This window comes from Burkholderia sp. AU30198 (genome assembly GCF_020419825.1).
Lineage (GTDB): Bacteria > Pseudomonadota > Gammaproteobacteria > Burkholderiales > Burkholderiaceae > Burkholderia.
Genome location: NZ_JAIZSA010000023.1, coordinates 1 through 110,799, shown reverse-complemented (window position 1 = coordinate 110,799; position 110,799 = coordinate 1). Strand labels below are relative to the sequence as shown.

Genomic DNA, 110,799 nt, shown 5'->3' with positions numbered 1-110,799 from the left:
GTCGGTGACGACGGCTGGTACGGGCGGTGCGGCGAGCCGGTCGTCGATATGATCGAGACGCAGGATGCGCGATACGGCGGATATATAGAGTGCGCCGCCACGGTAGGCGACGCCGACGGGCATGTCGAGCCCGGACGCGATCACGTAGCGGGCGCTGATCCGGCCCTCGTGCATCACGAACGCATGTACGCGGCCTTCCCGCGTGCCGACATACAGGATGCCGCGCGGCGACCATGCCATTTCGCGGGCGGTCGGTACTGCGTCGGTCAGTACTTCTACGTGGAAACCGGGTGGCACGACGAGTTGATCCACCGGCAACGGCGCGGCAAACGCCAGTGCGGACGCGAGGCAGGCAAGGCCGGCAAGCAGCGCCACGAAACGGTGCTGCGCGCGGCGCGTCGAGGCGGCGCGAAGGGGCGGCATGACGGTGTGGAACGTCCCGGACACGACGATTGTATGCCTGGCGGACAGGCGGCCCACGGATTTTTTACGCGTAAGTGTTTGTTGTACCTCTGGTTTCCGGCTATAATCGCGTGTTTCAGTAGTTTCGAACCCGGTTTTCCGAAGGACATCATATGGTTATCATCCGTCTGGCTCGTGGCGGCTCGAAGAAGCGCCCGTTCTACAACATCGTTGCTACCGATTCGCGTAACCGTCGTGACGGCCGCTTCATCGAGCGCGTCGGCTTCTACAACCCGGTCGCTACGAAGGGCGAATCGCTGCGTATCGCTCAGGATCGCCTGACGTACTGGCAAGGTGTTGGCGCGCAACTGTCGCCGACCGTCCAGCGTCTCGTGAAGGAAGCGCAAAAGGCGCAACCGGCTGCCTAACATGGCACGGTGTGCCGGTCGTGCCGGCTGTGAGGTGCATTGATGGCGGGTCACGATTCCGGTAATGCAAGGCGCGGGCGTGCGTCGTTTGGCGCATTCGTCCGCAAACCGGTCGAGCGCGACGCTGTCGCGAGCACCGGTCAGGCTGCCGAGCAGGGCAGTGATGAAGTGGCGCAAGCCTGGCCCGACGATGCCGTCGAGGTCGGGGCGGTGGTCGACGCCTATGGCCTGAAGGGTTGGGTCAAGGTGGCGACGCATGCCGACGCCGGTCGCGGCGGCGATGCGCTGCTCAACGCGCGCCGCTGGTGGCTGGAACGCGGTGCGGAGCGGCTTTCCGTCCGCATCATGCAGTCGAAGACGCACAGCGACACCGTCGTTGCGCAACCCGCGGGCGTCAGCGACCGCGATGCCGCGCTGGCTATGCGCGGCTTTCGCGTGTTCGTGCGTCGGGAAGATTTCCCGGCATTGGCCGCGGACGAATTCTATTGGGTCGACCTGATCGGTCTCGACGTCGTCAACGAGCAATCGGTGGCACTCGGGAAGGTGAGCGGGATGATCGACAATGGCGTGCATTCGATCATGCGTGTCGAGTATCCGGCGACCGGCAAAGACGGTCAGCCGACCACCGACGAGCGGTTGATACCGTTCGTCGGCGTATACGTCAAAACGGTGGATCAGGCGGCGCGTCGCATCGTCGTCGACTGGGAAGCCGATTACTGAAATGAACCAGGTTACCGAGAGCGCGGTGCAGTTCGACGTCGTCACGCTCTTCCCCGAGATGTTCCGTGCACTGACCGACTGGGGGATCACCAGCCGGGCCGTCAAGCAAGGGCGCTTCGGGCTGCGCACCTGGAACCCGCGTGATTTCACGACGGACAACTACCGCACGGTCGACGATCGTCCGTACGGCGGCGGTCCGGGCATGGTGATGCTGGCCAGGCCGCTCGAAGCCGCGATCGATGCCGCGAAAGCGGCACAGGCGGAACAGGGCATCGCCAGCACGCGTGTCGTGATGATGTCGCCGCAAGGTGCACCGCTCACGCACGATCGTGCAGTTCGGATGGCGCAGGAACCGGGTGTCGTCGTGCTGTGCGGCCGCTATGAAGCGATCGACCAGCGCCTGCTCGATCGTTGCGTCGACGAGGAAATCAGCCTCGGCGATTTCGTACTGTCCGGCGGCGAACTGCCGGCGATGGCGATGATGGATGCCGTCGTGCGGTTGTTGCCCGGCGTGCTGAACGATTCGCTGTCGGCCGTGCAGGACAGCTTCGCCGATGGCCTGCTCGATTGTCCGCACTACACGCGCCCCGAGGAATACGACGGCGTGCGCGTGCCGGACGTGCTGCTCGGCGGGCATCATGCCGAGATCGAGCGGTGGCGGCGGCAGGAAGCATTGCGGAATACGTTGCGGAAGCGGCCGGACCTGATCGTTCGGGCGCGCCGCGAGAAGTTGTTGAGCCGTGCCGACGAGGCATGGCTTGCGAACCTCGCACGCGAAGCGAAGAACGCCTCCTGAGGCGGCGTCGCGGGCGGGAATTGGCGGTGCCGTGCATGCGTGCGCGGTGCCTGATGTGAATCCATCCTCTATCGGGGCCAGGCCTGGAAGCAGGCGGGTGCCAACGCCGACACGATGGCATAAGGAGTCAGTAATGAATCTGATCGAAAAACTTGAGCAGGAAGAAATCGAGCGCGCGCTCGCCGGCAAGACGATCCCCGACTTCGCCCCGGGCGATACGGTGATCGTGAACGTGAACGTGGTTGAAGGTACCCGCAAGCGCGTTCAGGCTTACGAAGGCGTCGTGATCGCGATTCGCAGCCGTGGTCTGAACTCGAACTTCATCGTCCGCAAGATCTCGTCGGGCGAAGGCGTCGAGCGTACGTTCCAGACGTACTCGCCGCTGCTGGCAAGCATCGTCGTGAAGCGCCGCGGCGACGTGCGTCGTGCGAAGCTGTACTACCTGCGCGAGCGTTCGGGCAAGTCGGCTCGTATCAAGGAAAAGCTGGTGTCGAAGGATCGCGCCGCAGCAGCTTCCCAAGAGTAAGAGCTGTAAGGAAAAAGCACCCACCCGGGTGCTTTTTTCATTCTGGCGCGACAATATGCTCGATACGACACGAACCCGAGAGCCCCATTGAATCGCCGCCCCATCATCGATCCCGAAGTCCTGCCGGTCGAAGGCACCGGTGCCGGCCTGCCGGCCATTGATTCCCGTCTGATGACACCGTCCGGCCTGCGCGACCGTTTCGCGCGCACGCTCGCATGGAGCGTCGAGCCCGGCGAGGCGAGGCTGCAGGAGGGCGTCGATCCACGCAGCGCGGCCGTCCTCGTGCCGCTCGTCGCCCGCGAGTCCGGCCTCACCATGCTGCTGACCCAGCGCGCCGACCACCTGAACGACCACGCCGGACAGATCAGCTTCCCCGGTGGCCGTCGCGAACCGTTCGATCGCGATGCCACGGCAACCGCGTTGCGCGAGGCGAAGGAAGAGATCGGGCTGGCCGCCGAGCGTGTCGAGATCCTCGGCGCGCTGCCCGACTACCTGACCGGCACGGGTTTCTGCGTGGCGCCGGTGGTCGGCCTCGTGCATCCACCGTTCACCGTGCAGGCCGACACGTTCGAAGTGGCCGAGATTTTCGAGGTGCCGCTCGCGTTCCTGATGAATCCCGCGAACCATCAGGTCCGTGTGTTCCGCTGGGAAGGCGGCGAGCGTCGTTTTTTTGCGATGCCCTACCCAAATGGCGAACCCGGCGGGCATTACTTCATCTGGGGCGCAACTGCTGGCATGTTGCGCAATCTGTACCGCTTCTTGGCCGCCGGTTGATGCCGCGCGCCGGCTGGCGCGCGCGGCCGGCCGCCGGGCGACCGCACCGGCAATCATGCCGGGCTGACGCTGTGCTATCGTTATGCAAAAAATGACATAACTCCGAAGACGGCACACGCATGACTTTCTTCTCGGTTCTCCTCGCTCTCATCATCGAACAGGTCCGCGCGTTGTCGCCGAACAATCCGGTGTTCGCGCTGTTCCAGTTTCACGCGGAAACCGTCGCGCATGGTCTCGACGCAGGCAAGCAGAAGCATGGCATCCTCGCATGGCTCGCGGTCGTGCTGCCATGGGTGCTGATCGTCGCACTGATCTATTTCCTGCTGTACAAGGTGAGCTTCGTGCTCGCATTCATCTGGAACGTCGTCGTCGTGTACTTCACGCTCGGCTTCCGCCAGTTCAGCCACTACTTCACCGATATCCACCTCGCGCTCAACAACGACGACGTGCCGCGTGCGCGCGAAATCCTGCACGAGTGGACCGGCATCGACACGGTCGACATGCCGGTCGGCGAAATCGTCCGCCATACGCTGATTCATGCGGTCGTCGCATCCCATCGCCACGTGTTCGGCGTGTTCTTCTGGTATGTGCTGCCGATCGGCCCGGCCGGTGCCGTGCTGTACCGGATTTCCGAATACCTCGCGCGCAGCTGGTCGACGCCGGGTGACGACCGCACGGCGGCCTTCTCGACGTTCGCGCAGCGCGCGTTCTTCGTGATCGACTGGATTCCCGCGCGATTGACCGCGCTCGGCTTCGCGATCGTCGGCAATTTCGAGGACGCGATCTATGCGTGGCGCAATCACACGCGCCAGTGGCCCGATCCGAACGATGGCGTCCTGCTGGCAGCAGGCAGTGGTGCGCTCGGTGCCCGTCTTGCGGGGCCGCTCGCGGAACCGTCGAGCCTCGATGCGCTGGCGGTCGGTGACAGCGGCCCGTTGACGGTCGGCGACGATTGCACGCCGCGTACACTGCAATCCGCGGTTGGCCTTGTGTGGCGCGCGGTGATCCTGTGGATGATTCTGCTCTTGATGCTGACGCTCGCCGTCTGGGTGTCGTGACGGGGCAGGGCGGTATCCGATGAAAGGCAAAAGGCCGGCTTGAAGCCGGCCTTTTTGCCGTGGGTCAGTCGTCGAGCGGATCGCGTACGGCGCCGCATTGCCAGCATGCGGTGAACTGGGCTTCGAGCGCCTCGCCGCACTGCCGGCAGCGCCACGGCGCGGCGCCGGCCGACGGGCCGTGCGACGCAGCATCGAGGAGCCGGCGCGCGAGCGCGTCGTCGCGTTCGTCGTCGAGCCACAGCTCGGGCGTGCACGCGTCGGCGGGCAGGCCGCCGAGCGCGCCGGTCGCGTAGCAGTTATGCAGCTCGCAACCGATGCCGGCCACCTGAAGCACGTTGGCCCAATGCTGCGCCGTCGCGAGATCGGGTGCCTTGAAACGCATCGCGGCTCCTGTCGGTGAAAGCCGGCGCGCATCGCACCGGCTGGCCGCCGCGCGCGTGCTGCGCGATCAGCGGACGATTTGGCTCGCCTCGTGCACGAGCTGCGCATATAGCGCATGCCGCGACGGTGCGATGCGGCCATCGGCGACGGCTTCGAGAATCGCGCAGCCGGGTTCGTGCAGGTGATGACAATTATAGAAACGGCAGTCGGCGAGCAGCGGCCGGAACTCCGGAAAGGCGCGCTCGAGACGGCCTTCCGTCAGATGGTAGAGACCGAATTCCTGGAAGCCCGGCGAATCGATCAGCGCGCCGCCGCCCTCCAATGGGTAGAGGCGCGTGAACGTCGTCGTGTGACGGCCGCTGTTGAGCGCGGCCGAAATCTCGCGCGTGGCGGCTTCGGCGTCGGGAACGAGCAGGTTTACGAGCGTCGACTTGCCCATCCCGGACTGGCCGAGCAGGATTGTCGAATGCCCGGCGAGGTGCGGCATCAGCTGCGCGCGCGCGTCGTCGGGCGAGCCCTTCACCGACAGCTCGAGCACGTCGTAGCCGAGTGCGCGGTAGGGCGCGAGGCGCTCGCGCGCGACCGGCAGCGCGGCTTCGACGTCGATCTTGTTCAGTACGACGAGCGGCTTCAGCGCGTTCGCCTCGGCGGCGATCAGCGCGCGGCCGAGCAGGTCCTCGCTGAAATAGGGCTCGGTCGCGAGCACGATCAGCAACTGGTCGAGGTTGGCCGCGAACAGCTTCGACTTGAACTGGTCGGAACGGTACAGCAGGTTGCGCCGTTCGCCGATCTCGACGATCACGCCCTGGTCGGCCGATGCGAGTTCGTACACGACACGGTCGCCGACCGCGATATCGCTCTTCTTGCCGCGCGGGAAGCACTGCAGCATCGGGCCGCCGTCGTCGGGTGCGACGATGTAGTGGCGCCCGTGCGCCGCGATCACGCGGCCTTCGACTCGCTGCGCGCTCGATGCGCGCGGGGCCGGCTTGCGGGAGGTCGGCCGGCTCATGCGTGCTGCATCAGGCGGTCGATCCGCTGCGAGGCGGGCGGATGCGAGTAGTAGAAGGCCGTGTAGACGGGGTCGGGCGTCAACGTCGACGCGTTGTCCTCGTAAAGCTTCACGAGTGCGCTGACGAGATCCTGCGCGTCGGTCTGGCTGGCCGCGAAAGCATCGGCCTCGAATTCGTGCTTGCGCGACGTGAGGCTGCCGAACGGCGTCGCGAAGAACAGGAACACGGGAATCGCGAGGAAGAACAGCACGAGCGCGGCGCCCGCGTTGCTCGTGTCGAGCGACGGCGTGACGCCGAGCCCCGTGTAGAACCACGTGCGTTGCGCAAGCCAGCCGAGCAGCGCGAGCAGCACGAGGCTCAGCACGAACGAGACGAGCATCCGCTTCATCACGTGGCGACGCTTGAAATGGCCGAGCTCGTGCGCGAGCACGGCCTCGATTTCCTGGCCGGACAGTCGCGAGAGCAGCGTGTCGAAGAACACGATCCGCTTCGACGCGCCGAAGCCGGTGAAGTACGCGTTGCCGTGCGCGGAGCGGCGGCTGCCGTCCATCACGAACAGCCCCTTCGCCGCAAAACCGCAGCGTTTCATCAGCGACTCGATGCGCGCGCGCAGCGCGTCGTCCTTCAGCGGCTCGAACTTGTTGAAGATCGGTGCGATGAAGGTCGGGTAGATCAGCAGCACGAGCATCTGGAACGCGACCCAGACGATCCAGGTCCACAGCCACCACAGGCTGCCGGCCTGGTTCATCAGCCACAGCACGACGAACAGCAGCGGCAGGCCGAGCGCGGCGCCGAGCAGCGAGTTTTTCAGCATGTCGGTGAAGAACAGCCGTTTCGTCATCCGGTTGAAGCCGAAACGCTGTTCGATCCCGAACTGGCGGTAGTACTCGAACGGGACGTCGATGACGCTCGTGATCACGAGCACCGCCGCGACGAGCGCGACCTGCTGCCCGTAGCCGCGGCCGAGCCAGCCGGTGAGCAGCGTGTCGAGCGCGCCGACGCCGCCGAGCAGCGTGAGGCCGACCAGCACGGCCGCACTGACGACGATCTCGAGCATCGTCAGCCGGGTGCGCTCGACCGTATAGTCGGCCGCGCGCTGGTGGGCGGTCAGCGGGATGGTGGCGCTGAATTGTACGGGGACGCCGTTGCGGTGCGCGGCGACGAAGCGGATCTGCCGCGACGCGAGCCACAGCTTGGTGACGACCATCGCGAGCACGGCGAGCGCGAACAGCAGGGTGAACGAAAAGGGTGACATCGAAGGGGCCAAAGGGTTCTATGCGAGAATTATATGTTCTTGCGGACCGGGCCCGCTGTTGCGATGCCGGCCGCTCGGGCGGCGCCGCGCGCCGTCCGCCATTTTCCAGGATGACTCATGACCGATACCGCCGCTTCCACCAGCCAGCCCGCGCTCGTGCGCAACGAGTTGAATCTCGTCTGGCTCGATATGGAGATGACGGGCCTCGACCCGGATAACGACCGCATCATCGAGATCGCGGTCGTTGTGACCAATTCCACGCTCGACATCGCCGTCGAAGGCCCCGTCTTCGCGATCCACCAGAGCGACGAAACGCTCGCGAAGATGGACGACTGGAACAAGTCGACGCATGGCCGCTCGGGCCTGATCGACCGCGTGCGCGCGTCGACCGTGACCGAGGCGGAAGCCGCCGCGCAGTTGCAGGCATTCCTCGCGCAGTACGTGTCGCCCGGCAAGTCGCCGATGTGCGGCAACTCGATTTGCCAGGACCGCCGCTTCATGGCGCGCTGGATGCCCGAATTCGAGCGGTTCTTCCACTACCGCAACCTCGACGTCAGCACGCTCAAGGAGCTGTGCCGCCGCTGGCAGCCTGCGATCTACAAGGGCTTCCAGAAGCGTGCGATGCACACGGCGCTCGCGGACATCCACGAGTCGATCGACGAACTGAAGTACTACCGCGAGCATTTCCTGATTCCGGCCGCGTCGGCTTCGGCAGGGGAGTCCGCGCCGGCCGCCTGAGCGGGCCGGCACGCGCTTAGCGCTGAGTACAGGCTCAGCGTCGAGCGCTTTTCGGCCGGAACGCCGCGACCACTGCGGCGTCGGTCTCGATGTACGGGCCGCCGATCAGGTCGATGCAGTAGGGCACCGCGGCGAAGATGCCGGGCACGGTCGACTTGCCGTCGGCATCGCGCAGCCCTTCGAGCGTTTCCCGGATCGACTTCGGCTGGCCGGGCAGGTTGATGATCAGCGCCGCATGGTCGGCCGTCTCGCGGATCACCGCGACCTGCCGCGACAGGATCGCGGTCGGCACGAAGTTCAGGCTGATCTGCCGCATCTGTTCGCCGAAACCCGGCATTTCCTTCGTCGCCACGGCCAGCGTGGCCTCGGGCGTCACGTCGCGGCGCGCGGGGCCCGTGCCGCCCGTCGTCAGGACGAGGTCGCACCCGGCGACATCGACGAGCTCGGCGAGCGTGGCGGAGATCGTGGGCGCATCGTCCTGGATCAGGCGCGTTTCGGCGCGCCACGGCGACACCAGCGCACTGGCGAGCCACTCCTGCAGCGCGGGAATGCCCTTGTCCTCGTACACACCCGTGCTCGCGCGGTCGCTGATCGACACGAGGCCGACGACGAGCTCGTCCGGGTGGTTACGCTTCGTCGTCGTCATGGTCGTCACCGGCGTCGTCCGCCGCTTCGTCGTCCGCATTGGACGTGCCGCCAGCGGTCTTGATCCACTGGAACAGTTCGCGGAAATAGCGCGGCGGCTTGCCTTGCTGCGCTTCCTTGCGTGCGTTACGGATCAGCGTGCGGCCTTCCTGGATATCGGCTTCCGGGTGCTGGCGCAGGAATTCGGTCAGTGCGTCGTCGTTCGCGAGCAACTGTTCGCGCGTGCGTTCGATCCAGTGCAGGCGGGCCGTCGCGGCCTTGTTCACGCCGCGCTGCGCGTCGAGCGCGGTGCGCAGTGCGGCCGTCTCGTCGTCGGTCAGCGAGCGCATCACGCGGCCGACGTACTGGAGCTGGCGGCGCTTGCCTTCGTGATCGGTGATCCGGCGCGCCTCGCGAACGGCGTCCGCGAGACTTTCGGGCATCGGCATGCGTTTCAGCGCGTCTTTCGGCAGATCGACGAGTGCCTGGCCGAGCACCTGCAGCTCGTGCATCTCGCGCTTCAGCTGGGATTTGCTCGGGCGATCGTAGCCATTGTCGTCTTCTTCGACGGCATGCTCGATCGGCTGGATTCGGGTTTTGCGTGTCATGGACGGCATTGTATCGCGCCGCGGACACCCCAAGCTTGTCGGTGTCCGGCCCCGGACCTTGCTATGATCGCGGGATACGCAACATTTTGAACATGCGGGCGCCCGCCCGCCACCGGATATCAAGACGATGGCAGCCAATCTCGACGTACAAGCGCGCTATTTCCCGCACACGCAGGACCAGCTCAAAGAAATCGCCTCGGACATCCTTCGCCATGCGAAGGCGCTCGGCGCGACGGACGCCGCGACCGAAATCTCCGAGGGCGACGGCCTGTCGGTGTCGGTGCGCCGCGGCGAAGTCGAAACGATCGAGCACAACCGCGACAAGATGGTCGGCGTGACCGTGTTCATCGGCAAGAAGCGCGGCAATGCGAGCACGTCGGATTTTTCGCCAGCCGCGATCAAGGATACCGTCGCCGCCGCCTACAACATCGCGCGCTTCACGGCCGAAGACGAGGCGGCCGGTCTCGCCGAGGCCGAGCTGCTCGAAACCGACCCGCGCGACCTCGATCTGTACCACCCGTGGGCGCTGACGGCCGACGAGGCCGTCGAGCTTGCGCGCCGCGCGGAAGATGCCGCATTCGCGGTCAGCCCGCAGATCCGCAATTCGGAAGGCGCAAGCGTGTCGGCCCAGCATTCGCAGTTCGTGCTCGCGACGTCGCGCGGCTTCCTGTCCGGCTACCCGTACTCGCGCCACTACATCGCATGCGCGCCGATCGCGGGGAGCGGCCGTCACATGCAGCGCGACGACTGGTATACGTCGAAGCGCAGCGCGATCGATCTCGCGGCGCCCGAAGCGGTCGGCCGTTACGCGGCCGAGCGTGCGCTTGCGCGAATGGGCGCGCGCCGTCTCGACACCCGCAAGGTGCCCGTGCTGTTCGAAGCGCCGCTCGCGGCCGGCCTGCTCGGCGCGTTCGTGCAGGCGGTGAGCGGCGGCGCGCTGTACCGCAAGACGTCGTTCCTCGTCGACAGCCTCGGCAAGCCGGTGTTCGCACCGCACATCCAGGTCGTCGAGGATCCGCACGTGCCGCGCGCGATGGGCAGCGCACCGTTCGACGAGGAAGGCGTGCGCACGCGTGCGCGCAGCGTCGTCAAGGACGGTGTCGTCGAAGGCTACTTCCTGTCGACCTATTCGGCGCGCAAGCTGGGTACGCAGACCACCGGCAACGCAGGCGGCTCGCACAACCTCGCGCTGCGCAGCTCGAGCACGCAGGCGGGCGACGATTTCGATGCGATGCTGAAGAAGCTCGGCACCGGCCTGTTGCTGACCGAGCTGATGGGGCAGGGCGTGAACTATGTGACGGGCGACTATTCGCGCGGTGCGGCGGGCTTCTGGGTCGAGAACGGCGTGATCCAGTATCCGGTCGAGGAAATCACGGTCGCGAGCACGCTGCAGGAAATGTTCCGGCATATCGTCGCGATCGGCGCCGATTCGATCGTACGCGGCACGAAGGAAACGGGTTCGGTGCTGATCGAGCAGATGACGATCGCCGGGCAGTAAGCGGCGCGCGGCATCGGCCGTCATCAAACGAAAAAAGCCCGACCGGCGCAAGCCGGTCGGGCTTTTTTCATGGCGGGCGACGCGTCAGCCGCGCTTGCGCGCGTAGACGACGAACGCATAGCCGAACGTGTTCGGCGCGGCCGCCTGGTGCGCATCGCGCGACACTTCCTGCCAGTGCGCGGCGTCGGGCGCCGGGAACGATGCGTCACCGTCGAAGTCGGCATCGATCTCGGTGACGACCAGCTTGTCGGCGAGTGCGAGACCTTCCGTGTAGAGTTGCGCGCCACCGATCAGGAATGCCTCGGGCACTCCGTCGCGCGCAGCGAGCGCCAGCGCGTCGGCGAGCGACGTGACCGTGTCGCAGCCGTCGAAGCGGCGTGTCGCGTCGCGCGTGACGACGATATTGCGGCGGCCCGGCAGCGGCCGGCCGATCGACTCGTGGGTCTTGCGGCCCATCACGATCGGCGCGCCCATCGTCGTGCGCTTGAAGAAGGCGAGATCCTCGGGAAGTTTCCAGGGCAACTGGTTGTCGCGGCCGATGATGCCGTTGCGGGCACGCGCGACGATCAGGGTCAACGTCGTCATGAAGGTCGGGGAAAGGAAAACCGGAATGGCGCCGATTCTACCGGAACGGCAGCGCGTGCCGGTTCCGGGGCGCGCATCCGCCTTTCGGCGCTGCGCGCCGCGACGCCCGAGGCAATGCGTCGCGGCGATGGAATGAATAAAAAGAGTGCCCGCCGGGGGACGGAGCACAAAACCGTTTCGTGTTGCGAGATCGACGGACGATGCCGGCATCCGATCGATGCGGTCAGGTCCGCTCAAATCAATATGTCATCCTTATCAAATGGTTCGACCGATGCGTCACTGACGCGTCGTGCCTTGCGTGGTGCCTTCCATCGCGTGCTGCACGTCGCCCGGCTGCGGTGCCGGAAGCGGTACCGGGAGCGGTATCGGTAACTGGGGCGGCGGCGGGATCTCGTCCCACAGCGTCACCGACGTCCTGCCGGCCGGCAGCGGCTGCGGTGCCGACACGGTCACGATGCCGAACCCGGTGCCGTGCTGCATGCTCGGCGCGTTTGCCGCAAGCAGCATGGCGCGATCCGGATTCGTGCTTTCGTCTGCGTGTACGAGCGTGGGCGGGCCGGCGGCCGCGACCGCAATGGCCATCGGCACGAAAGAAAGTAAAAGATGGTTTCGCATGGTCGCTGTCTCCGACGGTTTTCCTATTCAGCGAATTGCATGCCATCGCGCCGGGACCGTTGTCGAGACTGCGATTCGTGCGCAAGCGTTGCGAATTGTGTCGGAAAACGGCTGAAAATGTTTCAGACCTGAAACGAGGGGGCTCGGGAATACTGCGGATTCAATCGATACGCTTCAAGGATGAAAATCGCCGCATGTGTTGATGACAGAACGTATCGCTGCGCCGGGGCTATGTGCAGACGATTGATATGCATCGACCTCCTGAGCGATTCGGCCGCATCGCCCACCGCGCTGAAATCGGATTGTCGTATTCAGTGCCTATAACCAAGTTGTCTTGATCAAAAAAATAACTGGACGCGAGACAAGCGCCATCATGCGAGGCATTGTCGTCGCCGCGCATCGGCATGGCGAATCGAGCCACCTTTGGCTGACCCGATTCGATCCTTTTCGCACGTGACCTGGCGTGCACGGCAATCGTTAGACGGTTGATGAACGGGGTGGGCATATGGGAGCCGATCAGCGGCACGTGATCTACTATTCGCGCGAACCGAACGACGCGTTGCGCGGCCATTTCGACGAATGCGGTTGGCGTGTCGATCTCGCGGAGACCGTGCGAGATGTACGGCGCGTCGTGCAGCATGGTGTCGCAACGGCCGGGCTGCTCGATTTTTCGCCGGGCTTCAAACCCTCGGACCTGCGCGAACTCGAATCCTGTCTGAGCATTCAGCACATCGGCTGGATCGCGGCGACGCGCCGCGGCCAGTTGCAGGACGCTACGCTGCGTCATCTCATTCGCGATTACTGTTTCGACTACGTGACGATGCCGTACGAGACCTCGCGGATCGTCGAGACCGTCGGTCATGCGCACGGCATGGTCGCGCTGACCGAACCCGTTGCGCCGCCCGTCGGCGCCGGGCGCAGCGAAGGCGAAATGGTCGGGACCTGCGATGCGATGCTCGGGCTCTTCAGGACGATTCGCCGCGTCGCGGCCACCGACGCGCCGGTGTTCATCTCAGGCGAATCGGGTACGGGCAAGGAACTGACGGCGGTCGCGATTCACGAGCGTTCGTCGCGCGCGCAGGCGCCGTTCATCGCGATCAACTGCGGTGCGATCCCGTCGACGCTGCTGCAGGCCGAGTTGTTCGGCTATGAGCGCGGCGCGTTCACCGGTGCGAACCAGCGCAAGATCGGCCGCGTCGAGGCCGCCAACGGCGGCACGCTGTTTCTCGACGAGATCGGCGACTTGCCGCTCGAAAGCCAGGCAAGCCTGCTGCGCTTCCTGCAGGAAGGCAAGATCGAGCGGTTGGGGGCTCACGTGTCAGTGCCCGTCGATGTGCGCGTGATCTGCGCGACGCACGTGGACATGGAAGCGGCGCTGCGCGAAGGGCGGTTCCGCGAGGACCTGTTCCATCGCCTGTGCGTGCTGAAGATCGAAGAGCCGCCATTGCGTGCGCGCGGCAAGGACATCGAGGTGCTCGCGCGCCACATGCTCGAGCGTTTCAAGGGCGACGCGCATCGTCGCCTGCGCGGCTTTTCCCCTGACGCGGTCGCGTCGCTGTACGGCTATTCATGGCCGGGCAACGTGCGCGAGCTGATCAATCGGGTACGCCGCGCGATCGTCATGTCGGAGGGCCGGATGATCACCGCAGTCGATCTCGAGCTGAACGACTTCGCGACGCTCGCGCCGGTGTCGCTGCTGGAGGCGCGTGAGGCGGCCGAACGGCAGGCGATCGAGCAGGCGCTGTTGCGCCATCGCGGCCGTTTCGCGGATGCCGCACGCGAGCTTGGCGTGTCGCGCGTCACGCTCTACCGGCTGATGTGTGCGCACGGCATGCGCGATCGCGGCGACACGCTGGCAGGGTTTTCGGCGCCGTTGTCGGGGCTTCCGCATCACGCTTGCTAAAATTGGCGGGTACGGCCGCCCTCGCGGCCGAAGGAACCCGCATGAAACAGTATCTCGATCTCGTTCGTACCATTCTCGATACCGGCACCTGGCAGGAGAACCGCACGGGGATCCGCACCATCAGCATGCCGGGCGCGATGCTGCGCTTCGACCTGCAGCAAGGCTTCCCGGCCGTGACGACCAAGAAGCTCGCGTTCAAGTCCGCGATCGGCGAGCTGGTCGGCTTCCTGCGCGCGTCGCGCAGCGCTGCCGATTTCCGCGCGCTCGGCTGCAAGGTGTGGGACGCGAACGCGAACGAGAACGCGCAGTGGCTCGCGAACCCGTATCGCCAGGGCGTCGACGATCTTGGCGACGTGTACGGCGTGCAATGGCGCCAGTGGCCGGGTTACAAGGTGCTCGACGCGGGCGCCGACGCGCAGATCGCCGATGCGACGCACCGCGGCTTCCGGATCGTCACGCGTTTCGACGAAGACGGCGCGCCGAAGGTGCTGCTGTACAAGGCGATCGACCAGTTGCGCCAGTGCCTGGACACGATCATGGAGAACCCGTCCGACCGGCGCATCCTGTTTCACGCGTGGAATCCGGCCGTGCTCGACGAGATCGCGCTGCCCGCGTGCCATCTGCTGTACCAGTTCCTGCCGAATGCAACGAAGCGCGAAATCTCGCTGTGCCTGTACATCCGCAGCAACGACGTCGGCCTCGGCACGCCGTTCAACCTGACGGAAGGGGCCGCGCTGCTGTCGCTGGTCGGCCGGCTGACGGGCTACACGCCGCGCTGGTTCACGTACTTCATCGGCGACGCGCACATCTACGAGAACCAGCTCGACATGCTGCAGCGCCAGCTCACGCGCGAGCCTTACGACAGCCCGCGGCTCGAGATCGCCGAGCGTGTGCCGGAATACGCGAAGACGGGCGTCTACGCGCCTGAGTGGCTGGAGCAGATCGAGCCGTCCGATTTCTCGCTCGTCGGCTATCGACACCATGAGCCGCTGACCGCGCCGATGGCGGTCTGATCGCGCGACCCGGGCCGTGCGGATGCATCGATCCGCGCCCGACAGAAAAAAGGCCCGCCCGGCTGATGCCGGTCGGGCCTTTTTGTTTCACGTTTGCGGCACTTACTGGCGATGCCGCTCTTCGTGTCCGCCTTGCGGCGGCGGGCTGCTCGGGTGCGGTGCCTCGACGTGCGGCGCGGGTTGCGGCCGCGGTTCCATGCGAGGTGCGGGCATCGACGGGCGCGGTTCCATGCGTGGCGCCGGTTGCGGTCGCGGCTCCATACGCGGCGCGGGTTGCGGCCGTGGATCCATACGCGGCGCCTGCGGTTGCGGGCGCGGCATGTCATGCACGGCGGGGGCCGGCGGACGGTACTCGTTCACACGTGGCGGGGCGACTTCGCGGTGCGGCGCCGGTTGCGCGAATTCGGGGCGCGGTTGCGGCGCAGGTGCCGCCCGTTCCGGTTGCGGTTGCCCATGCTGGGCCGGCGTCTGGAAATCGGGGCGCGGACGCGGCTGCGGAATCTGCGCCGTATTGTCGAGCCGCGGTTGCGGCAGCGCGCGCGGCGTTTCGTTGCGGCCGCCGGGCTGCGTGTCCTGTGGAGTCGGCATGCCCTCCGGATGCGGGACCGCAGCGCTGCGCACGGGCGGCAGCGCATTCTGTCCCGCCGCATGCAGCGCGGTGGGCGGAGCGGGGCGCTGACGTTCCATCGGTGTGTGCGGCTGCATCCACGCGGGTGACGGCGCCTCGGCTGCGTGCGCATTGCCGATGCCTGCCGGACTGTTGTTCGCTACCGGCGGATGCGGGATGCCGTTGCCCGGCCCGAAGGCCTGATGTGGCATCGGGTTGCCGGGTGCCTGCGGCATGCCGCCGTTGGCGAAGCGTGGTGCGTTGGGGGTTTCGCCGTTCGCCGGCCGCGCGGCATTCGGGATGCCGGGCATCGGTGCTCCCCCCGGCCGCCCGGCCTGCGCGGCGGCCGGCTGGCCTTCGCGAGACGCACGAGCCGGCTGCACGACGGGGCCGTGCGGATTCACGAGCTGCACGTTGTGCATCGCCCATGCGCCGCCGCCCGGCTGGCCCGGTACGCGGACCGGACGAGCCGTATAGTCGGCCGGCACGTTCGTCTTCACGACCGGCGCACCGGCACCTGGCACGCGCCCGCCTTGCTGCGCGAGGTGGGCCGCGGCCTGGTCGCGATACGCGGCCGGCACGGCGGGATTGCGCGTCGCGACGTACGGGTGTTGCGCGATCGCCGGCGGCGGACGGTAGCTCGCATTGCGCAGCCCGCCGGTGAAGCTCTGGCGCACCGGCGCAATGCCGGGTGTACCCGGCGTGACGTGCGCATTGCGCCATTGCTGCGGATCGACGTGCTGCGAGAAGTGCGCGACCGGCTGGCCGTGCACGAACGCGGACGCCGGTACGGCCGTGATCGCGTGCGGTGCGCGGAAGTTGACGTACGTCTTGTTGATGTTGGTGATATTGGTGATGTTTGTCACGTTCACGGTCTTGTTCACGTTCACGTTGACGTTGTTCACCACGATGTTGCGGTTCACGCGGTCGTAGTAGTGCGGGCTCCAGCCGCCCCAGCCCGGATGCCACGATTCGCCCGGGCCGAGCGCGAACCACGCGCAGCCGGCCGCGGCGACGCCGCCCACTGTGAGCGCGACGCTCCAGTCGGGGCCGCCGCCACCGCCCACGAACGCGACGAGTGCCGGCGCATAGACCGGCGGCTGGCTGACGACCAGCGGCCCCGGTACCCAGGCCCAGCTATCGTCCACGTATGCCCAGCGGCCGTAGTGATACGGCGCGAAACCCCACGGCGCGTCGTCGACCCAGGTCCAGCCCCACGGTGCCTGCCAGATCCAGTGGCCGTCGTGATACGGCGCCCAGTCGGCCGGCGTGTCGTTCGGTACCCATACCTGACCGTAGTTCGGGGTGTCGCGCCACGTACCGTTCGCGTCGAGATCCTGGTAGCCGGGAATGTCGCGCGACACATAGCGGGCCGACACCGAGCGCTCCTCGGCCGCGTCGCGGCTGGCGGCCCACTGGTCGAGCGGATCGGGGCCGGGGGCGGCGGATTGCTGCGCGACCTGCAGGTCGGTGCCCGTGAATACGACCTGCTGCCCCGGTGACAGCGGGTACTGGCCGTTGCTGCCGTAGACGGTCGCACTGCCGCTGCGCAACGTGACCGTCGTGCTCGCGCCGTTCGGTGCAACGTCGACGCGATAGTCGCCGGGGCCCGTGATGCCGAGCGCGAGGTTCGGCGTGTCGATTTCGTACGATCCACCGGCCGGCAGGTCGCGCACATGCGTCGATACGGTGCCGAGTCCCACTTTCAGCTGGGTCGTCGAGTCGTCGAGGTTCAGCACCGACAGGCTCGTCGACTCGCCGAGCCGCACCGCGGTCGAGCCGATGTGCAGTTCCGAGCGCGCACCGGCATCGTTCCAGAGCTGGTCGCCGGTCGTCAGCGGCCGGTTCACGGCGGCATACGACCATGTATCGGTGCCGGCCGGTTCGGTCGTCACAGCGCCCGACAGGTAATTGAGCCGCGCGACGCGGCTGGGCGGATCGCCGCCCGGTTGTCGTGCCGCAGCCGAATAGGGCGGGGCGTCGGCCGATTGCGCGAATGCGGGAGGCAGTGCCGCAAGCGCAACGAACGCGAGCAGCGTGCAGCGGGCGGTTCGCTTGAGCGTGAACAGGGTGGCCATGATGAGCGTCTTCGTCATTATCGCGGCGCGTCGATTCGTGCCGTTGAGTTCACAATATCCGCTCGGCCTGTTTCAATGCTCGGTGTTTTGTAAGTCGAATGGCACGCGATGTAACAAAACCTGTCGATCGCGCGCCGTTGTCGTGCAGACGCAATACAGGCGTCAAGCGGACGTAAGCCACCCGTCGAAAACCTGCTGTCCGGGCACGGTGACGCGCAGCACGCGCGGCCGTGCGGCGCGCTCGATCCAGCCGTGTGCGCAGAAGCTCTCGAGCAGCGCCGCACCGAGCGCGCCGCCGAGATGCGAGCGCCGCTCGCTCCAGTCGAGGCAGCCGCACGCGAAGCGGCGCCGGCGCGTGCGCTGCTGCGCGACGTCGATGCCCCATTGCGCAAGCGCCTGGGTGCCGAGTTCAGTGGCCTCGATCGCATCGCCGTCGGCAAGCAGCCAGCCGCGCGCGGTGAGCCCGTCGAAGATGCGCACCGCGAGTTCGCCGGCCATGTGGTCGTAGCAGGTGCGCGCATAGCGCAGTTCGGCCGGGACCGTGCGGGACGGCGCCGGAACCGGGCGATGCGGCGCGGCCGCGCGGGCGACGTTCGCGAGCGCCTCGAGCGAGGCCGCGATATCGGCCGATGCGATGCGGTAGTAGCGGTGCCGGCCGCGCACGTCGAGCGCAAGCAGGCCGCCTTCGGTCAAGCGCGCGAGGTGGGCGCTTGCGGCGGACGGCGACAGCCCTGCGATCATCGTCAGTTCGCCCGCCGGTCGTGCGCTGCCGTCCATCAGCACCCACAGCATCGCGGCGCGCCCGGGGTCGGCGATCAGTGAGCCGATGCGGCTCAGGCCCGGGAAGTGGTGGTCGTCTTGGTCGGTCATCGTCGTGTCTCGTCAGGCGGGATGATCTTCAGTGTAGTGGCCGCGCGCATTCGATGTTTCGCTGTTGGCTGAAATGTCGGATGCAGTGGCGCCCGCGTCGTCGATGCGGCGAACCGGGGTGCGGCTGCTTGCGGCGCGCGCGTAGAATGGCCGAAAGCGGCGGCAGCGGGCTGCCGCATGTGACACGATGCAACGATGAAGACGATTTTCTGTTTGCTGGCGGCCGCGCTCGTCTGTGCAGCCTGTGCGCAGGGCGGTGGCGCGACCGGCGAGCGCGGCGGCAGCATCGAGATGTACGGCACGATCGATCAGGGCATCACGGTGCGCCATTGACCGGTGCCGGCCGCGTGCGCACCGGGCTTGGCCCCGGCAGCCGCGCCACACGGTGCGCCCCGCGACGCGTTGCCGCAGCGCAACGTATAATGGCCCGATTACAGCGCCCCTGCCGCCTGGAGCCAACAAGATGTCCCAACCGTCCCCCGTACCGGCCGCCCTCGACCGCACCGAAACCGTATTCCGCTTCCTCGCCGAGCCGTCGTCCGTGAACTTCGGCGGCAAGGTGCATGGCGGCGCGCTGATGAAGTGGATCGACGAGGTCGCGTATGCATGCGCGGCCGTCTGGTCGAGCCGCTATTGCGTGACGGTCAGCGTCGGCAACATCCGTTTCCAGCGTCCGATCATGGTCGGCAATCTGGTCGAGCTGAAGGCGCGCGTCGTCGCGACGGGCCGCACCAGCATGCACATCCATGTGTCTGTGCATGCCGGCGATCCGAAGGGCGGCATGCTGCGCCAGACGACCGATTGCCTCGTCGTGTTCGTCGCGGTCGACGAGAACGGCAACCCGGTACCGGTGCCGCCGTTCGTGCCCGAGACCGACGAGCAGAAGGTGCTCGCGAAATATGCGGCCGACGTGCGGGCCGCGCTCGACAAGATCGTCGAGATGAAACCGGAAGAAGTCGCGAAGGGCGCAGTCTGACCACTGCGGGCGCCGCGCATCGCGCCGCGCCCGTTTTCCTGCCGTTACTGCGACCCGATCATCTGCTCGGGACGTACCCACGCATCGAATTCCGCCTCGGTCAGGTAGCCGAGCGCGAGCGCGGCCGCCTTCAGCGTCGTGCCTTCCTTGTGCGCCTTCTTCGCGATCTGTGCTGACTTGTCGTAGCCGATGTGCGGATTGAGCGCCGTCACGAGCATCAGCGATTCGTTCAGCAGCAGGTCGATCCGCGAGCGGTTCGGCTCGATGCCCACCGCGCAGTGGTCGTTGAAGCTCTGCGCGCCGTCGGCGAGCAGCCGCACCGACTGCAGCACGTTGTGCGCGATCATCGGCCGGAACACGTTCAGCTCGAAATTGCCGCTCGCGCCGCCGACGTTGACCGCGACGTCGTTGCCGAACACCTGGCAGCACAGCATCGTCACGGCTTCGGATTGAGTCGGGTTCACCTTGCCCGGCATGATCGAGCTGCCCGGCTCGTTCTCCGGAATCGACAGCTCGCCGAGCCCGCAGCGCGGCCCACTCGCGAGCCAGCGGACGTCGTTCGCGATCTTCATCAGGCCGGCTGCCACCGTCTTCAGCGCGCCGTGCGCGAACACCAGCGCATCCGCGGCCGCCATTACCTCGAACTTGCTCGGTGCCGTCACGAACGGCAGCTTCGCGAGCCGGCCGATTTCATCGGCGACGCGCACCGCGAACTCCGGATGCGCGTTCAGCCCCGTGCCGACCGCGGTGCCGCCGAGCGCGAGTTCGTACAGGTGCGGCAACGCCGATTCGACGTGACGGATGCCCTGGTCGAGCTGCGCAACGTAGCCGGAAAACTCCTGGCCGAGTGTGAGCGGCGTCGCGTCCTGCAGGTGCGTGCGGCCGATCTTCACGATGTCGGCGAACGCCTTCGATTTCGCGTCGAGCGTCGTGCGCAGCGTGCGCAGCGCCGGCAGCAGGTGGTTGACGATCGCATACGCGGCCGCGACGTGCATCGCGGTCGGGAATACGTCGTTCGACGACTGGCCGCGGTTCACGTCGTCGTTCGGATGAACCTTGCGCGCTTCGCCGCGCTCGCCGCCCATCAGTTCGCTCGCGCGATTCGCGATCACCTCGTTGAGGTTCATGTTGGTCTGCGTGCCGGAGCCCGTCTGCCACACGGCGAGCGGGAATTCGCGCGGATGCTTGCCGGCGATGATCTCGTCGGCCGCATCGATGATCGCGCGCGCCTTGTCGTCGGCCAGCACGCCGAGCGACTGGTTCACGGCCGCCGCGGCGCGCTTGACGATCGCGAGCGCGTGGATCAGCTCGGGCGACTGCTTCTCGGTCGAGATTTTGAAATTCTGCAGCGAGCGCTCGGTCTGCGCGCCCCAGAGCCGGTCGGCCGGCACGGCGATTTCGCCGAACGTATCGCGTTCCATCCGAACTGCTTCGTTCATGATCCACTCCTCCAGGAAAGGGGAAAGGCCGCGCGTCGTCGCGCGGCATCAGACGTAATCAGACGTATCGTGAGGCAGTCGCGCCGCTCGCGCGGCGTCTTGAGATCTTCAGCCGACTAGCATAGCGCCGGCTGGAATTTCGCGTCGTGTCGCGCTCAGTGCCGCGACGTCACGAGCGACGCACTCTTCAGATGAAAGCGCCACGCCATCAGCACGGCCACGCTGGCGAGACCGGCCGCGAGGCCCCACCAGAGGCCGCGGGCACCGAGGCCCACGTGGAACGCGAACCAGTAGCCGGTCGGAAAGCCGATCCCCCAGTAGCCTAGGGTCGCTGCGAGCATCGGGATGCGCGTGTCCTTCAGGCCGCGCAGCGCACCCGACGCGACGGTCTGCGCGCCGTCGACGATCTGGAACACTGCGGCGATGCCGAGCAGCGACGCGGCGAGCGACACCGTGGCCGCGTTGGCCGGATCGCCGAGGTTCAGGTACAGGCCGACGATCGCGTGCGGCGCGGCGATCAGCACGATGCCCGACAGCGACATGAACGCGACACCGAGGCCGAGTGCGACGAAGCCCGCATGCCGCGCGGCGACGGGTGCCCCCGCGCCGACCCAGTAGCCGACCCGCACGTTGGCGGCCTGGCCGATCGCGAGCGGCACCATGAATGCCACCGATGCGACGTTCAGCGCGATCTGGTGTGCGGCAAGCGCCGTCGCGCCGAGTACGCCGATCGTCAGGCCGGTTGCGAGGAACAGTGTCGATTCGACTCCGTACGTGATCGCGACCGGCCAGCCGATGCCGATCAGTTCGCCCATCATGGGCAGCTTCGGGCGCGCGGCGGTCACGAAGTGACGGAAGCGCTGCCGGCCGTGCAGCAGCCAGATCAGTGCGAGCGCGGTGAGCCAGATCGTGATGGTCGTCGCCACGGCCGAACCGAGGAAGCCGAGGCGCGGCAGCCCGAACGCGCCGTGGATCAGCCCGTAGTTCAGCACGCCATTGACGCCGACGCCGCCGATCGACACCCACAGCAGCCGGCGTGCGGCGCCGATCGCGGGCAGGAATGCGCGCATCAGCCCGACGCCGATCAGGCTGCCGAGCGCGGCGAAGCGCAGGATGCCCGTGTATTCGCCGACGTGATGCGCGAGCAAGGGCGGCTCGTGGAACATCAGCAGGATCGGTTCGGACAGCGACAGCGCGATGATGGCCGGGATCGCGAGCAACACGGACAGCGCGAAGCCGGTCCAGTAGATGTGCGGGACGCGCTCGTCGGCCTTGGCACCGCGCGCATGCGCGACGCTGACGCTGACCGACGACAGCACGCCTTGCAGCACGGTCACGATGACGAAGAAGAAGTTCGCGCCGAGCCCGCCCGCCGCGAGCGAATCGGGGCCGAGCGAGCCGAGCAGCACCGTGTCGGTGACGCTCATCGCCATCTGCGAAAGCTGCGCGATCGCGAGCGGCGCGGCGAGGCGCGCGGTATCGGCGGCATGACTGGACAGGGACGGCGGCGCGGCGGCCGTCCGCGTAAGACCGGAATGCGACATGGAATGGGCGCTCGCGCGGGTGCGGGCCCGCGCTATATGTATTTATTTTGAGAGACGGCTAGCTTACGGCTTTATTCGAACCGTGTCGAACGCGCGCACCGATGGCCATGTCGCAGGCAGGGGGAACCGTCGGGCCCTATGCTTCGCGCACCGCAATGCGCGTGTCGCCGAGCAGGACGACCTGGCCCGCGCGGATCTTGCAGGTCTTGCGCAGTTCGACCGCGCCGTCGACTTTCACCGCGCCGGACGCGACGATCAGCTTCGCGGTGCCGCCGCTGTCAGCGAGGCCGGTGATCTTGAGAAGGTTGTGCAGCTCGACGTATTCGCCGGTCAGCGTGAAATCCAGATTGGGCATGGCGAAGAAGGTGCGCAAAGCGCGGGAGGAATCGCCCCGCATCATACGGCACCGCGGGCCGGCGCGCGAGCGCGGTCGGCTGCCGCACGCAGTTGTTAGGGAATGTGAGCCATTCGTCAGCAAATGAAACGGTGGGTAACAGTCTGAGAAATTCGAGAACCGGCCGTGCGCGCCGCGGGTCTTTTGTCGTACCTGCTGCGTGTTGCGGCGGGGCGCTACGGACCGCATCGCTGCGGTTCGGGCTCACAACTTCCTGAGGAGAATTGCCATGTCCAAGATTCGTACGATGCTGATCGGTGCCGCGCTGACGGCGTTCGCCACTTCGGCCGCATTTGCCCAGACGGGCACGGCGGTGCAGGGCGCAGCCGGTGCCGGCGTGCAGGCGCAGACGCCGGCAGCGGGTGTCGGTGCAGGCGTGCAGGGCGGTGCGGGCGCGAACGTGTCGGGCAATGCGGTCGGCGGTGCAACCGATGCGGTCGGCGCGGCAGCCGACGGTACGAAGGATACGGCGTCGTCGGCCGTCCATTCGGCCAAGAAGCACGCGAAGCATGCCGCGAAGTCGGCCAAGGGCCATGCCGGCTCGGCCAAGGCGAAGACCGGTGAAGCGGCCGAAGGCGGCGCAGCGGTCGGCGCGGAGGGCGGTGCATCGGCGCAGGGCGCGACGCAGTAAGCGATGCCCGATGCCGCGCGACGCTCGTCCCGGACGGCGCGTCGCGACGGCGGCCATCCGACGGCCCGGTTCGCGTTGCGCGAACCGGGCCGTTTTCATGGGTTGATGCGATGGGGCGCGCCGTTACGGCCGGCGTTGACTTTGCCCTTGCCCCTGTCCTTGCGCCGGACGCACGGCAGACGGCGTGAATACGTTGCGCAGCCACGCGGCGAGCCGGGCGAAGACGTCGTACGGCTCCTCGACGAAGATCTCCGGCTTCAGCAGCCGCAGGTATTCCATGATCTGCTGCGCTTCCTGTTTCTGGAACGAGCCATGCGAGAGCCCGAGCCGCAGCAGCCCACGCAGTTCGCCGAGCTTGTCGCGCGCGGTGCTGCCGACACTCATCTCGCACGCGAGCTTGGCCTCGTAGACCCGTTGTCGCAGCGATTCCGCGAGCCGCCATGCCGGCGTCTGCATCAGTTCCTCGAGCGTCTGGATGTCTTGCGCCGCCCCCTTGATCTGCGAGGCGAGCGGGTCGATCAGCGACGGGTCGCCCTGTGCTTCGGCGACGATCGCCTTCGCCCAGTCGCGGCAAGCCTTCGCGAGTTCGTCGGGGGTCCATTCGGAGCGCGACGCGAAGCCGAAGCCGAATTCGCCGGCCTGTCGCATCAGGATCGCGACGACGTCCGGAAATTCCTTGTCGAGCGTGCGCTTTGCCCACGCATACTGGCCGCCCTCCAGCATCCGCTGCACCGCGTGCTCGGTCAGCGGCACCATGTTGTCGAGCAGTTTGGCGCGCAGGAAATCCTCGAACGACGGCGTCGCGAACTGCGGGTCGAGTTTCAGCGACACGCGGACGAACGCGTCGTAGTCCTTGCGCAGGGACTCGAGTGTGTCGTCCTTGAGGGAAAGGGTGATCTGGCCCATGAATCGTCTCGATGGCGGCCCGCGCAAGCCGTCGGCCGGCACGGCGCACCGGGGCGGGCGCAGCGTCGACTGACCGGTGCGCGCCGAGGCCGGTGGCGGGTCTTCACTCCCTATATCGGCGTGCCGGACAAAAACTTGAGCGTGCGTGACCGAGCGTGTACTCAGGTGGGTAGCCAGTGGGGCAGCACGACCCCTTGCCAGAGAAAGAACACCGCGAGCCCCGCCGCGATCGTCACGAGCGGGCGGCGGGTGGCTGCCGACACGAGCACGGCAGCCAGCGCGCCGACGAGCTGCGGATTGCGCCAGGTCAGTTCGGCCGTACCGCCGTGCGGCGAGACGGTCATCGGCACGATGATCGCGGTCAGCACGGTGACGGGCACGAAGCCGAGTGCGGTCCGCACGAGCGGCGGGAAGGTCAGCCGTTCGCCGAACAGGAACAGCGTCGAGCGGATCGCGTAGGTGATGACCGCCATCCCGAGAATCAGCAGCGCGTAGCTCACGATGCGGCCTCCGTGCGCGAGCCGGCGCGCGTGCGTTCGTGCAGCAGCGTGAGCGCGACGCCGATCGCGACGCCCGCCGCAACTGCGCCGAGCAGCCCGAGCTTGTACGGCCAGCCCTGCCAGAAGTACGCCAGCGTGCCGGCCGTCACTGCGGCCGCGAAATAGCGCAGCGTGCCGAGCTGCGGGACGACGATCGCAATGAAGGTCGCCGCCATCGCGAAATCGAGGCCGAGCGACTGCAGGCCCGGGAACGCGGCACCGAAGCCGATGCCCGCGAGCGTCCAGACCTGCCAGTTCAGGTACATCGCGAGCCCCGAGCCGAAGAAGTAGTGGGGGCCGATTGCGCCGGGCGGGAAGTGCCGGTAGTGCGCATAGGCGACCGCGAACACCTCGTCGGTCATCAGTGCGCCGAGCGTCGCGCGCCAGCGCAGCGGCAGGTGCGCAACATAGGGCGCGAGCGTCGCGCTGTACAGCAGGTGACGCAGGTTCACGATCAGCGTGGTCGCGAGCACGACGACGAAGCTCGCGCTGCCCGCGATCAGGCCGAGCGCGATGAACTGCGCGGAGCCCGCGAACACGGCGAGCGACATCAGCGCGCCATGCCACGGGGCGAGCGGGCCGCCGCCAACGAGCGTGCCGAAAATCACGCCGAACGGGGCGGCGCCAATCATCATCGGAATCGTGTCGCGCGCGCCGTCGAGCCATTCGTTCAATGGGCGGCGGGCAGGCGATGCGGGTGTCGGGTTCAAAGGGTGCTCCTCCATGAGTTGGAGGATAGCGGGCAGGTGATGGGCCGGCTTGTATGTTCTTGCGCTCGCGGGATCGGGGCGGTGCTTGCCGCTTGCCGGCTCCGCCGGCATCGCGGTGGCGGGCCGTGCGCCGCCGTGTGTCAGCTCGCCTGCCAGCGCCCGGGCGGCACGCCGAACATGCGTTTGAAATGTCGGGTGAAGTGGCTTTGGTCGACGAAGCCGCTGGCCGCCGCGACGTCGGCGACGGGCACACCCGCGCGCAGCGGCGCCAGCGCGCGCTGCAAGCGCAACTGGTTGCGCCACGCATGTGGCGGCATGCCGGTCGTGCGGGTGAACAGGCGCGCCGCGTGGAACGGCGACAGGCCGGCCGCCTGCGCGACTTCGTCGAGCGTCACCGTGCACATGAGATCGGCGGCGAGCCGCTCGCGCATCGCGTCGACGCGCGGCTCGTCCGCTGCGAGCGGCGCGGGTCGCGGCAGTGCGTCGGCATGGCGCACGATCAGCGTCGACAACGCATCGAGCATCGCAGTCTCGGCAGCGAGCGGATCGTAGATGCGCGGTGCGCCGGTCGCCGGATCATGAGCCGGCTGCCCGTGCACCGGCAAGGGCAGGGCGCGCTCGCTGCCAGCTTCCATCATCCGGTGCGCCAGCGTGAGCCGGGCCGCAAGATCGGCGTCGCGAATCACGTCCGGCGCAAACCACGGCGCGTCCTGCGGGCGGCCGGCAATCGCACTCGTGAGTTCGCGGATGAATTCGACCGGCATGTAGCTGACGCGATAGCACCAGCCCTCGTCGGCCGCGCGCGAACCCGTATGCACCTCGCCGGGATTGATCACGGGCACGGAGCCGGTTTCGGCGACATAGCCGTTGCCGCGATAGGTGAAGCGTTCCGCGCCTTCGAGAATCACGGGGATCGTGTACGCGTCGTGCCAGTGGGGCGCGAACGTGTGGTCGCGATAGGTGGCCGTGACGAGATCCGCATCCGGCAGCAGCGGCGTGCGCCAGTAGCGTGCGGAGTCGGGAAGGCGGGTGGCGGACATGATCGGGCGCGGGAGCGGTCGAACCGACAGTGTATCGCTCGCGCGCCCGGCAGGCGCGCGCTTTACTTGACCGGAATCGTCGTGCCGGCCGGCATCGGCACCGCGGTGACGGCGTTCTTCGGGCTGCCGCTGACGATGCGGTCGCTATAGGTCAGGTAGACGATCGTGTTGCGCTTGGCATCGACCACGCGCACGACGTGCAGGGTCTTGAAGATGAACGACATGCGCTCGCTGAACACGTCGGTCTGCTGCTTGAGCGGCTCCTTGAAGCTGATCGGGCCGACCTGCCGGCATGCGATCGACGCTTCGCTCGGATCCTCGGCGACGCCGAGCGTGCCCTTGATCCCGCCGGTGCGGGCGCGCGACACGTAGCAGGTCACGCCGTTTACAACCGGATCGTCATACGCCTCGACGACCACGCGATCGGAGCCGGTGACACGGAAATGGGTGTTGACGCTGCCGACTTCCTCCGCGTGCGCGAGCGGTGCCGCGGCGAACGCAGAAAGCAGGAGGGCGAATGGGGCTGAGTGGAGGAGGCGGTGCTTCATCGACGGAACCGGATGCGAATGCGGGACAGAGACTCTAGCATGCGCGCGACCGGGCGACGGAAGCCGAAAGGCGGGCCGGAAAAACAAAAGGCCCGTCGATTGACGGGCCTTTCGCTATTTGGCTCCCCGACCTGGGCTCGAACCAGGGACCTACGGATTAACAGTCCGGCGCTCTACCGACTGAGCTATCGGGGAATAAATCGGTACATCTGCATGTTGGTTTGTCTACCAGCAAAAAGCCCGTCCACTTTCAACGGGCCTTTGCGTTTTTGGCTCCCCGACCTGGGCTCGAACCAGGGACCTACGGATTAACAGTCCGGCGCTCTACCGACTGAGCTATCGGGGAACAAACAACAACAGCAGAGAAACGAGATTATATGGAGCGTTGATCAAGCCGTCAACACTTTTGAGCCGCGGCGCACAAAAATTTTTTGCGGCCGCTGCGCGATCAGCGCTCGAGCAGGTGCAGCTTGTCCTGCACGTCCTTCCACTCGTCTGCGTCGGCCGGTGCCGGCTTGGTCTTCGTGATCGACGGCCAGTCCTTCGCCAGCTCGGCGTTCAGCGCGGTGAACTGCTGCTGGTCGCCCGGAACGTCTTCTTCGGCATAGATCGCATTGGTCGGGCACTCGGCGACGCACACGGCGCAGTCGATGCACTCGTCCGGATCGATGGCGAGAAAGTTGGGACCTTCACGGAAGCAATCCACCGGGCACACATCCACGCAGTCCGTGTATTTGCACTTGATGCAGCCTTCGGTCACAACGTGAGTCATTAAAACGCTCCTGCTTGGCGGTATATATGGGGTGGCGTTTGCGCCAAAACCGGCATTGTAACTGAAGCGCAAAACCCGCATGGCGTGGTCGGCTATCCGGCTTATATCGTTTCGTGATTAGTTTATGGGGCCCCGCCAAGGGGCCGGCGAAGGGACGCACCAGCGGGGGCGCGTGTACCGTGTGCCGGCAGGGCGGTGCGACCGGAGCAGGGTCGCAGGCGGTTTCACGATGGTCGGGCCCGCATTCGGGTAACATGGCCGACAGACCGGGCGGCGCGCGGTGCGCCGGGGCCCTGTCACGATATTGGCGGTGCCGTAATCATGATCATCACTTCGCTGCTCGACACGGATCTCTACAAGTTCACGATGATGCAGGTCGTCCTGCATCACTTCCCCGCTGCAAGCGTCGAATACCGGTTCCGGTGCCGCACGCCCGGCGTCGATCTCGTGCCGTACATCGACGAGATCCGCGACGAGGTGCGCGGCCTGTGCGCGCTGCGTTTTTCCGACGTCGAACTCGACTACCTGCGGCGGATGCGCTTCATCAAGAGCGATTTCGTCGATTTCCTCGCGCTGTTCCATCTGAACGAGAAGTACATCTCGATCACGCCGTCGCCGAAGGGCAACGGCGAAATCGACATCGAGATCACGGGGCCGTGGCTGCACACGATCCTGTTCGAGATCCCGGTGCTCGCGATCGTCAACGAAGTGTATTTCCGCAACACGCAGCGCGAGCCCGACTATCGCGAAGGCCGCGAGCGGCTGTGCGAGAAAATCAAGCTGCTCGGTGCGAAGCCCGAGTTCGCCGACTGCAAGATCGCCGACTACGGCACGCGCCGGCGCTTCTCGAAGGTCTGGCACGAGGAAGTCGCGCTCACGCTGCGCGACGGCCTCGGCCCGCAGTTCGCGGGCACGAGCAACGTGCTTTACGCGATGAAGCACGGCATCACGCCGCTCGGCACGATGGCGCACGAGTACCTGCAGGCATGCCAGGCGCTCGGCCCGCGGCTGCGCGATTCGCAGACCTACGGCTTCGAGATGTGGGCGAAGGAATACCGCGGCGACCTCGGGATCGCGTTGTCGGACGTCTACGGGATGGATGCGTTCCTGAACGACTTCGACATGTACTTCTGCAAGCTGTTCGACGGCGCGCGCCACGATTCGGGCGATCCGTTCGACTGGGGCGAGCGGATGCTGCGCCATTACGAGTCGAACCGTTGTGACCCGCGTACCAAGGTGCTCGTGTTCTCGGACGCGCTCGACATCCCGAAGGTCATGCAGTTGTACGAACGGTTCCGCGGCCGCTGCAAGCTCGCGTTCGGTGTCGGTACGAACCTCACCAACGATCTCGGCTACGTGCCGCTGCAGATCGTGATCAAGATGGTCCGCTGCAACGGCCAGCCGGTCGCGAAGCTGTCGGATTCGCCGGGCAAGAGCATGTGCGACGACAAGGCATATCTCGCGTACCTGCGCCAGGTGTTCGGCATCGCGCAGCCGGTCGAGGAAGACGCGTCGAAGTAAGCGTCGGCCGAACGGCCAAAACTGCGTTGGGGCGGGGTCGGCCGGTATAATCCGACGGTATCGCCCGCCAACGTCACGAGGACCGTTCATGGACACTTCCGCTGCCCGTCGCCAGATCCTCGCGCGCATTCGCGCGGCGCAGGGGCGTGCGGCCGAACCCGATGCGGCCGAGCGCGACGGCGTTGCCGACTATCTCGCCCGTCATCCGGAGGGCCCGCGCCCACCGGCGCCGGCCGATCTCGTCGCTGCCTTCGTCGACGAAGCGGTACGTCTGTCGACGACCGTCGACGAAGTCGCGACGCTTGCCGATGTCCCTGCCGCCGCGTCCCGTTACCTTTCCGCTCACGGCCTGCCGACGCAGGCCGTCGCGTGGCGCACGCTGGCCGATTTCGACTGGGCGGGCGCAGGCCTGTCGGTCGAATGCCGCAAGCCGCGCGACGGCGATCTGGTCGGCCTCACGGGCTGCTTTTGCGCGACCGCCGAAACGGGCTCGCTGGTGCTGTTGTCCGGCCCCGACACCTATGCGTCGGCCGGCCTGCTGCCGGAAACACACATCGCGATCGTTCCCGCGTCGCGGATCGTCGCCGGTCACGAAGACGCGTTTGCACTGATCCGCTCGGAGCGCGGCGAATTGCCGCGCGCGGTCAATTTCGTATCGGGCCCGTCGCGCACGGGCGATATCGAGCAGACCATCGTACTGGGCGCGCACGGTCCGTACCGCGTTCACGTGATCGTCGTACGGGGCGCATGACGCGCCCGCCGCATCCACTACCACTCGAACAAGGAAGTTCTGCATGAAACGACATGCCGCCTGGGCGGGCATGGCGTCGGGAATTGCGCTTGGCGCCGTTCCCGCGCTTGCATCGGCCGCAACGCTCGACGGTGCCACGCTGTCTGCTCTCTGGGGCATCCCGTTTGCCGGGATCCTGCTCTCCATCGCACTGTTCCCGCTCGTCGTCCCCGTGTTCTGGCATCACCACTTCGGCAAGATTGCGGCCGGGTGGGCGGTCGTGTTCCTGATCCCGTTCGCGTTCGCGTTCGGCGCAGGCACCGCGTTCGGCACGCTCGTGCATGCGCTGCTCGAGGAATACATTCCGTTCATCGTGCTGCTCACCGCGCTTTATACGGTCGCGGGCGGTATCTGCGTGAACGGCAACCTGCACGGCACGCCGAAGCTGAATACCGCGATCCTCGCGCTCGGCACGCTGCTCGCGAGCGTGATGGGCACGACCGGTGCCGCGATGCTGCTGATCCGGCCGCTGCTGCGCGCCAACGACAACCGCAAACATGTCGTGCATGTCGTGATCTTCTTCATCTTTCTGGTCGCGAATGCGGGCGGGTCGCTGTCGCCGCTCGGCGATCCGCCGCTGTTCCTCGGCTTCCTGAATGGCGTGAGCTTCTTCTGGACGACCACGCACCTCGCGCTGCCGATGCTGTTCATCTGCGGTGTGCTGCTGACGCTGTTCTTCGCGCTCGATACGTACTTCTACCGCAAGGGCGGCGAGGAGCGGCCGGCCGTGCTCGACCCGACACCCGACAGCGACAGCGACAGCGACAGGCTGTCGATCGACGGCAAGATCAATTTCGTGCTGCTTGCGGCCGTGATCGGCCTGGTGCTGATGAGCGGCATCTGGAAGCCGGGCATCACGTTCGACGTATGGGGCACGCACGTCGCATTGCAGAACCTCGTGCGCGACGTCGCACTCGTGGGCGTGACGCTCGCGTCGCTCGCACTGACGCCGCGCTCCGCGCGCGAGGGCAATGCGTTCAACTGGGCGCCGATCGAGGAAGTCGCGAAGCTGTTCGCGGGGATCTTCGTGACGATCGCGCCGGTGATCGTGATCCTGCGCGCCGGTGCCGACGGCGCGTTCGCGCAGATCGTCCATCTCGTCACGGGGCCGGACGGCAAGCCGGTCGACGCGATGTACTTCTGGGCGACGGGCATCCTGTCGTCGTTCCTCGACAACGCACCGACCTATCTCGTGTTCTTCAACCTCGCGGGCGGCGATGCCCAGTCGCTGATGACGACCGGCGCGTCGACGCTCGCCGCGATTTCGGCGGGCGCGGTGTTCATGGGCGCGAACAGCTATATCGGCAACGCACCCAACTTCATGGTGAAGGCGATCGCCGAATCGCGCGGTGTGAAGATGCCGAGCTTCTTCGCGTATCTCGGCTGGGCGCTGGTCGTGCTGATACCGGTATTCCTGCTGACGTCGTGGCTCTTCTTCACGGCGTAAGCTGACGATTTTCAACCTAAGGCGGGCGGTCCCGGCGGCGCACGACGCGCTGCGATCCGCCCGCGGCATGCGGAGATGGCGATGCAGAAGATCCTGGTCGCGCGTCCGATCTTTCCGGACGTGATCGAGCGCCTCAAGCAGTATTTCGACGTCGACTGGAACAACGGCGACGCACTCGCGCCCGACGTGCTCGCCGCGCGTCTGGCCGACAAGGACGGCGCGCTGACGGCCGGTGACCCGGTCGGCGCGGCGGAGCTCGCGGCAGCGCCGCGCCTGCGCGTCGTGGCGAACATGGCGGTCGGCTACAACAATTTCGACATGGCCGCGTTCAACGCGGCGAACGTGCTCGGCACCAACACGCCCGACGTGCTGAACGAGTCGACCGCCGATTTCGGCTGGGCGCTGATGATGGCCGCGGCACGCCGGATCGCCGAATCCGAGCACTGGCTGCGCGCCGGCCACTGGCAGAAGTGGGCGTACGACGGTTTCCTCGGCAGCGACATTTACGGCTCGACGCTCGGCGTCATCGGGATGGGGCGTATCGGCCAGGCGCTCGCACGCCGCGCGCGCGGCTTCGGGATGCAGGTGATCTATCACAACCGGTCGCGTGTCGCGCCCGAGATCGAGGCCGAGCTGAATGCCGAATACGTGTCGAAGGATGCGCTGCTCGCCCGTGCCGATCACGTCGTGCTCGTGCTGCCGTACACGAAGGAGAACCATCACACGATCGGCGCGGCCGAGCTCGCGAAGATGAAGCCCACCGCGACGCTGACCAACATCGCGCGCGGCGGGATCGTTGACGACGCGGCGCTGGCCGTCGCACTGCGCGACGGGACGATCGCCGCGGCCGGCCTCGACGTGTATGAAGGCGAGCCGACGGTCCATCCGGCACTGCTCGAGGTGCCGAACGTCGTGCTGACGCCGCATATCGCGAGCGCGACCGAAAAGACGCGCCGCGCGATGGCGAACCTCGCCGCCGACAACCTGATCGCCGCGCTGGGTGAGGGGCCACGTGCAGGGCAGCCGCCGAATCCGATCAACCCTGACGTGATCGGGAAGCCGCGCGCATGACGATGACGTTGTTGCTGGCGGCGGTCGTCGTGCTGGCCGTCGCGCTTGCCGTGGCGATCGTCGCGCTCGTGCGTGGCGGTGGCCACCACGACGATGCGGCGGTACTGGGTGACCAGATCGAGGACGCCGCGCAGGCGCAGGCGCGCGCGGTCGAGCGGCTCGAACGCGAATTGCGCGGCGAGATCGTCGAGAACGCGCGTGGCTCGCGCACCGAGTTGGCCGGCAGTTTCGCGCAGCTTCAGCAGACGCTCGCCGCGCAACTGACGAGTGTGGCGACCGTGCAGAACAACCAGATCGAGGGTTTCGCGCAGCAGCTCGGCAAGCTGGTCGCCGGCAATGCGCAGCAGTTCGACGCGATGCGCGAGAACACGCAGCGCCACGCGCAGCAGGCGCGCGAGGAGCAGACGGGTGCGCTCAGGCTGTTTGGCGACACGCTGAACCGGCAGCTCACGCAACTGACCGAAGCGAACGACCGCCGGATCGGCGAGGTGCGCGCGACGCTCGAACAGCGGCTGAAGGAAATCGAGACGAACAACGCGGCGAAGCTCGAGGAGATGCGCCGCACCGTCGACGAGAAACTGCACGCGACGCTCGAGCAGCGGCTCGGCGAATCGTTCAAGCTCGTGTCGGACCGGCTCGAGCAGGTGCATCGCGGGCTCGGCGAGATGCAGACGCTGGCGGCGGGCGTCGGCGACTTGAAGAAAGTGCTGACCAACGTGAAGACGCGCGGCACCTGGGGCGAAGTGCAGCTCGAGGCGCTGCTCGAACAGATGCTGACGCCCGAGCAGTACGCGAAGAACGTCGCGACGGTGCCGAAGAGCAGCGAGCGCGTCGAGTTCGCGATCCGGCTGCCGGGGCGCGATGCCGGCACGCGCGATGCACCGCCCGTGTGGCTGCCGATCGACGCGAAATTCCCGCGCGAAGACTACGAGCGGTTGATCGATGCGCAGGAGCGTGCCGATGCGGTGGCGGTCGAGGAAGCGGCCCGCGCGCTCGAAGCGCGCGTGCGGCAGGAGGCGCGCACGATCGCCGAGAAGTACGTCGCGCCGCCGCACACGACCGATTTCGCGTTGCTGTTCCTGCCGACTGAAGGGCTCTATGCGGAGATCCTGCGTCGCCCGGGGCTGACCGACCTGCTGCAGCGCGACTATCGCGTGACGGTCGCCGGCCCGACGACGCTCACCGCATTGCTGAACAGCCTGCAGATGGGTTTCCGTACGCTCGCGATCGAGCAACGGTCGAGCGAGGTGTGGCAGGTGCTCGGCGCGGTGAAGACGGAGTTCGGCAAGTTCGGCGACGTGCTCGCGCGCACGAAGTCGCAGCTCGAAACGGTTACGCGCTCGATCGAGGCTGCCGAGCAACGCACGCGCGTGATGAACCGCAAGCTGAAGCAGGTCGAGGCGTTGCCGGGCGACACGGCGGCCGGGCTGCTCGGCGCGGAAGGTAACGACGGCGCCGACGCGGACGACGCATGATGTACATGGCCGACATCGGCCTGAAAGCAAAAACGGGCGCCGCGGCGCCCGTTTTCTTTTGCAGCGCTTGCCGGCGTGGCCGGCCCGCGGTCAATGTCCGGCGAGCGTATCCAGCGCGTCGCCCGTGACGCGCACGATGCGCCAGTCGGGCAGCACGGTTGCGCCCATCTTTTCGTAGAAATCGATCGCAGGCTGGTTCCAGTCGAGAACCGACCATTCGAAGCGCGCGCACCGGCGTTCGACGGCCAATGCCGCGAGGTGACGCAGCATCGCGGTGCCGAGGCCCGTGCCGCGCTGCGACGGCTGCACGTACAGATCCTCGAGATAGAGGCCGCGACGGCCGAGGAACGTCGAATAATTGTGGAAGAACAGTGCATACGCGACGATCGCGCCGTCGCGTTCGGCCACTCGCGCCTCGGCAGCAGGGTGCGCGCCGAACAGTGCGTCGGCGAGATCGGCCTCGGTCGCGACGAACAGGTGCGTGAGCTTCTCGAACTCGGCCAGTTCGCGCATCAACGCGAGGATCGCGCCGACGTCGCGCGCTTGGGCCGCGCGGATCAGCGGTGTGCCGCTCACGCTTCCTCCGGCGGATCGGACAGCACGATCTCGATGCCGCCGAAGCGCGATGCGACCCAGTTGTACGCGTGGCATGCGATCCACAGCAGCACGAAGCCGAGGATGGCGTTCAGCAGCAGCGCGCTCAGGATCGTGCTCAGCTCGACCATCCCGTAGCGGATGTACGCGACGAGAATGCCGAGCAGCACGATCGGCACGCTGAACGTCAGGTAGACGAGGATCAGCGCCTTTGCGGTTTGCCCCGCGGCGATCGACGAAATTTGTTTCTTCATGTGCGGATTGCCCCCGTAGAGATATACCGATAGTGGAATTCAGATCAGGCCGTCGAGCGGCAGGATGTCGACCGGGGTGCCCGCGTCGACTGCCGCGGTATCGTGGCCCAGGACGATGAAACAGTTGGCGGCCGAGAGGCCGCTCAGCGATGCGGAACTCTGCGAGCCGGCCGGTGCGACGTGCCAGCGGCCGTCGTCGGCGCGTGTCGCGATGCCGCGCAGGTAGTCGGTGCGGCCCGCGCGCGACTTCAGCGCTTGCGTGCTGAGTGCCGTATGCATTGCCGGCGGCTGGACCTGCGCGCCGGCCAGCGTCAGCAGCGCGGGGCGCACGATCGCGTAGAACGTCACGGCAGACGCGACCGGATTGCCGGGCAGCCCGAAGAACAGCGTGTGACCGGCGCCATCGGCCGTGCGTGCGAGCGTGCCGCACGCGAGCGGCCGGCCGGGACGCAGCGCGAGGCTGGCGAACGTCACGTCACCGAGCCGCGCCATGACGTCGCGCGTGAAGTCGGCTTCGCCGACCGATACGCCGCCGGATGTGATGACCGCGTCGGCCTGCGCGGCGACGGCGTCGCGCAATGCGGCTTCGAGCGCGGCCGGGTCGTCGCGGACGATCCCGAGATCGATCGCGTCGACATGCAACCTTTCGAGCATCGCGATCAGCATCCCGCGATTGCTGTCGTACAGTGTGCCGGGGCCGAGCGGCTCGCCGGGCTCGCGCAGTTCGTCACCGGTGGAGAACACGGCGACGCGCACGCGTCGGCGCACCGTGACCTCGGGGAAACCGAACGACGCAAGCAGGCCGAGATCGGACGGCCGCAGGATGCGGCCCGCGGCGAGCGCGCAGGCGCCGCGCGCGAGATCCTCGCCGGCCTTGCGGCAGTTCGCGCCGCGCGCGATGTCGTGCGCGGCGAAGTGGATCGTGTCGCCGTCGACGCGCACGCGTTCCTGTGGAATCACCGTGTCGCAGCCGGCCGGCATCGGCGCGCCCGTCATGATGCGCACGCATGATCCGGCCGCCACGGCGCCGTCGAACGGATGGCCGGCGAGCGCGGTGCCGGCAACCGTCAGCGCGACGTCCGCTTGCGGTGATGCGTGCGGGCCGGCGCTGTAGTCGAACGCATAGCCGTCCATCGCCGAGTTGTCGTACGCGGGAATGTCGAACGGCGCGTTCACGTCGGCCGAGAGCACGCGGTCGAGCGCATCGCGCAGCGCGACCGTGTCGCACGCCTCGACGGGCACCGCGAAGCGGCACGCGAGCGCCTGCGCGTCGGCGAGCGACAGCGGGGCATCGGAATCGGGTGCGGTTCGGGAGATGGGCGAGGGTTGCGTGATCATCAGTCGGACTGCGCCGCAAGGCGTATCGGGTTCGTGGCCGGTGGCGCGAGGAGGGCACCTGGACGCGGGTTTCGCGTGCGGCGGGCGCCGGGCGGGAACCGCATGGGTGCCGTCAGCGGCGGGCCAGCGCAGCGAGTTCCTGCCAGGAGTTGGCATTGTAAAACGCACGCTCGTCGTGAAACTCGACTTCGACCGTCTTGTGGCGTGCGTACCACGCACGCACCTTGCGATCGCCGGCCGCGAGCCGGGCGGCGAGATCGTCGGCCAGCGACGTGCGCAGCAGCGCGAACGTCGGCTGCGGCGAGCGTGCCTGTTGCGCGTCGACGGTTACCGCCATGGCGATGTCGGCCTGCTGCGCGTCGAGCGCCGCCTGCAGCCGTGCGACGAGGTCGGCGGGCAGATAGGGCGTGTCGCATGGCGAGCACGCGACGAGCGGCGCGCGTGCCGCCCGCATGCCGGCGAGCAGGCCCGCGAGCGGGCCGGGGAAGTCGGGTGTTTCGTCCGCGACGATGCGCGCGTCGAACGGCGCACCGAGCTCGGCATAGCGATCGGCATGACGATTCGCGCTGATCAGCGTCTCGTCGACTTGCGGCGAGAGCCGGCGCAGCACGTGCAGCGCGAGCGGCGTGCCGTCGAGCAGCTGCAGGCCCTTGTCGACGCCGTCCATGCGCGTGGCGCGCCCGCCTGCGAGCAGCAGGCCGGCGATCGTGGGAGAGGCGGAAGCGGGCATCGTGAGAAGGCGGGAAGGGCAGCGTGCGTCAGCCGCCGATATACGACATTTCGACCCGCTTGCCTGCGCCGTCGGGCAGCGCGTCGGCAGACGCGCTACCGCGCAGTTGCGAATAGCGGTCGGTACGGGTCTGCCAGATGCGGGCGATCGCGGTCGCGATCTCGGCGTCGCTCGCGCCGCCGCGCACGAGCGCGCGCAGGTCGTGGCCGGTCGACGCGAACAGGCACAGGTACAGCTTGCCTTCGGTCGACAGCCGTGCGCGCGTGCAGTCACCGCAGAAGGCCTGCGTGACGCTCGAGATCACGCCGATCTCGCCGCTGCCGTCCGCATAGCCCCAGCGCTGTGCGGTTTCGGCCGCCGTGTGCGGCTCGAGCGGCACGAGCGGGAAGTGTTCGGCGAGCCGTGCGATGACGTCCGCCGATGGCAGCACCTCGGTCATGTTCCAGCCGTTCGACGTGCCGACATCCATGTATTCGATGAAGCGCAGGACCACGCCGGTGCCGCGGAAGCGCTCGGCCATCGGCAGGATCTCGCTGTCGTTGGTGCCGCGCTTCACGACCATGTTGACCTTGACCGGTGCGAGGCCCACGGCCTGCGCAGCGAAGATGCCGTCGAGCACGTCGGCGCTCGCGAACTCGGCATCGTTCATGCGCTTGAACAGCGTATCGTCGAGCGCGTCGAGGCTGACCGTCACGCGCGTGAGCCCGGCGTCCTTCAGCGCGCGCGCCTTGCGCGCGAGCAGCGAACCGTTGGTCGTGAGCGTCAGGTCGAGCGGGCGGCCGTCATGGGTGGTCAGGCGGGCGAGGCGCTCGATCAGGAATTCGAGATTCTTGCGCAAGAGCGGCTCGCCGCCCGTGATACGGATCTTTTCGACGCCGTGTGCGACAAAGAGTCGCGCTATGCGCTCGATTTCCTCGTGCGTGAGCAGCGCGCTGTGCGGCAGGAACGGGTAGTCCTTGTCGAAGACCGCGCGCGGCATGCAGTACACGCAGCGGAAGTTGCAGCGATCCGTCACCGAAATGCGCAGGTCGCGCAGCGGCCTGGCGAGCGTGTCGGCCAGCGTGCCGTCCGGGGCGTGCGCGACGCCGGAGACGTCCGGCATCCCGCTGACGTCGGCGAGAGGAATGATGCGTCGGGACATGTTGAAAGAAGTGCGAACCAGATCTCTATTTTAGCCGCAAGCGGCGGGTCGGTCCGGTGGGCGGAAACCCGCAGCGCGGACGTGAAAAAGCCCGCCGGAGGCGGGCTTTTCCTGGTCGGACGATGCGTCGATCAGTGATGCGTCGTTTCGACCTGCTGCATCGGGGCCGTATCGGCCGGCGGCAGCGTCTTGCGTTCGCGCGGCACGCGCGCCGGACGCGGGAGGTGCGACGCGGCTTCCTGTGCAGCGGCGAACTTGCCGGCGTCCGTGTTCACCCAGACGAGACCGGCCTGCTCCAGCACGACATCCAGGCTCGCCGAAGCGGGCGCGGCTGCCGGTTGTGCAGGAGCCGGTGCCGGTGCCGGTGCCGGTGCCGGTGCGGCGGCGGCGGCGGCCTCGACCGGCGCTGCTTCGACATGAGCCGGCTCGACTGCCACCGGAGCGGCTTCGGTCGTCACGGCCGGTGCGGCTTGCTCGACGGGCGCCGGCTGCGGCGCCTCGACAGCGGCAGGCGCTGCCGGCACTTCGAACGCGTCGGTCGGCGAAACCGCGACCGGAGCCGGACCGGCTTCCGTATCGACGGCCGGTGCGACCGGTGCCGGTTCTGCTGCGTGGGCCACAACCGCTGCTTCGACCGGCGCTGCTTCGACGTGTACCGGTGCCGGCTGCGGCTCGGCAGCGGCCGGTGCTGCCGGTTCGGCATGGTGCTCGACCACGGCTTCGGCGACGACGGCGCTTGCCGCGGCGGCTGCCACGACGACTGCCGGTGCGGCCGTGTGGGCCGGTTCGGCAGCAGCCGGTGCTTCCGGCGTCACCGCTTGCACGGTGGCTTCGCCCTCTGCGCCTTGCTCGGCGTGGTCGACGACTGCGCCGTCTTCCTCGCGCTCGCGACGACCGCCACGGCGGCCGCGACGGCGACGGCGGCGTTCCTCGCCATCACGCGCGACGGCTTCCGCGTCGGCTGCCAGCTCGGCGCCGGGCAGTGCTTCTGCGAAGGCCTCGTCGGTTTCCGATTCCGGATGCGTTTCGCCACGGGTGACGGTTTCGAGCGTAGCCGCATGCTGGGTCGGCTTGCGACGCTCGCCGCGCTCGCGACGTTCGCCGCGCTCCTGGCGCTCGCCACGACCGGCTGCTTCGACGCCTTCCGGCTGCTCGGTACGCTCGCGCGGTTCGCGGTTTTCACGCGGTTCACGGCTTTCACGCGGCTCGCGACCTTCGCGCGGGGCGCGGCCCTCGCGACCTTCGCGACCCTCACGGCCTTCGCGGTTTTCGCGACCCTCACGCGGTTCACGACCCTCGCGCGGCTCGCGGTTTTCGCGCGGCTCACGTGCTTCACGCGGTTCGCGTGCTTCCTTGCCTTCGCGTTCCTGGCGTGGCGGCTGGCCGCGACCTGCTGCAGCCTGGTCTCGGCCGCCTTGCGCCTGCTGGGCACCGCTGCGACGGTTGCGGTTGCGATCGCCACCGCGTTCGCCGCGTTGCTCGGACTTCTCGGCGCGTTCGCCGCGAGCCGGACGGGCTGCCTGCTCCTTGACCGGTGCCGGAGCAACCGGTGCGGGCGCCGGCGACACGCCGAACAGGCTCTTCAGCCAGCCGAAGAAGCCGCCGCTTGCCGGTGCGACAGGCACGGGCGCGGGTGCGGCAACGGGTTCGACCGGACGCTGCGGGGCCGGGCTCGGGGCCGGGCGCTCGGGCGTGATGCCCTTGACCGCGGCTTCCTGCTTCGGCTTCACTTCCGCCGCGCGCTTGCTGTAGCCGGTTTCCGACTCGAGTTCGCGGGCGGCTTCCTCGGCCATCTTCCAGGATGCGCGCGGATCGTCGAGACGTGCGTCGTCGTGGCGCAGGCGCTCGAGCTTGTAGTGCGGCGTATCGAGGTGCTTGTTCGGGATCAGCACGATGCCGACCTTGAAGCGCGACTCGATCTTGTTGATTTCCTGACGCTTTTCGTTGAGCAGGAAGGCGGTCACCTCGACCGGCACCTGGCAGTGGATCGCCGCGGTGTTTTCCTTCATCGCTTCTTCCTGAATGATCCGCAGCACTTGCAGCGCGGACGATTCGGTGTCGCGGATGTGGCCCGTACCGTTACAGCGCGGGCACGTCACGTGGCTGCCTTCCGACAAAGCCGGGCGCAGGCGCTGGCGCGACAGTTCCATCAGGCCGAAGCGGGAGATCTTGCCCATCTGCACGCGCGCACGGTCGTGCTTGAGCGCGTCCTTCAGGCGTTGCTCGACTTCGCGCTGGCTCTTGGCCGATTCCATGTCGATGAAATCGATCACGATCAGGCCGCCGAGGTCGCGCAGGCGGAGCTGGCGGGCGACTTCGTCGGCCGCTTCGAGGTTCGTGCGGGTAGCCGTTTCCTCGATGTCCGCGCCCTTGGTCGCGCGTGCCGAGTTCACGTCGATCGCGACGAGCGCTTCGGTGTGGTCGATCACGATCGCGCCGCCCGACGGCAGCGGCACCGTGCGCGAGTACGCGGTCTCGATCTGGTGTTCGATCTGGAAGCGGGAGAAGAGCGGCACGTCGTCGTGGTAGCGCTTCACCTTCGCGACGTTGTCCGGCATCACGATGTCCATGAATGCACGGGCCTGATCGTGGATCTCGTTCGTATCGATCAGGATTTCGCCGATATCCGGCTGGAAATAGTCCCGGATCGCGCGGATCACGAGGCTCGATTCCAGATAGATCAGCATCGGCTGGCCGGGGTTGCCGCTTTGCGACGCCGCTTCGATCGCGCGCCACAGTTGCAGCAGGTAGTTCAGGTCCCACTGCAGTTCCTCGGCGCTGCGGCCGATGCCCGCGGTACGGGCGATCATGCTCATGCCGTCCGGGATCTGCAGTTGCGCCATCGTCTCGCGCAGTTCCTGACGCTCGTCGCCCTCGATCCGGCGCGACACGCCGCCGCCGCGCGGGTTGTTCGGCATCAGCACCAGATAACGGCCGGCGAGCGAGATGAACGTGGTGAGGGCAGCGCCCTTGTTGCCGCGCTCTTCCTTCTCGACCTGGACGATCAGCTCCTGGCCTTCACGCAGGGCATCCTGGATGCGCGCGGAGCGCATGTCGATGCCTTCCTTGAAGTACTGGCGGGCGACTTCCTTGAACGGCAGGAAGCCGTGGCGGTCTTCGCCGTAATTGACGAAGCACGCTTCGAGCGACGGCTCGATGCGGGTGATGACACCTTTGTAGATATTGCCTTTGCGCTGTTCGCGCCCGGCTGTCTCGATGTCGATGTCGATGAGCTTTTGCCCGTCGACGATGGCGACGCGCAGCTCCTCCTGCTGCGTCGCATTGAACAGCATGCGTTTCATGAACGGCTCCAGGCGGCTCTGCTGGCGGCGCCTCGCGGTTGTCAGTCGCGAAGGCGGGAACGACGGCAGGCCGCGCCTTGTTGTGTTGTCACAAGCACGCTGGAGCGGGAACGATGGCGGGGAGAATTGCCTGAAGAGGCGCTGGGGCCCGAAAGACGGGGCCGGCGGCCGTAGGGCACCTGCGAATACGGTTTCAAAGCACGGCGTTCACACACCGCACGCTGCAGAAGCGCGCTAAGCCTGAGTCCGGGCATTGCCACGGGCGCGCGCAATGCGTCGCGCGCGCCGACGGGCGGCAGATGCTGCGGCTTGGGCCGCAGCGGGGAGTATCGAATCCAGCCCGACTTTCCCGCTTGGGGTGTACTTCCCTGGTTTGACGTCGCCAAGTCCCGCACGCTTCGCGGAACCAAATCGGGCGCAACGCCGTAATTTTCGCAACCGGCAGCCTGCGGACGCACTTCGCGCCGTCTGGCTGCCGATCGAATTCTTTTCAACCAACTTTCCGTTACCGCGGCGCCTTGCCGACCGAATCCGCCTGTGGGCGCGATCCTTGCCGGCGAGCGGTGCCGTGCGTGCAACTTGCTGCATCTCTTTGATTAGGGGCGAGCAGCAGACCCCCGGCGCAAGTAAAATAACGGTTTGCGCTTGCGCCTTGCCCGCTCAGTCCGGGCCGGCCGGTGAGGCCGCCCACAACGTCAGGCTGGGCAAAATTATATTCAGTATGAACGAGTTAGGCAAAATATCCCAGAATTCGGTCGCAAGCGGCCAGGTATCGATGATCGAGATCGACGAAAACTCGGCCGGTCAGCGAATCGACAACTTCCTGTTGCGCGTCTGTAAAGGCGTGCCGAAAAGTCATATTTACCGGATCCTGCGCAGCGGCGAAGTGCGCGTGAATAAGGGTCGGGTCGATGCGCAGTACCGGCTCGCGTTCGGCGACATCGTTCGCGTGCCGCCCGTGCGCGTGGCCGCGGCGGACCTCGCGCGCGCGGAGGCGACCATCGTGCCGCCCGCGCACTTCGACGTGCTGTTCGAGGACGATGCAATGCTCGTCATCAACAAGCCGGCCGGGGTCGCGGTACACGGCGGCAGCGGTGTCGCGTTCGGCGTGATTGAGCAGATGCGCCAGGCACGCCCGCGCGCGAAATTCCTCGAACTGGTGCACCGGCTCGACCGCGAGACGTCCGGCGTCCTGATGCTTGCGAAGAAGCGCACGGCACTCGTCGGCCTGCACGAGCAGATCCGCGAGAACAAGATGGACAAGCGCTACTTCGCATGCGTCCACGGCGAATGGCAGTCGGACTGGGGCCGCCGCCGCGCGGTGAAGGCACCGCTGTTCAAGTATTCGACCCCGGAAGGGGAGCGCCGCGTGCGCGTGCAGGACGACGGACTGCCGTCGCACACGGTGTTCAACCTCGTCGACCTGTGGCCCGAGTACGCGCTTCTCGAAGCGGAACTCAAAACGGGTCGGACCCATCAGATCCGTGTGCACCTCGCGCATCTCGGCCTGCCGATCGCCGGCGACGCCAAGTATGGCGATTTCGCACTGAACAAGGCGCTGGCGCGCGCGAATGCGCAGCCGTCGTTGAAACGGATGTTCCTGCATGCGTACCGGCTGCGGCTCGCTCACCCGCTGACCGGCGAGGCGCTGCAGTTCGATGCGCCGCTGCCGGACGAATGCCGGCGCTTCCTCGACCAACTCAGCGCACTGCGCGATAACGCCTGAACCGCATGGCTCGACAGCAATTTGACCTGATCGTCTTCGACTGGGACGGCACGCTGATGGATTCGACTGCGCATATCGCGCACAGCATCCAGGCTGCATGCCGCGATCTCGGCCTGCCCACGCCGTCCGACGAGGCGTCGCGCTACGTAATCGGCCTCGGCCTGCGCGATGCGCTGCAGATTACGGCTCCGACCCTCGATCCGTCCGACTATTCGCGGCTCGCCGAGCGCTACCGCTATCACTATCTGCTCGACGACCAGCGCATCGAGCTGTTCGCCGGCGTGCGCGAACTGCTCGCCGAGTTGCGTGACACGGGCTATCTGCTTGCCGTCGCAACCGGCAAGGGCCGGGTCGGGTTGAACCGCGTGCTCGATCAGTCGAAGCTGACGAGCCTGTTCGATGCGACGCGCTGCGCGGACGAGACCTTCTCGAAACCGCATCCGGCGATGCTGCATGAACTGTCGCGGGAATTGGGGCAGGACCTGTCGCGTACGGTGATGGTCGGCGACACGACGCATGACCTGCAGATGGCCGCGAGTGCCGGGGCGGCCGGCGTCGGCGTCGCGTACGGCGCGCACACGGCCGATGCACTGGCTGCGCTCGCGCCGCGCTTTGTCGCGCCGGACGTCGGCGCGCTGGCCGCGTGGCTGCGGGAGTACGCATGAGCGAGGCGCCGGATGTCGTGCGCGTGTGCGCTTCGGATGCGCTGGCTGACGGTGGCGCCGGCGTGCGCGTCGACGCGACGCTGCGCGGCGAGCAGGCCGTCGTGTTCTTCGTGCGCTACGAGGGCCAGGCATATGGTTACCTGAATCGCTGCGCGCATGTGCCGATGGAGCTCGACTGGGCCGAAGGGCAGTTCTTCGAATCGTCGGGCCTCTACCTGATGTGCGCGACGCATGGCGCGATCTACGAGCCGAACACCGGCAAGTGCGTCGGCGGCCCGTGCCGCGGCGGCCGCCTGCGGCCGGTCGAGGTCGACGAGCGCGACACGTCCGACGGGCGTGCGGTATTCTGGGTGCCCGACGCCGACCTGCGTCCCGCCGTTCCCGCCACGACCGACTAACGACAACACTGCATGGCCGACCAACCGAATTCCCCGGATTCCTCCTCCCGTCCCGACAGCCGTGAACCGAACTGGGAGCGTGCGGCGCTCGAGCGGATCGCGCTTGCGGCGGTCAAGGAGCAGCGCGCGGCGCGGCGCTGGAAGATCTTCTTCCGCTTCGCGTTCCTCGCCGTGTTCGTGCTGTTCGCGTTCGCTTTGATCGATTTCTCGAGCGATTCGAAGTTTTCTTCGAGCGGGCGGCATACGGCGCTCGTGACGATCGACGGCGAGATCGCGGCCGGCGTCAACGCGAACGCCGACGACATCAACACGGCGCTCGACGCCGCGTTCGACGACGACGGCACGGTCGGCGTCGTGCTGCGGATCAACAGCCCGGGCGGCAGCCCGGTGCAGGCCGGGATGGTCTACGACGAAATTCGGCGGCTGCGCGCGAAGTACCCGGACAAGCCGCTGTACGTCGTCGTGACCGACATGTGCGCATCGGGCGGCTATTACATCGCGTCTGCGGCCGACAAGATCTTCGTCGACAAGGCGAGCATCGTCGGGTCGATCGGCGTGCTGATGGACGGATTCGGCTTTACTGGCCTGATGGGCAAGCTCGGCGTCGAGCGGCGCCTGCATGCGTCGGGCGAAAACAAGGGCTTCTACGACCCGTTCTCGCCGGAGACGCCGAAGATGGACGCGCATGCGCAGGCATTGCTCGACCAGGTGCACGCACAGTTCATCAAGGCCGTGAAGGATGGCCGCGGCAAGCGGCTGCACGAGACGCCCGACATGTTCTCGGGCCTGTTCTGGACCGGCGAGAAGAGTGTCGAGCTCGGGCTTGCCGACGGCTACGGCACGACCGACACGGTCGCGCGCGACGTGCTGAAGGCGCCCGATCTCGTCGACTATACGGTCAAGGAAAGCCTGACGAACCGTGTCGCGCGCAAGTTCGGCGCAGCCGTGGGCGGCGCCGCGATGAAGGCGCTGACGGCCGGCGGCGCGTCGGTCAGCTTGCGCTGACCGAAAGCGGGCGGGCCGCAATGGCCCGCCAGTCGCTTGGCGGTTCGCCTGCTGCGGCTTCAGTTCGCCAGCAGCAGGAAGATCGCTGGACGCTTGTGCAGATTCGGCGCAGGCGCCTTTTTCCAGTCCGCTACGGTGCGGCTCGCGATCGTCTCGGTCGCGAGGGTCAGGTCGGCCGCGACGCAGATCTGCGTCGACGGTGCGCAGGTCGCGACGAGCGTGTCGAGCATCGCGTGATTCCGGTACGGCGTTTCGATGAAGATCTGCGTCTGGCGCGCCTTGCGTGACAGTTGCTCGAGTTCGCGCAGGCGTTTCGCGCGCGCGGCCGCGTCGACCGGCAGATAGCCGTTGAACGCGAAGCTCTGGCCGTTCAGGCCCGATGCCATCAGCGCGAGCAGGATCGAACTCGGCCCGACGAGCGGCACGACTTTCACGCCGCGCTCGTGCGCGCGGCGCACCAGCAGTGCACCGGGATCGGCGACGGCCGGGCAGCCGGCCTCCGACACGAGGCCGGCGTCCGCACCGGCCAGAATGGGCGCGAGCAGCCGGTCGATGGCGCCGGCCGGCGTATTGACGTTCAGCTCGCTGATCTCGATTTCCTGGATCGGGCGCGTCGTGCCGATCTTCTTCAGAAACGCGCGTGTCGTTTTCGCGTTCTCGCCGATGTAATAGCCGAGCGTGCCGGCGCGCGCCTGGACGGCCGCGGGCAGCACGGCGGCGAGCATCGATTCGTCGCCTTCGCCGAGCGTGTTCGGGACGAGGTAAAGCGTGCCGGCGGTCATGCGCGGTCTCCACGGGTGGTTGCAAACAACGGATATTCGGCGGCGCGCAGCATGCGCGTGAGCGCGATCAGCGGCAGGCCGACGAGGGCGGTCGGGTCGTTCGAGTCGATCGCATCGAGCAGCGCGATGCCGAGCCCTTCGGACTTCGCGCTGCCGGCGACGTCGTACGGCGTTTCCGCACGCAGGTACGCGTCGAGTTCGGCCTCGGGCAGCGAGCGGAAGCGCACGCGCGTGACGATGTCCTCGACCTGCGCTTCGCCCGTCCGGCTGTCGTACAGGCAGAGCGCGCTGTGGAATTCGACTTCGCGGCCCTGCATCGACACGAGTTGCGCGAGCGCGCGCTCATGCGTGCCGGGCTTGCCGATCTGGAGCCCGTCGAAGGTCGCGACCTGGTCCGACCCGATCACGAGCACGCCGTCCGGCGCGTCGATCGTGGCAGCGACGGCACGCGCTTTCGCGTCGGCGAGGCGCAGGGCGGTCGCGGCAGGCGTTTCGCCGTCGTGCGGGGTCTCGTCGAGGTCGGGCGACACGACGTCGAAGGGGATGCCGAGGCGCTCGAGGAGCGCGCGGCGGTAGCGTGAACTGGAGGCAAGAATCAGCCGCGGCGGGCGGCAAACGGTATCCGGCATGGTCGGTTGGATCGGTGAGTCGTCGGGTGTTGCGCGGCGTTGCGCGGACGCAAGCTTAAGTGATTGACCGAAAAAGGTAAAACAGGTATGCTTTCCCGCTTTTCGTCGGCAGGCTTCCGTGGTGGTGCCTGCCGGGTCTTCGGAAGTAAAGTACGTCATCCGCGGATGAGCCGTACGCGAGCGGTGCCAAGCCGGATCCGCAAGTCAGCCTGTAGGCAGGAGCGCACATGAACACTTCTTCTGGCAAACCTGCTGCGGCGCTTGATCCGCACGCGATCGACCTGTTCGAGTTTGCCCGCAGCGGGCGGCAGGCAACGGGCGCGATGCACCTCTCGCAACTGCCGCGCATGTTAAACGAAGTGCCTGCGGACGCGCCAGATCGCGACACGGTCTTCACATGGCAGGCGGAAGGGTTCACCCAGAAGGAGTTGCAGGACGACGGCGCCGACGGGCAGCAGCCGTATCTGCGCCTTGCGGTGCACGGCCATGCGTGGCTCACGTGCCAGCGCTGCATGACCCCGTACGACCAGGCGTTCGGTGTCGACATGACGTACCGGGTCGTTGCGACCGAAGAAGAAGCTGAAGAATTTCCGCTCGACGACGATGAAGCCGATGTGATCGTGGGCTCACGCCAGTTCGATCTCGTCGACTTGATCGAAGAGGAATTGCTGCTTTCGTTGCCGCTCGTGCCCAAGCACGAGGTTTGCCCGGCAGTTCACGAAAGCCTCGTGTCGGGCGCGAGCGGTCCCGCGGAAGAGACGGACGAGGAGTCCGACGAAGCCGGGGACGAAGGCAAACGGCCGAATCCGTTCGCAGCGCTGGAAGCGCTGAAGAAGGACGGTGACGGCACCAAGAAACACTAAGCAGTTGTGGCGCGGGAAGGCGTAAAGGCTTTGGGCCAGGGTAGTTAAGCGCCGGATCGGGCTGTGTTAGAATCCGGAAAATTATTTAGGAGTTAGTCATGGCAGTCCAGCAAAACAAGAAGTCGCCGTCGAAGCGCGGCATGCATCGTTCGCACGATTTCCTGACGGCAGCGCCGCTGGCAGTCGAGCCGAGCACGGGTGAAGTGCATCTGCGTCACCACGTCAGCCCGAACGGCTACTATCGCGGCAAGAAAGTCGTCAAGACGAAGAACGACTAAGCGTCAAGTCACGCGTTGCGCGCTACGCTTGCCGTTCGCGTGACAACTGGTTCGCTTGACACTTTCCTGGCTCGACAAAAAGGCGGCATTCATCTGCCGCTTTTTTGTGCCTGAAATTCGTCGCATTCCATGACCGTAAAGCTCACAATCGATTGCATGGGAGGCGACCACGGCCCGTCCGTGACCGTTCCCGCGGCAGTCAAGTTCGTCCGCGCGCATCCCGATGCGCACCTGATGCTCGTCGGCATCGAAAGCGCGATCCGCGCTCAGCTGAAAAAGCTGAAAGCCCTCGACGATCCCGCGCTGACCATCGTTCCCGCCACCGAAGTCGTGGCGATGGACGACCCTGTCGAAGTGGCGCTGCGCAAGAAGAAGGATTCTTCGATGCGCGTCGCGCTCAACCGCGTCAAGGAAGGCGAGGCGCAGGCCTGTATCTCCGCCGGCAATACCGGCGCGCTGATGGCCGTTTCCCGTTACGTACTCAAGACGCTGCCCGGCATCGAGCGGCCCGCGATCGCGTCCGCGCTGCCGAACCCGACCGGCTACACGATGATGCTGGACCTCGGCGCGAACGTCGACTGCGAGCCGCAGCACCTGCTGCAGTTCGCGGAGATGGGGCACGCGCTCGTGGCCGCGCTCGAAGGCAAGGAGCGTCCGGCGATCGGCCTGCTGAACATCGGCGAAGAGGTGATCAAGGGCAACGAGACGATCAAGCGCGCAGGTGAACTGCTGCGCGCCAGCACGCTCAATTTCCGCGGCAACGTCGAAGGCAACGACATCTACAAGGGCACGGTCGACGTGATCGTGTGCGACGGCTTCGTCGGCAACGTCGCGCTGAAGACGTCCGAGGGCCTCGCGCAAATGCTGGCCGACATCATCCGCGAGGAGTTCGGCCGTTCGCTGATGTCGAAGCTGATGGCGCTGCTCGCCGCGCCTGTCCTGCTACGTTTCAAGAAGCGCGTCGACCACCGGCAGTACAATGGTGCAGCGTTACTGGGGCTGAAGAGCCTCGTGATCAAGAGCCACGGTTCCGCCGACGCCTACGCGTTTGAGTGGGCGATTAAACGCGGGTATGATGCCGTCAAAAACGGCGTGCTGGAGCGCCTCGCGCGCGCGATGGCGGATAATTCAGTGTCACTCGGCGAAGGCGAACACGACGCGGGCGGCGCGGGCCATGCAAGCCCCGCCGCAGGCCATCACGCCGAACCTTCCGCTGCGCAATCCTCTAAAGCATAAATGGCCCAATCGACTCTCTATTCCCGCGTGCTCGGCACGGGCAGCTACCTGCCGCCTGACCGCGTCACGAACCAGCAGTTGACCGATCGTCTCGCGAAGGAAGGCATCGAGACGAGCGATGAATGGATCGTTGCGCGCACGGGTATCCATGCGCGCCATTTCGCCGCACCGGACGTGACGACCAGCGACCTCGCGTTCGAGGCGTCGCGTCGCGCGATCGAAGCCGCCGGCATCGATCCGCAGTCGATCGACCTGATCATCGTCGCGACTTCGACCCCCGATTTCGTGTTCCCGAGCACCGCGTGCCTGCTGCAGAACAAGCTCGGCATCAAGAACGGCGGCGCGGCATTCGACGTGCAGGCCGTGTGTTCGGGCTTTGCGTACGCGATGGCGACGGCCGACAGCTTCATCCGCAGCGGCCAGCACCGCACGGCGCTCATCGTCGGCGCGGAGACGTTCTCGCGCATTCTCGACTTCAAGGACCGCACGACCTGCGTGCTGTTCGGCGACGGCGCGGGCGCGGTGATCCTGTCCGCGTCGGAAGAGCCGGGCGTGCTCGGCAGCGCGCTGCACGCGGACGGCAGCTATTCGCACATCCTCTGCACGCCGGGCAACGTCAACCGCGGCGTGATCGAAGGCAGCGCGTTCCTGTACATGGACGGGCAGGCCGTGTTCAAGCTCGCGGTCAACGTGCTCGAGAAGGTTGCGATCGAGGCGCTCGCAAAGGCGAATCTCGCGCCCGAGCAGATCGACTGGCTGATTCCTCACCAGGCCAACATTCGCATCATGACCAGCACCTGCCGCAAGCTCGGCCTGCCGCAGGAGCGCATGGTCGTGACGGTCGACCAGCACGGCAACACGTCGGCTGCGTCGATCCCGCTGGCGCTCGACGTCGCGGTGCGCGACGGTCGCATCCAGCGTGGCCAGCACGTGCTGATCGAAGGCGTCGGCGGCGGCTTCACCTGGGGCGCGTCGGTCTTCCGCTACTGATCCGCGGCGCGCGACTGCTGCGCGCGGATCCCATCGGCGCGCCATTCGTGCGCGTCGTCCGAATCGACTCAATTGGGGACGATATGAAATTTGCATTCGTATTTCCGGGGCAGGGCTCGCAGGCGGTCGGCATGCTCAACGCATTCGCCGATCTGGCCGTCGTGCGCGAGACGCTCCAGGAAGCGTCCGATGCACTCAATCAGGATCTCGGCAAGCTGATCGCCGAAGGCCCGGCCGAAGAGCTGAATCTCACCGCCAACACGCAGCCCGTGATGCTGACCGCTGCCTACGCGTGCTATCGCGCGTGGCAACAGGCAGGCGGCCCGGCGCCGTCGATCGTCGCCGGCCACAGCCTCGGTGAATACACGGCGCTCGTCGCAGCCGGCGCGCTCGCGTTCAAGGATGCGGTGCCGCTCGTGCGTTTCCGCGCGCAGGCGATGCAGACGGCCGTGCCGGTGGGCCAGGGCGGCATGGCCGCGATCCTGGGCCTCGACGACGACACGGTGCGCGCGGTCTGCGCCGAAGCCGCGGAAGCGGGCGTCGTCGAAGCCGTGAACTTCAATGCCCCCGCGCAGGTCGTTATCGCAGGCAACAAGGCCGCGGTCGAAAAGGCCTGCGAGATCGCGAAGGCGAAGGGCGCGAAGCGCGCGCTGCCGCTGCCGGTGTCGGCGCCGTTCCATTCGTCGCTGCTCAAGCCGGCGTCGGACCAGCTGCGCGACTATCTTGCGAACGTCGACGTCAAGGCGCCGCAGATTCCGGTCGTCAACAACATCGACGTCGACGTGGTCAGCGATCCGGCTGCGATCAAGGACGCGCTGGTGCGCCAGGCCGCGGGCCCGGTGCGCTGGGTCGAGTGCGTGAAGCACATCGGCGGCACGGGCGTCACGCACGTGATCGAATGCGGTCCGGGCAAGGTGCTCGCCGGCCTGACGAAGCGCATCGACGGCAACCTGACGGGTGCGTCGGTGTTCGATCCGGCGTCGCTCGACGAAGCGCTCAAGCTGGTGACCGCCTGACGCGGCACCTTTTCTCAAGAGACGGATATTCGATTCATGGACAAGACTCTCGATAAACAGGTTGCGATCGTCACTGGCGCATCGCGCGGCATCGGCCGTTCGATCGCGCTCGAACTCGCGCGCCTGGGCGCGACGGTGATCGGCACGGCGACGAGCGAATCGGGCGCCGCTGCGATCACCGCGGCGTTCGCGGAAGCGGGCGTCACGGGGCGCGGCGCGGTGCTGAACGTCAACGACGCGGCAGCCGCCGAGGCGCTGATCGACGCGACCGTGAAGGAATTCGGCGCGCTGAACGTGCTCGTCAACAACGCGGGCATCACGCAGGACCAGCTCGCGATGCGCATGAAGGACGAGGACTGGGACGCGGTGATCGACACCAACCTGAAGTCGGTGTTCCGCCTGTCGCGCGCGGTACTGCGCCCGATGATGAAGGCCCGTGGTGGCCGCATCATCAACATCACGTCGGTGGTCGGCTCGGCCGGCAACCCGGGCCAGGTCAACTACGCAGCCGCGAAGGCCGGCGTCGCCGGCATGACCCGTGCGCTCGCGCGTGAAATCGGCAGCCGCGGCATCACCGTGAACTGCGTCGCGCCGGGCTTCATCGACACCGACATGACGAAGACGCTGCCGGAAGAACAACAGGCCGCGCTCAAGACCCAGATTCCGCTCGGCCGCCTCGGCAGCCCGGAAGACATCGCCCATGCCGTCGCGTTCCTCGCATCGCCGCAAGCCGGTTACATCACCGGTACGACGCTGCACGTGAACGGCGGCATGTACATGTCGTAACGATTTTCGTTTACCATCCGCGCCGTATCCCGTTTTTCAGGCGGATAGGCGCTTGATAGACCGTCAAGCCAACGCGCGTTTTGGCGTCAGCAAACCTGATAAAATGCGCGCACTTGTAAATCTGAACTTTCCCTCGGAGGGGTAATGGATAACATCGAACAACGTGTCAAGAAGATCGTCGCAGAACAACTGGGCGTCGCGGAAGCCGAGATCAAGAACGAAGCTTCGTTCGTGAACGACCTGGGTGCCGACTCGCTCGACACCGTCGAACTGGTGATGGCTCTGGAAGACGAGTTCGGCATGGAAATCCCGGACGAAGAAGCAGAGAAGATCACGACCGTTCAGCAAGCGATCGACTACGCTCGCGCAAACGTCAAGGCGTAACAGGCGCCTTTCGCGCTTGTCCGCCACGTCGCCGCGATCTTCGCGATTGACGCGCCATCCTGCCGGCTTCGCGCCGGATGGACTAACAGCCACAGGGCTTGCAGGGCTGGTTCCTGTGGCCACTGTGGCTTTTGTTTTTGTCATCCAATAATGGAAAAGAGGTTACCGTGAGCCGCCGTCGTGTTGTTGTTACAGGCCTTGGGCTGATTTCGCCTGTTGGCAATAATGTTGCCGACGGCTGGGCCAATCTCGTCGCCGGCAAGTCCGGTATTGCCACCGTCACGAAGTTCGATCCGTCGAACCTCGCTGTCCACTTCGCGGGCGAAGTGAAGGGTTTCAGCGCCGAGGAGTACATCCCGGCGAAGGAAGCCCGGAGCATGGATACGTTCATCCATTACGGCATCGCCGCCGGCGTCCAGGCCGTCAAGGACAGCGGGCTGGAAGTGAACGAAGCCAATGCGGAACGCATCGGCGTGATGGTCGGTTCCGGCATCGGCGGCCTGCCGATGATCGAAGATACGCACCAGACCTACGTCGATCGTGGCCCCCGCCGGATTTCGCCGTTCTTCGTGCCGGGTTCGATCATCAACATGATCTCGGGTCACCTGAGCATCATGTTCGGCCTGAAGGGCCCGAATCTCGCGGCCGTCACGGCCTGCACGACCGGCCTGCACAGCATCGGCCTCGCAGCGCGCCTGATCCAGGCCGGCGATGCCGACGTGATGGTCGCAGGTGGTGCCGAATCGACGGTGTCGCCGCTCGGCATCGGCGGTTTCGCGGCAGCGCGCGCGCTGTCGACCCGCAACGACGATCCGGCCAGCGCGTCCCGTCCGTGGGACAAGGACCGCGACGGCTTCGTGCTGGGCGAGGGTGCCGGCGTGATGGTGCTCGAAGAGTACGAAGCGGCGAAGGCACGCGGGGCGAAGATCTACGCGGAAGTCTCGGGCTTCGGCATGACGGGCGACGCGTACCACATGACCGCGCCGAACATGGACGGCCCCCGCCGCTGCATGGTCGCGGCACTGCGCGACGCCGGCCTGAACGCGGATGAGGTCCAGTACCTGAATGCGCACGGCACGTCGACGCCGCTGGGCGACAAGAACGAGTCCGATGCGGTGAAGGCGGCCTTCGGCGAGCATGCGTACAAGCTCGTCGTGAACTCGACGAAGTCGATGACGGGCCACCTGCTGGGCGGCGCGGGCGGCCTCGAATCGGTGTTCACGGTGCTGGCGCTGCACAACAACGTGTCGCCGCCGACCATCAACATCTTCAACCAGGACCCGGAGTGCGATCTCGATTACTGCGCGAACACCGCGCGTGACATGAAGATCGACGTCGCCGTGAAGAACAACTTCGGCTTCGGCGGTACCAACGGCACGCTGGTGTTCAAGCGCGTCTGACGCTGCAATCGCTTGACGAGTCCATTCGATGCTCCGGCCGGGCGTCCGCAGCGCTTTGCGTTGCGGGCCTCGGCCGTGTCGTATTTCGTGCTGGCCGCGTTCGTCGCGTCGGCTGCCGCGTCGGTCTACCTGTTCTGGGCGCCGCGCGCGGGCGCTGCCGTCGGCGCATGCGTGTCGGCCGCGACGGCAGCGCTGCTGGCCGTGTACGCCGTGCGGGCCTGTGCCCGCCGGCTGCCGGCCGAGCTGAGGATCGACGCATTCGGGGAAATTGCGGCGTTTGGCCGCATCGGGCGCCTGCTGGCCCGCGGCCGCGTGACGGGCCATGCGCACTGGAGCAGCCTGTTGCTGGTGCTGTCGGTCGGGCAGGGTGCCCGGCGGGCCCGGCCGCTGCTGATTCCGGCCGATGCGCTCGATGCCGCGTCGTTCAGCGCGCTTTCCGTGCTGGCGAGAACGGCGGGCGCGGCGGGGCGGGCGTGACGGCGGCGCGGTTACGTACCGTAACCAGCGTCCGGCGTGGGAACGCTACAATATTGCTCCGCGTTGCATCCCTAGTTAACGGATTTGTCAGGTGAGTGAAAAAGAAATCGATCAGGCTCTGGTCGAGCGCGTACAGAAGGGCGACAAGGCAGCGTTCGAACTCCTGGTCTCCAAATACCACCGCAAGATCATTCGGCTGATCTCGCGCCTCGTGCGGGATCCCGCCGAGGTCGAGGATGTGGCCCAGGACGCGTTCATCAAGGCGTATCGTGCGCTGCCGCAATTCCGCGGCGAATCGGCGTTCTATACGTGGTTGTACCGAATTGCCGTCAACACGGCGAAGAACTACCTTGCGACGCAAGGCCGCCGGGCGCCGACTTCGACCGAGGCCGATGCGGAGGAAGCGGAAACTTTCTCCGACGCAGACCAACTAAGGGATATCAACACGCCTGAGTCGATGTTGATGAGCAAGCAGATTGCCGAGACGGTCAACGCTGCGATGGCTCTGCTGCCCGAAGAACTGCGCCAGGCAATCACGCTGCGCGAGATCGAGGGCCTGAGCTACGAAGAGATCGCGGAAATGATGGGCTGTCCGATCGGGACGGTCCGGTCGCGGATCTTCCGTGCACGCGAGGCAATCGCTGCCAAATTGCGTCCGCTGCTCGATACGCCCGAAGGCAAGCGCTGGTAAGCGCGACAGGCGGAGCGACGCGGGTCGGGGTCTAGTTACGGATAGAGTCGTGAAGTCACGACGGGGTGTGCAAGATGGGGAGCATCATGGGGTCGGTCAATACGCAGTCGCAAGCGTGCTCGCGCGGCGAGCGCCTTTCCGCGCTGGTCGATGGCGAAATGTTCGATGGCCCGGACAACGGGCAGTTTCTGGCTGAGCTCAACCGCGCGGATCGCGCTGCGTGGGCCCATTACCACCTGATCGGCGATGCGCTGCGCTCCGACGAGCTCGCGCTGTCGCCCGCGCTGAGCGTCGCGTTCACCGCGCGCATGTCGGCTGCGCTCGAAAGCGAGCCGCACCTGCTCGCGCCGGCGGCCGCGCCCGTCGCGCGCAAGCTGCTGTCGCTGCGCCGGCGCGTCGTGCCCGCGTTCGCGGTCGCTGCTGCCGCGGCCACGCTGACGTGGATCGTCGTCCCGCAAATGCAGGTGGCCGGTGCCCCGGGTGCCGTCCAGGTCGCGTCGGCCGGTGCGCCGCAAGGCGGCAACCTGCAGCGCGTGACGGTTGCGCAGGCATCGGCCCAGCCGGGGCTGCAGGACGTCAACATCATTCGCGACGCCAGCCTCGACCAATACCTTGAAGCGCACCAGCAATTCGCGCAGCAGCCCGTCGTCACGGGTTCGATGCCGCTGATCCGCGCTGCCGTGACCACCACGCCAGGCCAATAAACCCGATGCGGACATTGCAGTTGAATCACGCCATCTCCGGATGGAAGCGGCTGCCGGCCCTCCTGCTTTGCGCAGCCGCCCTGTTGTCCGTTCAATCCCTTCCTGCCAGCGCCCAGCAACCGGACGATCCCGTCGCGACCCGCAAGGGTGCCGCGGACTGGCTCGACCGTGTCCAGCAGGCGGCGCAGCAGCAGAGCTACGAAGGCACGTTCGTCTATCAGCGCGGCGGGTATGTACAGTCGTCGCGCATCGCGCACGTCTCGTCCCGCGACGGCGAATTCGAGCGCATCGAGACGCTCGACGGCAAGCCGCGCAAGCTGCTGCGCCATAACGACGAGCTGTACACGTTCGTGCCCGAGCGCAAACTGTGCGTGGTCGAACGCCGTCAGACACGCGACTCGTTCCCCGCGCTCCTCGGCGCGAGCGGCGAGCACGTGATGTCCGTCTACGACGCAAAGTCGCTCGGCAAGGATCGCGTGGCGGGGATCGACGCGCAGGTCGTCGAGCTCGTGCCGAAGGATGCGTACCGCTTCACGTACAAGCTGTGGGCCGACGCGCGCACCGGGCTGCTGCTGCGTTCGCAGACGCTCGATGCGAACGATCACGTGCTCGAGCAGATCGCGTTCTCGCAATTGCAGGCGGGCGGCGCAAGCGGCGACAAGGCCGCGATCGCGGCCGGCATGCGCAACCTGAACGGCTGGACGGTCGTGCGTCCGCCGGTCGCGACAGTCGACATGGAAGCGCAGGGCTGGCAGCTCGCACCGGGCGTGGCCGGTTTCCAGAAGATTCGTGAAGTGCGCCGGCCGATGGCCGCGCGCGACGCGGGCGAGCCGCCGATCCCGGTCGACCAGGCCGTCTTCACCGACGGCCTCGCGACGATCTCGGTCTTCATCGAGCCGGCCGAAAAGAATACGCGCAAGGAAGGCGCGGGCAGCACCGGTGCAACGAACGTGCTCGTGAAGCGCCGCGGCGACTACTGGATCACCGTGCTCGGTGAAGTGCCGCCGGCTACGTTGCAGCAGTTCGCGTCTGCCATAGAATACAAGGCTTCCAAGTAACGCTACGGCTTCCGACATGATGAAACTCACGCTGCGCAAATGGCTCGCGGCCGCGGCGCTGTCTGCCTGCTTGCCGCTCGTGCCGCATACCGCGTTCGCGGTGACGGCTCCCGCTGCCAGCCTGCCCGACTTCGCCGATCTGGTCGAAAAGGTCGGGCCGGCCGTCGTGAACATCCGGACCACCGCCAACGTGCCGACGAGCAGCGGCCCGCGCGGGATGCTCCCGCCGGGCTTCGACAACGGCGACATGTCGGAATTCTTCCGGCGCTTCTTCGGCATTCCGCTGCCGCAGGCGCCCGGCAACGGTAGCGGCAATGGCGGCGGCAATCCGAAGAGCGCGCCGACGCCGGACAATCCGCCCGACACCGAACAGAATCGCGGTGTCGGCTCGGGTTTCATCGTGTCGGCCGACGGTTACGTGATGACCAATGCGCACGTCGTCGACGATGCGGACACCATCTACGTGACGCTGACCGACAAGCGCGAATTCAAGGCGAAGCTGATCGGCGTCGACGATCGCACGGACGTCGCGGTCGTCAAGATCCAGGCGTCGAACCTGCCGGTCGTCGCGATCGGCGATTCGAACAAGGTGCGCGTCGGCGAGTGGGTCGTCGCGATCGGGTCGCCGTTCGGCCTCGACAACACCGTGACGGCCGGCATCGTCAGCTCGAAGAGCCGCAATACCGGCGACTACCTGCCGTTCATCCAGACCGACGTCGCCGTGAACCCCGGCAACTCGGGTGGCCCGCTGATCAACATGCAGGGCGAGGTGATCGGCATCAACTCGCAGATCTACAGCCGTACCGGCGGCTTCATGGGCATCTCGTTCGCGATCCCGATCGACGAGGCGATGCGCGTGGCCGACCAGCTGAAGGCGACGGGCAAGGTCACGCGCGGCCGGATTGCGGTCGCGATCGGCGAAGTGACGAAGGACGTGGCCGATTCGATCGGGCTGCCGAAGGCGGAAGGTGCGCTCGTCAGCAGCGTCGAGCCGGGCGGTCCGGCCGACAAGGCGGGCATCCAGCCGGGTGACATCATCCTGAAGTTCAATGGTCGTTCGGTCGATACGGCGTCGGATCTGCCGCGCATGGTCGGCGACACGAAGCCCGGCACCAAGGCGACGGTCAGCGTATGGCGCAAGGGTCAGGCACGCGATCTGCCGATCACGATCGCGGAGACGCCGGCCGAATCGACGGCGAAGGCCGAGCAGCGCAAGAACGTGCCGCAGAAGCCGCGCCAGACCAATTCGCTCGGTCTGACGGTCAGCGACCTGACGGCGGAGCAACTGAAGACGCTGAAGCTGAAGGGCGGCGTGCAGATCGACGGCGTCGACGGCCCGGCCGCCCGTGCGGGCCTGCAGCGCGGCGACGTCGTGCTGCGTGTCGGCGACACCGACATCACGAACGCGAAGCAGTTCGCCGACGTGACCGCGCAGCTCGATCCGCAGAAGGCGGTCGCGGTGCTCGTGCGGCGCGGCGACAACACGCAGTTCGTGCCGGTGCGGCCGCGCCAGAAGTAACGCGCCGATGTTTACGCTCTACGGCCGCGGCTGGTGCCACCTGTGCGACGACATGCGCGACGCACTGGCGCCGGTGGCGGCCGAATTCGGCGTCGCGGTCGATTACGTCGACATCGACGCCGATGCGGCGCTCGTCGCCCGCTACGACGAGGACGTGCCGGTGCTGCTGCTGGATGGTACGGAAGTGTGCCGTCACCGGTTCGACGAGGCGCGGGTGCGCGACGTGCTCGCGGCCCGGCGGTGAGCAGCCTGGCATGTCGCCGGTCGGCGTCGCTTCGCGCGGGACTTTCCCGGACGGGCACCCACGGCCGGGCACCGCGGGGCACGGCTCCCCGAAATACCGCCCGGCAAAGGCCTTTTCGGCTAAAATAAGCTGTTTTTTCACCGACTTACACAAGGCGTGCTCTGCAGTCGTCGAGCGCGCCTTTTTCGCTTGATCGGCACTGAATGGATCATATTCGCAATTTCTCGATCATCGCGCACATCGACCATGGCAAGTCGACGCTCGCGGATCGCATCATCCAAGTATGCGGCGGCCTCGCCGACCGTGAAATGGAAGCGCAAGTGCTCGACTCGATGGATATCGAGCGCGAGCGCGGCATCACGATCAAGGCGCAGACGGCCGCACTGTCCTATCGCGCCCGCGATGGCAAGGTCTACAACCTGAACCTGATCGACACGCCCGGGCACGTCGACTTCTCGTACGAAGTCAGCCGTTCGTTGTCCGCGTGCGAAGGTGCACTGCTGGTCGTCGATGCAAGCCAGGGCGTCGAGGCGCAGACGGTCGCGAACTGCTACACGGCGATCGAGCTCGGCGTCGAGGTCGTGCCCGTGCTGAACAAGATCGACCTGCCGGCCGCGAACCCCGAGAACGCGATCGAGGAGATCGAGGACGTGATCGGCATCGACGCGGCCGACGCGACGCGTTGCAGCGCGAAGACGGGGCTCGGCGTCGAGGACGTGCTCGAGTCGCTGATCGCGAAGGTGCCGCCGCCGAAGGGCGATCCGGCCGCGCCGCTGCAGGCGCTCATCATCGATTCGTGGTTCGACAACTACGTCGGCGTCGTGATGCTCGTACGCATCGTCAACGGCACGCTGCGCCCGAAGGACAAGATCAAGCTGATGGCGACCGGCGCGCAGTATCCGGTCGAGCACATCGGCGTGTTCACGCCGAAGTCGCGCAATCTCGAAACGCTGTCGGCCGGGCAGGTGGGTTTCATCATCGCCGGCATCAAGGAACTGACGGCAGCGAAGGTGGGCGACACCGTCACGCACGTGACCAAGGCGGCCGTCGAGCCGCTGCCGGGCTTCAAGGAAGTGAAGCCGCAGGTGTTCGCGGGGCTGTATCCGGTCGAAGCCAACCAGTACGACGCACTGCGCGAATCGCTCGAAAAGCTGAAGCTGAACGACGCGTCGCTGCAGTACGAGCCGGAAGTGTCGCAGGCGCTCGGCTTCGGTTTCCGCTGCGGCTTCCTCGGCCTGCTGCACATGGAAATCGTGCAGGAGCGGCTTGAGCGCGAGTTCGACATGGACCTCATCACGACCGCGCCAACGGTTGTCTACGAGGTCATGATGAGCGACGGCGCGATCGTCAAGGTCGAGAATCCAGCGAAGATGCCGGAGCCGCCGAAGATCGAGGAGATTCGCGAGCCGATCGTCACGGTGAACCTGTACATGCCGCAGGACTACGTCGGCTCCGTGATCACGCTGTGCGAGCAGAAGCGCGGATCGCAGATCAACATGCAATATCACGGCCGTCAGGTGCAACTGACCTACGAGATCCCGATGGCCGAGATCGTGCTCGATTTCTTCGACCGCCTGAAGTCGGTGTCGCGCGGCTACGCGTCGATGGACTACGAGTTCAAGGAATACCGCGCGGCCGACGTCGTGAAGGTCGACATGCTGATCAACGGCGACAAGGTCGATGCGTTGTCGGTCATCGTCCACCGTTCGAAGTCGCAGTACCGCGGCCGCGAAGTGGCTGCGAAGATGCGCGAGATCATTCCGCGCCAGATGTACGACGTGGCGATCCAGGCTACGATCGGCGCGCACATCATTGCCCGCGAGAACATCAAGGCGCTGCGCAAGAACGTGCTGGCGAAGTGCTACGGCGGCGACATCTCGCGAAAGAAGAAACTGCTCGAAAAGCAGAAAGCGGGTAAGAAACGAATGAAGCAGGTGGGTTCGGTCGAGATCCCGCAGGAAGCGTTCCTTGCGATCTTGCGCGTCGAAGACAAATAACAGGACTGATCCTTTTATGAATTTTGCGCTGATTCTTTTTGTGCTCGTCGTCTTGACGGGCGTAGCGTGGGTGCTGGACAAACTGGTGTTCCTGCCGCAACGGCGCAAGGCGGCCGACTCTGCGATCGAGGAGTTCGATCGCCAGCAGTCGCGCATCGACAAGCGCTTCGCGGATGAAAACGCCGTGCAGACGCGTTCGAAGCTGCGTGACGAAAAGCTGCGCCAGCCGTGGTGGCTCGAGTACACGGCGAGCTTTTTTCCGGTGATCCTGGCGGTGTTCGTCGTGCGTTCGTTCGTCGTCGAGCCGTTCAAGATTCCGTCGGGCTCGATGGTGCCGACGCTGCTCGTCGGCGATTTCATCCTCGTCAACAAGTTCGAATACGGGCTGCGCCTGCCGGTCACGAACACGAAGATCACGCAGGGCAGCCCGCTGTCGCGCGGCGACGTCGTCGTGTTCCGTTATCCGAAGGACGAGTCGGTCGACTACATCAAGCGCGTGATCGGCTTGCCGGGCGATACCGTTGCTTACCAGGACAAGCAACTCACGATCAACGGCCAGCCGGTGCCCGAAACGCCGCTGCCCGATTTCTTCGACGACGAGCGCCAGAATTACGCGAAGCAGTTCGAGGAAACGATCGGCAACAAGAAGAACGCAATCCTCAACAACCCGGCCGTGCCGCCGTTCGTGATGGGCGCATACGACTATCCGTTTCGCGACAACTGCACGTACAACAGTCGCGGCGTGATCTGCAAGGTGCCGCCCGGTCACTACTTCATGATGGGCGACAACCGCGACAACAGTGCGGACAGCCGCTACTGGGGTTTCGTGCCGGACCAGAACATCGTTGGCCGTGCGTTCTTCATCTGGATGAACTTCAGCGACCTGAAGCGCATCGGTTCCTTCAACTGATCGCATTCGACTCATTCGCACTACGCGATGCACGGGCCGCGTCGCGTAGTGCCGAACTACTTTAAGAACCGGCGGTAACACCGCCTCGTCACGCCTTTTCGTGTCCGGCCGTGCCGTTTCGGCCCGACCGGCGCCCGCGTTATACTTCTGCACATGCCCCTATCCCAGTTGGAAAGCCGGCTGCGCTACGAATTTCGCAATGCGGAATTGTTGCGCCAGGCTTTGACCCATCGTAGTCACAGTGCCACGCACAACGAACGGCTCGAGTTTCTCGGCGATTCCGTTCTGAATTGCGCGGTGGCCGCCCTTTTGTTCCAGCGTTTCAGCAAGCTGGACGAAGGCGATCTGTCGCGCGTACGCGCCAACCTCGTCAAACAGCAGTCGCTGTACGAAATTGCTCAGGCCCTGAATATCTCGGACGGGCTGCGGCTCGGCGAGGGCGAATTGCGCAGCGGTGGGTTCCGCCGCCCGTCGATCCTCGCGGACGCGTTCGAAGCCATCATCGGGGCCGTGTTCCTCGATGGCGGCTTCGAAGCCGCCCAAGGGGTCATCAAGCGCCTCTATATCCCGATTCTCGACCACATCGATCCGCGCACGCTCGGCAAGGACGCGAAGACGCTGCTGCAGGAGTACCTGCAGGGGCACAAGATCGCGCTGCCGACTTACACGGTGGTCGCGACGCATGGTGCGGCGCACAATCAGCAATTCGAAGTCGAATGCACGGTGCCGAAGCTCGACGTGAAGGTGTCGGGCTCCGGTGCGAGCCGGCGCGCGGCCGAGCAGGCCGCCGCGAAGAAGGCGCTCGATGAAGTGATGGCGGCCGCCCCGATGCTGGCCACGAAGCCGAAGCGCTCGAAAAACGCGCGCGGGTCGAAGCATGTCGAACCCGAAATCGTGCCGGGCGTGAAGGGCGTGCAGGAAGCGCTCGACCTGCGCTCGCCGGAGCGGAAGGAACGCGCGGCGGCGCGCGAGGCGAGGGCAGCCGGTGTGGCGCCCGCGGCAACCGCGGAGACCGGTACCGAGCCGGCCGCGGCACCGATGGCCGCGATTCGCGCGGCGCATGTCGACGCGGCCGCGGAGAAGGGCGAGCGGGCGGCGAAGCCGGCGGCCGACAAGGCTGTCGACAAGCCGGCCGAGCGAGCCGACAAGGCTGCGGAAAAGCCCGCGGACGCCGTACCTGCTGCGCGTGCAGCCGACAAGCCGGCTGGCCAGGTCGCCGATCCGGCGTCTTCGTCCGCCGACAAGTCTTCCGCCGGTACCGACCCCGCTTCGCGCGCGGCTGCGCGCACACGCGACGCCGCGGCGCCGGATTCCGAGACGCCGCCGGGCGGCGCGAGCCTCGCTGCCGCACAGGCGCGCGTGGCCGATGCCGACCACTGAATTGCCCATCGATCGTGCCGCGCGCCGCGCGGCCGTTTCCGAACCTGTCTCCCAAACGATATGAACACTCCCGCTCCTACCGGTTTCCGTTGCGGCATGATCGCGATCGTGGGCCGCCCGAACGTCGGCAAGTCGACGTTGATGAACGCACTCGTCGGCCAGAAGATCAGCATCACGTCGCGCAAGGCGCAGACGACCCGCCACCGCATCACCGGCATCAATACGTTTGACGACGCGCAATTCGTGTTCGTCGACACGCCGGGCTTCCAGACCCGCCACAGCACCGCGCTGAACCGTTCGCTGAACCGCGCGGTCACGTCGACGCTCACGTCAGTCGACGTGATCCTGTTCGTGATCGAGGCCGGCCGCTTCGGGCCCGACGACCAGAAGGTGCTCGACCTGATCCCGCCCGGCATGCCGACGCTGCTGATCGCGAACAAGATCGACCGCGTGAACGACAAGGCGACGCTGTTCCCGTTCATGCAGCAGATGAGCGGGCTGCGCGAATTCACCGAGCTCGTGCCGTTGTCGGCGCAGCGCCCGGAAGACATCAAGCGCCTGCTGGACACGATCAAGCCGTACCTGCCGGAAGGCGAGCCGATCTACGGCGAGGACGAACTCACCGATCGCAGCTCGCGCTTCCTCGCGGCCGAAATCCTGCGCGAGAAGGTGTTCCGCTGGACCGGCGACGAACTGCCGTACACGAGTACCGTGCTGATCGACAAGTTCGAGGAGGAAGGGCGCCTGAAGCGCATCTTCGCGACGATCCTCGTCGAACGCGATTCGCACAAGGCGATGGTGATCGGCAAGAAGGGCGAGAAGCTCAAGCAGATCAGCACCGAAGCGCGGATGGACATGGAGAAGCTGTTCGACGGCCCCGTGTACCTCGAGACCTTCGTGAAGGTGAAGAGCGGCTGGGCCGACAACGAGGCGGGGCTGCGTGCCTATGGGTACGAATGACGCGCTGACGTCGACCGAAGACGCGGTGACGGCCGGCGCGAACGACGCGCCGCTGCCGGCACCGCCCGAACCGCCGCGCAAGGCGCGGCGCGCGACGTCTCGCACGTCCGATTTCCGCGTCGCCGAGCAGCCGGCATACGTGCTGCACAGTTACCCGTATCGGGAAACGAGCCTGATCATCGACGTGCTGACGCGTGATCATGGCCGGCTCGCGCTCGTCGCGAAGGGCGCGAAGCGCCCGCACTCTGCGTTGCGCGGCGTACTGCAGACCTTCCAGCCGCTGCTGCTGTCCTGGTCGGGCAAATCCGAAGTGCGCACGCTGACGGGCGCCGAGTGGGTCGGCGGGATGCTGCCGCTCGGCGGCGATGGGCTGCTGTGCGGCTTCTACGCGAACGAGCTGCTCGTGAAATTCTGCGCGCGCGAAGATCCCCAGCCGCCGCTCTTCAATCATTACGTGCTGACCCTCACGCGCCTCGCGCACGGCGAGCCCGCGGTGCAGGTGCTGCGCTCGTTCGAGCGCGTGCTGCTGCGCGAAACCGGCTATGCGATGGCGCTGAACCGCACGGTCGCGCGCCGCGCGGTCGAGCCCGATCGCCGCTACGTGTTCGATCCCGAGCGCGGCGTGCGCAATGCGGACGACGAAGTCCCGTCGCACTGGCCGGTGATTTCCGGACAGACGTTGCTCGATATGGAGCAGGACGATTACCATCGAGCCCAGACGGTTGCGCAAAGCAAGACGCTGATGCGCTTCCTGCTGAACACCTATCTCGGCGGTACGCCGCTTGCCACGCGTCAGATCCTGATCGACCTGCAAAACCTATGAGCTTCTTCCTGACAACGCCCACCGCCATCGACCTCGGCGTGAACATCGACCACGTCGCGACGCTGCGCAATGCGCGCGGCACGACCTATCCCGATCCGATCCGCGCGGCGCTGGCCGCGGAAGAAGCCGGTGCGGATGCGATTACGCTGCACCTGCGCGAGGATCGCCGCCACATCGTCGATGCGGATGTGCGCAAGCTGCGCCCGCTGCTGAAGACGCGCATGAACCTCGAGTGCGCGGTGACGGCCGAGATGCTCGATATCGCATGCGAAGTGCGCCCGCATGACGCGTGCCTCGTGCCCGAGAAGCGCGAGGAACTGACGACCGAAGGCGGTCTCGATGTCGCCGGCCACTTCGAGGCCGTGCGGGCGGCATGCAAGCAACTTGCCGACGTGGGCGTGCGCGTGTCGCTGTTCATCGACCCGGACGAGACGCAGATCCGTGCCGCGCACGAAGCGGGCGCGCCGGTGATCGAGCTGCACACGGGCCGTTATGCCGAAGCGCACGACGAAGCCGAACAGCAACGCGAATACGAGCGCATCGTCGCGGGCGTTCAGGCCGGCGCGCAGCTCGGCCTGAAGGTCAATGCGGGTCACGGGCTGCATTACACGAACGTGCAGCAGATCGCCGCGATCGACGGCATCGTCGAACTGAACATCGGCCATGCGATCGTCGCGCACGCGATCTTCGCGGGCTGGGACAACGCGGTGCGCGAAATGAAGGCGATCATGGTCGCTGCACGCGTTGCCGCGCTGCATGGCGGCGCGCGCTGAAGATGAAGCGCCGCCGCGCGTCGCGCGTGATGCCTGACCCGGCCTTGCCGGGTCGCACCGGTGCGCACTGACATGGCGATCTACGGCATCGGTACCGACATCGCCCAGGTGAGCCGCATCGCGGCCGTGCTCGAACGCACGGGCGGCCGGTTTGCCGAGAAGGTGTTGGGTCCCGACGAGCTGCGCGTGTTCCATGCGCGCCGCGCCCGATCCGAGGCGCGCGGCATCGCGTTCCTCGCGACGCGCTTTTCCGCGAAGGAAGCGTTCTCGAAGGCGATCGGGCTCGGCATGCACTGGCCGATGACGTGGCGTGCGCTGCAGACCCTCAATCACCCGAGTGGCGAACCGTACGTGGTCGCGTCGGGCGAGCTGGCCGACTGGCTGGCCGCCCGTGGCATCACGGCGCGCGTGACGGTCAGCGACGAACGCGACTACGCGGTGTCGTTCGTGATCGCCGAGACGGACGCCGCGCCTGCACCTGTTTCCCGAACCTCCTCCTGACGGAATTTCCGATTCGATGAAAACGACTCCCGGCCCGGTCATGCTCGACGTCGTCGGCACGGCCCTGTCGCGCGATGACGCGCGGCGCCTCGCGCATCCGAATACCGGCGGCGTGATCCTGTTCGCGCGGCACTTCCAGAACCGTGCGCAACTGACCGCGCTGACCGACTCGATCCGCGCGGTGCGCGAAGACATCCTGATTGCCGTCGATCACGAAGGCGGGCGCGTGCAGCGGTTCCGCACCGACGGCTTCACGGTGCTGCCCGCGATGCGCCGCCTCGGCGAGCTGTGGGATCGCGACGTGCTGCTCGCGGCGAAGGTCGCCACGGCCGTCGGCTACATCCTGGCCGCCGAGCTGCGTGCCTGCGGGATCGACATGAGCTTCACGCCCGTGCTCGACCTCGACTACGGGCACTCGAAAGTGATCGGCGATCGCGCGTTTCATCGCGATGCGCGCGTCGTCACGCTGCTCGCGAAGAGCCTGAATCACGGGCTGTCGCTCGCCGGGATGGCGAACTGCGGCAAGCATTTCCCGGGGCACGGCTTCGCGGAGGCCGATTCGCACGTCGCGCTGCCGACCGACGACCGCACGCTCGATGCGATCCTCAAGCAGGACGTCGCGCCGTACGACTGGCTCGGCCTGTCGTTGTCCGCGGTGATTCCGGCGCACGTGATCTACACGGAGGTCGACAAGCGCCCGGCCGGTTTCTCGCGCGTGTGGCTGCAGGACATCCTGCGCGGGCGGCTCGGCTTCACGGGCGCGATCTTCAGCGACGACCTGTCGATGGAAGCCGCGCGCGAAGGCGGCACGCTCACGCAGGCGGCCGACGCCGCGCTCGCGGCCGGTTGCGACATGGTGCTCGTCTGCAACCAGCCGGACGCGGCCGAGGTCGTGCTGAACGGGCTGAAAGCGCGAGCCACGGACGAGTCGGTGCGACGCATCAAGCGGATGCGCGCGCGCGGCAAGGCGCTCAAGTGGGACAAGCTGATCGCGCAGCCCGAGTACCTGCAGGCGCAGGCGCTGTTGAGCAGCGCACTGGCCTGAGCGGGGAGGGGATGGCGCGATTTGCGTGCGCCATTCCGGTCACCGAAACAAAAAGCCGCGCAATTGCGCGGCTTTTTTATGGATTGCTGCCGGTGCGAACCAGGCAGCTTCTGGAATCAAGCAGGTCGACGAAGGGAGCGTTAGCGCAACTAACGGTCAAACCCTGCCAGACCCTGCAAGCATCGCTGCCCGCTTAGTTCACCTTCATCCGCTGCAACTTGTTGTACAGCGTCTTCGGGCTGATGCCGAGCAGCGTTGCCGCGCGGTGGCGCGTGCCGCCGACTGCGTCGAGCGTCGCGCGGATCAGCAGATCCTCGACGTCGGACAGCGGCGTGCCGACCTTGATCTGCACGCTGCTGCCGTTCAGCGCGGCGCCGGCCGAGAAGCTCGGCTCGCCCGCGCGCAGCGTCTCGATGAAATCGCCCGATGCGTCGTACGCGAAGCGCACGCGCTCCTGCAGCTCGCGCACGTTGCCCGGCCATTCGTAGGACAGGCATTCGCGCACGAAGCCCGGCGCCGCGCGCTTGTCGGTCGTGCTGCGGCCGGTTGCGCGCGCGTCGCGGTTCAGTTCGTCGATCAGTGCGTCGGCGATCGCAAGCGCGTCGCCGTCGCGCTCGCGCAGCGGCGGCATCGTGATCGATGCCGCATCGAGGCGCAACCACAGATCCTCGCGCAGCGTGCCGTTTGCGACCGCTTCGCGCGCCGGACGGCGTGTGGTCGCGATCAGCCGGAAATCGCTCGTGATCGAGCTCGTGCCGCCGATCCGCATGAAGTTCTGCGAATCGAGCGCATGCAGTAGCGCTTCCTGCAGCACGAGCGGCAGCGCGGTGATTTCGTCGAGGAACAGCGTGCCGCCGCCGGCCTGTTCGAACAGGCCCGATTCGCGGCGCTCGGCGCCGTCGAACGCGCCGCGCTCATGGCCGAACAGCACGCTGTCGAGCGATGCGCCGTGCCGGCCTGCCTGCGCGATCGTCCGGCAGTCGAACGACACGAACGGCCCCTTGCGGCGCCGGCTCAGGTCGTGCAGCGTGCGCGCGGCCAGCTTCTTGCCGGTACCGGCTTCGCCCGAGAACAGGACGGCCGTTTCGGTGCGCGCGTTGTGCTCGATCATGTCGTACACGTGCTGCATCGCGTCGCTGCGGCCGACCAGCGCGCCGAAGCGGCCGAGATGGCGCAGCGACGCGCGCAACGCCTGCACTTCGTCGATCAGTTCGTACGGGCGCGGGATCCGCGCGAGCAGGCTGCGCAGGCGCGGAATGTTGATCGGCTTCAGCAGGTAGTCCCAGATGCCGTGACGCAGGCCCTCGATGGCGCTTTCGACCGTCGCATTGCCCGTCAGCACGATGACGGGCAGCGAGCCGTTCGGCTGTTGCTGCGGCAGGTGCTGGAGCAGGTCGAACCCGCTGCCGTCCGGCAGGTTCAGGTCGACGAGAACGACGTCGGGAATGGAGCGGCCGAGCGCCGTGCGCGCTTCGGCGAGCGACGTGGCCGTGTCGACCGAGAAGCCGTCCGCGGCGAGCAGCGCGGTGAGGCCGGACAGACTGTTGGGATCGTCTTCGACAATCAGGGCGTGTGGCATGGTGGACGCGAGTCGAGTCAAGAGAGGCGGGCTGTCGGCCAACGGGGCCGCAACCGCATGTCAGATTAAAAACTGATTTTATGCCCCGCTGAACGCGTAACGAGCATTATTTCTCCGGCGCTATAAAACAGTTACCGATGATACAAATTGAATATCTTTACCGGTGGATTTTGTGCTTTATATGAGCCTGACCCCGGCCCGGTTGTTGGCGCCGGACAAACAAAAAGCGCCCCGAGGGGCGCTTTGTTCGATGCGGGTATCGCTGGCGATTACGCGCGGCTGCGGTATTCGTTCGTACGCGTATCGATTTCGATCTTGTCGCCGGTGTTGCAGAAGAGCGGAACTTGCAGTTCGAAGCCCGTTGCGAGCTTGGCTTTCTTCAGCACCTTGCCCGACGACGTGTCGCCCTTGACTGCCGGCTCCGTGTAGATGATCTCGCGAACGAGGGTCGTCGGCAGTTCGACCGAGATCGCCTTCTCGTTGTAGAACACGACTTCGCAAGCCATGCCGTCTTCGAGGTAGTTCAGCGCTTCGCCCATCATTTCCGCTTCGACTTCGAACTGGTTGTAGTCGGCGTCCATGAACACGTACATCGGATCGGCGAAGTACGAGTACGTCACTTCCTTGCGATCGAGCACGACGACGTCGAACTTGTCGTCGGCCTTGTAGACCGATTCCTGGCCTGCGTTCGTCAGCAGGTTCTTCATCTTCATCTTGACGACGGCCGAGTTACGGCCCGACTTGTTGTATTCAGCCTTGGCGATGACCCAAGCGTCGCTGCCGATCTGCACGACGTTGCCTACGCGGAGTTCCTGTGCGGTTTTCATAAAAAACTGTCCTGATCAAATCAAATAAATAGGTGCCTGAGCGTTGCGCAACGGCTGACGGTGCAAGCGTGCGTTCCGGTGGACGCCAAAAGCGAGCGCTTGCCTGGTCAGCCGTCGGATAACCGCTTATTTTAACTGAGATTTTGCGTATTCCGCCAGCTTTCCGGCGAGATCGCCGACGGCCGCGAGCGCGTCGGCCCAGCGGGACGCGTTCGCGTCCAGTGCGGCGCGGTGCTGCCAGAAATCGGCCCAGTCGGGCGTGCCGACGCCGTTCCATGCATGCCAGAACCGCTTGAGCGCCGCGCGCGGTGCGTCGGCGAGGCCGGCCGACAGGTGCGCGAGCGCGGCATCGAGCTTCGGCAGATGCACGTCGTCGGCCTGCGGGTAGATGTGCCACACGAACGGCTTGCGTGCCCACTGCGCCCGGACGAACGAATCCTCGCCGCGCACGAAATTGATGTCGGCCACCCACAGCAACGGATCGTAGTCGGCCTGAGGGACGAACGCGAGCCCATGGGCAGTCAGGTTGCCGCTGTTCGCATGTGCGCCCGCGCCGAACGACTCGACCCCGAAAAAACGCGCGACGGCAGGCGACACACGACCGGCCGGCACGAGTGCGACGACCGGCGACGGGCCGTCGCGCCACTGCGCGAGCAGCGCGTCGACGGCCGGATTCTCGTAGGCGAACAGGCTGACGACCGTCGTGCCGGGGGCCGGCGGCGGGCCGCCAGTCGCGCGCCGCCACCACGCGTCGCGCGCCGCGGCGTCGGTTTCGAAGGCCGTGCGGCGCGTATCGAGATCGTGCTCCTTCAGGACGCCACCGGTGCCGGCCGACAGGCCGGGGAAGAAAAACGTCTTCAGCAGCGGGTAGCGCGGATGCGGCGACGGCCGCAGATGGAAATCGGCGACCCAGTCCTCGGCGCTCAGGTATTCGAGGTTGATCCACACGGGGCGACGGGCGCGGCGCGCCATCGCCGCGAGATACGCGCCGGGCAGCTCGCACGCGAACGCTTCGATCACGACATCGGCGATCTCCAGCGCGTCGCCGACTTCCGCATGCCAGTGCTCGATCACGATCGTGTCGACCGTCTGCCGCCCCGCGTCGGGATCGACCCCGGGCAGCAGGCGCGCGAACGTGCGCAGGTCGTCGACGAACAGGCGAACCTGCCAGCCGTGCTCGTGCGCGAGCTGGCGCGCGACGCGCCAGCAGACGCCGATGTCGCCGAAATTGTCGACTACCGTACAGAAGAGGTCGCAGGCGATCGGTTCGCCCGGCGCGAGCGGCGCGGCGGGCAGAGGGGCAGCGGTGGTGCGTGGCATCGAAGCGGGCCGGTGAATGCTCTAAACTGGCGATTCTAATAGACCCGTTCCGCGTTACAAGGCGCCCGGATCACGCATGACATCCCCTGAAGCTTCCGATACCCCGTTCGAACCGAAGAAGATCCTGGCGCAGTTGCCGCACATGCCGGGCGTCTATCGCTATTACGACACGGCGGGCGCCGTGCTCTATGTCGGCAAGGCTCGCGATCTGAAGAAGCGCGTATCGAGCTATTTCACGAAGACGCAGCTGTCGCCGCGCATCGCGATGATGGTCACGCGCATCGCGCGCATCGAGACGACCGTCACGCGTTCGGAGGCCGAGGCGCTGCTGCTCGAGAACAACCTGATCAAGGCGCTCGCGCCGCGCTACAACATCCTGTTTCGCGACGACAAGTCGTATCCGTACCTGAAGCTCACCGCGCACCGCTTTCCGCGGATGGCCTACTACCGCGGCTCGGTCGACAAGCAGAACCAGTATTTCGGGCCGTTCCCGAGCGCCTGGGCCGTGCGCGAGAGCATCCAGATCCTGCAGCGCGTGTTCCAGTTGCGCACCTGCGAGGATTCGGTCTTCAACAACCGCACGCGGCCGTGCCTGCTGCACCAGATCGGGCGCTGCACGGCACCGTGCGTCGGCGCGATCTCCGACGAGGATTACGCGATCGACGTGTCGAACGCCGCGCGCTTCCTGCTCGGCCGGCAGTCCGAAGTGATGAAGGAGCTCGAGCAGAAGATGCACGCGTTCGCGGCCGAGCTGAAATTCGAGCAGGCGGCGGCCGTGCGCAACCAGATGAGCTCGCTCGCGACGGTGCTGCACCAGCAGGCGATCGAGGTCGGCAGCGACAGCGACGTCGACATCCTGGCTGTCGTCGCGCAGGGCGGGCGCGTGTGCGTGAACCTCGCGATGGTGCGTGGCGGCCGGCATCTCGGCGACAAGGCGTATTTCCCGGCGCACGTCGAAAGCGCGCTGACGCTCGCGGAGGGCGGTATCGGCGACGAGTCCGAGCAGGCGGAGGCGGCCACCGCGGCCGCCGACGTATTGCTGCCCGACCTGCCTGCGGAAGAACCCGGCCGCGCGCGTGGCGACGCGGCGGCGTCGGTCGAGGCCGAGGTGCTCGACGCGTTCATCGCGCAGCACTATCTCGGCAATCGCGTACCGCCCGTGCTCGTCGTGAGCCATGCGCCCGCGAGCCGCGACCTGCTCGAGCTGCTGTCCGAGCAGGCCGGCCACAAGGTGTCGCTGGTGCGGCAACCGCAGGGGCAGCGGCGCGCGTGGCTGTCGATGGCCGAACAGAATGCGCAGATCGCGCTGATGCGGCTGCTGTCCGAGCAGGGCTCGCAGCAGGCGCGCACGCGAGCGCTCGCGGAGACGCTCAGCTACGAATGCGACGATCTCGCGACACTGCGGATCGAATGCTTCGACATCAGTCATACGATGGGCGAGGCGACGCAGGCGTCGTGCGTGGTCTACCACCATCACAAGATGCAGTCGGGCGAGTACCGCCGCTACAACATCACCGGGATCACGCCGGGCGACGACTACGCGGCGATGCGGCAGGTGCTCACGCGCCGCTACGAGAAGATGGTCGAGCAGGCCGCGCAGGCGGCTGCCGCCGACGATGCGGCCGGGATCGACGGGGAGTCGACGCGCCAGGCCGAGGCGTCGAGCCTGTTGCCGAACATCGTGCTGATCGACGGCGGCAAGGGTCAGGTCGAAATCGCGCGCCAGGTGTTCACCGAGCTCGGCCTCGACACGTCGATGCTGGTCGGCGTCGCGAAAGGCGAGGGACGCAAGGTCGGCCTCGAGACGCTCGTGTTCGCGGACGGCCGCACGCCGCTCGAACTCGGCAAGGAGAGCGCCGCGCTGATGCTCGTCGCGCAGATCCGCGACGAGGCGCACCGCTTCGCGATCACCGGGATGCGCGCGAAGCGCGCGAAGGCGCGCCAGACGTCGCGGCTCGAGGAGCTCGAGGGTGTCGGCGCGAAGCGCCGGCAGCGGCTGCTCGCGCGGTTCGGCGGGTTGCGCGGCGTGGTTGCCGCGAGCGTCGAGGAACTCGCGAGCGTCGAGGGCATCTCGCACGCGCTCGCCGAGCAGATCTACAAGCAGCTTCACTGACGCGGCCGTGCGGCCGGCCGCGTTGCCAGCGTTCTTGTGGCAGGCCGGTCGACACGGCACAATTGCGAATCCTTTACTGTCCCGCATGCCATGCCGTTCAATTTCCCGATTTTCCTGACGTGGGTACGGATCGTGCTGATTCCGCTCGTCGTCGGCGTGTTCTATCTGCCGGACACGGTGATGGGCGGCGCGCACCGCAATCTCGCGGCGGCGGCGATCTTCATACTCGCGGCGCTGACTGACTGGTTCGACGGCTATCTCGCCCGCAAGTGGAACCAGACGTCGTCGTTCGGCGCATTTCTCGATCCGGTGGCGGACAAGCTGATGGTGACGGCCGCGCTGCTGATCCTCGTGCAGATTTCGCGGGTCGACGCGGCGATCGCACTCGTGATCGTCGGCCGCGAGATCGCGATTTCGGCGCTGCGCGAGTGGATGGCACAGATCGGCGCGTCGAAGAGCGTTGCGGTGAACCAGCTCGGCAAGTTCAAGACCGCCTGCCAGATGGTCGCGATTCCGATGCTGCTGTTCTACGGGCCGCTGCCGCTCGGCGTCGCGACGATCGACACGCGCGTGTGGGGCGAATGGCTGATGTATCTCGCCGCGGTGCTGACGATCTGGTCGATGCTGTACTACATGAAGCTCGCATGGCCGCAAATTCGCGAGCGCGGGGGCGCGTGATACGTCCGGTCGAGCAGGTTTTTGGAAAAAGGGCTGGAAAAGCCCTTGACACACGAATGTGCCTTCGACATAATCTCGCTTCTCCGCTGCACGACGAAGTAAGTGTGTGACGGGGAAGCAGTAGCGCAGCAATACGCGGGAGTAGCTCAGTTGGTAGAGCGCAACCTTGCCAAGGTTGAGGTCGCGAGTTCGAGACTCGTCTCCCGCTCCAGATTTTTCTGGCAGCGTGTTGTACGGCAAAGCGCTGCAGATGCAGGACACATGCGGGAGTAGCTCAGTTGGTAGAGCGCAACCTTGCCAAGGTTGAGGTCGCGAGTTCGAGACTCGTCTCCCGCTCCAGATTTTATCTGGCAGCGTGTTGTACGGCGAAGCGCTGCAGATGCAGGACAATGCGGGAGTAGCTCAGTTGGTAGAGCGCAACCTTGCCAAGGTTGAGGTCGCGAGTTCGAGACTCGTCTCCCGCTCCAAGTAATGGGGAAGCCACGCTTCCCTTTTTATTTGATGGACTGATGGTCCTCGAATAAAAAATCTGTCGCTTGCCTCACGGCATCCGGACAGTCCGCTTTTGGCGCGATAGCAAAGCGGTTATGCAGCGGCCTGCAAAGCCGTTTAGGCCGGTTCGACTCCGGCTCGCGCCTCCAAGTAGAACGAGATAAAGCCCTGATTCGTCAGGGCTTTTCTTTTTTCTGCACATTTCCAAAGATGGAAATGGGTCGCCAAGAGTGGTAAAAAGTCGCCTCTAACCAACCAAAAACCGACGACAACCACCCGTCAATCGGCTAATTGGCAATCGAGGCGAGTTGACCAGGCATGGCGAACAAGCGACAGCGCCCCTCCGGGACGTGGGAATACACCATCAAGCGAGCGAAGCTTTTACCAAAGCCACTTTCGCTCACATTCGACACTGAGGAAGAGGGCGATGCTTACGTCGCCCGTCTTGAGCAGTTGCTCGACGCCGGCATCGTTCCGGAAGAGGTCGTGCAGCAGCATGATGCTATCGCGACAACCGGCGATGCCATCCGGGCCTATTTGCGCCGTGTCTCCGTCCCTGACTCCGACGTCCAGGTATTGAATGCACTCCTCGGCCGCGAGGCCACTAAGGCAAAGTCCCTCTCCACGCTCGACTATCGATGGGTCGAGCAATGGGTCGCGACCATGAAGCGCCGCGACCACCTCTCGCCGTCGACAATTCGCCACTATGTCGGTGCGCTCGCTCGCTGCTTAGATTGGGTCGTGAGGACTGGTATCGCGATGCGACTCCGCTTGCCTGGGCGGCGCTTTGCAAGGAGGCGAGTCCCAGCCTTCCGCTGCTGGCTCCGGCACTGAGGCGCCAGTTGCAGGAGTTGCCGTCGGTGCGCGATGGCCTCGGTCTGACGGAAAGACTCGCGCTGGAGACCATTCGCGACGGTGACGGGCTTGCCTGGTCACAGGTGTTTGCCGAGTTGAACCTGCGTCGCGATCCGCTGCCGTTCCTGGGTGACGCGATGTTCGATGCGATGATGCGCCCGTTGGTCGAAGGCACCTGTCCGCTGATCAAGGTGCATGACGAATTTCCCGAGCGAGAAAAGTGCATCGTCGGCCTGACCCCGCTTGGTGAGCAGGTGCTGCAAGGAACGGCGTATTGGCAGGATCATTGCGACGTGCCGCGCTGGGTCGGCGGTACGCAGATACTGCCGCGCAGTACCCATTGGGCCTTGGATGACGACTTCACACCGGTGCAGCGCCGTCGTTCTGACTGAGCATGCGCAATCGACTGATCACGGTTCGCGATAGCCCTGTCCGACCGGCTGCAATCACCTCGTCGCGGATGCGCACGTTTTTGTCCGGATGAGCGCAGGTGGCATTGATCCGGTTGCGTCGGTTGCATGTGTTCGGCGCCACGAGCGATGAAGTGGTGTCGGCCTGCAACGCGTTGCGGGGGCGGGTGACTCCTGCTCGTGCCTCCGGAAAAAAGCCCCGCTTCGGCGGGGCTTTTTCGTCTCACGCGTCGGCCCTGGCTCGGGCAGGTTCGGGAAGCCGTGCAATTCTCCCGAATGCTTTTCCGCGATGAGGTGGGCCGATGCCCGAAGCGCGCGACGATGCCGCTCAACCATCCACCGGCTGCGCCGGCGTGTCGAGCGTCAACTGATAGAACGCCGCGTCGAGCCATCGGCCGAACTTGAATCCCGCCTGCGTGATCGTGCCCGAGTGCACGAATCCCAGCTTCGTATGCAGTGCGACGCTCCCCGCATTGGTTGCATCGATGCAGCCGACCACCACGTGCACCTGCGCTTCCCGCGCGCGCCGGACCACTTCGCGCAGCAGCACCTCGCCAAGCCCGCGGCCGCGCTGGTCGCGATGCACGTACACGCTGTGCTCGACCGTGTACTTGAAGGCGGGAAACGCGCGGAACGTGCCCCAGCTCGCAAAGCCGAGCAGCGTGCCCGACGCGTCGACCGCGCCGATGACCGGGAAGCCGCCCGCACGCTTCGCCGCGAACCACGCAACCATCGCTTCAGGCGGACGCGGCTTGTAGTCGTACAGCGCGGTCGACGTCGCGATCGCGTCGTTCAGGATCTCGAGGATGGCCGGCGCATGCTCGGCCTCGCTGCAATCGATCAGGCGCACGTCGTCGCGCTGTTTCGGGGAATTCATAGAGGCTCCTGTGGGCAGTAAGTGAGTCGCGCGCACGGCTGCTGCGACGACGCGTTCATCAGAGATTCCGCACGCCGGCGGCGGCAGGCGCATCGCAGATCGCGACGACATAGCGCGCGGCCTGCGACGACGGATTGCTGAAAATCAGCGGCTGGTCGAGCCGCATGGCCAGACAGTCGCCTTCGTGAAGTTCGTGAAGCGCGTCGCCGAACGTGACGTCGACGCGGCCGCTGATGACCCACACCTGCTGATGCAGCGCGCTTTCGCGCCCGCCGCTGTCGTACGCGACGCGCGACCCGGGCGGGAAATCCACCTCGACGAGCTGGATCGGCGACGGCCAGCCAGCCGGGGAGAGGTTGCGGCGCACATAGCCGGACGCCGGGTCCCGCCATTCGGCCTGCTGCGCGCGGCGTGCCAGCGGCTGCGCGGGCGTGTCGTCCTGATCGCCGCCGAACAGCCCGGCCAGCGACACGCCGAGCCCGGCCGCGAGCTTGTCGAGCACGACAGCCGTCGGGCTGGCCGATGCGCGTTCGATGAGCGAGATCATCGAACGGCTGACGCCGGAGCGCGCGGCCAGCGCATCGAGCGTGTAGCCTCGAACGGTGCGCAGGTCGCGCACGCGCCGGGCGATGCGTTCGTTGATGCCGGTGTCGTCGGCAACGGTGATGGCTGATTCTTTCATGATGGATTTATTTTCCAGCAAACTGGAATTTGCTGTCAACGGGGCGGATGGTTGCCGGCCGACGTCTCGACGGAGTCCGAATGGCTTGCCCGGCAGTCGGGTGAAGCGTAATATACGAATCGACTATGTTTCGTTTAATTGGGGATATATGGGCATCATCAAGATTTCCGAGCACATGCACGAGCGGCTGCGCTCGACCAGCACGGCGCTGAGCCGCTCGATCAACGCGCAGGCTGAACACTGGCTGCGCGTCGGGATGCTCTCGGAACTCAATCCGGCGCTGTCCTACGGTGACATCTGCCGGATGCTGATCGAGGCCGAGGCGCGGGGCGGCGAGGTGGGGCCGGCGGAACCGGTCGAGCACGGCATCGAGCAGGTGGCGTAATGGCGAAGCGAGAAATCCCGATCCGCGGTGCCGCGGAAATCGCCAAGTCGCGCGAAGCCGCGAAGCTCGCGTCGCAGGTGCTGACGATGATCACCGAGCACGTGAAGCCGGGCGTCACCACCGACGAGCTGGACGTGCTCTGCCGCAACTACATCGTCGACGTGCTCGGCGCGATTCCCGCGAACATCGGCTACCACGGTTATCCGAAGACGCTGTGCACGTCGGTCAACCATGTGGTGTGCCACGGCATTCCGACGTCGCGGCCGTTGCGCGACGGGGACATCGTGAACCTCGACATCGCGGTGATCAAGGACGGCTGGTTCGGCGATACGAGCCGCATGTATTTCGTCGGCGAACCGAACGAGCTCGCGCGTCGGCTTGTCGCGACGACCTATGAGGCGATGCACGCAGGCATCCGCGCGGTGCGTCCGGGCGCAACGCTCGGCGACGTCGGCTACGCGATCCAGCAGGTCGCGCATCGCGAAGGATTCAGCGTGGTTCGCGAATACTGCGGGCACGGCATCGGCGATGTCTATCACGACGAGCCGCAGGTGCTTCACTACGGCCGTCCGGGCACCGGCGTGCCGCTCCGGCCGGGGATGATCTTCACGATCGAGCCGATGCTCAACGCGGGCAAGCGCGACACGCGCATGCTGGCGGACGGCTGGACCGTCGTCACGAAGGACCATTCGCTGTCGGCGCAATGGGAGCACATGGTCGTGGTGACGGAGACGGGCTTCGAGGTGCTGACCGAGGATGCGAAGCCGCAGGCGTTCCCGGCGCTGTCCGGCACGCACGCCGCCTGACGCCCGCCGCGCACCGCGAAGGGCGGTTGCGGCGGCACAGCGAAACGGGCCCCTTTGCGGGGCCCGTTTCGTTTTTGTTTTCGTTCGAGGTCGCGCGGCGCGATTCACGCGCGAACGCGGCGACCGGCTGCTCGGTGAAGGAGCGCGGCTTGGCCGCCGTTCAACCGCGCGCCTTTTGCCATGCGGATTCGACGAACACGCGGCACAGCGCTTCCATCCCCTGGCGGTCTTCGTCGTCGAAGCGCGCGGCGACCGGGCTGTCGACGTCCCACACGCCGATCAGCGTGCCGTCGCCGGCCACCAGCGGCACGACGATTTCCGATTCCGATGCGGCGTCGCACGCGATATGGCCAGGGAAGTCATGCACGTCGCGCACGACCTGCGTTTCGCGCGTCTGCGCGGCCGTGCCGCACACGCCTTTGCCGAGCGCGATCCGCACGCAGGCGGGCTTGCCCTGGAACGGCCCGACCACGAGTTCCGTCCCGTCGAAGAAGTAGAAGCCGGCCCAGTTGAGACGGTCGAGCGAGTGGTAGACGAGTGCGGCGAAGTTGGCCGCGTTCGCGGTCAGGTCGCGTTCGGACTCGACGAGCGCGCGCGCCTGCTCGACGAGCGTCGCGTATTGATCGGCCTTGGAGGCGTTGAGGTCGTTGGACAGCGTGAACATGGCGGGAAAGCGATCAGGGTTGTGGAATGCGCGATGCGCGTACCGCAGTCTACGGCACGCGCGCTCGGTTTGCAGTGCCCGGTTACGCGTGACGCGGCGCGCTCAATCGGGTTCGAGTTCGGCAAACCGCTCCGCCAGAAAGTCGAGCAGCGCGCGCACCGCGGGCAGCAACCCCCGGCGCGATGCGAACACCGCGTGCACGATCTCGCGGCGCGGCGCCCAGTCGGGCAGCACGGTTACCAATTCACCGCGCGCGACCTCATCGCGCACCATCATCGTCGGCAACTGCACGATGCCGACGCCCGCGACGGCCGCCGCGCGCAGCGCAAGCATGCCGCCCGTCACGAAGCGCGGCTGGTGATGGATTTCCGCGTGCGCGCCGTCGGGCCCGCGCAGCCGCCACACGTGCGCGGATTGCGGGACGCCGTGATCGAGGCTGGGCAGGCGCGCGAGATCGGCGGGAACGGCCGGTGCGCCGTGCTCGCGCAGCAGCGTGGGGCTTGCGACGAGGCACTGGCCGCGCTCGGCCAGCACGCGCAGCGCGAGATCGCTGTCTTCGAGCGGCGGCGGGCGCACGCGGATCACGACGTCGATCCCTTCGCCGACCACGTCGACGCGCCGGTTGGTCGCTTCCAGATGAATCTCGACGCGCGGGCACGCGACCATGAACGCGGCGACCATCGTGCCGACCAGCGAATCGAGCAGCACGATCGGGCAACTGACGCGCACGATGCCGCGCGGCTCCTCGTGCAGCAGCGCGATCGCCTCGTCGGCCGCATCGGCCTCGACGAGCATCGCGCGGCAATGCGCGTAATAGGTCTGGCCGACGTCGGTGACGGTGAAGCGGCGCGTCGAGCGCTGGATCAGCCGCATCCCGAGCCGCGCCTCGAGCAGCGCGATGCGGCGGCTCAGCTTCGACTTTGGCATGTCCAGCGCACGCCCGGCCGGTGCGAAGCCGCCGTGTTCGACGACCTGTACGAAGTAATAGAGATCGTTCAGATCCCGCGCTTTATCGTTCATGAAATGGAACGCTGAGTGCGATTTTGGCAGTCTACCGGATCGATCGTTCCACCACTATATTTCTACCCAGGATGCGAAACACGTGTTTCGCCGCAATTCGGAGAAGGCAATGAAGAAGATCCAGGGTGTGTACAGTGCGCCGCGCGGCCATTGGGTCGGCGACGGTTTCCCGGTGCGCTCGATGTTCAGCTACCAGTCTCACGGCGCGCACCTGAGCCCGTTCCTGCTGCTCGATTACGCCGGCCCGGCCACGTTCGAGCCGGGTTCGCCCTCGACGCCGCGCGGGGTCGGCCAGCACCCGCACCGCGGGTTCGAGACGGTGACGATCGTCTATGACGGCGAGGTCGCGCACCGCGACTCGACCGGCGCCGGCGGCGTGATCGGCCCGGGCGACGTGCAGTGGATGACGGCCGCGAGCGGGATCCTGCATGAGGAATTCCACTCGGAAGGGTTCACGAAGCGTGGCGGCCCGCTCGAAATGGTGCAGCTGTGGGTGAACCTGCCCGCCGCGGACAAGATGGGGGCGCCCGGCTACCAGACGCTGCTGAACGCCGACATCCCCGTGGTCGAGCTGCCGGACGGCGCGGGGCGTGCGCGGATCATCGCGGGTGAACTCGACGGGCGGCGCGGCCCGGCCCGCACGCATACGCCGATCGACGTGTGGGACGTGCGGCTCGTGGGCGGCAGCCATGCGCGGTTCCCGGTCGCCGAAGGGCGCACGCTCGCGGTGGTCGTGCTGAGCGGTACCGTGCAGGTGAACGGTGAAACGGTTGCCCGCGAAGCGCAGTTCGTGCAGCTCGGCCGCGACGGCAGCGACGTCGAGATCGAAGCGAACGGCGACGCGAAGCTGCTGATCCTGAGCGGCGAACCGATCGACGAACCCGTCGTCGGTTACGGGCCGTTCGTGATGAACTCGCAAGCGGAGATCCGCACCGCGATCGAGGACTTCAACAGCGGCCGTTTCGGCCAGATGCCGGCATGACGGACAGGCCCCGCGCAATGCGGGGCTTTTTTTTCGCGCGCGAGCGGTCGGTCGCGCGGCGCGTGCGCTTCGAGGCATAATCGACGATTGCCCCGCGCGCCGGCCGGCGCGCCTGAATCATCAGGACCGACCATGAACGCATCCGCATCCGCTGCATCCCCGAGCGCCGCCGATCTCGACTGGCGCTGGAAATCCTTCGACGCACTGACGGCGCGCGAAGTCTATTCGATCCTCGAAGCACGCAGCGCGGTGTTCGTCGTCGAGCAGAACTGTGTGTATCGCGACATCGACGACGCGGACCAGACCGCGTGGCACCTGGCGGCATTCGATCCAGTCGGTCGCTTGGCCGGCTATCTGCGCGTGCTGCTGCCCGATGCGCAGCACACCGACGTGCGCATCGGCCGCGTGCTGACGACCGCCGCGTTTCGCGGCGCGGGCCTCGGCAACGGGCTGCTGTCGCGCGCGCTCGAGCATATCCGCGCACAGTGGCCGGATACGCCGGTGAGCCTGCATGCGCAGGCCCACTTGCAGCGTTTTTACGGGGCATTCGGCTTCACGCCGAGTTCGGACGTGCACGACGAGGACGGCATCCCGCACGTGTGGATGAGCAGCGCACGCGCGTAATGCGCGATGCGCCGTGCAGCCGTCAGTGCGCGGCGTGTGGTGCTACCGGCGGCCGGGCTGCGCGCTGCGCCGCGGCCCGTTCATCGATCAGGCGGCCACGGGCGGACAGCCGCAGCCAGTGCCGCAGCGCGATCAGCGCACCGATCACGCTCATCATCGAGCCGGGAATCCACAGCAGCAGGCCGCCGATCTGCTGGTCGCGCAGCGGGCTCAGCCACGTGAACGCGCGGCCGCAGATCGAATAGATCGGATACAGCTCGTGCGGCGTGAAGAAGATCAGCGCGCCGAGCGCGATCTGCGGCGGGATCGCCGCGACGACGATCAGGATCCGGCGGCCCGGCGACAGCCGTGCGGGCGGCGCGGGACGCGGATCGACGATGAGCCACCAGAACAGCAGCCCGTCGATCACCATGCTCCAGTTCATCACGCGATAGAGACGCCAGTCGAGCATCGCGATGAAGTGGATCGGCGACAGCAGCCAGAAATAGATCAGCCCGACGAACAGCACGACCGCGACGACGGGATGGAACACCACGTCGAGCGTCGCGCGCACGGGCGCCCACGCGAGCGCGGGGCGCACGAAACGCTGCCGCCAGCGAAACGGAATGCCCGCGCGAATCGCCGCGCCCGGATAGGACAGCGCGATGAAGAACGGCCCGAGGTGGTGCAGCACGAGGTGCTGCGCGCGGTGCAGGAAGAACTCGTGCTCGAAGAAATAGTCGAGCCGCGTATGCAGCGCGATGTAGAGCGCCGTCAGCCCGAACCAGAACGAGAACTGCCGCAGCGGCGACACCTTCGCCTTCTTCACGCCGCGCGCGAACAGCACGGCAGCGGTCAGCACCGCGATCACCACGGTGGGCGACGGTTCCCACGGATCGAGCCAGTACAGGACGTTCATCGCGCGCGCATCACTTTGTCTGGGCCGGCGACTTCACGGCGAACGGCGCATCGACCGTTTCGCCGTCGGAGAACTTCAGGCGCAGGTGCACGGTGTCGCCCGGCTTGATCGCGTGCTTCGGCTCCTCCAGCATGAAGTGGTAGCCGCCCGGTGCGATGTCGACCTTGCCGCGTGCGGGGATCGTCAGCTTGTCGACCATTTCCATCTTTTGCGTCGAGCCGTTCGAGACGGTCTGGTGCAGCATCGCCATTCCGTAGTCGGGGCTGTCGACGTCGACGAGATCGATCGGCTTGTCGCTCGTGTTCACGAGCGTCACGTAGCCGCCGGCGGGCAGCTTGTTCGGCAGCCAGCGCACCCATGCGTTCTGCGCGGTGATCGCGCCGGCGGCATACGCGTGGGCGCCTGCGCACAGCGCGGCGAGGAGGGCGAGCGTCTTGAGGGTCGTTTTCGTTTTCATGTCGGGATGAATTCAGGTCGTGGAGGCGGTGTCGATGATCCGGCGCACATCGGCGGCGATGGCGTCGGGCGAGTCGCGGTCGGTCGCAAGCAGGCGGGCGCGGCCGCTCGCGTCGAAGATATAGACGGCCGAGCTGTGCGTGACTTCGTAGCCGCCCGACGGGTCGCGCTTTTCCATCTGGTACGCGACGCGATAGCGCTTCGCGAGCGATTCGATCTGGCGGTCGGTGCCGGTCAGCCCGCGCGCATGCGCGGCGTCGAATGCGGCGACATACGATTGCATCGCCTGCGGCGTGTCGCGCGCAGGGTCGACCGACACGAACAGGATGCGCACGTCGTTTGCCTGCGGGCCGAGCTTCGCCAGCACTTCCATCAGCCGCGCCATCGTTTCGGGGCAGACATCGGGGCAGTGCGTATAGCCGAAGTAGACGAGCGCGACCTGGCCGTGGAACGCATCGGCGTCGACGGGATGGCCGTCGCCGCCCGTCAGTGTGAACGACAGGTCGGGCAGGTGGCCGGTGACGTTGGTCAGGTTCCAGCGCGGCTCGTCGTGCGTGCACGCGGCGAGCGCCACGGCGGCGGCGAGGGCCGCGGCCGTGCGGATGAAGCGGGAGAAGCGCCGGTGCGGCGCGGTGCGGGCAGACGACATCCTGGGGCTCAATCGGACGGAAGGTTGACCGGCGGGCGCGGCGCCATGCGTCGCGCGGCAGGCGGTTGCGACTGTAGCGCAATTCGCGCGCCCGCGTCCTTTCGGAACCCGTAAGCTGCGGGCGAGCGGGGCAATATGTCGCAGTTGACGCGGGTGGCGGCGTGAGGCCCGCGATGCACCGGTTTCGCCCATCTCGATGCGCAGGCGCGGTAAGATGCGCACAATTCCATTCGCGCAGCGGCGGCCCGCGTTTGCCGGCCGACCCTCAGACTATCGAATCGATGCAATCCGTTCCGGCTTCCCTGTCCCTGACCGATACCGCGTTCTTCTTCGACTTCGACGGCACGCTCGTCGAACTGGCGCCGACGCCCGACAGCATTCATGTTCCGCCGTCGCTGCTGACGATGCTCGACGAGTTGCGGCGTCGCTCGCACGGTGCGGTCGCGATCGTGTCCGGGCGCGGCATCGACAACCTCGACACGTTCCTGAAGATGCCCGGCCTGCCGATCGCCGGCCTGCACGGCGCGGAGCGCCGCGATGCGAACGGCGACACGCAGCGCATCGGCTTCAACGACGAACGCCTGCTGCGCATCGAGCGCGAGCTGGCGGCCGTCGTCGACCGTCATCCGGGCATGCTGCTCGAAATCAAGGGCGCGGCCGTCGCGCTGCACTACCGCAACGCGCCCGAGCGCGAGGCGGCGGCGCGCGCGGCCACCGAGCGCCTCGTCGCCGATTATGCCGATGCGTATGTCCTGCAGCCCGGCAAGATGGTGTTCGAGATCAAGCCGAAGGGCGTCGACAAGGGGCGCGCGCTCGCCGCGTTCCTCGACGAGCCGCCGTTCGCGGGCCGCGTGCCGCTGTTCGCGGGCGACGACCTGACCGACGAGAAGGGCTTCGCGGTGGTCAACGCGCGCGGCGGGGTGTCGATCAAGGTCGGCGCGGGCGAGACGTCCGCCCGCACGCGGCTCGATTCGGTCGACGCGCTGCATGAGCAGATCGCGCGCTGGCTCGGCGCGGGGCAGCCGGACGCATGAGTCGCCTCATCATCGTTTCAAACCGCGTCGCGCCGATTTCGGAAGGCGAGCCGGCGGCGGGCGGTCTTGCGATCGGCGTCTACGATGCGCTGAAGGAGACGGGCGGCATGTGGTTCGGCTGGAGCGGCGAAGTCGTCGCTGCCGGTGCGCCGCAAATTCGTGTCGAGGAGCACGGGCCGGTCACGTTCGCGACCATCGGCCTGTCGCGGCGCGATTACGACCAGTATTACCGCGGCTTCTCGAACGCGACGCTGTGGCCCGCGTTTCACTACCGCACCGACCTGATCCAGTACGACCGTCACGAGTTCGAGGGCTATAGCCGCGTGAACGTGTGGCTCGCCCAGCAGCTCGTGCCGCTGCTGCAGGACGACGACGTGATCTGGGTGCACGACTATCACCTGATCCCGTTCGCGCGCGCCCTGCGCGCGGCTGGCGTGAAGAACCGCATCGGCTTCTTCCTGCACATCCCGTTTCCCGCCGCGCAGGTGCTCGTCAACGTGCCGCCGCATCGGGAGCTTGTCGAGTCGCTGTGCGCGTTCGACCTGCTCGGCTTCCAGACCGACCCCGACCTGCGCGCGTTCTGCGACTACGTCGAATCCGAAGCCGACGGCGTGATCGAGCGCGACGGCCGCCTGGCGACGGTGCGGGCATTCGGCCGGACGCTGCGCGCGGCCGCGTATCCGATCGGCGTGCATCCGGACGAGATCGCGTCGCTCGCGAAGGCCGGCGAGCACGGCAAGGCGGTGCGCACGCTCGCGACGTCGCTGCGCGGCCGCAAGCTGATCATGAGCGTCGACCGGCTCGACTACTCGAAGGGGCTCGTCGAGCGCTTCCGCGCGTTCGAGAAGCTGCTCGAGCACGAGCCGTCGCATCGCAATCGCGTGTCGTTCCTGCAGATCGCGCCGTCGACCCGCGCGGAGCTGCGCGCGTACCAGGACATCCGGCTGCAGCTCGAAGGGGAGTCGGGGCGTATCAACGGGCGCTTCGCCGAGCTCGACTGGGCGCCGATCCTCTATATCCATCGCCAGTACGACCGCCAGCTGCTCGCGGCGCTGTATCGGCTCGCGCGGGTCGGCTACGTGACGCCGCTGCGCGACGGGATGAACCTCGTCGCGAAGGAGTACGTATCCGCGCAGGATCCTGAGGATCCTGGCGTGCTCGTGCTGTCGCGTTTCGCGGGCGCCGCGCGCGAGCTGACGGGGGCGCTGATCGTCAATCCGATCGATATCGACGGGATGGCCGATGCGTTGTCGCAGGCGCTGACGATGCCGCTCGCCGAGCGGCGCGCGCGTTATACGGACATGATCGCGCAGCTTCGCGAGAACAACGTGTCGGTGTGGCGCGACAATTTCCTGCGCGACTTGCAGCACGTGTAACCGGCGGTTCCCCGTGCAATGAAAAAAGCCGCCGTGCGCGAAGCACGGCGGCTTTTTTTGTCGGCCACGGCCGGTGCGTCAGGCCACGCGTTCGCCGGGCGGCGTGCTGCCGTCGGGGGTGTGATGGCGGCCGTGCTGTTTCGCGAGCAGGTCGCGGTACAGGCCGGGGCGGTTGCGCAGCACGTCGGGCGGGCCGTCGTCGATCACCTTGCCGTTGTTCATCACGATGATCCGGTCGAAGTTGCGCAGCGTCGACAGACGGTGCGCGATCGCGATCACCGTGCGGCCGACCATCAGGCGGTCGAGCGCGCTCTGGATCGCTTCCTCGGAGGCACTGTCGAGCGCGGACGTCGCTTCGTCGAGCAGCAGGATCGGTGCGTCCTTCAGGATCGCGCGCGCGATCGCGATGCGCTGGCGCTGGCCGCCCGACAGCTTGACGCCGCGGTCGCCGACGATCGTGTCATAGCCTTCCGGCATCGCTTCGATGAATTCCGCGCAGCGCGCGTCGCGCGCGGCCGCGAGCACTTCGTCGCGGGTCGCCTCGGGGCGGCCGTACGCGATGTTGTCGTAGATCGTCCGGTGCAGCAGCGAGATGTCCTGCGGCACGAGCGCGATCGCCTGGCGCAGGCTGTCCTGCGTGATCGTCTTCACGTCCTGGCCGTCGACCTGCACGACGCCGTCCTGCGTGTCGTAGAAGCGCTGCAGCAGCGCGAGCACGGTCGACTTGCCGGCGCCCGACTTGCCGATCAGGCCGACGCGCTGGCCGGGCTCGATATGGAGGTCGAAGTGGTCGAGGATCGCGCGGCGGTGCGGATACGCGAACGTCACGCGTTCGAAGTCGACGCGGCCGCCCTTGGCCGACAGCGGCTGCGCATCGGAGCGATCCGGCATCCCGTGCGGCTCGAGCAGCGTCTTGACGGCTTCCGACAGGCGCGCGATGTGCTGCGTGACGTCGACCAGCGCGACCGCGAGATCGCGCGTGCCGTGCAGGATCGTGAAGCCGAGCGAGCTGACGAGCACGATGTCGCCCGACGTCGCGCGGCCCTGGTCCCACAGCCACAGCGCCCAGCCGAGCAGGCCGGCCGACAGCATCGCGGTGATCACCGCGTGCAGCAGGCGCAGCTTTTCGAGATAGAGCAGGCTCTGCTGGCGTGCATCCATCTCGGCCTTGACCGTTGCGCCGAAGCGTTTCTGTTCGCGCAGCGTCATCCCGAACGCACGCACGAGGCCCATGTTGCCGATCACGTCGACGAGCTCGCCGTCGACCGCCGCGGCCTTCGCCGCGAACGCATGGTGGCGGGCCGAGCCGCGCCCGGCGAGCTTGAACAGGATGACGGACAGCACGGCCGAACAGCCGAGCAGGCCGGCGGCCATCAGCGGATTGACGACGATGATCATCAGGATCGCGCCCATCACCGCGATACACGGCGGCAGCACGTTCCACGCCATCGTGTTCTCCGACGTGTAGACCGCGTTCGACGTGGCCGTGATGCGGCTCGCGAGCGTGCCGGGCTGCTTTTCGGCGTAGTAGGTGGGCGAATGGCCGATCAGGTACTGGAACAGGTCACGCCGCAGGTCGCCGGTGACCGCGACGAACGTGTGCGCGGCGAACCAGCCGCCGACGCGCCACAGCAGGTTGTCGGCGGCGATCAGCCCGACGAGCAGCGCGAACGCGCTCCACAGCGGGCCGGGGTGATGGCGCCCGGTCGCCAGCACGTCGATCAGGTGCTTGATCGCGTATTGCGAGCCGAGTGCACAGCCGACGGCGGCCAGCACGCTGCAGAGCACGATCAGGTGGGCGACGGGATGCAGGCGGATGTAGCGGAACAGGAACGCGATCGGTCGATGCGCGTAGCTCGACAGCTTCGCGTTGTGGGCGTTGCGCTGGGCAGGGGTGAGAGATTCCAAAATATGCGTGCGGTGATTCGGTGATTGAGCGTGGCGGCGGGATCGCAGGCCGGCGTTCGCCCGGACTGAATAATCCGGCATTGTAAACAAGGCCGCGTGTCGCGCTGCGCGAATCTTGCCTTGGCCAGGGGCTCGCGATCGATTTTGAGATAAAATCCGGCATCCCGTCCTGCCTCATGTGCCGGAATCACGCTGCCGGCAGTCACGGGTGCAAGGAACGCCAAAAGGGCCTTCCACTCTAGAACGGACACCCAAGTCCGCGGGTTGCAAAGTGTTGCGCCTTTGTAACAAAGTAAAGTGTTTGAAATGTTGTGCGCCGTATCAGGATTAACCCTAGATAATCGGCTCCGGGTTCGATTCCAGGTTTTTTACGAACCCCTGTCAACGGGTCTTCGTTTCAAACGTTCTATGCCTGTCGCGTCGCCGACGCTCCTTGAGCAGCGCGGGTTCGACGCCCCCGGCAGGCTGATTCGTCCGATCTTCGGACGAAATGCATCCAGCCCGGATCGCCGGCAGGTTGCCGACCCATACCTGGTTTTTAGCCGATTTTTTAGGAGTTACGCATGCGAATCGCCCAAATCGCTCCGTTGCATGAAGCGGTGCCCCCGAAACTGTACGGTGGTACCGAGCGAGTGGTGTCCTACCTCACCGAAGCACTCGTCGAGATGGGGCATGACGTCACGCTGTTCGCGAGCGGCGATTCGCAGACTTCCGCGAAGCTCGAAGCATGCTGGCCGCAGGCGCTGCGCCTCGACCCGACGATCCGCGACGTGATGGCCCCGCACATGCTGCTCCTCGAGCAGGTGCGCCGCCGCGCGGAAGAGTTCGATGTCCTGCACTGCCACATCGACTACTACCCGTTCTCGCTGTTCTCGCGACAGCCGGTTCCGCATCTGACGACGATGCACGGCCGTCTCGACCTGCCGGAACTGCAGCCGATCTTCAACGCGTTCAGCGACGTGCCGGTCGTGTCGATCTCCGACAACCAGCGCATCCCGCTGCAGCAGGCGAACTGGCTGTCGACCGTCTATCACGGCCTGCCGGAAAACCTGCTGACGCCGATCCCGAACGTGAAGCCGAGCTACCTCGCGTTCCTGGGCCGCATCTCGCCGGAGAAGCGCGTCGACACGGCGATCCGCATCGCCGAGCAGGCTGGCCTGCCGATCAAGATCGCGGCGAAGCTCGACAAGGCTGACCGCGCGTACTACGAAGAGAAGATCAAGCCGCTGTTCGCGCTGCCGCACGTCGAGTACATCGGTGAAATCAGCGAGTCCGAAAAGATCGAATTCCTGGGCAACGCGCACGCGCTGCTGTTCCCGATCGACTGGCCGGAGCCCTTCGGCCTGGTGATGATCGAGGCGATGGCTTGCGGCACGCCGGTGATCGCGTTCAAGCGCGGCTCGGTGCCGGAAGTGATCGACAACGGCGTGTCTGGCTTCGTCGTCGAAGACGAACTGTCGGCCGTCGCAGCGCTCAAGCGCCTCGATACGCTGCCGCGCGAGAAGGTTCGCGCTGCGTTCGAAGCCCGCTTCTCGTCGAAGGTGATGGCGCAGAACTACGTGAAGGGCTACGAGGAACTGCTGCGCCAGAAGCGCCGCACGGTGCTGCGCGAAGTCAACGCAGGCTGATTGCGGGCCGCCGCCGCGCTGCGGCGCGCGGCTTGCCATCGACGCCCCGTCCGGGTTCCCGGCGGGGCGTTGTCACATCCGCGGCGCGGATCTGTTGTATTCTCGCCGCGCCCGACGCCGCGAACGGCCCCCGAAGCGGCCCGGCATGCCATCCGGCCGTCTGTCCAGACGGTAATGTCCCTATAATGGCCGTGCCGTGAAATCCGGCCCCGCACGAATATCCAGAGGAGAGCAGTCTTGGCGAGAACGAAATCCACGCGCGCAGCGCCGGCCCCCGGCGCCGGTGTGATCTTCGCGTTGCGTGCGATCGGTCTCGTGCTGCTCGCGCGCTGGCTGTTCTCGATGTCCCAGATGGGCTATCGCTCGTCGCTGTCGGCGATGGTGTCGTCGCCCTGGGCGTTCGTCTACCTCCTGCTGATCTTCCTGCTGCTCGCGCTGCCGGGCGCCGTCGCGCGCGCCGAACGGCCGTTCCATCCGCTGCCACAGTGGCTGCGGCAGGCGCTGCGCGTGTTCGCGCTGATCGGTTTCCTGTTTGCCATCTGGTCGATCGGCATGTTCGTCTGGGTGGACGGCTGGCGCCTCGCGCTGCATGCGGTGACGGCGACCAATGGCTGGCTCGTCGCCGCACCGGCGCTTTATGCGGCGATCGTCTGGATCTGCCGTCCGCGGCCGCTGTGGCGGACCAACGTGGCCGCCCGCCGCTTCGCGGTCGGCCGTTATGCGATTTCGCTCGACGTGCTGACGCGCACCGCGATCGTCTGGATGGAAAGCCGCAAGGTCGGCCAGTACGATGCGCGCGAACTGTCGGTGCGCTGGCCCGGCCGGGCAGCGCCTGCCGCGGGCGATGGGGCGACGGACGGGCAGCCGGCCGCCGTGCCGCCGCGTCGCGGCAGCCTGTTCAATCGACCGAAGGTCGAACTGCTGTGGGATTCGCCGGCGGCCGTCGGCCATAACCGGCAGATCGTCATGCGCGCGCCGCTCGCGACCGAAGGCGACCGCGTCGCGGTGCTCGCGCTCGACGCCGCGCTCAAGCAGATCGTCTGACAAGTCCCGCGCACGGCGTGCGGGCGACAAGGAGGCGTGATGATCGTCCGTTGGATGCTGGCTGCCGTTCACCTGAGTGCGTTCGGCGTCGCATTCGCCGCGATCGCGGGGCGCAACCGCGCGCTGCGTCGGCTCATCGCGTCGGCGCAGGCGGCCGACTTGCCTGGCGTCTTCAAGGCGGATGCTGCGTGGGGGCTATCGGCGCTGGTGCTGATCGTGACGGGCCTGATGCGCGCGTTCGGCGGTTTCGAGAAAGGCGCCGCGTACTACCTGCACGAACCGCTCTTTCATCTGAAGATGACCGCGCTCGTGCTGATCCTGCTGCTCGAGGTCGTGCCGATGCTCGGGTTGATCCGGTGGCGCGTCGCCGCGCGGCAGCAGCAGATGCCCGATCTCGGCCGTGCGCGCACCTATGTGCGGATCGGCCATTGGCAGGCGGTGCTCGTGATCGTCATCGTGTTCGCCGCGTCGGGGATGGCGCGGGGGATTGGGGCGGCCGGCTAGGTATGGCCGGGTAGGTGCGGCCGGCTAGGCATGGCCGGGTAGTTGAGGCCAGCTAGGCATGGCCGGGTAGGCGCGGCCTGAGAGATACGGCCTGGGCGAGGCCGGCCAAGCCCGCCATCGCTACCGCCACCCTCATACGGATCCCGTTCGACGCGCGCAGCGTCTTCCTCCTGGCATCCCTCAGACCGGCAGCAGGCCGCATCGCTTCTCTCGAGTTCTCTCGATTCCGGCTCGACCGGGCGATCCTGCCGCCCGGTCACTCCCGCGCTCAGCGCGCGAGGCAGGGGCGCTTGTTGTTGAAGGTCCACCCCGGAATCAGGTATTGCATCGCTGCCGCGTCGTCGCGGGCACCGAGCCCGTGCTGCTGGTACAGCTCGTGCGCGACCGCAACGGCATCCATGTCGATCTCGATGCCGAGCCCCGGCCGCTTCGGCACGTCCACCATCCCGTTCTCGATCTTCAGCGGTTCGCGCGTCAGCCGCTCGCCGTCCTGCCAGATCCAGTGCGTGTCGATCGCGGTGACTTGGCCCGGCGCGGCGGCCGCGACATGCGTGAACATCGCGAGCGACACGTCGAAGTGGTTGTTCGAATGCGAGCCCCACGTGAGGCCCCAGTCGCGGCACATCTGCGCGACCCGCACCGAACCCTGCATCGTCCAGAAGTGCGGATCGGCGAGCGGGATGTCGACCGCTTGCAACTGCACCGCGTGACCCATTTGCCGCCAGTCGGTCGCAATCATGTTGGTGGCCGTCGGCAGCCCCGTCGCGCGGCGGAATTCGGCCATCACCTCGCGGCCCGAATAGCCGTTCTCCGCGCCGCACGGATCTTCCGCGTACGCGAGCACGTGATGCTGGTCGCGGCACAGCCGAACGGCCTCGTCGAGCGACCACGCGCCGTTCGGGTCGAGCGTCACGCGCGCGTCGGGGAAGCGCTCGGCGAGCGCCGTCACCGCCTCGATCTCGCTCGCGCCTTCGAATACGCCGCCCTTCAGCTTGAAATCGTTGAAGCCGTAGCGTGCGTGCGCGGCCTCGGCGAGCCGCACGACCGCCTCGGGCGTCAGCGCGGCTTCGTCGCGCACGCGCGTCCAGTCGTCGGTCGCGCCTCGGCCGTCGCGATAGGGGAGCGCGGTCTTCGTGCGATCGCCGATGTAGAACAGATAGCCGAGCATTTCGACACGCTCGCGCTGCTGGCCTTCGCCGAGCAGCGCGGCGACCGGCACGCCGAGATGCTGGCCGAGCAGGTCGAGCAGCGCGGCTTCGAGCGCGGTGACCGCGTGGATCGTCGTGCGCAGGTCGAAGGTCTGCAGCCCGCGGCCGCTCGCGTCGCGGTCGGCGAAAGTGCGCCGCACGTCGTTGAGCACCGCGTGGTAATTGCCGACCGGCTGGCCGACGACGAGCGCGCGCGCATCGTCGAGCGTGCGGCGGATGCTTTCGCCGCCGGGCACTTCGCCGACGCCAGTCCGGCCCGCGCTGTCCTTCAGGATCACGAGGTTGCGGGTGAAGAACGGGCCGTGTGCGCCGCTCAGGTTGAGCAGCATGCTGTCGTGGCCGGCGACCGGAATCGCTTGCAGGTCGACGATGCGCGGCGTGTCGTGGGAGGGCGAGGCAGTGACGGCGTTCATGGGCGGCGATGGCGAAAGAGTGGGCAATGCCGTGCGGCAAAAGCTTTGCCGCGCGCGGCGGGAGGTGCGATCATTCGACAACCGACATGCGCGGCACGCAAGCCCCGCAGGTCGACGCAACCCGAAACGGGGTGGGAGCGACAACCCGACCAGCGGAGCGCAGAACGCGAACGCTGGCTGATCGTAAGGCATGGGACCAGGCGGCGCTGGAATGCTCGCTTGAGTCGACAGGAGATCCGTGTTTCGATCATCAGTCGTCGGATGACTTGTGACGCAGTATAATGAATCATCGGCTTTCGCTCAAACCCCGCGTAAACCCTCGGCTCACATTACGATCATTCAAAAAGGAACCGGCCTCATGTCCGTGCCTACGCTTCCCGCAGCGCCGCGCCGTCGCGCACGCAGCCTCGCACAAGATGTCGTCGACGCGCTGACCGCGCAGATCGAAAACGGCACGCTGCGTCCCGGCGACAAGCTGCCGACCGAAACCGAAGTCATGGCGGCGCAGGGCGTGAGCCGCACGGTCGTGCGCGAGGCGATTTCGCGGATGCAGGCAAGCGGCCTCGTCGAGACGCGCCACGGCATCGGCAGCTTCGTGCTGGAGCCGTCGCGCCGCCAGACGCTCGGCATCGACCCGGCGACGATCACGACGCTGCGCGACGTGCTCGCGGTGCTGGAGTTGCGCATCAGTCTCGAGAGCGAATGCGCGAGCCTCGCCGCGCAGCGCGCGAACGATACCGACCTCGCCGCGCTGCGGCGCGCGCTCGACGCGATCGCGACGGGGGCGGGCGGCGGACGCGACACGGCGCAGCTCGATTTCCAGTTCCACCTGCAGATCGCGCAATCCACCGGCAACCGCTATTTCGTCGACATCATGACGCAGCTCGGCACGTCGATCATCCCGCGCACGCGCGTGAATTCGGCCCGCTTCGCCGGCGACGATCTCGAACGGTATGTCGGCCGGCTGAACCACGAGCACGAGGATATCTACGAGGCGATCGCGCGCCACGATCCGGAGGCGGCCCGCGCCGCGATGCGCACGCACCTCACCAACAGCCGCGAGCGGCTGCGCCGCGCGCACGAGGCGGCCGAAGCCGAGCGCGACACGCAGGCCAGCTGACGCGCCGGGCGGTGCGGCTCGCGTTGCCGCCGGCCCGGTCGAATCGCGTCAACATCAGTTGTCATACAAGATCGACGCTCGCGTCATCGATCGCCGGGGCCAGGCGGCTTTTCCGCCGCCAGCCGCCGGCACCGCCGATCAGCCTCCCTTCGTCGTGATCGTCTTCCACGCGCCGCTCTTCACCTGGTACAGCGTCGACATCCCGCTCTTCAGCGATCCGTCGTTCGCGAACGAGATGCGGCCGGTGACGCCTTCGAAGTCGATCTTCTTCAGCGCCGGGCGATAGACCTTCGGGTCGGTCGAGCTGGCCGCCTGCATCGCCTTGATCGCCGCCCAGGCCGCGTCGTAGCCGAACTGCGCATACGACAGCACGTCGACGCCGAAGCGCTTCTTGAAGCGCTGTTCGAAATCCTTCCCTTGCGGCAGCTCGTCGAGCGGCCGGCCGTATTCCCACGCCATCGCGCCTTCGGCGGCCGGGCCCGCGATCTTGATGAACTCGTTGTCCTTCACGCCGCCGCCGCCGACGAACTGCGCATTCAGCCCGAGCTGGCGCATCTGCTTGATGAAGTTCGCGGCGAGCGAATCGAGCCCGCCGAAGAAGATCAGGTCGGGGTTCTTGCCCTTCAGGCTCGTGATCTGCGCGCGGAAGTCGACTGCCTGGTTGCTGGTGAACTCGCGGCCGATGATGTTCCCGCCGGCGGCCTTCACGGCCTTCTCGAACTCGTCGGCCTCGCCCTGGCCGAACGCGGTGCGATCGTCGATGATCGCGATGCGCTTCGCTTTCGTCACGTCGACCGCGTACTTGCCCGCGTTGCCGGCGTTCTGGCCGTCGGTCGCGATCACCATGAACATGTTCGCGAGCCCGCGCGCCGTGAGCGTCGGATTGGTCGCGGCCGGATCGATCACCGGGATGCCGGCTTTGTCGTAGACGACCGAGGCCGGAATCGTCGTCCCCGAGTTGAAGTGGCCGACCACGACCGACACGTTCTGGTCGACGAGCGCCTGTGCGGCCTGCACGCCGATGCGCGGGTCGGCCTGGTCGTCCTGCACGACGAGGTTGAAGTGAGCGGGCTTGCCGGCGATCTGCACCTTCTGCGCGGCGGCATCGTCGAGCGCAAGCTGCACGCCGTTCTGCAGATCCTTGCCGTAGCCGGCGTTCACGCCCGTGAGCGGCGCGGCGAAACCGACCTTCACGTCGGTCGCATCGGCGGCCTGGGCGGCCTGTTGCGAGAGGAGGGCAAGCGCGGATGCAATCGACACCGACAGCAGGGAATGACGGAATTTCATGTTGTTCCTCTTGTTCGACACCTGCGAGTGAGTACCGCACACGCCCGGGCGGGCCGGACGCGTGCGACGGGCGGGCGGTTCAACCGCTTCTCGGAATCGGGCGGGGAGGTCGGCATCGTGATCCTCGGAAGCATCTCCCGTCAGGCTCCGTGAAGAGCCCCGACCGCCTCGATATATAGGTCGCCGATATGCCCGGGTCTTGGCAATTTGCCGCGCATTCGGTGCGGATTTGCGCATAGCTTCCGCGCGTGTGGGGGCGGCCGGTATCGGGAGTTTCCCGTCGCGAACGGAGTGGGCGGAGAGGAGGGAGAGCGGAGAGAGCGGAGAGAGCGGAGAGAGCGAGGAGAGCGAGGAGAGCGAGGAGAGCGAGGAGAGCGAGGAGAGCGAGGAGAGCGAGGAGAGCGAGGAGAGCGAGGAGAGCGAGGAGAGCGAGGAGAGCGAGGAGAGCGAGGAGAGCGAGGAGAGCGGGGAGAGCGGGGAGAGCGGGGAGAGCGGGGAGAGCGGGGAGAGCGGGGAGAGCGAGGAAAGCGAGGAAAGCGAGAAAGCGAGGAAAGCGAGGAAAGCGAGGAAAGCGAGGGGCAGGAACGCGGCGCGGCCCGCCGGGGCCGCGCCGCGCACGTGACGCCGTCAGTCGGACAGCACGTCCGATGCGGCTTCGGCATCGTCGTGCGATGCGTGCGTGCGGATCAGCGGATCGCTGGCGCTCGGACGGCCCGTCTCGACGTGGCCCGCGAAGCGGCGCAGGAAGCCGAGCAGCCGGCCGTCGCTGACGGTCAGGTCGTACCAGCCGTGGCTGCCGCGCAGATCCCAGTAGTCGTCGATCTGCTGGCCCGGCGCGAGGTCGAACGTGCGCGCGCGGCCGTGGCCATACGCGTTCGTGACCTTGAGCCGCACGGCCTTGTGGCCGCGGTTCATCAGGCGCAGCGTGATGTTGCCGTTCGCGACGTCGTAGCCGTAGATCACCTCGGGGTTCACGCTCGCGTTGCCGATGCCGGTCGCGAACGGGCCGCGGAAGTGGCAGTAGAAGCCGTTCGGGCCGTACACGTCGAGGTCGTACAGGCCGAGCGACGCGGCGGCGCTCCAGGTGTCGGCGACGCGCTTGCCGGCTTCGACCGTGTACGCCCACGGGCCGTCGAGTCGATTGCGCGACTGGACCTGGAACGCGGCGCCTGCCTGGCCGGTGTTCGCGAAGGTCAGCCGGAACGGGCCGTTGGGTGCGTCGATGCGGCCATGCACGAACAGCTCGTACGGCAGCGCGCGCGCCGGCCGCAGCCCGGCCTCCTGTTTTGGCAGCTTCTGCAGGACCGGCGGCACGGGGATGTAGTCGGGGTGGCGCAGGCGGTCGGTCGGCGCGTAGCCGCTCGTGTCCGGCAGCGTCGGCCAGCCGGCGTCGGCCGTCGCGAAATCGAACGCGGCGGTCAGGTCGCCGCACACCGTGCGACGCCACGGCGACACGTTGCCGGCCTTGACCGGATATTGCGCGCCGAAACGCGCCTCGATGAATTGCAGCAGCGACGTGTGATCGAAGGTCTGCGAGCAGACCCAGCCGCCCTTGGTCCACGGCGACACGACCAGCATCGGCACGCGCGGCCCGAGTCCGTACGGGCCGGCCATGTGCGACGCGTCGCCGGGGAATACCTCGTTGGTCGTCGCGACCGTCGACAGCCCGTTGTCGCGCGACTGCGGTGCGAACGGCGGCGGCACGTGATCGAAGAAGCCGTCGTTCTCGTCGTAGGTGATGAACAGCGCCGTCTTGCTCCACACGTCCGGATTCGACACGAGCGCCTTCAGTACCTGCTCGATGTACCACGCGCCGTAGTTCGCCGGCCAGTTCGGATGCTCGGAATACGCTTCCGGCGCACAGATCCACGACACTTGCGGCAGCGTGCCGTTCTTCACGTCCTGCTGCAGGATGTCGAACAGCGTGCCGCCAGCGCTGATGTTGGTGCCGGTGCGCGCCTTGTCGTAAAGCGGCGTGCCGGGCAGCGCGCTGCGGTACTGGTTGAAGTAGAGCAGCGAGTTGTCGCCGTAGTTGCCGATGTACGGGTTCTGCGTCCAGCCCCACGAGCCGTTCGCGTCGAGCCCGGTGCCGACGTCCTGGTAGATCTTCCACGACACGCCGGCCTGTTCGAGCACTTCCGGATAGGTCGTCCAGCCGTAACCCTTTTCCTCGTTGCCGAGCACCGGGCCGCCGCCCGTGCCGTCGTTGCCGACGTAGCCCGTCCACATGTAGTAGCGGTTCGGATCGGTCGAGCTCGGGATCGCGCAGTGGTACGCGTCGCAGATCGTGAACGCGTCGGCGAGCTGGTAGTGGAACGGGATGTCGTCGCGCTTCAGGTACGCCATTGTCGTGGTGCCCTTGTTCGGCACCCACTGGTCATAGCGGCCTTTGTTCCAGGCCGCGTGCATGTCCTGCCAGCCGTGCGGCAGGTCCTGCAGGAACTGCAGGCCGAGCTTGTCCGCGCCCGGATGGAACGGCAGCAGTTCGGCCGGGCCGACCGGCTGGTGGAACACCGACTTGCCGTTCGCGAGGCGCAGCGGGCGCGGGTCACCGAAGCCGCGGACACCGCGCATCGTGCCGAAGTAGTGGTCGAACGAGCGGTTCTCCTGCATCAGGATCACGATGTGTTCGATATCGCGGAGGGTGCCGGTGCGGCGGTTCGCGGGAATCGCAAGCGCATCGCGAATCACGGGCGGAAACAGGTTCAGCGCGGCGGCGCCGGCGGTGCCGGCAGCGACGCGCAGGAAGTCACGACGGTTCGATCGAGTCATGGTCGTTATCGTGCGGTAAAGGAGGGAGCCGATTGGCGGGACCTGCTGGAAGGGCGCGCCCGGGTCGCAGGATGCGGCTGCGCCGGGTTGTGCCGCCGCGAGCATAGCGAGGAATCGGTGTCATTCATATGAAGTCCGAAAACGTTTGCGTTCGCACGGAAGCGATTTCGAAGCAGCGTCGACGTGCCTGTCGCCAGCGGTCGTGGCGACGCAGGGGCGGGCGGGAAAGCGGCGCGGGACGCGCGCCGGCGAAGCGGAGCGAGATGCCGGCGCGTCAGGCGTCCGTCACCCACGCGCCGAACCATTCGCTCGGGCGCGCGATTTCGTCCTGCGCGGCGACGAGTTCGAGCTCGTAGCGGCGCGCATCGTAGGTGGCCTTCACGACCGCGTGCACGGCGGCGAGCGTGTGCTCGAACGCGGCGCGCACGGAGTCGCCGCGCAGCCGGCAGGCGACGAAGATCGCGCTGGTCAGGTCGCCGACGCCGACCGGATGGCGTGGAAACGCGTACAGCGGGCGCTGGCCGATCCACGCTTCGGTTTCGGTGACGGCGAGCATGTTGAAACGATCGGCCGGGCTGTTGCGGTCGTGCAGGTGCTTGACGAGGATGATCTGCGGGCCGCGGCGGATCAGCGCGCGGCAGGCTTCGACGGCTTCGGCGACGGTTTCGATGCGCCGCCCGGCGAGTTTCTGCAGTTCGGTGTGGTTCGGCGACATGCCGTCCGCGAGCGCCGGCATCTCCTGGACCATGAACTCCTCGACGCCGGGCTCGGGCCGGATGCCGCCCGTCTGGCCCATCGCCGGATCGCAGAAGTACCACGCGTTCGGGTTCATCGCCTTCACCGAGCGGACGATTTCGACGGCTGCACGCGCCTGCGGCGGCGAGCCGAGGAAGCCGGACAGCACGGCGTCGCAGCGCTTGAGTGCGCCGATCGCGGCGATGCCGTCGACGAGCTGCTCCATCTTCGCGGCATCGATCGCGCTGCCGGCCCAGTGGCCGTACTGCATGTGATTCGACAACTGGACGGTATTGAGCGGCCAGACGTTGATGCCGAGGCGCTGCATCGGAAACACGGCCGCACTGTTGCCGGCATGGCCGTAGATGACGTGCGACTGAATGCTGAGGACGTTTTTCATGGGAATCGCCTGCACGCGTTTCAGGGTCACGTCACACGATACCCGAGTTCGTCGCGTGCGCGGAAGTCGCGCAGCCCCGGAGTGTTGCGCGCCGTCGTCAGCACGACCGCGTAGAATCGCGGGGCGCGAGGCGGCCTGGCTGCCCGCGTGCGTCTCCAATCACCGTGATCGCCATGCTTTCGATTCGCAAGATGTTGTTTGCCGTGCGCGCCGCCGCGCTCGGTGCTGGTGTCGCCGCCGCGTGCGCCATGCCTGCTGCGGCGGTGGCCGTATCGCCCACTGGCAACGATGGGCCCGTGTACGGCCCGCGCCTGGAAGGGTTCACTTATCCGGCGCCCGTGCATCTGTACACGTTCGTGTCGCAGCGCGAAACCCTGGAGATGGCCTACCTCGACGTGGAGCCGGCGCATCCGAACGGCCGCATCGTCGTGCTGCTGCACGGGAAGAACTTCTGCGCGGCGACCTGGGAGGACACGATCGGCGTGCTGAGCCGCGCGGGCTTCCGCGTGATCGCGCCGGACCAGATCGGCTTCTGCAAGTCGTCGAAGCCCGATCGCTATCAGTACAGCTTCCAGCAGCTGGCGCGCAACACGCACGCGCTGCTCGAATCGTTGGGCGTGAAGTCGGCGACGATCGTCGGTCACTCGACGGGCGGGATGCTCGCAATGCGCTACGCGCTGATGTATCCGAAGGCGACCGACCAGCTCGTGCTCGTGAACCCGATCGGTCTCGAGGACTGGAAGGCGCTTGGCGTGCCGCCGCTGTCGGTCGACTACTGGTATGCGCGCGAGCAGAAGACCACGGCCGATGGGATCCGCCGCTACGAGCAGGGCACGTACTACGCGGGCAAGTGGTCGCCGTCGTACGAGCGTTGGGTGCAGATGCTGGCAGGGATGTACCGTGGCGCCGGTCGCGACGCGGTTGCATGGAACTCCGCGCTGATCTACGACATGATCCTCACGCAGCCGGTGGTCTATGAGCTCGGCGCGATCCGCGTGCCGACGCTGTTGATGATCGGTGACAAGGACACGACCGCGATCGGCAAGGACGTCGCGCCGCCCGACGTGCATGCGAAGCTCGGCCACTATCCGGAACTCGCGAAACGCACGCAGGCCGCGATCCCGGGCGCGCAGCTCGTCGAGTTCCCGGCGCTCGGGCACGCACCGCAGATCCAGGACCCGGACGCGTTCCACAAGGCGCTGCTCGACGGGCTGGAGGCCGTGCACCCGCAGTGATGCGGGGCCGCCCGCAGGCGGCCCGGGCGCGCGCCGTCAGCGCGTTTCGCTCGCGAGCTCGTCGCGGATCTGCGCGGTCAATTCAAACGAGCGCAGCCGTGCCGCGTGATCGTAGATCTGCGCGGTGACGATCAGCTCGTCGGCCCCCGTCTGCGCGATTCGGTCGCGCAGCTTGTCGCGTACCGTGTCGCGCGAGCCGACCGCCGCGAACGACAGCGAATGCGCGACGGTCGCGAGTTCGAGCTCGTTCGCCTCGAGCACGTCGACGGGCGGCGGCAGCTTGCCCGGCGTGCCGCGCCGCAGGTTGATGAACTGCTGCTGCAGCGACGTGAACAGGCGCCGCGCCTCGTCGTCGGTATCGGCGACGAACACGTTGACGCCGACCATCGCGTGCGGCTTCGGCCATGCGGCCGACGGCCGGTACTGCGCACGATAGATCTCGAGTGCGCGCATCAGGTAATCCGGCGCGAAGTGCGAGGCGAACGCGAACGGCAGCCCGAGCATCGCGGCGAGCTGGGCGCTGAACAGGCTCGAGCCGAGCAGCCACACGGGCACGTCGAGCCCTGCACCGGGCACCGCGCGCACGCGCTGGCCGGGCACCGGTTCCGCGAAGTAGCGCTGCAGCTCGGCGACGTCGTCCGGAAACGAGTCGGCGCTGCCGATCAGGTCGCGGCGCAGTGCGCGCGACGTGGTCTGGTCGGTGCCGGGCGCGCGGCCGAGGCCGAGATCGATGCGCCCCGGATACAGCGACGCGAGCGTACCGAACTGCTCGGCGATCACGAGCGGCGCGTGGTTCGGCAGCATGATGCCGCCCGACCCGACCCGGATCGTCCGCGTGGCGCCCGCGACATGGCCGATGACGACGGCGGTCGCCGCGCTCGCGATGCCCGGCATGTTGTGATGCTCGGCGAGCCAGTAGCGCCGGTAACCCCAGCGCTCCGCATGCTGCGCGAGATCGACGGTGTTGCGGAAAGCCTGGGAGGCATCGGCGCCGGCCGGAATGGGGGCGAGATCGAGTACGGAAAACGGAGTCATCGGTTGGCCTTCGAACGGGGGAGCAGGGTGATGCGCTTACGCAACAAATGCCAAGGATTTTGCCAAAGGGTTCCGGAACGTGCTTGGGGCGGTCCGATACCCATGCGCCTTTCAGGGATGCAGGGTCGAATTCAGTGATCGTTGCAAAAATCAATCTAATTGCTGATTAATTACCAATCTTTACGGCGATTGGATGTGAATCCGCATCGACGTACAAATTTGCACGAAACGTTTGATTTTCAAGACTGCAATCCGCTTGCAAACCGCTTACGCTAATGTGAACGCGGGTGCGTCGAAATGGTTCGTCGTCTGCACAGCTTTGCCGGAATTGCACCAGTCCGTTTCTCGTAGTGCCGAGCGCGGGGTGCCGCAGGCTGCTAAAATCCGGCGCCTGCCCATGTTGTGTCGAAGGTAGCCATACGAGTCTTCCCGCATCCCGGCCGGGCGTCGTGCGGAGATGCACCACGCGAAGCCGGGCATGGCCAGACCTGAAGGATGGGTCGAGCCTCCCTCATATACAGACGCTGCTGGAACAAGGAGTCGGGTCGTGCCCGCGTTCGCCGTTGTCGGAATACCGAATCACGTTCAATCACGCTCACGCGTTCTCCATGGCGTTCAGGTCGCCGGGAGGCGTCGCGCATGACGGCAACCGCAACGATGCTCGACTGGCTCCTGATCGTGTTTACGCTGGCCGCGGCCGGTTATGCGCTCGTCGCTGCGTTCGCGCCGCGGCCGCGTACGCCGCACACGGCCGTGCGCGACGGCTTCGAGCCGGTCAGCGTGCTCAAGCCGCTGTGCGGCGCGGAGCCGCACCTGTACGAAAACCTCGCGACGTTCTGCGAGCAGCGCCATCCGCGTTATGAAGTGCTGTTCGGCGTCGCGTCGGCGGTCGATCCGGCCATCGCCGTGGTCGAACGGCTGCGCGCCGATTATCCCGAGTGCGACATCACGCTCGTGGTCGACGCGCGCGTGCACGGCAAGAACCTGAAGGTCAGCAACCTGATCAACCTCGCCGAACGCGCGAAGTACGGCCGCATCGTGATCGCGGACAGCGACATCGCGGTGAAGCCCGACTATCTGGAGCGCGTGACGGCGCCGCTCGCCGATGTGTCGGTCGGTGTCGTCACGTGCCTGTATCATGCGCGCAGCGTCGGCGGGTTCTGGACGCGAATCGGTGCGCAGTTCGTCGACGCATGGTTCGCGCCGTCGGTCCGGATCACGCATCTTGGCCGTTCGAGCCGCTTCGGTTTCGGCGCGACGCTGGCGCTGACGCGCGACACGCTCGACCGGATCGGCGGCTTTCCCGCGCTGAAGGACGAGCTGGCTGACGATTTCTGGCTGGCCGAGCTGCCGCGCCGACTCGGGCGGCGCACCGTGCTGTCGGAGGTCGAGGTCGCGACCGACGTGATCGAGCCGTCGTTCGGGCCGCTGTGGCATCGCGAGACGCGCTGGCTGCGCACGATCCGTTCGCTGAACCCGGCCGGCTTTGCGTTCCTGTTCATTACGTTCACCGTGCCGTGGCTCGCGATCGGCGCGGCGCTCGCGCTGCGCCTTGACGGAACCTTCGCCGGTTCGCTGGCAGGCGCGGCGGTCGTGGTGGGCGCGTTCGGGCGGCTCGTGCTGCACGCGCGCGGCGAGGATGGCTGGCGCGCATTCTGGCGCGACCTGCCGCTCGTCGCGGTGCGCGATACGCTGCTCGCGCTCGAGTGGCTCGCGGCCGTGTTCGGCACGCACGTCGTGTGGCGCGGCGCGAGGATGACGGTCGTCGGCGGCGAACGCGCGACGGCGGCCGTGGAAGGTGTGGACGGCCGCTAGGGCCGTTCCGATCGAACCCGGCCCATGGGCCGAGACGCGTTGCGCGGCGGGGCCGCGCGGCGCGACATGACAGAGAGGCGGGCGCCGGTAGGGCGGCCCGCGGTTTTTTTTTGACTGAATCGTTGTGACGAATCGAACTATGCAGGCTACCGGAGCACTCATGAAAACGCTGTTCTTGCAGGCCCCTTCGTATGACGGCTTCGACGGCGGAGCCGGCTCGCGCTATCAGGCGAAGCGCGAAATCCGTTCCTTCTGGTATCCGACGTGGCTCGCGCAGCCGGCCGCGCTCGTGCCGGGCAGCCGCGTCGTCGATGCGCCGGCCGACGGCCTGTCGGTCGAGGAAACGCTGAAGATCGCGAACGACTACGACCTCGTGATCATCCACACGAGCACGCCGTCGTTCCCGACCGACGCGATGTTCGCGCAGGATCTGAAGAAGATGAAGCCGTCGCTGCTGGTCGGCATGGTGGGCGCGAAGGTGATGGTCGATCCGCACAACTCGCTGACGGCGAGCGAGGCAATCGACTTCGTGTGCCGTGAGGAATTCGACTTCACCTGCAAGGAAATTGCCGAGGGCAAGCCGCTGGCCGAGATCAAGGGCCTGTCGTGGCGCGCGAAGGACGGCTCGATCGAGCACAACGAAGCGCGTCCGATCCTCGAGAACATGGACGAACTGCCGTTCGTCGCGCCCGTCTACAAGCGCGACCTGAAGATCGACAACTACTTCATCGGCTACCTCAACTATCCGTACGTATCGATCTACACGGGCCGCGGCTGCAAGTCGCGCTGCACGTTCTGCCTGTGGCCGCAGACGGTCAGTGGCCATCGCTACCGCACGCGCTCGGTCGAGAACGTGATCGCTGAAGCGAAGTGGATCCGCGACAACATGCCGGAAGTGAAGGAGCTGATGTTCGACGACGACACCTTCACCGACGACCTGCCGCGCGCTGAAGCCATCGCCATCGGCCTGGGCAAGCTCGGCATGACGTGGTCGTGCAACGCGAAGGCGAACGTGCCGTACAAGACGCTCAAGGTCCTGAAGGAAAACGGCCTGCGCCTGCTGCTGGTCGGCTTCGAATCCGGCGACGACCAGATCCTCGTGAACATCAAGAAGGGCGTGCGCACCGATTTCGCGCGCCGCTTCAGCGCGGACTGCAAGAAGCTCGGCATCAAGATCCACGGCACCTTCATCCTCGGCCTGCCGGGCGAGACGCAGGAAACCATCAAGAAGACGATCGAGTACGCGAAGGAAATCAATCCGCATACGATCCAGGTGTCGCTCGCCGCGCCGTATCCGGGCACGACGCTCTACAAGCAGGCCGTCGAGAACGGCTGGATGGAAGAGAACAAGACCATCAACCTGGTGAGCAAGGAAGGCGTGCAGCTCGCGGCGATCGGCTATGCGCACCTGTCGCGCGACGAGATCTATCACCATCTCGAGCAGTTCTATCGCCAGTTCTACTTCCGCCCGTCGAAGATCTGGGAAATCGTCCGCGAGATGCTGACGAGCTGGGACATGATGAAGCGCCGCCTGCGCGAAGGTGTCGAGTTCTTCCGCTTCCTGCGCGCGCACGAGGCCTGATTCGTGACGACGCAGCGGGCGGCGCGGGCGCTGATCTTCACCGCGGACGACTTCGGGCTGCACCCGCGCGTCAACGCAGCGGTCGAGCGCGCGCACCGCGACGGCGTGCTGAACGCCGCCAGCCTGATGGTCGGCGCGCCCGCCGCGCAGGATGCGATCGAGCGCGCGCGGCGGCTGCCGTCGCTCGCGGTCGGCCTGCATCTCGTTCTTGCGGACGGGCCGGCCACGCTGCCCGCGCATGAGATTCCCGCGCTCGTCGGCCCCGACGGGCGGTTCGGCGATGCGATGGCGAAGGACGGCTGTCGCTTCTTCTTCCTGCCGCACGTGCGGGCGCAGCTGCGCCGCGAGATTCGCGCGCAGTTCGACGCGTTCGCGGCGAGCGGCCTGCCGCTCGACCACGTGAACGCGCACAAACATTTCCACCTGCATCCGACCGTGCTGTCGCTGATCATCGAGATCGGCCGCGACTACGGGCTGCGTGCGGTGCGGCTGCCGTACGAGACGAGCGCGCCCGCGCTGCTCAAGCCGTGGATCGCGCTCGTGCGCGCGCGGCTCGACCGCGCGGGGCTCGCGCACAACGACTACGTGGTCGGGATCGAGCATACGGGCGCGATGGACGAGGCCGTGCTGCTCGACGCGCTGGCCAAGCTGCCGCCGGGCGTCGGCGAGATCTATTGCCATCCGGCCGAAGCCGGCGACGGCCCGATCACGCCGACGATGGCCGGCTACCGTCCGGTGGATGAACTCGATGGGTTGCTGTCGCCGCGCGTCGCGGCCGCATTGAAGGCGGCAGGCGTCGCGACCGGCGGCTTTGCCGACGTGTTCGGCCAGCCCGCGGCACGGCGCGGCGCGCCGGCGTCGCGCGCACCGGGAGCGCAGCCGTCATGACCAAGTGGATCAAATGGCTCGGCTGGCCGCTCGGTATCGGCATCCTGCTGGCGCTGGGGCTGCATGAAGGCATCGGCGACGTGTCGCAGATGCTCGCGCGCGCCGGTTATGCGCTGCTGTGGCTCGTGCCGTTCCATGCGCTGCCGCTGCTGCTCGATGCCTACGCGTGGCACCTGCTGCTCGACAAGCGCTCGTCGCTACCGTTCCTGTGGTGGATCGCGACCGTGCGCGAAGCGGTGAACCGGCTGTTGCCGGTGGTCGGGATCGGCGGCGAGCTGGTCGGCATCCGGCTCGCGCGCTGGCAGGTGTCGGACGCGAGCCGCGTGACGGCGTCGGTGATCGTCGAGGTGCTCGTGACGATCGTCGTCCAGTATGCGTTCGCCGCGCTCGGCCTCGTGCTGCTGCTCGCGACGACGGACAACATGGGCGGCGGCACGATCGGCCTCGCGCTGTTGCTCACATTGCCGCTGCCGGTGCTCGGCGTCGTACTGATGCGCCGCGGCGGGATTTTCCATGCGATCGAGCGTTTCGCGGGCCGCCTGCTCGGCGATTCGCACCGGCTGCTGCAGGGCGTCGACGGCAAGCGGCTCGATGCCGACATCGACGGGCTGATGTCGCGCACGGGCCTGTTGTTCAGCGCATTCTTCTGGCAGCTGGCCGGCTACACGCTCGGCGCGCTCGAGATCTACTGGGCGCTCGCGCTGCTCGGCCATCCGGTGTCGATCGGTGGCGCGATCGCGATCGAGGCGATGACGCAGGCCGTGCGCCATGCGGCGTTCATGGTGCCGGGCGGCCTCGGCGTGCAGGAGGCGACCGTCGTGCTGCTCGCGCAGATGTTCGGCGTCGATCGCGAGACGGCGCTGTCGCTCGCGCTGGTCAAGCGCGGCCGCGAGGTGCTGTTCGGCTGCCTGGCGCTCGGTTCGTGGCAGCTTGCCGAACTCGTGCGCACGCGGCGCCGCCTCGGTGTGCCGCCGGCCGTGCCGCGCGCGCCGCACGCGACGAGCCGCGTGGCCGAGACTGAAACCGAAACGATGCATTGAACACGAGACGGGCTGCGGGCCCGTCTCGCGCTTTTGGCGTCGCGCGGGTATCCTTGCCGCGTGTTTTCTCGACGCATATTTCTTCCGATGAATTTCCGTTTCCGGCTGCTTCCCGTGACGATGCTGGCCGCCGCGCTGGCGCTGACCGGCTGCGACGACAAGCAAGGCAACCTCGACGTGCAACGTATCAGGGACTTCTTCAACGCGATCAAGCCCGCGCCGCTGCTGCTGAAGGGGCTGAAGGTCGGCGAATCGACCGAGGCCGACGTGCGCGGCACGATGGGCAAGCCCGAGACCGAGCGCGACTTCACCGACGGCTCGAAGCGCCTCGAATACCCGCGCGGCCCGATGGGCAACCAGACGTGGTTTGTCGATCTCGACGCGAACGGCCGCTACACGGGCGCAACGCAGGTGCTGACCGCCGAGAATTTCGCGAAGGTGCGCCCGGGGATGAACGAGGACGAGGTGCGGCGCCTGCTCGGCAAGCCCGGCGACATCGCGCAGTATCCGCTCAAGCCCGAGATAGTCTGGAGCTGGCGCTGGCTCGAGGACGGCGTCAACACCGACGCGTTCTTCAACGTCCATTTCGGCCCGGACGGGCTTGTCTATACGACTTCACGCTCCGACATCCTGAAGGGGCATTAAGCGCAGCCGCAGCCGTCTTCGGCGCTATATCGAAAAAGCGACCGGAAAATTGCAAAAAGTCCGCTTCCCTGCCCGTTATCCGGTTGTCAGGGAGCGGCTTTTTTCCTTTTGAAACAGAGGCATAGGCCTCGGTTGTAAATGGTGGAACGGATTGCTGCGACGCAGCAATCACGTGCAAGGTGATTTGAGGCAATCAATTTCGCTTGCGACTATCCGCGTCAGCCCGGCGCGGGACAGGCATACGCGTCGGCATCCATTCCAACTCTGGAGACGCGCGTGTTCCTTTACGGCTTTGGTCCTGTCCTCTGGGCCGGCACCGTGCAGACCATCGAGCTGTCGGTGCTGTCGCTCGCCACTGCGGTGGCGCTGGGGCTGATCGGCGCGGTGGCGAAGCTGTCGCACAACCGGGTGCTGCGAGCGATCGCGACCGGTTATACGACGCTGATCCGCTCGGTGCCCGATCTTGTCCTGATGCTGCTGCTGTTCTACAGCATCCAGATCTGGCTGAACCAGTTCACCGACTTCGTCGGCTGGGACCAGATCGACATCGACCCGTTCGTGGCCGGCGTGCTGACGCTCGGCTTCATCTATGGCGCGTACTTCACCGAGACGTTCCGCGGTGCGTTCCTGTCGGTGCCGCGCGGCCAGCTCGAAGCCGGTGCGGCTTACGGGATGAGCGGGATGCGCGTGTTCGTCCGGATCATGTTTCCGCAGATGATGCGCTTTGCGTTGCCCGGGATCGGGAACAACTGGCAGGTGCTCGTGAAGGCCACCGCGCTGGTATCGATCATCGGCCTCGCGGACGTCGTGAAGGCCGCGCAGGACGCCGGCAAGAGCACGTTCAACATGTTCTTCTTCATCCTCGTCGCGGCGCTGATCTATCTCGCGATCACGACCGTTTCCAACCTCGTGCTGATCCAGCTCGAGAAGCGTTATTCCATGGGCGTGCGGCACGCAGATCTATGATCGAAATTCTCCAGGAATTCGGCCAGGCGTTCCTTTACTGGGACGGCCAGCGCCTCTCCGGCCTCGCGGTGACGCTGTGGCTGCTCGTCGCGTCGATTTCGCTCGGCTTCGTGTGCGCGGTGCCGCTCGCGGTGGCGCGCGTGTCGAAGAACAAGTGGGTGTCGACGCCGGTGCGGTTCTACACGTACGTGTTCCGTGGCACGCCGCTCTACGTGCAGTTGCTGCTGCTGTACACGGGCATGTACAGCCTCGAGTTCGTGCGTTCGCACTCGCTGCTCGACGCGTTCTTCCGCAGCGGCTTCAACTGCGCGATTCTCGCGTTCGCGCTGAACACCTGCGCGTACACGACCGAGATCTTCGCGGGGGCGATCCGCGCGATTCCGCACGGCGAGGTCGAGGCGGCGCGCGCATACGGGATGTCGCCGTTCACGATGTACCGCCGCGTGATCCTGCCGTCGGCGCTGCGCCGCGCGCTGCCGCTGTACAGCAACGAGGTGATCCTGATGCTGCACGCGACGACCGTCGCGTTCACGGCGACCGTGCCGGACATTTTGAAGGTCGCGCGCGATGCGAATTCCGCGACCTACATGGCGTTCCAGTCGTTCGGAATCGCCGCGCTGATCTATCTTGCGGTATCGTTCGCACTCGTCGCGGCGTTTCGCCGCGCGGAGCGCCACTGGCTTGCGTATCTCGCAGCCGCCCGTCATTGAATCACTTCGAGGAGAGCCAGTTGGCCGAGATCACTCAAACGAGCGCTGCCGCTTCCACCAAGCTTGCCGCGGTCGACATTCACAAGCGCTACGGCGACAACGAAGTGCTCAAGGGCGTATCGCTGAACGCGAAGGCCGGTGACGTCATCAGCATCATCGGCGCGAGCGGCTCGGGCAAGAGCACGTTCCTGCGCTGCATCAATTTTCTCGAGCGGCCCAATGCGGGGCAGATCGTCGTCGACGGCGAGGCCGTGCGCACGAAGGCCAACCGCGCCGGCGCGCTCGAAGTCGCTGATCACAAGCAGCTGCAGCGCATCCGCACGAAGCTCTCGATGGTGTTCCAGCACTTCAACCTCTGGGCGCACATGAACGTGCTCGAGAACGTGATGGAAGCCCCCGTGCACGTGCTCGGCATTCCGAAGAAGGAAGCCGAGGAGCGGGCGCGCGAGTACCTGGAGAAGGTCGGCTTGCCGCCGCGCGTCGAGAAGCAGTATCCGTCGCACCTGTCGGGCGGCCAGCAGCAGCGCGTGGCGATTGCGCGTGCGCTGGCGATGCATCCGGACGTGATGCTGTTCGACGAGCCGACCTCGGCGCTCGACCCGGAGCTGGTGGGCGAAGTGCTGAAGGTGATGCAGAAGCTGGCCGAGGAAGGCCGCACGATGATCGTCGTCACGCACGAGATGGGCTTTGCGCGTAACGTGTCGAACCACGTGATGTTCCTGCATCAGGGGCGGACCGAGGAAGAGGGCGATCCGAAGGAAGTGCTGGTACGCCCGCAGAGCGAGCGGCTCAAGCAGTTCCTGTCGGGCAGTCTCAAGTAACGCGACAGGGCAGGTTTCATAAGTGGTACCGGTGTCTCGTCCCGCAGGCGCCACCCGCACGACGCAGGTGGCGATCGTTGCATTGCCGCCCGTGTCGATGTCGGGCGTGGGTCCGATCGTCGATGCGCTGAACCTCGCGAACGAGATCGACGGGCGGCTGCTGTACCGGTGGCAGGTGTGTTCGTGGGACGGGCGGCCGGTGCCGCTCGCCGGCGGTGCGCAGTGGCATGCCGATGCGGCGTTCAACGATGCGATCGCGTGCGACTGGGTCATCGTCGTGTCGGAGCGGTTTCAGCAGTTTGCCGACTATCGGTTGTTTCTTGCGAGTCTCGCGAGGGTGGGGCAGCGCACGCCGGTCGTCACGGGCATTCACCACGGCGTGTGGTGGCTCGCGATGGCCGGGCAGCTTTCCGGGTATCGCGTCAGCGTGAACTGGGAGACGTATCAGCAGTTCGCCGAACAGTTCGAGCGGTCGATCGTCACGCAGCAGATTTTCGAGATCGATCGCGATCGGGCCACCTGTGCGGGTGGCCAGGCTACCGTTGACTTCATGCTGGCCATGATTGGCCGGGAACATGGGCCTGACCTCGCGGAGCGGATCGCCGATGCGCTCGGCACCGGGACTTTGCGCAGTGGCGAGGAACGCCAACGGATTCCTTTTGTTACCGCGCCCGGTGAGCGACATCCTCAGTTAAACGATGCTTTGCTGTTGATGGAAGCCAATGTCGAGGATCCGCTGACTACCGATGAGATCGCCGAGCTGGTTGGCGTTTCACGCCGGCAACTGGAGCGCCTCTTTCGGCAGTATCTCGGGGCGATGCCCTCCAAGTATTACCTCAATCTTCGGTTGCTCAAGGCCCGGACTCAGTTGCAGCGGACCAGCAAGTCGGTTGTGCAGGTCAGTCTCGCATGTGGGTTTTCTTCTGCTGCGCATTTTTCTAACGCGTACCGCGAAAGGTTTGGGGTTACGCCTCGGGAGGATCGGAGAGCCTGGCTCGAGAAGCAGACAGGCGGCGGCGGGGAGCCTCGTGGGGGCGCTCTTGTCGAGCGCGGTGCGAAGGATTGATTCTGTTTTTTGGTGGTTCGCTTTTGTTTTTCGTGAAGCACCTGTGATCTTGTCGGTCTATTAGCGTCGCCCCTGCGCGGGGCGGCGGTTACTTTTCTTTGTCTTGCCAAAGAAAAGTAACCAAAAGAAAGGCGCTCGGAGAACGCATGACTTCCCGGTGCCATGGTCGTCAGAGTGGATCGCGCCTAAGTGTCCGCGCCAGTCAGGAGGACGGAGTGGTTCGAGCAATAGTTCGGGGGTGTCAGAATTTCCGTGTTCAAGACGGGTTGAGATTCACACGGATGGTCGAACGAACCGATCCTCGTAGAGGATGGCGAATTGGTTCATGGCTGCCTTCCAATCGTGAGCAGCACGCCCCC

112 protein-coding genes and 6 tRNA genes (1 of these 118 only partly in view) are annotated in these 110,799 nt (G+C 66.6%); 73 read left to right on the top strand and 45 right to left on the bottom strand.

Going from position 1 to position 110,799, the window contains the following annotated elements:
* Nucleotides 1–423: the beginning of a PQQ-dependent sugar dehydrogenase gene (locus tag LGN19_RS34840; protein WP_226219736.1), read on the bottom strand. It extends 717 nt beyond the left edge of the window; the window shows 423 of its 1,140 coding nt (coding positions 1–423); the start codon lies at nt 421–423; its stop codon lies off the left edge, out of view.
* A 152-nt stretch (nt 424–575) separates the two neighbouring features.
* Here LGN19_RS34840 and rpsP point away from each other — a divergent pair, with 152 nt between their 5' ends.
* The 6 genes from rpsP (at nt 576) to LGN19_RS34810 (ending at nt 4,704) form a co-directional block, all read left to right on the top strand.
* Nucleotides 576–830 carry a 30S ribosomal protein S16 gene (rpsP, locus tag LGN19_RS34835; protein WP_006476550.1) on the top strand — a complete coding sequence of 85 codons (255 nt, stop codon included), beginning with the start codon at nt 576–578 and terminating at the stop codon, nt 828–830.
* 42 nt (nt 831–872) lie between these two features.
* Nucleotides 873–1,550: a ribosome maturation factor RimM gene (gene rimM / locus LGN19_RS34830; protein WP_226219735.1), complete on the top strand. Its 678-nt coding sequence runs from the start codon at nt 873–875 to the stop codon at nt 1,548–1,550.
* A 1-nt stretch (nt 1,551) separates the two neighbouring features.
* On the top strand, nt 1,552–2,346 hold the full coding sequence (trmD, locus tag LGN19_RS34825; protein WP_043181891.1) for a tRNA (guanosine(37)-N1)-methyltransferase TrmD: 795 nt from the start codon (nt 1,552–1,554) through the stop codon (nt 2,344–2,346).
* A gap of 133 nt (nt 2,347–2,479) precedes the next feature.
* Nucleotides 2,480–2,872 carry a 50S ribosomal protein L19 gene (gene rplS / locus LGN19_RS34820; RefSeq protein WP_166957536.1) on the top strand — a complete coding sequence of 131 codons (393 nt, stop codon included), beginning with the start codon at nt 2,480–2,482 and terminating at the stop codon, nt 2,870–2,872.
* An 87-nt stretch (nt 2,873–2,959) separates the two neighbouring features.
* Nucleotides 2,960–3,646, top strand: a complete 687-nt coding sequence (locus tag LGN19_RS34815; RefSeq protein WP_175223571.1) for a CoA pyrophosphatase — start codon at nt 2,960–2,962, stop codon at nt 3,644–3,646.
* A 119-nt stretch (nt 3,647–3,765) separates the two neighbouring features.
* Nucleotides 3,766–4,704 (top strand): CobD/CbiB family protein, encoded by a 939-nt coding sequence (locus tag LGN19_RS34810; protein WP_043181898.1) that lies wholly within the window; start codon nt 3,766–3,768, stop codon nt 4,702–4,704.
* 64 nt (nt 4,705–4,768) lie between these two features.
* Here the strand turns inward: LGN19_RS34810 and LGN19_RS34805 are convergent, their stop codons facing one another.
* The 3 genes from LGN19_RS34805 to LGN19_RS34795 all read right to left on the bottom strand — a co-directional run bounded on the left by LGN19_RS34805 (nt 4,769) and on the right by LGN19_RS34795 (nt 7,350).
* On the bottom strand, nt 4,769–5,086 hold the full coding sequence (locus LGN19_RS34805; RefSeq protein WP_011351362.1) for a putative signal transducing protein: 318 nt from the start codon (nt 5,084–5,086) through the stop codon (nt 4,769–4,771).
* Nucleotides 5,087–5,152: 66 nt separating this feature from the next.
* Nucleotides 5,153–6,094, bottom strand: coding sequence for a ribosome small subunit-dependent GTPase A (gene rsgA, locus LGN19_RS34800; RefSeq protein WP_122944806.1), 942 nt, complete (start codon nt 6,092–6,094; stop codon nt 5,153–5,155).
* Complete coding sequence (locus LGN19_RS34795; RefSeq protein WP_122944807.1) at nt 6,091–7,350, bottom strand: M48 family metallopeptidase; 1,260 nt, start codon at nt 7,348–7,350, stop codon at nt 6,091–6,093. The genes rsgA and LGN19_RS34795 overlap by 4 nt, the downstream gene beginning before the upstream one ends.
* Before the next feature lie 117 nt (nt 7,351–7,467).
* Here LGN19_RS34795 and orn point away from each other — a divergent pair, with 117 nt between their 5' ends.
* Nucleotides 7,468–8,088: an oligoribonuclease gene (gene orn, locus LGN19_RS34790; protein WP_031399981.1), complete on the top strand. Its 621-nt coding sequence runs from the start codon at nt 7,468–7,470 to the stop codon at nt 8,086–8,088.
* A 34-nt stretch (nt 8,089–8,122) separates the two neighbouring features.
* Here the strand turns inward: orn and mog are convergent, their stop codons facing one another.
* Nucleotides 8,123–8,734: a molybdopterin adenylyltransferase gene (gene mog, locus LGN19_RS34785; protein WP_122946626.1), complete on the bottom strand. Its 612-nt coding sequence runs from the start codon at nt 8,732–8,734 to the stop codon at nt 8,123–8,125.
* Nucleotides 8,715–9,320, bottom strand: a complete 606-nt coding sequence (gene yjgA / locus LGN19_RS34780; protein WP_272931292.1) for a ribosome biogenesis factor YjgA — start codon at nt 9,318–9,320, stop codon at nt 8,715–8,717. The genes mog and yjgA overlap by 20 nt, the downstream gene beginning before the upstream one ends.
* A gap of 127 nt (nt 9,321–9,447) precedes the next feature.
* On the opposite strand from yjgA, the gene pmbA reads away from it, so the two are divergent.
* Nucleotides 9,448–10,818, top strand: a complete 1,371-nt coding sequence (pmbA, locus tag LGN19_RS34775) for a metalloprotease PmbA (RefSeq protein WP_226219734.1) — start codon at nt 9,448–9,450, stop codon at nt 10,816–10,818.
* 84 nt (nt 10,819–10,902) lie between these two features.
* Here the strand turns inward: pmbA and LGN19_RS34770 are convergent, their stop codons facing one another.
* Entirely contained in the window at nt 10,903–11,403 is a 501-nt protein-coding gene (locus LGN19_RS34770) for a dihydrofolate reductase (protein WP_043181911.1), read from the bottom strand.
* A 276-nt stretch (nt 11,404–11,679) separates the two neighbouring features.
* A complete protein-coding gene (locus LGN19_RS34765; protein WP_226219733.1) occupies nt 11,680–12,018 on the bottom strand; it encodes a hypothetical protein in 339 nt (112 codons plus the stop codon).
* Nucleotides 12,019–12,523: 505 nt separating this feature from the next.
* Between LGN19_RS34765 and LGN19_RS34760 the strand changes: the two genes are divergently transcribed.
* A complete protein-coding gene (locus LGN19_RS34760) occupies nt 12,524–13,921 on the top strand; it encodes a sigma-54 dependent transcriptional regulator (RefSeq protein WP_226219732.1) in 1,398 nt (465 codons plus the stop codon).
* Nucleotides 13,922–13,962: 41 nt separating this feature from the next.
* Complete coding sequence (locus LGN19_RS34755) at nt 13,963–14,934, top strand: thymidylate synthase (protein WP_226219731.1); 972 nt, start codon at nt 13,963–13,965, stop codon at nt 14,932–14,934.
* Between the two features lie 102 nt (nt 14,935–15,036).
* Here the strand turns inward: LGN19_RS34755 and LGN19_RS34750 are convergent, their stop codons facing one another.
* Nucleotides 15,037–17,619 (bottom strand): DUF6600 domain-containing protein, encoded by a 2,583-nt coding sequence (locus LGN19_RS34750; RefSeq protein WP_226219742.1) that lies wholly within the window; start codon nt 17,617–17,619, stop codon nt 15,037–15,039.
* A gap of 162 nt (nt 17,620–17,781) precedes the next feature.
* On the bottom strand, nt 17,782–18,489 hold the full coding sequence (locus tag LGN19_RS34745; RefSeq protein ID WP_122944813.1) for an ArsR/SmtB family transcription factor: 708 nt from the start codon (nt 18,487–18,489) through the stop codon (nt 17,782–17,784).
* A gap of 195 nt (nt 18,490–18,684) precedes the next feature.
* Between LGN19_RS34745 and LGN19_RS34740 the strand changes: the two genes are divergently transcribed.
* Both LGN19_RS34740 and LGN19_RS34735 read left to right on the top strand, forming a co-directional pair.
* Nucleotides 18,685–18,822 (top strand): hypothetical protein, encoded by a 138-nt coding sequence (locus LGN19_RS34740; protein WP_164462553.1) that lies wholly within the window; start codon nt 18,685–18,687, stop codon nt 18,820–18,822.
* A 130-nt stretch (nt 18,823–18,952) separates the two neighbouring features.
* Complete coding sequence (locus LGN19_RS34735) at nt 18,953–19,465, top strand: acyl-CoA thioesterase (RefSeq protein WP_039370920.1); 513 nt, start codon at nt 18,953–18,955, stop codon at nt 19,463–19,465.
* A gap of 44 nt (nt 19,466–19,509) precedes the next feature.
* Here the strand turns inward: LGN19_RS34735 and fumC are convergent, their stop codons facing one another.
* The 3 genes from fumC to LGN19_RS34720 form a co-directional block, all read right to left on the bottom strand.
* Nucleotides 19,510–20,904, bottom strand: a complete 1,395-nt coding sequence (gene fumC, locus LGN19_RS34730; RefSeq protein WP_174960367.1) for a class II fumarate hydratase — start codon at nt 20,902–20,904, stop codon at nt 19,510–19,512.
* A gap of 155 nt (nt 20,905–21,059) precedes the next feature.
* A complete protein-coding gene (norM, locus tag LGN19_RS34725; RefSeq protein ID WP_122944815.1) occupies nt 21,060–22,448 on the bottom strand; it encodes a multidrug efflux MATE transporter NorM in 1,389 nt (462 codons plus the stop codon).
* A gap of 136 nt (nt 22,449–22,584) precedes the next feature.
* A complete protein-coding gene (locus LGN19_RS34720; protein WP_006486208.1) occupies nt 22,585–22,803 on the bottom strand; it encodes an RNA-binding S4 domain-containing protein in 219 nt (72 codons plus the stop codon).
* A gap of 268 nt (nt 22,804–23,071) precedes the next feature.
* Between LGN19_RS34720 and LGN19_RS34715 the strand changes: the two genes are divergently transcribed.
* The gene (locus tag LGN19_RS34715) at nt 23,072–23,473 is read left to right on the top strand and encodes a hypothetical protein (protein WP_122944816.1); all 402 of its coding nucleotides are present in this window, start codon (nt 23,072–23,074) and stop codon (nt 23,471–23,473) included.
* A 123-nt stretch (nt 23,474–23,596) separates the two neighbouring features.
* On the opposite strand, the gene LGN19_RS34710 is transcribed toward LGN19_RS34715, so the two are convergent.
* The 8 genes from LGN19_RS34710 to fdxA form a co-directional block, all read right to left on the bottom strand.
* Nucleotides 23,597–24,379, bottom strand: a complete 783-nt coding sequence (locus LGN19_RS34710; protein WP_122944817.1) for a DUF4088 family protein — start codon at nt 24,377–24,379, stop codon at nt 23,597–23,599.
* Between the two features lie 161 nt (nt 24,380–24,540).
* Complete coding sequence (locus LGN19_RS34705; protein ID WP_226219730.1) at nt 24,541–24,879, bottom strand: AzlD domain-containing protein; 339 nt, start codon at nt 24,877–24,879, stop codon at nt 24,541–24,543.
* Nucleotides 24,876–25,643 carry an AzlC family ABC transporter permease gene (locus LGN19_RS34700; protein ID WP_122944819.1) on the bottom strand — a complete coding sequence of 256 codons (768 nt, stop codon included), beginning with the start codon at nt 25,641–25,643 and terminating at the stop codon, nt 24,876–24,878. The genes LGN19_RS34705 and LGN19_RS34700 overlap by 4 nt, the downstream gene beginning before the upstream one ends.
* Nucleotides 25,644–25,768: 125 nt before the next feature.
* On the bottom strand, nt 25,769–26,668 hold the full coding sequence (locus LGN19_RS34695) for an AraC family transcriptional regulator (protein ID WP_122944820.1): 900 nt from the start codon (nt 26,666–26,668) through the stop codon (nt 25,769–25,771).
* A gap of 62 nt (nt 26,669–26,730) precedes the next feature.
* On the bottom strand, nt 26,731–27,216 hold the full coding sequence (locus LGN19_RS34690) for a CreA family protein (protein WP_226219729.1): 486 nt from the start codon (nt 27,214–27,216) through the stop codon (nt 26,731–26,733).
* 119 nt (nt 27,217–27,335) lie between these two features.
* Nucleotides 27,336–27,411: transfer RNA gene (locus LGN19_RS34685), tRNA-Asn, on the bottom strand.
* Between the two features lie 75 nt (nt 27,412–27,486).
* A tRNA-Asn gene (locus LGN19_RS34680) sits at nt 27,487–27,562 on the bottom strand.
* A 102-nt stretch (nt 27,563–27,664) separates the two neighbouring features.
* On the bottom strand, nt 27,665–27,988 hold the full coding sequence (fdxA, locus tag LGN19_RS34675; RefSeq protein ID WP_011351384.1) for a ferredoxin FdxA: 324 nt from the start codon (nt 27,986–27,988) through the stop codon (nt 27,665–27,667).
* A gap of 321 nt (nt 27,989–28,309) precedes the next feature.
* On the opposite strand from fdxA, the gene pncB reads away from it, so the two are divergent.
* The 5 genes from pncB to rmuC all read left to right on the top strand — a co-directional run bounded on the left by pncB (nt 28,310) and on the right by rmuC (nt 34,292).
* Nucleotides 28,310–29,509 (top strand): nicotinate phosphoribosyltransferase, encoded by a 1,200-nt coding sequence (gene pncB, locus LGN19_RS34670; protein WP_226219728.1) that lies wholly within the window; start codon nt 28,310–28,312, stop codon nt 29,507–29,509.
* Nucleotides 29,510–29,597: 88 nt separating this feature from the next.
* Nucleotides 29,598–30,260, top strand: coding sequence for a LutC/YkgG family protein (locus LGN19_RS34665; protein WP_122944824.1), 663 nt, complete (start codon nt 29,598–29,600; stop codon nt 30,258–30,260).
* Between the two features lie 43 nt (nt 30,261–30,303).
* Nucleotides 30,304–31,746, top strand: coding sequence for a sodium:proton antiporter (locus LGN19_RS34660; protein ID WP_226219727.1), 1,443 nt, complete (start codon nt 30,304–30,306; stop codon nt 31,744–31,746).
* Nucleotides 31,747–31,827: 81 nt separating this feature from the next.
* The gene (locus LGN19_RS34655; protein ID WP_226219726.1) at nt 31,828–32,817 is read left to right on the top strand and encodes a 2-hydroxyacid dehydrogenase; all 990 of its coding nucleotides are present in this window, start codon (nt 31,828–31,830) and stop codon (nt 32,815–32,817) included.
* Nucleotides 32,814–34,292: a DNA recombination protein RmuC gene (gene rmuC, locus LGN19_RS34650; protein WP_226219725.1), complete on the top strand. Its 1,479-nt coding sequence runs from the start codon at nt 32,814–32,816 to the stop codon at nt 34,290–34,292. The genes LGN19_RS34655 and rmuC overlap by 4 nt, the downstream gene beginning before the upstream one ends.
* 90 nt (nt 34,293–34,382) lie before the next feature.
* On the opposite strand, the gene LGN19_RS34645 is transcribed toward rmuC, so the two are convergent.
* The 6 genes from LGN19_RS34645 to LGN19_RS34620 all read right to left on the bottom strand — a co-directional run bounded on the left by LGN19_RS34645 (nt 34,383) and on the right by LGN19_RS34620 (nt 41,651).
* Nucleotides 34,383–34,868 carry a GNAT family N-acetyltransferase gene (locus LGN19_RS34645; protein ID WP_043181945.1) on the bottom strand — a complete coding sequence of 162 codons (486 nt, stop codon included), beginning with the start codon at nt 34,866–34,868 and terminating at the stop codon, nt 34,383–34,385.
* The gene (locus LGN19_RS34640; RefSeq protein WP_006476519.1) at nt 34,865–35,140 is read right to left on the bottom strand and encodes a hypothetical protein; all 276 of its coding nucleotides are present in this window, start codon (nt 35,138–35,140) and stop codon (nt 34,865–34,867) included. The genes LGN19_RS34645 and LGN19_RS34640 overlap by 4 nt, the downstream gene beginning before the upstream one ends.
* Nucleotides 35,141–35,179: 39 nt before the next feature.
* On the bottom strand, nt 35,180–36,478 hold the full coding sequence (gene glp / locus LGN19_RS34635; RefSeq protein ID WP_226219724.1) for a gephyrin-like molybdotransferase Glp: 1,299 nt from the start codon (nt 36,476–36,478) through the stop codon (nt 35,180–35,182).
* Between the two features lie 112 nt (nt 36,479–36,590).
* Nucleotides 36,591–37,208, bottom strand: a complete 618-nt coding sequence (gene mobA, locus LGN19_RS34630) for a molybdenum cofactor guanylyltransferase MobA (RefSeq protein ID WP_122944828.1) — start codon at nt 37,206–37,208, stop codon at nt 36,591–36,593.
* A gap of 28 nt (nt 37,209–37,236) precedes the next feature.
* Entirely contained in the window at nt 37,237–38,349 is a 1,113-nt protein-coding gene (gene moaA, locus LGN19_RS34625; protein WP_226219723.1) for a GTP 3',8-cyclase MoaA, read from the bottom strand.
* Between the two features lie 131 nt (nt 38,350–38,480).
* Entirely contained in the window at nt 38,481–41,651 is a 3,171-nt protein-coding gene (locus LGN19_RS34620) for an Rne/Rng family ribonuclease (protein ID WP_226219722.1), read from the bottom strand.
* 721 nt (nt 41,652–42,372) lie between these two features.
* Between LGN19_RS34620 and LGN19_RS34615 the strand changes: the two genes are divergently transcribed.
* The 4 genes from LGN19_RS34615 to LGN19_RS34600 are packed head-to-tail and all read left to right on the top strand — an operon-like array spanning nt 42,373 to nt 45,445.
* On the top strand, nt 42,373–43,377 hold the full coding sequence (locus tag LGN19_RS34615; protein WP_226219741.1) for an RluA family pseudouridine synthase: 1,005 nt from the start codon (nt 42,373–42,375) through the stop codon (nt 43,375–43,377).
* 5 nt (nt 43,378–43,382) lie between these two features.
* A complete protein-coding gene (locus tag LGN19_RS34610; RefSeq protein ID WP_226219721.1) occupies nt 43,383–44,042 on the top strand; it encodes an HAD-IA family hydrolase in 660 nt (219 codons plus the stop codon).
* Complete coding sequence (locus tag LGN19_RS34605) at nt 44,039–44,440, top strand: Rieske (2Fe-2S) protein (protein ID WP_226219720.1); 402 nt, start codon at nt 44,039–44,041, stop codon at nt 44,438–44,440. Before LGN19_RS34610 ends, LGN19_RS34605 begins: the two co-directional genes overlap by 4 nt.
* Nucleotides 44,441–44,452: 12 nt before the next feature.
* Nucleotides 44,453–45,445, top strand: a complete 993-nt coding sequence (locus LGN19_RS34600) for a S49 family peptidase (protein ID WP_226219719.1) — start codon at nt 44,453–44,455, stop codon at nt 45,443–45,445.
* Nucleotides 45,446–45,504: 59 nt separating this feature from the next.
* On the opposite strand, the gene LGN19_RS34595 is transcribed toward LGN19_RS34600, so the two are convergent.
* A complete protein-coding gene (locus LGN19_RS34595) occupies nt 45,505–46,227 on the bottom strand; it encodes an SAM-dependent methyltransferase (protein WP_043181959.1) in 723 nt (240 codons plus the stop codon).
* Nucleotides 46,224–46,856 carry a Maf-like protein gene (locus LGN19_RS34590; RefSeq protein WP_226219718.1) on the bottom strand — a complete coding sequence of 211 codons (633 nt, stop codon included), beginning with the start codon at nt 46,854–46,856 and terminating at the stop codon, nt 46,224–46,226. Before LGN19_RS34590 ends, LGN19_RS34595 begins: the two co-directional genes overlap by 4 nt.
* A gap of 227 nt (nt 46,857–47,083) precedes the next feature.
* On the opposite strand from LGN19_RS34590, the gene LGN19_RS34585 reads away from it, so the two are divergent.
* The 22 genes from LGN19_RS34585 (at nt 47,084) to nagZ (ending at nt 66,891) form a co-directional block, all read left to right on the top strand.
* Nucleotides 47,084–47,719 carry a DUF177 domain-containing protein gene (locus tag LGN19_RS34585; RefSeq protein ID WP_226219717.1) on the top strand — a complete coding sequence of 212 codons (636 nt, stop codon included), beginning with the start codon at nt 47,084–47,086 and terminating at the stop codon, nt 47,717–47,719.
* A 98-nt stretch (nt 47,720–47,817) separates the two neighbouring features.
* Nucleotides 47,818–47,997, top strand: a complete 180-nt coding sequence (gene rpmF / locus LGN19_RS34580; RefSeq protein ID WP_006051932.1) for a 50S ribosomal protein L32 — start codon at nt 47,818–47,820, stop codon at nt 47,995–47,997.
* 129 nt (nt 47,998–48,126) lie between these two features.
* Nucleotides 48,127–49,233 carry a phosphate acyltransferase PlsX gene (plsX, locus tag LGN19_RS34575; protein WP_122944836.1) on the top strand — a complete coding sequence of 369 codons (1,107 nt, stop codon included), beginning with the start codon at nt 48,127–48,129 and terminating at the stop codon, nt 49,231–49,233.
* Complete coding sequence (locus LGN19_RS34570; RefSeq protein ID WP_226219716.1) at nt 49,234–50,223, top strand: beta-ketoacyl-ACP synthase III; 990 nt, start codon at nt 49,234–49,236, stop codon at nt 50,221–50,223.
* Between the two features lie 83 nt (nt 50,224–50,306).
* Entirely contained in the window at nt 50,307–51,239 is a 933-nt protein-coding gene (gene fabD, locus LGN19_RS34565) for an ACP S-malonyltransferase (protein WP_226219715.1), read from the top strand.
* A gap of 36 nt (nt 51,240–51,275) precedes the next feature.
* On the top strand, nt 51,276–52,025 hold the full coding sequence (gene fabG / locus LGN19_RS34560; protein WP_006476504.1) for a 3-oxoacyl-ACP reductase FabG: 750 nt from the start codon (nt 51,276–51,278) through the stop codon (nt 52,023–52,025).
* Between the two features lie 144 nt (nt 52,026–52,169).
* Nucleotides 52,170–52,409, top strand: a complete 240-nt coding sequence (acpP, locus tag LGN19_RS34555) for an acyl carrier protein (RefSeq protein WP_004197638.1) — start codon at nt 52,170–52,172, stop codon at nt 52,407–52,409.
* Nucleotides 52,410–52,576: 167 nt separating this feature from the next.
* Nucleotides 52,577–53,809, top strand: a complete 1,233-nt coding sequence (gene fabF / locus LGN19_RS34550) for a beta-ketoacyl-ACP synthase II (RefSeq protein WP_226219714.1) — start codon at nt 52,577–52,579, stop codon at nt 53,807–53,809.
* 12 nt (nt 53,810–53,821) lie between these two features.
* Nucleotides 53,822–54,286 (top strand): hypothetical protein, encoded by a 465-nt coding sequence (locus LGN19_RS34545; RefSeq protein ID WP_226219713.1) that lies wholly within the window; start codon nt 53,822–53,824, stop codon nt 54,284–54,286.
* A 91-nt stretch (nt 54,287–54,377) separates the two neighbouring features.
* On the top strand, nt 54,378–54,977 hold the full coding sequence (rpoE, locus tag LGN19_RS34540) for an RNA polymerase sigma factor RpoE (protein ID WP_006490873.1): 600 nt from the start codon (nt 54,378–54,380) through the stop codon (nt 54,975–54,977).
* 86 nt (nt 54,978–55,063) lie between these two features.
* Entirely contained in the window at nt 55,064–55,681 is a 618-nt protein-coding gene (locus LGN19_RS34535) for a sigma-E factor negative regulatory protein (protein ID WP_226219712.1), read from the top strand.
* 5 nt (nt 55,682–55,686) lie between these two features.
* The gene (locus LGN19_RS34530; protein WP_122944841.1) at nt 55,687–56,739 is read left to right on the top strand and encodes a MucB/RseB C-terminal domain-containing protein; all 1,053 of its coding nucleotides are present in this window, start codon (nt 55,687–55,689) and stop codon (nt 56,737–56,739) included.
* Between the two features lie 16 nt (nt 56,740–56,755).
* A complete protein-coding gene (locus LGN19_RS34525) occupies nt 56,756–58,258 on the top strand; it encodes a DegQ family serine endoprotease (RefSeq protein ID WP_122944842.1) in 1,503 nt (500 codons plus the stop codon).
* Between the two features lie 7 nt (nt 58,259–58,265).
* Nucleotides 58,266–58,502: a glutaredoxin family protein gene (locus LGN19_RS34520; RefSeq protein WP_226219711.1), complete on the top strand. Its 237-nt coding sequence runs from the start codon at nt 58,266–58,268 to the stop codon at nt 58,500–58,502.
* 203 nt (nt 58,503–58,705) lie between these two features.
* A complete protein-coding gene (gene lepA, locus LGN19_RS34515; RefSeq protein WP_226219710.1) occupies nt 58,706–60,499 on the top strand; it encodes a translation elongation factor 4 in 1,794 nt (597 codons plus the stop codon).
* Between the two features lie 16 nt (nt 60,500–60,515).
* Nucleotides 60,516–61,409, top strand: a complete 894-nt coding sequence (gene lepB, locus LGN19_RS34510) for a signal peptidase I (RefSeq protein ID WP_011351413.1) — start codon at nt 60,516–60,518, stop codon at nt 61,407–61,409.
* Nucleotides 61,410–61,562: 153 nt separating this feature from the next.
* The gene (gene rnc, locus LGN19_RS34505) at nt 61,563–62,789 is read left to right on the top strand and encodes a ribonuclease III (RefSeq protein ID WP_226219709.1); all 1,227 of its coding nucleotides are present in this window, start codon (nt 61,563–61,565) and stop codon (nt 62,787–62,789) included.
* A 60-nt stretch (nt 62,790–62,849) separates the two neighbouring features.
* Nucleotides 62,850–63,749 (top strand): GTPase Era, encoded by a 900-nt coding sequence (gene era / locus LGN19_RS34500; RefSeq protein WP_122944846.1) that lies wholly within the window; start codon nt 62,850–62,852, stop codon nt 63,747–63,749.
* Nucleotides 63,736–64,572 carry a DNA repair protein RecO gene (gene recO, locus LGN19_RS34495; protein ID WP_011351416.1) on the top strand — a complete coding sequence of 279 codons (837 nt, stop codon included), beginning with the start codon at nt 63,736–63,738 and terminating at the stop codon, nt 64,570–64,572. Before era ends, recO begins: the two co-directional genes overlap by 14 nt.
* A complete protein-coding gene (gene pdxJ, locus LGN19_RS34490; RefSeq protein WP_031400031.1) occupies nt 64,569–65,345 on the top strand; it encodes a pyridoxine 5'-phosphate synthase in 777 nt (258 codons plus the stop codon). The genes recO and pdxJ overlap by 4 nt, the downstream gene beginning before the upstream one ends.
* 72 nt (nt 65,346–65,417) lie before the next feature.
* Entirely contained in the window at nt 65,418–65,846 is a 429-nt protein-coding gene (gene acpS, locus LGN19_RS34485; protein WP_122944847.1) for a holo-ACP synthase, read from the top strand.
* 16 nt (nt 65,847–65,862) lie between these two features.
* The gene (nagZ, locus tag LGN19_RS34480) at nt 65,863–66,891 is read left to right on the top strand and encodes a beta-N-acetylhexosaminidase (protein WP_226219708.1); all 1,029 of its coding nucleotides are present in this window, start codon (nt 65,863–65,865) and stop codon (nt 66,889–66,891) included.
* Nucleotides 66,892–67,084: 193 nt separating this feature from the next.
* Here the strand turns inward: nagZ and LGN19_RS34475 are convergent, their stop codons facing one another.
* The 3 genes from LGN19_RS34475 to earP form a co-directional block, all read right to left on the bottom strand.
* A complete protein-coding gene (locus LGN19_RS34475) occupies nt 67,085–68,470 on the bottom strand; it encodes a sigma-54-dependent transcriptional regulator (protein WP_174960323.1) in 1,386 nt (461 codons plus the stop codon).
* A 269-nt stretch (nt 68,471–68,739) separates the two neighbouring features.
* Nucleotides 68,740–69,297 carry an elongation factor P gene (gene efp / locus LGN19_RS34470; protein ID WP_175221279.1) on the bottom strand — a complete coding sequence of 186 codons (558 nt, stop codon included), beginning with the start codon at nt 69,295–69,297 and terminating at the stop codon, nt 68,740–68,742.
* A gap of 126 nt (nt 69,298–69,423) precedes the next feature.
* Nucleotides 69,424–70,617, bottom strand: a complete 1,194-nt coding sequence (gene earP / locus LGN19_RS34465; RefSeq protein ID WP_226219707.1) for an elongation factor P maturation arginine rhamnosyltransferase EarP — start codon at nt 70,615–70,617, stop codon at nt 69,424–69,426.
* A gap of 76 nt (nt 70,618–70,693) precedes the next feature.
* On the opposite strand from earP, the gene uvrC reads away from it, so the two are divergent.
* From uvrC to LGN19_RS34425, 8 genes are all read left to right on the top strand, one after another.
* The gene (gene uvrC, locus LGN19_RS34460; protein WP_226219706.1) at nt 70,694–72,730 is read left to right on the top strand and encodes an excinuclease ABC subunit UvrC; all 2,037 of its coding nucleotides are present in this window, start codon (nt 70,694–70,696) and stop codon (nt 72,728–72,730) included.
* Nucleotides 72,731–72,820: 90 nt separating this feature from the next.
* Nucleotides 72,821–73,408 (top strand): CDP-diacylglycerol--glycerol-3-phosphate 3-phosphatidyltransferase, encoded by a 588-nt coding sequence (pgsA, locus tag LGN19_RS34455; protein WP_011351424.1) that lies wholly within the window; start codon nt 72,821–72,823, stop codon nt 73,406–73,408.
* Nucleotides 73,409–73,543: 135 nt separating this feature from the next.
* Nucleotides 73,544–73,619: transfer RNA gene (locus LGN19_RS34450), tRNA-Gly, on the top strand.
* Nucleotides 73,620–73,671: 52 nt separating this feature from the next.
* A tRNA-Gly gene (locus LGN19_RS34445) sits at nt 73,672–73,747 on the top strand.
* A gap of 52 nt (nt 73,748–73,799) precedes the next feature.
* Nucleotides 73,800–73,875: transfer RNA gene (locus LGN19_RS34440), tRNA-Gly, on the top strand.
* 100 nt (nt 73,876–73,975) lie between these two features.
* Nucleotides 73,976–74,049, top strand: a tRNA-Cys gene (locus tag LGN19_RS34435).
* A gap of 169 nt (nt 74,050–74,218) precedes the next feature.
* Complete coding sequence (locus LGN19_RS34430) at nt 74,219–74,734, top strand: hypothetical protein (RefSeq protein ID WP_226219705.1); 516 nt, start codon at nt 74,219–74,221, stop codon at nt 74,732–74,734.
* 26 nt (nt 74,735–74,760) lie between these two features.
* Nucleotides 74,761–75,147, top strand: coding sequence for a hypothetical protein (locus LGN19_RS34425; RefSeq protein ID WP_226219704.1), 387 nt, complete (start codon nt 74,761–74,763; stop codon nt 75,145–75,147).
* Nucleotides 75,148–75,493: 346 nt separating this feature from the next.
* Here the strand turns inward: LGN19_RS34425 and LGN19_RS34420 are convergent, their stop codons facing one another.
* Nucleotides 75,494–76,042 carry a GNAT family N-acetyltransferase gene (locus LGN19_RS34420; protein WP_122944855.1) on the bottom strand — a complete coding sequence of 183 codons (549 nt, stop codon included), beginning with the start codon at nt 76,040–76,042 and terminating at the stop codon, nt 75,494–75,496.
* 58 nt (nt 76,043–76,100) lie between these two features.
* Nucleotides 76,101–76,724 carry a helix-turn-helix domain-containing protein gene (locus LGN19_RS34415; RefSeq protein WP_226219703.1) on the bottom strand — a complete coding sequence of 208 codons (624 nt, stop codon included), beginning with the start codon at nt 76,722–76,724 and terminating at the stop codon, nt 76,101–76,103.
* A 148-nt stretch (nt 76,725–76,872) separates the two neighbouring features.
* On the opposite strand from LGN19_RS34415, the gene LGN19_RS34410 reads away from it, so the two are divergent.
* On the top strand, nt 76,873–77,109 hold the full coding sequence (locus LGN19_RS34410; RefSeq protein ID WP_174960375.1) for a ParD-like family protein: 237 nt from the start codon (nt 76,873–76,875) through the stop codon (nt 77,107–77,109).
* Nucleotides 77,109–77,915, top strand: coding sequence for a type I methionyl aminopeptidase (map, locus tag LGN19_RS34405; RefSeq protein ID WP_226219702.1), 807 nt, complete (start codon nt 77,109–77,111; stop codon nt 77,913–77,915). Before LGN19_RS34410 ends, map begins: the two co-directional genes overlap by 1 nt.
* 160 nt (nt 77,916–78,075) lie before the next feature.
* Here the strand turns inward: map and LGN19_RS34400 are convergent, their stop codons facing one another.
* On the bottom strand, nt 78,076–78,579 hold the full coding sequence (locus tag LGN19_RS34400) for a GAF domain-containing protein (protein WP_174960307.1): 504 nt from the start codon (nt 78,577–78,579) through the stop codon (nt 78,076–78,078).
* Between the two features lie 102 nt (nt 78,580–78,681).
* Nucleotides 78,682–79,599: a LysR family transcriptional regulator gene (locus LGN19_RS34395; RefSeq protein ID WP_175221273.1), complete on the bottom strand. Its 918-nt coding sequence runs from the start codon at nt 79,597–79,599 to the stop codon at nt 78,682–78,684.
* A 109-nt stretch (nt 79,600–79,708) separates the two neighbouring features.
* On the opposite strand from LGN19_RS34395, the gene LGN19_RS34390 reads away from it, so the two are divergent.
* Both LGN19_RS34390 and LGN19_RS34385 read left to right on the top strand, forming a co-directional pair.
* Nucleotides 79,709–80,581 carry a pirin family protein gene (locus LGN19_RS34390; RefSeq protein WP_122944861.1) on the top strand — a complete coding sequence of 291 codons (873 nt, stop codon included), beginning with the start codon at nt 79,709–79,711 and terminating at the stop codon, nt 80,579–80,581.
* Between the two features lie 132 nt (nt 80,582–80,713).
* A complete protein-coding gene (locus LGN19_RS34385; RefSeq protein WP_174960301.1) occupies nt 80,714–81,205 on the top strand; it encodes a GNAT family N-acetyltransferase in 492 nt (163 codons plus the stop codon).
* 22 nt (nt 81,206–81,227) lie between these two features.
* Here the strand turns inward: LGN19_RS34385 and LGN19_RS34380 are convergent, their stop codons facing one another.
* Genes LGN19_RS34380 through LGN19_RS34370 form a run of 3 tightly spaced genes read right to left on the bottom strand, consistent with a single transcriptional unit; the run spans nt 81,228 to nt 83,208 of the window.
* On the bottom strand, nt 81,228–82,103 hold the full coding sequence (locus tag LGN19_RS34380) for a cytochrome c oxidase assembly protein (protein ID WP_226219701.1): 876 nt from the start codon (nt 82,101–82,103) through the stop codon (nt 81,228–81,230).
* A gap of 10 nt (nt 82,104–82,113) precedes the next feature.
* A complete protein-coding gene (locus LGN19_RS34375; protein ID WP_122944864.1) occupies nt 82,114–82,560 on the bottom strand; it encodes a copper chaperone PCu(A)C in 447 nt (148 codons plus the stop codon).
* Between the two features lie 12 nt (nt 82,561–82,572).
* Nucleotides 82,573–83,208, bottom strand: a complete 636-nt coding sequence (locus tag LGN19_RS34370) for an SCO family protein (RefSeq protein ID WP_122944865.1) — start codon at nt 83,206–83,208, stop codon at nt 82,573–82,575.
* Between the two features lie 281 nt (nt 83,209–83,489).
* On the opposite strand from LGN19_RS34370, the gene otsB reads away from it, so the two are divergent.
* Both otsB and otsA read left to right on the top strand, forming a co-directional pair.
* Nucleotides 83,490–84,242, top strand: coding sequence for a trehalose-phosphatase (gene otsB, locus LGN19_RS34365; RefSeq protein WP_122944866.1), 753 nt, complete (start codon nt 83,490–83,492; stop codon nt 84,240–84,242).
* Nucleotides 84,239–85,618: an alpha,alpha-trehalose-phosphate synthase (UDP-forming) gene (gene otsA, locus LGN19_RS34360; protein ID WP_122944867.1), complete on the top strand. Its 1,380-nt coding sequence runs from the start codon at nt 84,239–84,241 to the stop codon at nt 85,616–85,618. The genes otsB and otsA overlap by 4 nt, the downstream gene beginning before the upstream one ends.
* 78 nt (nt 85,619–85,696) lie before the next feature.
* Here the strand turns inward: otsA and LGN19_RS34355 are convergent, their stop codons facing one another.
* On the bottom strand, nt 85,697–87,526 hold the full coding sequence (locus LGN19_RS34355; protein WP_226219700.1) for an ABC transporter ATP-binding protein: 1,830 nt from the start codon (nt 87,524–87,526) through the stop codon (nt 85,697–85,699).
* Between the two features lie 563 nt (nt 87,527–88,089).
* On the opposite strand from LGN19_RS34355, the gene LGN19_RS34350 reads away from it, so the two are divergent.
* The 3 genes from LGN19_RS34350 to LGN19_RS34340 all read left to right on the top strand — a co-directional run bounded on the left by LGN19_RS34350 (nt 88,090) and on the right by LGN19_RS34340 (nt 90,702).
* A complete protein-coding gene (locus LGN19_RS34350; RefSeq protein WP_226219699.1) occupies nt 88,090–89,154 on the top strand; it encodes a glycosyltransferase family 4 protein in 1,065 nt (354 codons plus the stop codon).
* Nucleotides 89,155–89,391: 237 nt separating this feature from the next.
* Nucleotides 89,392–90,198: a hypothetical protein gene (locus tag LGN19_RS34345; RefSeq protein ID WP_226219698.1), complete on the top strand. Its 807-nt coding sequence runs from the start codon at nt 89,392–89,394 to the stop codon at nt 90,196–90,198.
* Nucleotides 90,199–90,237: 39 nt separating this feature from the next.
* The gene (locus LGN19_RS34340) at nt 90,238–90,702 is read left to right on the top strand and encodes a DUF2214 family protein (protein ID WP_226219697.1); all 465 of its coding nucleotides are present in this window, start codon (nt 90,238–90,240) and stop codon (nt 90,700–90,702) included.
* Nucleotides 90,703–90,970: 268 nt separating this feature from the next.
* Here LGN19_RS34340 and gudD read toward each other — a convergent pair whose 3' ends face one another.
* Nucleotides 90,971–92,323 carry a glucarate dehydratase gene (gene gudD / locus LGN19_RS34335; RefSeq protein WP_089450171.1) on the bottom strand — a complete coding sequence of 451 codons (1,353 nt, stop codon included), beginning with the start codon at nt 92,321–92,323 and terminating at the stop codon, nt 90,971–90,973.
* Between the two features lie 358 nt (nt 92,324–92,681).
* On the opposite strand from gudD, the gene LGN19_RS34330 reads away from it, so the two are divergent.
* Nucleotides 92,682–93,443, top strand: coding sequence for a FadR/GntR family transcriptional regulator (locus LGN19_RS34330; RefSeq protein WP_089450172.1), 762 nt, complete (start codon nt 92,682–92,684; stop codon nt 93,441–93,443).
* 138 nt (nt 93,444–93,581) lie between these two features.
* Here LGN19_RS34330 and LGN19_RS34325 read toward each other — a convergent pair whose 3' ends face one another.
* Complete coding sequence (locus LGN19_RS34325; protein WP_226219696.1) at nt 93,582–94,730, bottom strand: branched-chain amino acid ABC transporter substrate-binding protein; 1,149 nt, start codon at nt 94,728–94,730, stop codon at nt 93,582–93,584.
* 229 nt (nt 94,731–94,959) lie between these two features.
* Here LGN19_RS34325 and LGN19_RS34320 point away from each other — a divergent pair, with 229 nt between their 5' ends.
* Nucleotides 94,960–95,352, top strand: a complete 393-nt coding sequence (locus tag LGN19_RS34320) for a hypothetical protein (RefSeq protein ID WP_226219695.1) — start codon at nt 94,960–94,962, stop codon at nt 95,350–95,352.
* A gap of 5 nt (nt 95,353–95,357) precedes the next feature.
* Here LGN19_RS34320 and LGN19_RS34315 read toward each other — a convergent pair whose 3' ends face one another.
* Together LGN19_RS34315 and pdxY are read right to left on the bottom strand one after the other, a co-directional pair.
* Nucleotides 95,358–97,502: a phosphocholine-specific phospholipase C gene (locus LGN19_RS34315; protein ID WP_226219694.1), complete on the bottom strand. Its 2,145-nt coding sequence runs from the start codon at nt 97,500–97,502 to the stop codon at nt 95,358–95,360.
* 274 nt (nt 97,503–97,776) lie between these two features.
* Entirely contained in the window at nt 97,777–98,637 is an 861-nt protein-coding gene (pdxY, locus tag LGN19_RS34310; protein WP_041492785.1) for a pyridoxal kinase PdxY, read from the bottom strand.
* A gap of 173 nt (nt 98,638–98,810) precedes the next feature.
* Between pdxY and LGN19_RS34305 the strand changes: the two genes are divergently transcribed.
* Complete coding sequence (locus LGN19_RS34305) at nt 98,811–99,872, top strand: alpha/beta fold hydrolase (protein ID WP_122944875.1); 1,062 nt, start codon at nt 98,811–98,813, stop codon at nt 99,870–99,872.
* Nucleotides 99,873–99,908: 36 nt separating this feature from the next.
* Here the strand turns inward: LGN19_RS34305 and LGN19_RS34300 are convergent, their stop codons facing one another.
* Entirely contained in the window at nt 99,909–100,907 is a 999-nt protein-coding gene (locus tag LGN19_RS34300) for an LLM class flavin-dependent oxidoreductase (protein ID WP_226219693.1), read from the bottom strand.
* Between the two features lie 639 nt (nt 100,908–101,546).
* Here LGN19_RS34300 and hpnI point away from each other — a divergent pair.
* From hpnI to LGN19_RS34255, 9 genes are all read left to right on the top strand, one after another.
* The gene (gene hpnI / locus LGN19_RS34295) at nt 101,547–102,722 is read left to right on the top strand and encodes a bacteriohopanetetrol glucosamine biosynthesis glycosyltransferase HpnI (RefSeq protein WP_175221265.1); all 1,176 of its coding nucleotides are present in this window, start codon (nt 101,547–101,549) and stop codon (nt 102,720–102,722) included.
* 160 nt (nt 102,723–102,882) lie between these two features.
* Nucleotides 102,883–104,304: a hopanoid biosynthesis associated radical SAM protein HpnJ gene (gene hpnJ, locus LGN19_RS34290; RefSeq protein WP_122944878.1), complete on the top strand. Its 1,422-nt coding sequence runs from the start codon at nt 102,883–102,885 to the stop codon at nt 104,302–104,304.
* Nucleotides 104,305–104,307: 3 nt separating this feature from the next.
* A complete protein-coding gene (gene hpnK / locus LGN19_RS34285; protein ID WP_226219692.1) occupies nt 104,308–105,192 on the top strand; it encodes a hopanoid biosynthesis-associated protein HpnK in 885 nt (294 codons plus the stop codon).
* Nucleotides 105,189–106,232: a lysylphosphatidylglycerol synthase domain-containing protein gene (locus tag LGN19_RS34280; RefSeq protein WP_122944880.1), complete on the top strand. Its 1,044-nt coding sequence runs from the start codon at nt 105,189–105,191 to the stop codon at nt 106,230–106,232. The genes hpnK and LGN19_RS34280 overlap by 4 nt, the downstream gene beginning before the upstream one ends.
* Nucleotides 106,233–106,319: 87 nt before the next feature.
* Nucleotides 106,320–106,877 (top strand): hypothetical protein, encoded by a 558-nt coding sequence (locus LGN19_RS34275; protein ID WP_174960280.1) that lies wholly within the window; start codon nt 106,320–106,322, stop codon nt 106,875–106,877.
* Nucleotides 106,878–107,153: 276 nt separating this feature from the next.
* Entirely contained in the window at nt 107,154–107,843 is a 690-nt protein-coding gene (locus LGN19_RS34270; protein ID WP_174918700.1) for an ABC transporter permease, read from the top strand.
* Nucleotides 107,840–108,553 (top strand): ABC transporter permease, encoded by a 714-nt coding sequence (locus LGN19_RS34265; RefSeq protein WP_011351456.1) that lies wholly within the window; start codon nt 107,840–107,842, stop codon nt 108,551–108,553. The genes LGN19_RS34270 and LGN19_RS34265 overlap by 4 nt, the downstream gene beginning before the upstream one ends.
* A gap of 20 nt (nt 108,554–108,573) precedes the next feature.
* The gene (locus LGN19_RS34260; protein WP_122944882.1) at nt 108,574–109,374 is read left to right on the top strand and encodes an ABC transporter ATP-binding protein; all 801 of its coding nucleotides are present in this window, start codon (nt 108,574–108,576) and stop codon (nt 109,372–109,374) included.
* Between the two features lie 22 nt (nt 109,375–109,396).
* Nucleotides 109,397–110,440 carry a GlxA family transcriptional regulator gene (locus LGN19_RS34255; protein WP_226219691.1) on the top strand — a complete coding sequence of 348 codons (1,044 nt, stop codon included), beginning with the start codon at nt 109,397–109,399 and terminating at the stop codon, nt 110,438–110,440.
* Nucleotides 110,441–110,799: the final 359 nt, after the last annotated feature.

Excerpts from the sequence above, each read along its gene's own strand:
- LGN19_RS34805 (WP_011351362.1), bottom strand. The coding sequence starts at position 5,086 with ATGCGTTTCAAGGCACCCGATCTCGCGACGGCGCAGCATTGGGCCAAC.
- LGN19_RS34810 (WP_043181898.1), top strand. The coding sequence starts at position 3,766 with ATGACTTTCTTCTCGGTTCTCCTCGCTCTCATCATCGAACAGGTCCGC.
- LGN19_RS34395 (WP_175221273.1), bottom strand. The coding sequence starts at position 79,599 with ATGAACGATAAAGCGCGGGATCTGAACGATCTCTATTACTTCGTACAG.
- plsX (WP_122944836.1), top strand. The coding sequence starts at position 48,127 with ATGACCGTAAAGCTCACAATCGATTGCATGGGAGGCGACCACGGCCCG.
- pdxJ (WP_031400031.1), top strand. The coding sequence starts at position 64,569 with ATGAGCTTCTTCCTGACAACGCCCACCGCCATCGACCTCGGCGTGAAC.
- uvrC (WP_226219706.1), top strand. The coding sequence starts at position 70,694 with ATGACATCCCCTGAAGCTTCCGATACCCCGTTCGAACCGAAGAAGATC.
- LGN19_RS34300 (WP_226219693.1), bottom strand. The coding sequence starts at position 100,907 with ATGACTCCGTTTTCCGTACTCGATCTCGCCCCCATTCCGGCCGGCGCC.
- LGN19_RS34265 (WP_011351456.1), top strand. The coding sequence starts at position 107,840 with ATGATCGAAATTCTCCAGGAATTCGGCCAGGCGTTCCTTTACTGGGAC.
- fumC (WP_174960367.1), bottom strand. The coding sequence starts at position 20,904 with ATGAACGAAGCAGTTCGGATGGAACGCGATACGTTCGGCGAAATCGCC.
- LGN19_RS34695 (WP_122944820.1), bottom strand. The coding sequence starts at position 26,668 with ATGTCCGCCACCCGCCTTCCCGACTCCGCACGCTACTGGCGCACGCCG.
- LGN19_RS34375 (WP_122944864.1), bottom strand. The coding sequence starts at position 82,560 with ATGAAAACGAAAACGACCCTCAAGACGCTCGCCCTCCTCGCCGCGCTG.
- LGN19_RS34755 (WP_226219731.1), top strand. The coding sequence starts at position 13,963 with ATGAAACAGTATCTCGATCTCGTTCGTACCATTCTCGATACCGGCACC.
- LGN19_RS34420 (WP_122944855.1), bottom strand. The coding sequence starts at position 76,042 with ATGAATTCCCCGAAACAGCGCGACGACGTGCGCCTGATCGATTGCAGC.
- LGN19_RS34745 (WP_122944813.1), bottom strand. The coding sequence starts at position 18,489 with ATGACCGACCAAGACGACCACCACTTCCCGGGCCTGAGCCGCATCGGC.
- LGN19_RS34370 (WP_122944865.1), bottom strand. The coding sequence starts at position 83,208 with ATGTCGTCTGCCCGCACCGCGCCGCACCGGCGCTTCTCCCGCTTCATC.
- fabG (WP_006476504.1), top strand. The coding sequence starts at position 51,276 with ATGGACAAGACTCTCGATAAACAGGTTGCGATCGTCACTGGCGCATCG.
- pmbA (WP_226219734.1), top strand. The coding sequence starts at position 9,448 with ATGGCAGCCAATCTCGACGTACAAGCGCGCTATTTCCCGCACACGCAG.
- lepA (WP_226219710.1), top strand. The coding sequence starts at position 58,706 with ATGGATCATATTCGCAATTTCTCGATCATCGCGCACATCGACCATGGC.
- LGN19_RS34585 (WP_226219717.1), top strand. The coding sequence starts at position 47,084 with ATGAACACTTCTTCTGGCAAACCTGCTGCGGCGCTTGATCCGCACGCG.
- yjgA (WP_272931292.1), bottom strand. The coding sequence starts at position 9,320 with ATGACACGCAAAACCCGAATCCAGCCGATCGAGCATGCCGTCGAAGAA.
- LGN19_RS34410 (WP_174960375.1), top strand. The coding sequence starts at position 76,873 with ATGGGCATCATCAAGATTTCCGAGCACATGCACGAGCGGCTGCGCTCG.
- LGN19_RS34770 (WP_043181911.1), bottom strand. The coding sequence starts at position 11,403 with ATGACGACGTTGACCCTGATCGTCGCGCGTGCCCGCAACGGCATCATC.
- LGN19_RS34665 (WP_122944824.1), top strand. The coding sequence starts at position 29,598 with ATGGACACTTCCGCTGCCCGTCGCCAGATCCTCGCGCGCATTCGCGCG.
- earP (WP_226219707.1), bottom strand. The coding sequence starts at position 70,617 with ATGCCACGCACCACCGCTGCCCCTCTGCCCGCCGCGCCGCTCGCGCCG.
- LGN19_RS34315 (WP_226219694.1), bottom strand. The coding sequence starts at position 97,502 with ATGACTCGATCGAACCGTCGTGACTTCCTGCGCGTCGCTGCCGGCACC.
- acpP (WP_004197638.1), top strand. The coding sequence starts at position 52,170 with ATGGATAACATCGAACAACGTGTCAAGAAGATCGTCGCAGAACAACTG.
- LGN19_RS34305 (WP_122944875.1), top strand. The coding sequence starts at position 98,811 with ATGCTTTCGATTCGCAAGATGTTGTTTGCCGTGCGCGCCGCCGCGCTC.
- fdxA (WP_011351384.1), bottom strand. The coding sequence starts at position 27,988 with ATGACTCACGTTGTGACCGAAGGCTGCATCAAGTGCAAATACACGGAC.
- pdxY (WP_041492785.1), bottom strand. The coding sequence starts at position 98,637 with ATGAAAAACGTCCTCAGCATTCAGTCGCACGTCATCTACGGCCATGCC.
- otsA (WP_122944867.1), top strand. The coding sequence starts at position 84,239 with ATGAGTCGCCTCATCATCGTTTCAAACCGCGTCGCGCCGATTTCGGAA.
- LGN19_RS34275 (WP_174960280.1), top strand. The coding sequence starts at position 106,320 with ATGAATTTCCGTTTCCGGCTGCTTCCCGTGACGATGCTGGCCGCCGCG.
- moaA (WP_226219723.1), bottom strand. The coding sequence starts at position 38,349 with ATGTCCCGACGCATCATTCCTCTCGCCGACGTCAGCGGGATGCCGGAC.
- hpnJ (WP_122944878.1), top strand. The coding sequence starts at position 102,883 with ATGAAAACGCTGTTCTTGCAGGCCCCTTCGTATGACGGCTTCGACGGC.
- LGN19_RS34590 (WP_226219718.1), bottom strand. The coding sequence starts at position 46,856 with ATGCCGGATACCGTTTGCCGCCCGCCGCGGCTGATTCTTGCCTCCAGT.
- mog (WP_122946626.1), bottom strand. The coding sequence starts at position 8,734 with ATGACGACGACGAAGCGTAACCACCCGGACGAGCTCGTCGTCGGCCTC.
- orn (WP_031399981.1), top strand. The coding sequence starts at position 7,468 with ATGACCGATACCGCCGCTTCCACCAGCCAGCCCGCGCTCGTGCGCAAC.
- LGN19_RS34795 (WP_122944807.1), bottom strand. The coding sequence starts at position 7,350 with ATGTCACCCTTTTCGTTCACCCTGCTGTTCGCGCTCGCCGTGCTCGCG.
- rmuC (WP_226219725.1), top strand. The coding sequence starts at position 32,814 with ATGACGATGACGTTGTTGCTGGCGGCGGTCGTCGTGCTGGCCGTCGCG.
- LGN19_RS34655 (WP_226219726.1), top strand. The coding sequence starts at position 31,828 with ATGCAGAAGATCCTGGTCGCGCGTCCGATCTTTCCGGACGTGATCGAG.
- otsB (WP_122944866.1), top strand. The coding sequence starts at position 83,490 with ATGCAATCCGTTCCGGCTTCCCTGTCCCTGACCGATACCGCGTTCTTC.
- era (WP_122944846.1), top strand. The coding sequence starts at position 62,850 with ATGAACACTCCCGCTCCTACCGGTTTCCGTTGCGGCATGATCGCGATC.
- recO (WP_011351416.1), top strand. The coding sequence starts at position 63,736 with ATGGGTACGAATGACGCGCTGACGTCGACCGAAGACGCGGTGACGGCC.
- LGN19_RS34700 (WP_122944819.1), bottom strand. The coding sequence starts at position 25,643 with ATGGAGGAGCACCCTTTGAACCCGACACCCGCATCGCCTGCCCGCCGC.
- norM (WP_122944815.1), bottom strand. The coding sequence starts at position 22,448 with ATGTCGCATTCCGGTCTTACGCGGACGGCCGCCGCGCCGCCGTCCCTG.
- hpnI (WP_175221265.1), top strand. The coding sequence starts at position 101,547 with ATGACGGCAACCGCAACGATGCTCGACTGGCTCCTGATCGTGTTTACG.
- LGN19_RS34415 (WP_226219703.1), bottom strand. The coding sequence starts at position 76,724 with ATGAAAGAATCAGCCATCACCGTTGCCGACGACACCGGCATCAACGAA.
- nagZ (WP_226219708.1), top strand. The coding sequence starts at position 65,863 with ATGAAAACGACTCCCGGCCCGGTCATGCTCGACGTCGTCGGCACGGCC.
- glp (WP_226219724.1), bottom strand. The coding sequence starts at position 36,478 with ATGATCACGCAACCCTCGCCCATCTCCCGAACCGCACCCGATTCCGAT.
- rnc (WP_226219709.1), top strand. The coding sequence starts at position 61,563 with ATGCCCCTATCCCAGTTGGAAAGCCGGCTGCGCTACGAATTTCGCAAT.
- rplS (WP_166957536.1), top strand. The coding sequence starts at position 2,480 with ATGAATCTGATCGAAAAACTTGAGCAGGAAGAAATCGAGCGCGCGCTC.
- LGN19_RS34340 (WP_226219697.1), top strand. The coding sequence starts at position 90,238 with ATGATCGTCCGTTGGATGCTGGCTGCCGTTCACCTGAGTGCGTTCGGC.
- map (WP_226219702.1), top strand. The coding sequence starts at position 77,109 with ATGGCGAAGCGAGAAATCCCGATCCGCGGTGCCGCGGAAATCGCCAAG.
- LGN19_RS34735 (WP_039370920.1), top strand. The coding sequence starts at position 18,953 with ATGTCCCAACCGTCCCCCGTACCGGCCGCCCTCGACCGCACCGAAACC.
- LGN19_RS34595 (WP_043181959.1), bottom strand. The coding sequence starts at position 46,227 with ATGACCGCCGGCACGCTTTACCTCGTCCCGAACACGCTCGGCGAAGGC.
- LGN19_RS34330 (WP_089450172.1), top strand. The coding sequence starts at position 92,682 with ATGTCCGTGCCTACGCTTCCCGCAGCGCCGCGCCGTCGCGCACGCAGC.
- LGN19_RS34760 (WP_226219732.1), top strand. The coding sequence starts at position 12,524 with ATGGGAGCCGATCAGCGGCACGTGATCTACTATTCGCGCGAACCGAAC.
- LGN19_RS34400 (WP_174960307.1), bottom strand. The coding sequence starts at position 78,579 with ATGTTCACGCTGTCCAACGACCTCAACGCCTCCAAGGCCGATCAATAC.
- trmD (WP_043181891.1), top strand. The coding sequence starts at position 1,552 with ATGAACCAGGTTACCGAGAGCGCGGTGCAGTTCGACGTCGTCACGCTC.
- rpsP (WP_006476550.1), top strand. The coding sequence starts at position 576 with ATGGTTATCATCCGTCTGGCTCGTGGCGGCTCGAAGAAGCGCCCGTTC.
- LGN19_RS34380 (WP_226219701.1), bottom strand. The coding sequence starts at position 82,103 with ATGAACGTCCTGTACTGGCTCGATCCGTGGGAACCGTCGCCCACCGTG.
- efp (WP_175221279.1), bottom strand. The coding sequence starts at position 69,297 with ATGAAAACCGCACAGGAACTCCGCGTAGGCAACGTCGTGCAGATCGGC.
- LGN19_RS34350 (WP_226219699.1), top strand. The coding sequence starts at position 88,090 with ATGCGAATCGCCCAAATCGCTCCGTTGCATGAAGCGGTGCCCCCGAAA.
- acpS (WP_122944847.1), top strand. The coding sequence starts at position 65,418 with ATGGCGATCTACGGCATCGGTACCGACATCGCCCAGGTGAGCCGCATC.
- LGN19_RS34690 (WP_226219729.1), bottom strand. The coding sequence starts at position 27,216 with ATGAAGCACCGCCTCCTCCACTCAGCCCCATTCGCCCTCCTGCTTTCT.
- LGN19_RS34740 (WP_164462553.1), top strand. The coding sequence starts at position 18,685 with ATGAAGACGATTTTCTGTTTGCTGGCGGCCGCGCTCGTCTGTGCAGCC.
- LGN19_RS34750 (WP_226219742.1), bottom strand. The coding sequence starts at position 17,619 with ATGGCCACCCTGTTCACGCTCAAGCGAACCGCCCGCTGCACGCTGCTC.
- LGN19_RS34385 (WP_174960301.1), top strand. The coding sequence starts at position 80,714 with ATGAACGCATCCGCATCCGCTGCATCCCCGAGCGCCGCCGATCTCGAC.
- LGN19_RS34390 (WP_122944861.1), top strand. The coding sequence starts at position 79,709 with ATGAAGAAGATCCAGGGTGTGTACAGTGCGCCGCGCGGCCATTGGGTC.
- LGN19_RS34610 (WP_226219721.1), top strand. The coding sequence starts at position 43,383 with ATGGCTCGACAGCAATTTGACCTGATCGTCTTCGACTGGGACGGCACG.
- LGN19_RS34605 (WP_226219720.1), top strand. The coding sequence starts at position 44,039 with ATGAGCGAGGCGCCGGATGTCGTGCGCGTGTGCGCTTCGGATGCGCTG.
- LGN19_RS34430 (WP_226219705.1), top strand. The coding sequence starts at position 74,219 with ATGGCGAACAAGCGACAGCGCCCCTCCGGGACGTGGGAATACACCATC.
- gudD (WP_089450171.1), bottom strand. The coding sequence starts at position 92,323 with ATGAACGCCGTCACTGCCTCGCCCTCCCACGACACGCCGCGCATCGTC.
- LGN19_RS34570 (WP_226219716.1), top strand. The coding sequence starts at position 49,234 with ATGGCCCAATCGACTCTCTATTCCCGCGTGCTCGGCACGGGCAGCTAC.
- LGN19_RS34640 (WP_006476519.1), bottom strand. The coding sequence starts at position 35,140 with ATGAAGAAACAAATTTCGTCGATCGCCGCGGGGCAAACCGCAAAGGCG.
- LGN19_RS34710 (WP_122944817.1), bottom strand. The coding sequence starts at position 24,379 with ATGGGCCAGATCACCCTTTCCCTCAAGGACGACACACTCGAGTCCCTG.
- pgsA (WP_011351424.1), top strand. The coding sequence starts at position 72,821 with ATGCCGTTCAATTTCCCGATTTTCCTGACGTGGGTACGGATCGTGCTG.
- LGN19_RS34530 (WP_122944841.1), top strand. The coding sequence starts at position 55,687 with ATGCGGACATTGCAGTTGAATCACGCCATCTCCGGATGGAAGCGGCTG.
- LGN19_RS34600 (WP_226219719.1), top strand. The coding sequence starts at position 44,453 with ATGGCCGACCAACCGAATTCCCCGGATTCCTCCTCCCGTCCCGACAGC.
- LGN19_RS34660 (WP_226219727.1), top strand. The coding sequence starts at position 30,304 with ATGAAACGACATGCCGCCTGGGCGGGCATGGCGTCGGGAATTGCGCTT.
- LGN19_RS34280 (WP_122944880.1), top strand. The coding sequence starts at position 105,189 with ATGACCAAGTGGATCAAATGGCTCGGCTGGCCGCTCGGTATCGGCATC.
- LGN19_RS34615 (WP_226219741.1), top strand. The coding sequence starts at position 42,373 with ATGAACGAGTTAGGCAAAATATCCCAGAATTCGGTCGCAAGCGGCCAG.
- LGN19_RS34525 (WP_122944842.1), top strand. The coding sequence starts at position 56,756 with ATGATGAAACTCACGCTGCGCAAATGGCTCGCGGCCGCGGCGCTGTCT.
- LGN19_RS34325 (WP_226219696.1), bottom strand. The coding sequence starts at position 94,730 with ATGAAATTCCGTCATTCCCTGCTGTCGGTGTCGATTGCATCCGCGCTT.
- fabD (WP_226219715.1), top strand. The coding sequence starts at position 50,307 with ATGAAATTTGCATTCGTATTTCCGGGGCAGGGCTCGCAGGCGGTCGGC.
- lepB (WP_011351413.1), top strand. The coding sequence starts at position 60,516 with ATGAATTTTGCGCTGATTCTTTTTGTGCTCGTCGTCTTGACGGGCGTA.
- pncB (WP_226219728.1), top strand. The coding sequence starts at position 28,310 with ATGATCATCACTTCGCTGCTCGACACGGATCTCTACAAGTTCACGATG.
- rsgA (WP_122944806.1), bottom strand. The coding sequence starts at position 6,094 with ATGAGCCGGCCGACCTCCCGCAAGCCGGCCCCGCGCGCATCGAGCGCG.
- LGN19_RS34765 (WP_226219733.1), bottom strand. The coding sequence starts at position 12,018 with ATGCGAAACCATCTTTTACTTTCTTTCGTGCCGATGGCCATTGCGGTC.
- LGN19_RS34720 (WP_006486208.1), bottom strand. The coding sequence starts at position 22,803 with ATGCCCAATCTGGATTTCACGCTGACCGGCGAATACGTCGAGCTGCAC.
- rpmF (WP_006051932.1), top strand. The coding sequence starts at position 47,818 with ATGGCAGTCCAGCAAAACAAGAAGTCGCCGTCGAAGCGCGGCATGCAT.
- LGN19_RS34620 (WP_226219722.1), bottom strand. The coding sequence starts at position 41,651 with ATGAAACGCATGCTGTTCAATGCGACGCAGCAGGAGGAGCTGCGCGTC.
- LGN19_RS34520 (WP_226219711.1), top strand. The coding sequence starts at position 58,266 with ATGTTTACGCTCTACGGCCGCGGCTGGTGCCACCTGTGCGACGACATG.
- LGN19_RS34475 (WP_174960323.1), bottom strand. The coding sequence starts at position 68,470 with ATGCCACACGCCCTGATTGTCGAAGACGATCCCAACAGTCTGTCCGGC.
- rimM (WP_226219735.1), top strand. The coding sequence starts at position 873 with ATGGCGGGTCACGATTCCGGTAATGCAAGGCGCGGGCGTGCGTCGTTT.
- LGN19_RS34715 (WP_122944816.1), top strand. The coding sequence starts at position 23,072 with ATGTCCAAGATTCGTACGATGCTGATCGGTGCCGCGCTGACGGCGTTC.
- mobA (WP_122944828.1), bottom strand. The coding sequence starts at position 37,208 with ATGCCCGCTTCCGCCTCTCCCACGATCGCCGGCCTGCTGCTCGCAGGC.
- LGN19_RS34535 (WP_226219712.1), top strand. The coding sequence starts at position 55,064 with ATGGGGTCGGTCAATACGCAGTCGCAAGCGTGCTCGCGCGGCGAGCGC.